109 protein-coding genes and 1 riboswitch are annotated in these 111,024 nt (G+C 68.1%); of the genes, 54 read left to right on the plus strand and 55 right to left on the minus strand.

Annotation, left to right across the window (positions count from 1 at the left end; all coding sequences use genetic code 11):
• Nucleotides 1–152 precede the first annotated feature (152 nt).
• Nucleotides 153–1,322 carry an MFS transporter gene (locus DIZ26_RS26010; protein WP_269815408.1) on the plus strand — a complete coding sequence of 390 codons (1,170 nt, stop codon included), beginning with the start codon at nt 153–155 and terminating at the stop codon, nt 1,320–1,322.
• On the opposite strand, the gene DIZ26_RS26015 is transcribed toward DIZ26_RS26010, so the two are convergent.
• The 3 genes from DIZ26_RS26015 to DIZ26_RS26025 form a co-directional block, all read right to left on the minus strand.
• The gene (locus DIZ26_RS26015; protein ID WP_112246106.1) at nt 1,294–2,481 is read right to left on the minus strand and encodes an MFS transporter; all 1,188 of its coding nucleotides are present in this window, start codon (nt 2,479–2,481) and stop codon (nt 1,294–1,296) included. The genes DIZ26_RS26010 and DIZ26_RS26015 overlap by 29 nt on opposite strands.
• A 102-nt stretch (nt 2,482–2,583) precedes the next feature.
• The gene (locus DIZ26_RS26020) at nt 2,584–3,384 is read right to left on the minus strand and encodes an NPP1 family protein (protein WP_112246108.1); all 801 of its coding nucleotides are present in this window, start codon (nt 3,382–3,384) and stop codon (nt 2,584–2,586) included.
• 201 nt (nt 3,385–3,585) lie between these two features.
• A complete protein-coding gene (locus DIZ26_RS26025) occupies nt 3,586–5,202 on the minus strand; it encodes an amidohydrolase (protein WP_112247091.1) in 1,617 nt (538 codons plus the stop codon).
• A 129-nt stretch (nt 5,203–5,331) separates the two neighbouring features.
• On the opposite strand from DIZ26_RS26025, the gene DIZ26_RS26030 reads away from it, so the two are divergent.
• Nucleotides 5,332–5,715, plus strand: a complete 384-nt coding sequence (locus DIZ26_RS26030) for a hypothetical protein (RefSeq protein ID WP_112246110.1) — start codon at nt 5,332–5,334, stop codon at nt 5,713–5,715.
• 9 nt (nt 5,716–5,724) lie between these two features.
• On the opposite strand, the gene DIZ26_RS26035 is transcribed toward DIZ26_RS26030, so the two are convergent.
• A complete protein-coding gene (locus tag DIZ26_RS26035; protein WP_232828605.1) occupies nt 5,725–6,570 on the minus strand; it encodes a neutral zinc metallopeptidase in 846 nt (281 codons plus the stop codon).
• A 77-nt stretch (nt 6,571–6,647) separates the two neighbouring features.
• On the opposite strand from DIZ26_RS26035, the gene DIZ26_RS26040 reads away from it, so the two are divergent.
• Nucleotides 6,648–7,262 carry a GNAT family N-acetyltransferase gene (locus DIZ26_RS26040; RefSeq protein ID WP_112246112.1) on the plus strand — a complete coding sequence of 205 codons (615 nt, stop codon included), beginning with the start codon at nt 6,648–6,650 and terminating at the stop codon, nt 7,260–7,262.
• Here the strand turns inward: DIZ26_RS26040 and DIZ26_RS26045 are convergent.
• Entirely contained in the window at nt 7,248–8,216 is a 969-nt protein-coding gene (locus tag DIZ26_RS26045) for a sigma-70 family RNA polymerase sigma factor (protein WP_112246114.1), read from the minus strand. The genes DIZ26_RS26040 and DIZ26_RS26045 overlap by 15 nt on opposite strands.
• 137 nt (nt 8,217–8,353) lie before the next feature.
• Here DIZ26_RS26045 and DIZ26_RS26050 point away from each other — a divergent pair, with 137 nt between their 5' ends.
• Entirely contained in the window at nt 8,354–9,070 is a 717-nt protein-coding gene (locus tag DIZ26_RS26050; protein ID WP_112246116.1) for an SDR family NAD(P)-dependent oxidoreductase, read from the plus strand.
• Between the two features lie 16 nt (nt 9,071–9,086).
• Here the strand turns inward: DIZ26_RS26050 and mmsB are convergent, their stop codons facing one another.
• Genes mmsB through chvE form a run of 3 tightly spaced genes read right to left on the minus strand, consistent with a single transcriptional unit; the run spans nt 9,087 to nt 13,075 of the window.
• Nucleotides 9,087–10,340 carry a multiple monosaccharide ABC transporter permease gene (mmsB, locus tag DIZ26_RS26055; protein ID WP_112246118.1) on the minus strand — a complete coding sequence of 418 codons (1,254 nt, stop codon included), beginning with the start codon at nt 10,338–10,340 and terminating at the stop codon, nt 9,087–9,089.
• The gene (mmsA, locus tag DIZ26_RS26060; RefSeq protein WP_112246120.1) at nt 10,337–11,875 is read right to left on the minus strand and encodes a multiple monosaccharide ABC transporter ATP-binding protein; all 1,539 of its coding nucleotides are present in this window, start codon (nt 11,873–11,875) and stop codon (nt 10,337–10,339) included. The genes mmsB and mmsA overlap by 4 nt, the downstream gene beginning before the upstream one ends.
• Nucleotides 11,876–11,929: 54 nt before the next feature.
• Complete coding sequence (chvE, locus tag DIZ26_RS26065) at nt 11,930–13,075, minus strand: multiple monosaccharide ABC transporter substrate-binding protein (protein ID WP_112246122.1); 1,146 nt, start codon at nt 13,073–13,075, stop codon at nt 11,930–11,932.
• Nucleotides 13,076–13,294: 219 nt separating this feature from the next.
• On the opposite strand from chvE, the gene DIZ26_RS26070 reads away from it, so the two are divergent.
• Nucleotides 13,295–13,888: a GNAT family N-acetyltransferase gene (locus tag DIZ26_RS26070; protein WP_112246124.1), complete on the plus strand. Its 594-nt coding sequence runs from the start codon at nt 13,295–13,297 to the stop codon at nt 13,886–13,888.
• Here DIZ26_RS26070 and DIZ26_RS26075 read toward each other — a convergent pair.
• The 5 genes from DIZ26_RS26075 to DIZ26_RS26100 all read right to left on the minus strand — a co-directional run bounded on the left by DIZ26_RS26075 (nt 13,868) and on the right by DIZ26_RS26100 (nt 18,293).
• Nucleotides 13,868–14,878 (minus strand): DUF4037 domain-containing protein, encoded by a 1,011-nt coding sequence (locus DIZ26_RS26075; protein WP_112246126.1) that lies wholly within the window; start codon nt 14,876–14,878, stop codon nt 13,868–13,870. The two genes, DIZ26_RS26070 and DIZ26_RS26075, sit on opposite strands and share 21 nt — an antisense overlap.
• Before the next feature lie 60 nt (nt 14,879–14,938).
• A complete protein-coding gene (locus tag DIZ26_RS26080) occupies nt 14,939–15,877 on the minus strand; it encodes a zinc metalloprotease (protein WP_112246128.1) in 939 nt (312 codons plus the stop codon).
• Nucleotides 15,878–16,058: 181 nt separating this feature from the next.
• The gene (locus DIZ26_RS26090; RefSeq protein ID WP_232828606.1) at nt 16,059–16,727 is read right to left on the minus strand and encodes a class F sortase; all 669 of its coding nucleotides are present in this window, start codon (nt 16,725–16,727) and stop codon (nt 16,059–16,061) included.
• A 1-nt stretch (nt 16,728) separates the two neighbouring features.
• Nucleotides 16,729–17,685, minus strand: a complete 957-nt coding sequence (locus DIZ26_RS26095; RefSeq protein WP_112246132.1) for a hypothetical protein — start codon at nt 17,683–17,685, stop codon at nt 16,729–16,731.
• 104 nt (nt 17,686–17,789) lie between these two features.
• A complete protein-coding gene (locus DIZ26_RS26100) occupies nt 17,790–18,293 on the minus strand; it encodes a VOC family protein (RefSeq protein ID WP_112246134.1) in 504 nt (167 codons plus the stop codon).
• A gap of 173 nt (nt 18,294–18,466) precedes the next feature.
• Between DIZ26_RS26100 and DIZ26_RS26105 the strand changes: the two genes are divergently transcribed.
• Complete coding sequence (locus DIZ26_RS26105) at nt 18,467–18,799, plus strand: histone-like nucleoid-structuring protein Lsr2 (protein WP_112246136.1); 333 nt, start codon at nt 18,467–18,469, stop codon at nt 18,797–18,799.
• Between the two features lie 51 nt (nt 18,800–18,850).
• Nucleotides 18,851–19,624, plus strand: a complete 774-nt coding sequence (locus DIZ26_RS26110; protein WP_112246138.1) for a TrmH family RNA methyltransferase — start codon at nt 18,851–18,853, stop codon at nt 19,622–19,624.
• A 39-nt stretch (nt 19,625–19,663) separates the two neighbouring features.
• Here DIZ26_RS26110 and DIZ26_RS26115 read toward each other — a convergent pair whose 3' ends face one another.
• Nucleotides 19,664–20,086 carry a hypothetical protein gene (locus tag DIZ26_RS26115; RefSeq protein ID WP_112246140.1) on the minus strand — a complete coding sequence of 141 codons (423 nt, stop codon included), beginning with the start codon at nt 20,084–20,086 and terminating at the stop codon, nt 19,664–19,666.
• Between the two features lie 80 nt (nt 20,087–20,166).
• Here DIZ26_RS26115 and DIZ26_RS26120 point away from each other — a divergent pair, with 80 nt between their 5' ends.
• Together DIZ26_RS26120 and DIZ26_RS26125 are read left to right on the plus strand one after the other, a co-directional pair.
• Entirely contained in the window at nt 20,167–20,607 is a 441-nt protein-coding gene (locus tag DIZ26_RS26120) for a GNAT family N-acetyltransferase (protein WP_232828607.1), read from the plus strand.
• Nucleotides 20,608–20,653: 46 nt separating this feature from the next.
• Nucleotides 20,654–21,445 (plus strand): class I SAM-dependent methyltransferase, encoded by a 792-nt coding sequence (locus DIZ26_RS26125; RefSeq protein WP_112246142.1) that lies wholly within the window; start codon nt 20,654–20,656, stop codon nt 21,443–21,445.
• Nucleotides 21,446–21,450: 5 nt separating this feature from the next.
• Here the strand turns inward: DIZ26_RS26125 and DIZ26_RS26130 are convergent, their stop codons facing one another.
• Nucleotides 21,451–21,849, minus strand: coding sequence for a PPOX class F420-dependent oxidoreductase (locus tag DIZ26_RS26130; RefSeq protein ID WP_112246144.1), 399 nt, complete (start codon nt 21,847–21,849; stop codon nt 21,451–21,453).
• 13 nt (nt 21,850–21,862) lie between these two features.
• Nucleotides 21,863–22,630 carry an SDR family NAD(P)-dependent oxidoreductase gene (locus tag DIZ26_RS26135; RefSeq protein WP_112246146.1) on the minus strand — a complete coding sequence of 256 codons (768 nt, stop codon included), beginning with the start codon at nt 22,628–22,630 and terminating at the stop codon, nt 21,863–21,865.
• A 196-nt stretch (nt 22,631–22,826) separates the two neighbouring features.
• On the opposite strand from DIZ26_RS26135, the gene DIZ26_RS26140 reads away from it, so the two are divergent.
• The 3 genes from DIZ26_RS26140 to DIZ26_RS26150 are packed head-to-tail and all read left to right on the plus strand — an operon-like array spanning nt 22,827 to nt 26,184.
• Nucleotides 22,827–23,987: a neutral zinc metallopeptidase gene (locus DIZ26_RS26140; protein WP_112246148.1), complete on the plus strand. Its 1,161-nt coding sequence runs from the start codon at nt 22,827–22,829 to the stop codon at nt 23,985–23,987.
• Nucleotides 23,988–24,010: 23 nt separating this feature from the next.
• Nucleotides 24,011–25,288: a neutral zinc metallopeptidase gene (locus tag DIZ26_RS26145; protein WP_112246150.1), complete on the plus strand. Its 1,278-nt coding sequence runs from the start codon at nt 24,011–24,013 to the stop codon at nt 25,286–25,288.
• Nucleotides 25,285–26,184 (plus strand): neutral zinc metallopeptidase, encoded by a 900-nt coding sequence (locus DIZ26_RS26150; protein ID WP_112246152.1) that lies wholly within the window; start codon nt 25,285–25,287, stop codon nt 26,182–26,184. The genes DIZ26_RS26145 and DIZ26_RS26150 overlap by 4 nt, the downstream gene beginning before the upstream one ends.
• On the opposite strand, the gene DIZ26_RS26155 is transcribed toward DIZ26_RS26150, so the two are convergent.
• Nucleotides 26,181–26,636 (minus strand): GNAT family N-acetyltransferase, encoded by a 456-nt coding sequence (locus DIZ26_RS26155; protein ID WP_112246154.1) that lies wholly within the window; start codon nt 26,634–26,636, stop codon nt 26,181–26,183. The two genes, DIZ26_RS26150 and DIZ26_RS26155, sit on opposite strands and share 4 nt — an antisense overlap.
• Nucleotides 26,637–26,873: 237 nt before the next feature.
• Here DIZ26_RS26155 and DIZ26_RS26160 point away from each other — a divergent pair, with 237 nt between their 5' ends.
• On the plus strand, nt 26,874–27,755 hold the full coding sequence (locus DIZ26_RS26160; RefSeq protein WP_112246156.1) for a mechanosensitive ion channel family protein: 882 nt from the start codon (nt 26,874–26,876) through the stop codon (nt 27,753–27,755).
• Between the two features lie 243 nt (nt 27,756–27,998).
• On the opposite strand, the gene DIZ26_RS26165 is transcribed toward DIZ26_RS26160, so the two are convergent.
• The gene (locus DIZ26_RS26165) at nt 27,999–28,469 is read right to left on the minus strand and encodes a hypothetical protein (protein ID WP_232828608.1); all 471 of its coding nucleotides are present in this window, start codon (nt 28,467–28,469) and stop codon (nt 27,999–28,001) included.
• A gap of 173 nt (nt 28,470–28,642) precedes the next feature.
• Here DIZ26_RS26165 and DIZ26_RS26175 point away from each other — a divergent pair, with 173 nt between their 5' ends.
• The 10 genes from DIZ26_RS26175 to DIZ26_RS26220 all read left to right on the plus strand — a co-directional run bounded on the left by DIZ26_RS26175 (nt 28,643) and on the right by DIZ26_RS26220 (nt 40,786).
• Nucleotides 28,643–29,521: a hypothetical protein gene (locus DIZ26_RS26175; protein WP_157979820.1), complete on the plus strand. Its 879-nt coding sequence runs from the start codon at nt 28,643–28,645 to the stop codon at nt 29,519–29,521.
• 147 nt (nt 29,522–29,668) lie between these two features.
• The gene (locus tag DIZ26_RS26180; protein ID WP_112246164.1) at nt 29,669–30,121 is read left to right on the plus strand and encodes a DUF3592 domain-containing protein; all 453 of its coding nucleotides are present in this window, start codon (nt 29,669–29,671) and stop codon (nt 30,119–30,121) included.
• 98 nt (nt 30,122–30,219) lie between these two features.
• Nucleotides 30,220–31,653, plus strand: a complete 1,434-nt coding sequence (locus DIZ26_RS26185; RefSeq protein ID WP_157979821.1) for an HNH endonuclease — start codon at nt 30,220–30,222, stop codon at nt 31,651–31,653.
• Between the two features lie 1,382 nt (nt 31,654–33,035).
• Nucleotides 33,036–33,713, plus strand: a complete 678-nt coding sequence (locus tag DIZ26_RS26190; protein WP_112246166.1) for a uracil-DNA glycosylase — start codon at nt 33,036–33,038, stop codon at nt 33,711–33,713.
• 288 nt (nt 33,714–34,001) lie between these two features.
• Nucleotides 34,002–35,201 carry an ROK family transcriptional regulator gene (locus DIZ26_RS26195; protein ID WP_112246168.1) on the plus strand — a complete coding sequence of 400 codons (1,200 nt, stop codon included), beginning with the start codon at nt 34,002–34,004 and terminating at the stop codon, nt 35,199–35,201.
• 95 nt (nt 35,202–35,296) lie between these two features.
• On the plus strand, nt 35,297–36,625 hold the full coding sequence (locus DIZ26_RS26200) for an extracellular solute-binding protein (protein ID WP_112246170.1): 1,329 nt from the start codon (nt 35,297–35,299) through the stop codon (nt 36,623–36,625).
• Nucleotides 36,625–37,602, plus strand: coding sequence for a carbohydrate ABC transporter permease (locus DIZ26_RS26205; protein ID WP_112246172.1), 978 nt, complete (start codon nt 36,625–36,627; stop codon nt 37,600–37,602). The genes DIZ26_RS26200 and DIZ26_RS26205 overlap by 1 nt, the downstream gene beginning before the upstream one ends.
• Nucleotides 37,603–37,614: 12 nt before the next feature.
• Nucleotides 37,615–38,523: a carbohydrate ABC transporter permease gene (locus DIZ26_RS26210; protein WP_112246174.1), complete on the plus strand. Its 909-nt coding sequence runs from the start codon at nt 37,615–37,617 to the stop codon at nt 38,521–38,523.
• Nucleotides 38,520–39,773, plus strand: coding sequence for a 6-phospho-beta-glucosidase (locus tag DIZ26_RS26215; RefSeq protein WP_112246176.1), 1,254 nt, complete (start codon nt 38,520–38,522; stop codon nt 39,771–39,773). The genes DIZ26_RS26210 and DIZ26_RS26215 overlap by 4 nt, the downstream gene beginning before the upstream one ends.
• A 2-nt stretch (nt 39,774–39,775) precedes the next feature.
• Nucleotides 39,776–40,786: an N-acetylglucosamine kinase gene (locus tag DIZ26_RS26220; protein ID WP_112247101.1), complete on the plus strand. Its 1,011-nt coding sequence runs from the start codon at nt 39,776–39,778 to the stop codon at nt 40,784–40,786.
• Between the two features lie 49 nt (nt 40,787–40,835).
• Here the strand turns inward: DIZ26_RS26220 and DIZ26_RS26225 are convergent, their stop codons facing one another.
• The 3 genes from DIZ26_RS26225 to DIZ26_RS26235 all read right to left on the minus strand — a co-directional run bounded on the left by DIZ26_RS26225 (nt 40,836) and on the right by DIZ26_RS26235 (nt 43,426).
• Nucleotides 40,836–41,357 (minus strand): DUF1990 family protein, encoded by a 522-nt coding sequence (locus DIZ26_RS26225; RefSeq protein ID WP_112246177.1) that lies wholly within the window; start codon nt 41,355–41,357, stop codon nt 40,836–40,838.
• Nucleotides 41,358–41,517: 160 nt separating this feature from the next.
• Nucleotides 41,518–42,528 carry an LCP family protein gene (locus tag DIZ26_RS26230; RefSeq protein ID WP_112246179.1) on the minus strand — a complete coding sequence of 337 codons (1,011 nt, stop codon included), beginning with the start codon at nt 42,526–42,528 and terminating at the stop codon, nt 41,518–41,520.
• Nucleotides 42,529–42,622: 94 nt separating this feature from the next.
• A complete protein-coding gene (locus tag DIZ26_RS26235; protein ID WP_112246181.1) occupies nt 42,623–43,426 on the minus strand; it encodes a helix-turn-helix domain-containing protein in 804 nt (267 codons plus the stop codon).
• 72 nt (nt 43,427–43,498) lie between these two features.
• On the opposite strand from DIZ26_RS26235, the gene DIZ26_RS26240 reads away from it, so the two are divergent.
• The gene (locus tag DIZ26_RS26240; protein WP_112246183.1) at nt 43,499–44,293 is read left to right on the plus strand and encodes a phytanoyl-CoA dioxygenase family protein; all 795 of its coding nucleotides are present in this window, start codon (nt 43,499–43,501) and stop codon (nt 44,291–44,293) included.
• 146 nt (nt 44,294–44,439) lie between these two features.
• Entirely contained in the window at nt 44,440–44,733 is a 294-nt protein-coding gene (locus tag DIZ26_RS26245; RefSeq protein WP_112246185.1) for an HU family DNA-binding protein, read from the plus strand.
• Between the two features lie 67 nt (nt 44,734–44,800).
• Here the strand turns inward: DIZ26_RS26245 and DIZ26_RS26250 are convergent, their stop codons facing one another.
• On the minus strand, nt 44,801–45,010 hold the full coding sequence (locus DIZ26_RS26250) for a hypothetical protein (protein WP_112246187.1): 210 nt from the start codon (nt 45,008–45,010) through the stop codon (nt 44,801–44,803).
• A 198-nt stretch (nt 45,011–45,208) separates the two neighbouring features.
• On the opposite strand from DIZ26_RS26250, the gene DIZ26_RS26255 reads away from it, so the two are divergent.
• The gene (locus tag DIZ26_RS26255) at nt 45,209–47,164 is read left to right on the plus strand and encodes a M13 family metallopeptidase (protein ID WP_112246189.1); all 1,956 of its coding nucleotides are present in this window, start codon (nt 45,209–45,211) and stop codon (nt 47,162–47,164) included.
• Between the two features lie 159 nt (nt 47,165–47,323).
• Here the strand turns inward: DIZ26_RS26255 and DIZ26_RS26260 are convergent, their stop codons facing one another.
• From DIZ26_RS26260 to DIZ26_RS26310, 11 genes are all read right to left on the minus strand, one after another.
• Nucleotides 47,324–47,734, minus strand: a complete 411-nt coding sequence (locus DIZ26_RS26260; RefSeq protein WP_112246191.1) for a VOC family protein — start codon at nt 47,732–47,734, stop codon at nt 47,324–47,326.
• Nucleotides 47,735–48,067: 333 nt separating this feature from the next.
• Nucleotides 48,068–49,501: an aminopeptidase P family protein gene (locus DIZ26_RS26265; RefSeq protein ID WP_112246193.1), complete on the minus strand. Its 1,434-nt coding sequence runs from the start codon at nt 49,499–49,501 to the stop codon at nt 48,068–48,070.
• A 33-nt stretch (nt 49,502–49,534) separates the two neighbouring features.
• Nucleotides 49,535–49,954, minus strand: a complete 420-nt coding sequence (gene panD, locus DIZ26_RS26270) for an aspartate 1-decarboxylase (protein WP_112246195.1) — start codon at nt 49,952–49,954, stop codon at nt 49,535–49,537.
• A 271-nt stretch (nt 49,955–50,225) separates the two neighbouring features.
• Entirely contained in the window at nt 50,226–52,418 is a 2,193-nt protein-coding gene (locus DIZ26_RS26275; RefSeq protein WP_112246197.1) for an MMPL family transporter, read from the minus strand.
• Between the two features lie 107 nt (nt 52,419–52,525).
• Complete coding sequence (locus DIZ26_RS26280; RefSeq protein WP_112246199.1) at nt 52,526–53,200, minus strand: response regulator transcription factor; 675 nt, start codon at nt 53,198–53,200, stop codon at nt 52,526–52,528.
• Nucleotides 53,121–54,380, minus strand: a complete 1,260-nt coding sequence (locus DIZ26_RS26285) for a sensor histidine kinase (protein WP_112246201.1) — start codon at nt 54,378–54,380, stop codon at nt 53,121–53,123. Before DIZ26_RS26285 ends, DIZ26_RS26280 begins: the two co-directional genes overlap by 80 nt.
• Nucleotides 54,381–54,496: 116 nt before the next feature.
• Nucleotides 54,497–55,288 (minus strand): neocarzinostatin apoprotein domain-containing protein, encoded by a 792-nt coding sequence (locus DIZ26_RS26290; protein ID WP_112246203.1) that lies wholly within the window; start codon nt 55,286–55,288, stop codon nt 54,497–54,499.
• Between the two features lie 91 nt (nt 55,289–55,379).
• Complete coding sequence (locus tag DIZ26_RS26295) at nt 55,380–56,825, minus strand: FGGY family carbohydrate kinase (protein ID WP_112246205.1); 1,446 nt, start codon at nt 56,823–56,825, stop codon at nt 55,380–55,382.
• Nucleotides 56,812–58,209 (minus strand): alpha,alpha-trehalose-phosphate synthase (UDP-forming), encoded by a 1,398-nt coding sequence (locus DIZ26_RS26300; RefSeq protein WP_112246207.1) that lies wholly within the window; start codon nt 58,207–58,209, stop codon nt 56,812–56,814. The genes DIZ26_RS26295 and DIZ26_RS26300 overlap by 14 nt, the downstream gene beginning before the upstream one ends.
• 6 nt (nt 58,210–58,215) lie before the next feature.
• Entirely contained in the window at nt 58,216–59,214 is a 999-nt protein-coding gene (locus DIZ26_RS26305; protein WP_112246209.1) for a Gfo/Idh/MocA family protein, read from the minus strand.
• Nucleotides 59,205–60,641: an amidase gene (locus DIZ26_RS26310; RefSeq protein WP_232828609.1), complete on the minus strand. Its 1,437-nt coding sequence runs from the start codon at nt 60,639–60,641 to the stop codon at nt 59,205–59,207. The genes DIZ26_RS26305 and DIZ26_RS26310 overlap by 10 nt, the downstream gene beginning before the upstream one ends.
• Before the next feature lie 147 nt (nt 60,642–60,788).
• On the opposite strand from DIZ26_RS26310, the gene DIZ26_RS26315 reads away from it, so the two are divergent.
• The 3 genes from DIZ26_RS26315 to otsB are packed head-to-tail and all read left to right on the plus strand — an operon-like array spanning nt 60,789 to nt 62,510.
• Nucleotides 60,789–61,097, plus strand: a complete 309-nt coding sequence (locus DIZ26_RS26315) for a DUF3263 domain-containing protein (protein ID WP_112247103.1) — start codon at nt 60,789–60,791, stop codon at nt 61,095–61,097.
• 1 nt (nt 61,098) lies between these two features.
• Complete coding sequence (locus DIZ26_RS26320) at nt 61,099–61,680, plus strand: LytR C-terminal domain-containing protein (RefSeq protein ID WP_112246213.1); 582 nt, start codon at nt 61,099–61,101, stop codon at nt 61,678–61,680.
• The gene (otsB, locus tag DIZ26_RS26325; RefSeq protein ID WP_112246215.1) at nt 61,677–62,510 is read left to right on the plus strand and encodes a trehalose-phosphatase; all 834 of its coding nucleotides are present in this window, start codon (nt 61,677–61,679) and stop codon (nt 62,508–62,510) included. The genes DIZ26_RS26320 and otsB overlap by 4 nt, the downstream gene beginning before the upstream one ends.
• Here the strand turns inward: otsB and DIZ26_RS26330 are convergent.
• On the minus strand, nt 62,476–62,952 hold the full coding sequence (locus DIZ26_RS26330; protein WP_232828610.1) for a hypothetical protein: 477 nt from the start codon (nt 62,950–62,952) through the stop codon (nt 62,476–62,478). The two genes, otsB and DIZ26_RS26330, sit on opposite strands and share 35 nt — an antisense overlap.
• Before the next feature lie 45 nt (nt 62,953–62,997).
• Here DIZ26_RS26330 and DIZ26_RS26335 point away from each other — a divergent pair, with 45 nt between their 5' ends.
• The 4 genes from DIZ26_RS26335 (at nt 62,998) to DIZ26_RS26350 (ending at nt 67,013) form a co-directional block, all read left to right on the plus strand.
• Nucleotides 62,998–63,945, plus strand: coding sequence for a DNA-3-methyladenine glycosylase family protein (locus DIZ26_RS26335; protein ID WP_112246217.1), 948 nt, complete (start codon nt 62,998–63,000; stop codon nt 63,943–63,945).
• Nucleotides 63,946–64,002: 57 nt separating this feature from the next.
• Nucleotides 64,003–65,253 carry a cation:proton antiporter gene (locus tag DIZ26_RS26340; protein ID WP_112246219.1) on the plus strand — a complete coding sequence of 417 codons (1,251 nt, stop codon included), beginning with the start codon at nt 64,003–64,005 and terminating at the stop codon, nt 65,251–65,253.
• Between the two features lie 65 nt (nt 65,254–65,318).
• Nucleotides 65,319–65,459, plus strand: a riboswitch (SAM riboswitch).
• 10 nt (nt 65,460–65,469) lie between these two features.
• A complete protein-coding gene (thrC, locus tag DIZ26_RS26345) occupies nt 65,470–66,738 on the plus strand; it encodes a threonine synthase (RefSeq protein WP_112246221.1) in 1,269 nt (422 codons plus the stop codon).
• On the plus strand, nt 66,735–67,013 hold the full coding sequence (locus DIZ26_RS26350) for a ubiquitin-like small modifier protein 1 (RefSeq protein ID WP_112246223.1): 279 nt from the start codon (nt 66,735–66,737) through the stop codon (nt 67,011–67,013). Before thrC ends, DIZ26_RS26350 begins: the two co-directional genes overlap by 4 nt.
• A gap of 32 nt (nt 67,014–67,045) precedes the next feature.
• On the opposite strand, the gene DIZ26_RS26355 is transcribed toward DIZ26_RS26350, so the two are convergent.
• Nucleotides 67,046–67,990, minus strand: a complete 945-nt coding sequence (locus DIZ26_RS26355) for a helix-turn-helix domain-containing protein (protein ID WP_112246225.1) — start codon at nt 67,988–67,990, stop codon at nt 67,046–67,048.
• A gap of 71 nt (nt 67,991–68,061) precedes the next feature.
• On the opposite strand from DIZ26_RS26355, the gene DIZ26_RS26360 reads away from it, so the two are divergent.
• Together DIZ26_RS26360 and DIZ26_RS26365 are read left to right on the plus strand one after the other, a co-directional pair.
• Entirely contained in the window at nt 68,062–69,072 is a 1,011-nt protein-coding gene (locus tag DIZ26_RS26360; protein ID WP_112246227.1) for a saccharopine dehydrogenase family protein, read from the plus strand.
• A gap of 46 nt (nt 69,073–69,118) precedes the next feature.
• Entirely contained in the window at nt 69,119–70,177 is a 1,059-nt protein-coding gene (locus DIZ26_RS26365; RefSeq protein WP_112246229.1) for a zinc-dependent alcohol dehydrogenase family protein, read from the plus strand.
• On the opposite strand, the gene DIZ26_RS26370 is transcribed toward DIZ26_RS26365, so the two are convergent.
• The 7 genes from DIZ26_RS26370 to DIZ26_RS26395 all read right to left on the minus strand — a co-directional run bounded on the left by DIZ26_RS26370 (nt 70,122) and on the right by DIZ26_RS26395 (nt 75,722).
• Nucleotides 70,122–71,492, minus strand: coding sequence for an MFS transporter (locus DIZ26_RS26370; RefSeq protein WP_198676294.1), 1,371 nt, complete (start codon nt 71,490–71,492; stop codon nt 70,122–70,124). The two genes, DIZ26_RS26365 and DIZ26_RS26370, sit on opposite strands and share 56 nt — an antisense overlap.
• 75 nt (nt 71,493–71,567) lie before the next feature.
• Complete coding sequence (locus DIZ26_RS26375) at nt 71,568–72,317, minus strand: hypothetical protein (RefSeq protein ID WP_198676295.1); 750 nt, start codon at nt 72,315–72,317, stop codon at nt 71,568–71,570.
• Entirely contained in the window at nt 72,314–72,445 is a 132-nt protein-coding gene (locus DIZ26_RS38645; protein ID WP_269815407.1) for a hypothetical protein, read from the minus strand. The genes DIZ26_RS26375 and DIZ26_RS38645 overlap by 4 nt, the downstream gene beginning before the upstream one ends.
• Nucleotides 72,446–72,571: 126 nt before the next feature.
• The gene (locus DIZ26_RS26380; protein ID WP_157979823.1) at nt 72,572–73,723 is read right to left on the minus strand and encodes an L-histidine N(alpha)-methyltransferase; all 1,152 of its coding nucleotides are present in this window, start codon (nt 73,721–73,723) and stop codon (nt 72,572–72,574) included.
• 72 nt (nt 73,724–73,795) lie between these two features.
• Nucleotides 73,796–73,996 (minus strand): cold-shock protein, encoded by a 201-nt coding sequence (locus DIZ26_RS26385; protein WP_112246235.1) that lies wholly within the window; start codon nt 73,994–73,996, stop codon nt 73,796–73,798.
• A 140-nt stretch (nt 73,997–74,136) separates the two neighbouring features.
• The gene (locus tag DIZ26_RS26390) at nt 74,137–74,316 is read right to left on the minus strand and encodes a hypothetical protein (RefSeq protein WP_112246237.1); all 180 of its coding nucleotides are present in this window, start codon (nt 74,314–74,316) and stop codon (nt 74,137–74,139) included.
• Nucleotides 74,313–75,722, minus strand: a complete 1,410-nt coding sequence (locus DIZ26_RS26395; protein ID WP_112246239.1) for a PspC domain-containing protein — start codon at nt 75,720–75,722, stop codon at nt 74,313–74,315. The genes DIZ26_RS26390 and DIZ26_RS26395 overlap by 4 nt, the downstream gene beginning before the upstream one ends.
• Before the next feature lie 193 nt (nt 75,723–75,915).
• On the opposite strand from DIZ26_RS26395, the gene DIZ26_RS26400 reads away from it, so the two are divergent.
• From DIZ26_RS26400 to DIZ26_RS26410, 3 genes are all read left to right on the plus strand, one after another.
• On the plus strand, nt 75,916–77,481 hold the full coding sequence (locus DIZ26_RS26400; protein WP_198676296.1) for a PspC domain-containing protein: 1,566 nt from the start codon (nt 75,916–75,918) through the stop codon (nt 77,479–77,481).
• The gene (locus DIZ26_RS26405; RefSeq protein ID WP_112246241.1) at nt 77,478–78,119 is read left to right on the plus strand and encodes a response regulator; all 642 of its coding nucleotides are present in this window, start codon (nt 77,478–77,480) and stop codon (nt 78,117–78,119) included. The genes DIZ26_RS26400 and DIZ26_RS26405 overlap by 4 nt, the downstream gene beginning before the upstream one ends.
• 113 nt (nt 78,120–78,232) lie before the next feature.
• A complete protein-coding gene (locus DIZ26_RS26410) occupies nt 78,233–79,555 on the plus strand; it encodes a C1 family peptidase (RefSeq protein ID WP_112246243.1) in 1,323 nt (440 codons plus the stop codon).
• A 56-nt stretch (nt 79,556–79,611) separates the two neighbouring features.
• Here DIZ26_RS26410 and DIZ26_RS26415 read toward each other — a convergent pair whose 3' ends face one another.
• Together DIZ26_RS26415 and DIZ26_RS26420 are read right to left on the minus strand one after the other, a co-directional pair.
• Nucleotides 79,612–80,358, minus strand: coding sequence for an alpha/beta fold hydrolase (locus DIZ26_RS26415; RefSeq protein ID WP_112246245.1), 747 nt, complete (start codon nt 80,356–80,358; stop codon nt 79,612–79,614).
• A gap of 40 nt (nt 80,359–80,398) precedes the next feature.
• Complete coding sequence (locus DIZ26_RS26420) at nt 80,399–81,136, minus strand: AraC family transcriptional regulator (RefSeq protein ID WP_112246247.1); 738 nt, start codon at nt 81,134–81,136, stop codon at nt 80,399–80,401.
• A 55-nt stretch (nt 81,137–81,191) separates the two neighbouring features.
• Between DIZ26_RS26420 and DIZ26_RS26425 the strand changes: the two genes are divergently transcribed.
• Nucleotides 81,192–82,337, plus strand: coding sequence for an MFS transporter (locus DIZ26_RS26425; protein ID WP_112246249.1), 1,146 nt, complete (start codon nt 81,192–81,194; stop codon nt 82,335–82,337).
• Here DIZ26_RS26425 and DIZ26_RS26430 read toward each other — a convergent pair.
• From DIZ26_RS26430 to DIZ26_RS26445, 4 genes are all read right to left on the minus strand, one after another.
• Nucleotides 82,321–83,058 (minus strand): PIG-L deacetylase family protein, encoded by a 738-nt coding sequence (locus tag DIZ26_RS26430; RefSeq protein ID WP_232828611.1) that lies wholly within the window; start codon nt 83,056–83,058, stop codon nt 82,321–82,323. The two genes, DIZ26_RS26425 and DIZ26_RS26430, sit on opposite strands and share 17 nt — an antisense overlap.
• A 22-nt stretch (nt 83,059–83,080) precedes the next feature.
• On the minus strand, nt 83,081–83,695 hold the full coding sequence (locus tag DIZ26_RS26435) for a ClpP family protease (protein ID WP_112246264.1): 615 nt from the start codon (nt 83,693–83,695) through the stop codon (nt 83,081–83,083).
• Nucleotides 83,692–84,300: a ClpP family protease gene (locus DIZ26_RS26440; protein ID WP_112246266.1), complete on the minus strand. Its 609-nt coding sequence runs from the start codon at nt 84,298–84,300 to the stop codon at nt 83,692–83,694. The genes DIZ26_RS26435 and DIZ26_RS26440 overlap by 4 nt, the downstream gene beginning before the upstream one ends.
• Before the next feature lie 77 nt (nt 84,301–84,377).
• On the minus strand, nt 84,378–85,349 hold the full coding sequence (locus DIZ26_RS26445; protein ID WP_112246268.1) for a phage baseplate protein: 972 nt from the start codon (nt 85,347–85,349) through the stop codon (nt 84,378–84,380).
• A 170-nt stretch (nt 85,350–85,519) separates the two neighbouring features.
• Here DIZ26_RS26445 and pcrA point away from each other — a divergent pair, with 170 nt between their 5' ends.
• Both pcrA and DIZ26_RS26455 read left to right on the plus strand, forming a co-directional pair.
• Nucleotides 85,520–87,841: a DNA helicase PcrA gene (gene pcrA / locus DIZ26_RS26450; RefSeq protein ID WP_112246270.1), complete on the plus strand. Its 2,322-nt coding sequence runs from the start codon at nt 85,520–85,522 to the stop codon at nt 87,839–87,841.
• 75 nt (nt 87,842–87,916) lie between these two features.
• The gene (locus DIZ26_RS26455; protein ID WP_112246272.1) at nt 87,917–88,480 is read left to right on the plus strand and encodes a hypothetical protein; all 564 of its coding nucleotides are present in this window, start codon (nt 87,917–87,919) and stop codon (nt 88,478–88,480) included.
• On the opposite strand, the gene DIZ26_RS26460 is transcribed toward DIZ26_RS26455, so the two are convergent.
• The 4 genes from DIZ26_RS26460 to DIZ26_RS26475 form a co-directional block, all read right to left on the minus strand.
• On the minus strand, nt 88,402–89,787 hold the full coding sequence (locus DIZ26_RS26460; protein WP_198676297.1) for a lanthionine synthetase LanC family protein: 1,386 nt from the start codon (nt 89,785–89,787) through the stop codon (nt 88,402–88,404). The genes DIZ26_RS26455 and DIZ26_RS26460 overlap by 79 nt on opposite strands.
• Nucleotides 89,784–90,338 (minus strand): DUF6886 family protein, encoded by a 555-nt coding sequence (locus DIZ26_RS26465; RefSeq protein WP_112246274.1) that lies wholly within the window; start codon nt 90,336–90,338, stop codon nt 89,784–89,786. The genes DIZ26_RS26460 and DIZ26_RS26465 overlap by 4 nt, the downstream gene beginning before the upstream one ends.
• A 57-nt stretch (nt 90,339–90,395) precedes the next feature.
• Nucleotides 90,396–91,142 carry a M23 family metallopeptidase gene (locus DIZ26_RS26470; protein WP_112246276.1) on the minus strand — a complete coding sequence of 249 codons (747 nt, stop codon included), beginning with the start codon at nt 91,140–91,142 and terminating at the stop codon, nt 90,396–90,398.
• A gap of 337 nt (nt 91,143–91,479) precedes the next feature.
• Nucleotides 91,480–92,316, minus strand: a complete 837-nt coding sequence (locus DIZ26_RS26475; protein ID WP_112246278.1) for an esterase/lipase family protein — start codon at nt 92,314–92,316, stop codon at nt 91,480–91,482.
• A 138-nt stretch (nt 92,317–92,454) separates the two neighbouring features.
• Here DIZ26_RS26475 and DIZ26_RS26480 point away from each other — a divergent pair, with 138 nt between their 5' ends.
• The 6 genes from DIZ26_RS26480 (at nt 92,455) to DIZ26_RS37990 (ending at nt 97,764) form a co-directional block, all read left to right on the plus strand.
• Nucleotides 92,455–92,871: a cobalamin B12-binding domain-containing protein gene (locus tag DIZ26_RS26480; protein WP_112246280.1), complete on the plus strand. Its 417-nt coding sequence runs from the start codon at nt 92,455–92,457 to the stop codon at nt 92,869–92,871.
• A 291-nt stretch (nt 92,872–93,162) separates the two neighbouring features.
• Nucleotides 93,163–94,479 carry an ABC transporter substrate-binding protein gene (locus tag DIZ26_RS26485; RefSeq protein WP_112246282.1) on the plus strand — a complete coding sequence of 439 codons (1,317 nt, stop codon included), beginning with the start codon at nt 93,163–93,165 and terminating at the stop codon, nt 94,477–94,479.
• Nucleotides 94,480–94,574: 95 nt separating this feature from the next.
• Nucleotides 94,575–95,624: a carbohydrate ABC transporter permease gene (locus DIZ26_RS26490; protein WP_112246284.1), complete on the plus strand. Its 1,050-nt coding sequence runs from the start codon at nt 94,575–94,577 to the stop codon at nt 95,622–95,624.
• Between the two features lie 137 nt (nt 95,625–95,761).
• On the plus strand, nt 95,762–96,508 hold the full coding sequence (locus DIZ26_RS26495; RefSeq protein WP_198676322.1) for a carbohydrate ABC transporter permease: 747 nt from the start codon (nt 95,762–95,764) through the stop codon (nt 96,506–96,508).
• 141 nt (nt 96,509–96,649) lie between these two features.
• Nucleotides 96,650–97,114: a hypothetical protein gene (locus tag DIZ26_RS26500; protein WP_157979824.1), complete on the plus strand. Its 465-nt coding sequence runs from the start codon at nt 96,650–96,652 to the stop codon at nt 97,112–97,114.
• Between the two features lie 41 nt (nt 97,115–97,155).
• Entirely contained in the window at nt 97,156–97,764 is a 609-nt protein-coding gene (locus tag DIZ26_RS37990; protein ID WP_198676298.1) for a hypothetical protein, read from the plus strand.
• A 258-nt stretch (nt 97,765–98,022) separates the two neighbouring features.
• Here DIZ26_RS37990 and DIZ26_RS26510 read toward each other — a convergent pair whose 3' ends face one another.
• Complete coding sequence (locus DIZ26_RS26510; protein WP_112246290.1) at nt 98,023–99,663, minus strand: glycoside hydrolase family 13 protein; 1,641 nt, start codon at nt 99,661–99,663, stop codon at nt 98,023–98,025.
• Between the two features lie 202 nt (nt 99,664–99,865).
• Here DIZ26_RS26510 and sucC point away from each other — a divergent pair, with 202 nt between their 5' ends.
• Both sucC and sucD read left to right on the plus strand, forming a co-directional pair.
• Complete coding sequence (sucC, locus tag DIZ26_RS26515; RefSeq protein ID WP_112246292.1) at nt 99,866–101,038, plus strand: ADP-forming succinate--CoA ligase subunit beta; 1,173 nt, start codon at nt 99,866–99,868, stop codon at nt 101,036–101,038.
• Nucleotides 101,039–101,050: 12 nt separating this feature from the next.
• Nucleotides 101,051–101,956, plus strand: a complete 906-nt coding sequence (sucD, locus tag DIZ26_RS26520) for a succinate--CoA ligase subunit alpha (protein ID WP_112246294.1) — start codon at nt 101,051–101,053, stop codon at nt 101,954–101,956.
• Between the two features lie 60 nt (nt 101,957–102,016).
• Here sucD and DIZ26_RS26525 read toward each other — a convergent pair whose 3' ends face one another.
• Entirely contained in the window at nt 102,017–103,345 is a 1,329-nt protein-coding gene (locus DIZ26_RS26525) for a hypothetical protein (RefSeq protein ID WP_232828612.1), read from the minus strand.
• A gap of 142 nt (nt 103,346–103,487) precedes the next feature.
• Here DIZ26_RS26525 and DIZ26_RS26530 point away from each other — a divergent pair, with 142 nt between their 5' ends.
• The 5 genes from DIZ26_RS26530 to DIZ26_RS26550 all read left to right on the plus strand — a co-directional run bounded on the left by DIZ26_RS26530 (nt 103,488) and on the right by DIZ26_RS26550 (nt 109,278).
• The gene (locus DIZ26_RS26530; protein WP_112246296.1) at nt 103,488–104,753 is read left to right on the plus strand and encodes a cell division protein PerM; all 1,266 of its coding nucleotides are present in this window, start codon (nt 103,488–103,490) and stop codon (nt 104,751–104,753) included.
• A gap of 10 nt (nt 104,754–104,763) precedes the next feature.
• On the plus strand, nt 104,764–105,384 hold the full coding sequence (gene purN / locus DIZ26_RS26535) for a phosphoribosylglycinamide formyltransferase (RefSeq protein WP_112246298.1): 621 nt from the start codon (nt 104,764–104,766) through the stop codon (nt 105,382–105,384).
• Complete coding sequence (purH, locus tag DIZ26_RS26540; protein ID WP_112246301.1) at nt 105,381–106,940, plus strand: bifunctional phosphoribosylaminoimidazolecarboxamide formyltransferase/IMP cyclohydrolase; 1,560 nt, start codon at nt 105,381–105,383, stop codon at nt 106,938–106,940. The genes purN and purH overlap by 4 nt, the downstream gene beginning before the upstream one ends.
• Nucleotides 106,941–107,355: 415 nt before the next feature.
• Nucleotides 107,356–108,636, plus strand: a complete 1,281-nt coding sequence (locus tag DIZ26_RS26545; RefSeq protein ID WP_112246303.1) for a glycoside hydrolase family 18 protein — start codon at nt 107,356–107,358, stop codon at nt 108,634–108,636.
• On the plus strand, nt 108,637–109,278 hold the full coding sequence (locus tag DIZ26_RS26550; RefSeq protein WP_112246305.1) for a phosphotransferase: 642 nt from the start codon (nt 108,637–108,639) through the stop codon (nt 109,276–109,278). It abuts the gene before it with no gap.
• 43 nt (nt 109,279–109,321) lie between these two features.
• On the opposite strand, the gene DIZ26_RS26555 is transcribed toward DIZ26_RS26550, so the two are convergent.
• Nucleotides 109,322–110,308 (minus strand): pirin family protein, encoded by a 987-nt coding sequence (locus tag DIZ26_RS26555; RefSeq protein ID WP_112246307.1) that lies wholly within the window; start codon nt 110,306–110,308, stop codon nt 109,322–109,324.
• Nucleotides 110,309–111,024 lie beyond the last annotated feature (716 nt).

The raw sequence follows: 111,024 nt of genomic DNA on the forward strand, positions 1-111,024 counted from the left end.
CTGGCGGGTGAGGTGGCCGCGGCGCTCGCTGGGTGAAGTGGTGGGGAGTGTTGACGGAGCGGGGTTGGGCTGAGGGGGAGGTGGGTCGGGTGGGGGACGAGGGTGGAGCGCAGGTGCCCGAGGCGGGTGGGGCTCGGGTGGGGGCTGTTGCTGTGTTGCGGGGGAATGTTGGGTTTCGGCGGTTGTGGGTGGCCAGGTCGGTGAGTTTTTTGGGGGACTCGCTGAGTTTGGTTGCGTTGTTGTTGTATGTCGAGGCTGAGACGGGGGCGGCGTTGGCGGTTGCGCTGTTGTTGTTGGCGGGGGACTTTACGCCGGGGTTGTTTGGGGCGTTTGCGGGGGTGGTGGGGGATCGGGTGGATTTGCGGAAGGTGATGGTGGGGTGCGACGTCCTGCAGGGGGTGTTGGTGGTGGGGATGGCGGTGAGTTTGCCGCCGTTGCCGGTGCTGCTGGTGTTGGTTGCGGTCAGGAGTTTGGTGGCGCAGGTTTTTCAGGCTAGTTCGCGGAGCGCTGTGCCGGCGTTGGTTAGTGATCGGGAGTTGGAGACTGCTAATTCGGCGTTGGGGGCGGGGACGCATGGGTTGGATGCGGTTGGGCCATTGGTGGCGGCTGGGTTGTTCTTGGTGCTGGATGTGCGGGGGATTTTGTTTATTGACGCGGCCAGCTTCTTTGCGTCGGCGGTGTTGTTGAGTCGGTTGCCTTCGCTTCCGCCGGCGGTGAAAGAGGAGAAGACGGGGTTCATTGAGGACGCGAGGGCCGGGTTGAGTTACATCTGGAGGGCGAAGGTCGTTCGGGTGATTGGGCTTGGGTTCTTTGCGGTGGTGGCGTTCAGTGGGGTGGATGACGTCGCGATGGTGTTCTTGGCCAAGGACGAGTTGCATGCGGGGGATTCGAGTGCGGCTGCGCTGTATGCGGGCGTGGGGATCGGGTTGGTTGTTGGGTATGCGTTGCTGACCAGGTTTGCGGGCAGCGCCAAGATGTTGCCGTTGTTGGTGGTTGGGTTCGCGATTACGAGTGCGGGCAATCTGCTGACCGGGTTGGCTTGGGCGGTGTGGGCTGCGTTGGCATTGCAGACGATCAGAGGGCTGGGGATTGCTGCGCTTGATGTGGGGATCAATACGCATCTGCAGCGGGTGGTGCCGGCCAACATGCTCGGCAGGGTGTTCGGGAATCTGTACGGCGCGATCGGGCTTGCGGCCGGCATTTCGTACGTGTTTGGTGGCTTGCTGCTGCAGCACACCGATGCGCGGGTCACCTTTATTGCGGCAGGCGCCGGTGGGTTGCTGGCTGCGGGGGCTACAGCGGTGGCACTAGCTCGGCAATAGGCTTTCGCAGGGCACGAGCGCCCGGTACGGCGATGAGCGCGACAAAAGCCATTACCAGGAACGCGACCAATGGGTGGTTCACCAGCAGGCCGACCACTACGGCTACGACGAGGCCGCCGAGGTTGCCGGCCATCCAGATCAGGCCGGCGCCGGTGCCTTCGGCTTCGCCTGTACGACGCTCGACCAGCTCCAGCACGATCGGCAGAGCCGGTAGTAGCAGGAACCCGATCACGGTGATCGCCACAAACCCCATGACCGCACTCGGGAACACAGCGAGCAAACAGCAGGCCAGTGCGGTCACGGCGAGGCTGACGACGAGCAACGACGACTCAAAGCGGTGGCGCACTACCAGGACCGGGATGACGGCGCTGCCGACGACGCCGGCGATCACGTTGACCAGAAGGATTGTGCTCGCGATCTCGGCGCTGACTCCGGCCGGTTCGAGGAGCGCCTGGGCGAAGGTGGTCATGGCGACGAAGACGCCGAAGGGGAAGATGGCCAGCAGGGCGACCCGCCGAATCAGGGGATCGCTCCACGCGATCTTGAGAGCGCCTCGGGTCGGCCCGCGTCGCTCGACCTTGTGGTGGCCGGGATTCCGCAGAGCGAGTAACAAGATGATGGCCGCAAGGACGCTGAAGGTTGCCGAGAGCCACAACATGGTCGGCAGTTGACCCGCGTCGGGTAGGAGGGCCGCCATCACGAAGGCCAGGACCATACCGGCGAAGATGCTGGCTGTGCCGACGGCGATACCCGTGGGCCGGTCCTTCTCAGCGAGGTACCGGCCGGTGATGCCAGTGACGGCGTTGAGCACAAACGGTTGTGCCACCGAGGCGATCAGTTGCCCGGCCAGGAGCCAGCCGTAGTTGTCGCCGATGAGCCGCACGACTGCCCCGAGAGCAGTGAGGAGCGCGCCGACGAGCAGCCCGCTCCGGAACCACTTGTCGAGAATCAGACCGGCGGGGATCGCCAGTACGACGTACAGCAAGGGGAAGACCTGGGCGAGCCAGCCGATGGCGCTTTCTGAGACGCCGTACCGCGAAGAGGCGACCGTTGTGACGCCCGCGAAGTTGAGCCAGACCAGCTGGGTGGCGGCACCGACCAGCGCGTACGCGACGATCGCCGACCACCGGCTGCGAACTGCTACGACCTGACTCTTCATTCAGGGCCTCCCACAGGGGACCTTAGAGGCAGGTTGTGTCTTCGTGAAACAGCCGGAGGCGGCGGATCGGCAACAATCCGTTGTCAACAGCCCTCAAACGGATCAGGCCCAGGGGTCGAAGGGGATGCCGGCGGGTTTGGAGGCGTTCAGGAGGTTGCGGAACCGGTCGTCCTTGTCGGTGATCTTGATGGTCGCGGAGCCGAAGTCGGCGTTCATCAAGGTGTCTCGCAGTGACAGGCTCGGCCAGCCGTTCCAGTCGACCAGGGGTGGGTAACGCCAGTTGTGGTAGTAGTTCTCCGGCGGCTCGTCGTTGCTGTTGGCAAGCCGGAAGAAGTGCGTGCTCAAGCCGTCCTTGTGGTAGACGACCTTCGGGTGCGAGCCGTCGAAGCGGACCTGCGAGCGGGTGTAGGTCACCTGGCTGCTGTGCTGCGTCGTGGTCACGTACTGGACCTCGTTGGCCGACTGGTTGATCCACGAGATGACGTGTTCGAAGTCGTGCCGGTGGCCGCCGAGACTACTGCCGGCGACGGCCTGGTCCTTCTCGAAGTAGCTGGCGTAGACGACTGCGCACCAGCCGTTGTTGCACTTCGACCGTGCGTAAGTCTGGGAGTTGTCCAGGTCCGACTGGTCGTGGCAGCCCCCGTTGACCGCACCGCTCGGGTTCAGCCCGCCGTTGAGCGTGCCGTCCGGACCGATCGCAGGGGTGGCGTAGCAGCCGTCGGTGTCGTAGTCGTACGCGGGCGAGAAGGACTGCTCCCAGCCACCCGCATTCTGTGGAAGAGCAGGTGGCGGTACGGCGAACGCGGCCGCCGCGGTGGTGACCATCAGCGCGGCGGTGCCTAGGGCAACACCGACCATGCGGCGCCTGTGCTTCTGATGACGGGATTGCGCTGCAGCTTTCATTCATCACTCTTTCGAGAGACGCATCCGCACGAGACGAAACGAGACGAAACCAGGCGGATGCGGGGGCGGTATGAACGCTCTCGACAATGACAGACAAAGTGAACAACGGCTCCCGTTCCGCGTGTCCGCCAAGCAACCGTCTTCCTGCCACCTGATCCGCGCCTGACAAAGCCGGACTTTGTTCTCCAGCAGGCATTTCCGTCACGGACCGAAGACGCGGACGCCTTCGATGTAGGTAGCGGTGACGCGAGCTTGCCCTATCTCGTCCACAGGAGCGCGGAAAGGATCGCGGTCGAGGACTACCAGGTCGGCGAGCAGGCCAGGTTCGATCCGGCCGGTGTCGTCGGCATGGTTCAACCAGGCGCTCCCGGAGGTGTAGGCCGCCAGGGCGGTGGAGAGGTCGAGCGCCTGCTCGGGCAGGAACGCTTCATAGCAACCGTCCCCGGTATGCCGATTGACAGCAACCTGTACTGCGGCCAGCGGGTCAGGACTCGACACGGGCCAGTCGGATCCGGCCGCGAGCCGGGCACCCGAGCGGGCCAGATCGCCGAACGGATACTGCCACCCCGAGCGCTCCGGACCGAGGAACGGAATCGTCAGGTCGAGCATCTGCGGCTCGTAGACCGCCCACAGGGCCTGCATGTTCGCCGTGACATCGAGCGCGGCGAACCGGCCGATGTCAGCAGGATGGACCACCTGAAGATGAGCGATGTGATGCCGCAGGTCGGTTGCACCGTTGGCAAGACGGGCTGCCTCGAAAGCATCCAGGGCCTCCCGAACGGCGCGGTCCCCGATCGCATGCACATGGACCTGGAAGCCGGCGGCGTCGAGCGCGGTCACGTGCTGGCGCAAGGCCACCGGGTCGACGAAGGACAGCCCAGCGTTCGCAGTACGGCAACCACAGCCGTCGTAGTACGGGTCGAGCATGCCGGCTGTGAAGTTCTCCGCAACACCGTCCTGCATGATCTTGACGCTGCCGGCTCGCAGGCGTGGAAATTGCAGCGCATCACGTCGTTCCACCAGCGCGGAGATCTGCTCGGCGCCGAGATCGCGCCGCCACCAGAGGGCGCCGTTCACGCGTGCGGTGAGTAGCCCTGCACGGGCCAGTTCGACGTACGCCGGGGTCGCGTCGGTCAGATTCGCGTAGTCGCCGAGAATCGCGTCCTGCCAGCCCGTGATGCCCAAGGAATGCAGATACGCCTGTGCGTCCAAGAGGGCAGCCACCTGCTCTTCGTGGGTCGTCGGTGGAACCAGCCGGCCGACGAGATCCATCGCCCCCTCGTGCAAGGTGCCGGTCGGGGAGCCGTCGGCCGCACGTTCGATCCGGCCGTCGGCGGGGTCCGGCGTACGGGCGTCGACACCGGCGACGGCGAGCGCGCGCGAGTTCACCCAGGCGCTGTGGTGATCTGCGTTGACCAGGAATGCCGGCCGATCAGCGACGGCGGTGTCCAGGTCGGACGACAACGGCGCGCCACCCGGGTAGTCGGGTTGATGCCAGCCGCCACCGAGGATCCAGTCGGCCTCGGGATGAGCCTCGGCGTACGCCGAAATGGTCGCCAGCGTCGTCCGGCGGCCCCAGACCGGCGACAGATCGCACCGGGCTCGCTCGAGGCCGCCCTGGACCGGATGGATGTGCGCGTCGACGAAACCAGGCTGCAGCAGCCCACTGCCGAGGTCGACCACTTCGGTCCGCGCATCCCGCAGCGAGGCGACGTCTGGACCTGCAGCCAGGATTCGGCCGGACCGCACGGCTACCGACCAGCCGGGCCGATACCGCCGGCCGTCGAAGACCGAACCGTTGACGAAAAGGATGTCCATCGGAGCCATTCTGCGCCGTCGGTGGCGAGTGGTCGGGTTTGGTCGAGAACCGGGTGCTGGGGCCGGGACGCGGTGATGCTGACTCCGACGGACGGCAAGAGGTCGTCCCGAGAGGTAACCGGAGGAGCCATGAAGGCGATCACCATGCTGAGGACCGCGACGGCCGTGCTGGCGGTAGGGGCGGCGGCGATGCTCGGCGTCGGACCGGCGCAGGCTGCAACCACGGCGAGCGACTCGGCGAGCGCGTCGGCGACCAGTGCGACGGTCATCTACGACTGCATCTGGAAGACGGACTACGGCATCTACCTGTTCCGTACGCCGACCTCGACGACCGCCGACTACTTCGTCGGCAAGGGCGTCCTGATCACGGATCTCGGCTGCACCGGCCCGGTCGACGGCCGCCACTACACCGACTGCGGCGGTGGCAGCCGCTGGGTGCACATCGACGGCACCAAGCACGGCTGGGCAGCTCTGTCCTGCATCACCTTCCAGAGGCGCGTCGTCCGCGCCTGAGCGAGCGGACTATTCGAGCCAGCCGGCGTCGCGTGCGGCCCAGGGGTTGCATTCGTAGATGGACGGATGGACCCGGGCGGACGGATCCAGGGACGGGTGACGGCCCCAGCCGAACCAGTTCGCGGCGTTCTGGTTGGTGCCGTGCATCCGCAGTTCGCCGCGGCGGTCGCCGCCGTGACTGTTGTTGTCGTAGGCCTGCCTGGACAGGGATCTGGTGATCGAGCCACGGCCGGTACTGGTGCCGTAGAACATGCCGGAGAAGCACCAGGCCTGCAGTTCGAGCTGCCGGGACAGCAGCTGACCGGCCTGGCTCGAATAGCCGACCGTCTGGGCACGCGCCTGGAACGCTGCCATCACGCCCACCTGTTGCTGGATGTGGTGGCCGTATTCGTGCGACACCACGGCAAGCGCGTAGCCCGAGCCGTACCGGGCGATGGATCGCATCGAGTCGAACGGCATCACGATCGTCTGGTCGGCGGCGCAGTAGAACGCTTCCCGCCCGGTGTCGTTGCGCCCGCAGGCGCCGCCGTACTGGCGTCCTTGGGCACCGGCCCACAGGTGTGGCGAGGTCAGCGTGAGGCCGAAGTGGCTGAGGGTGCCTCGCCAAGCCTGGTCGTGGCACCTGATCGCGGCCTGGTAGAAGGCCTGGGCCGCAGCCGGCTGGAGACGCCACGCGGGAAGCCGGCAGGTCACGGCGGCGATGCCGTACCCCGGTTCGAGGTGCACCGGGTTCGAGCCCAGCAGCGGATCTTCCCGCACCGGACCGGAGACCCGCGGCGACCAGGTACTTGCGGTGGGCTGAGTTCTGGACGGCGTACTGGTCGGGACGTCGGTCACGGTGGGCAGAGCCGTCACTGTCGGCAGTGCACGCACGCGGGCCACGCCAGGAAATCGCGTCGCAGCCGGGCCGGTCGGCGTGCGACGGTAGGCCCATGGCGCAACCGATTCTGCGGACCGAGCGATTGCTGCTGATTCCGCTGGCCGACTCGCATTTCGAACTGGAAGTCGAGCTCGACTCCGATCCCGAAGTGCTGCGGTATCTCTCCGGCCGAGCCTCGTCGAGGGACGAGGTGGCCGAGTCGCATGTGCGGCGGATGGCGCTGGGGACCAAGGTGGATGGACTCGGGTACTGGATCGCCTTCGGGACTGACGGCGGACGAAGGGGTTCCAAGCGGCCGGAGACCGAGGAGGACGGCGAGTTCGTCGGGCTCATGATGCTTCCGCCCGCGCACGGGCCCGATCAGCCGGACGACCCGACCGTCTGCGATCTGGGCTACCGGCTGCTCGCGAAGACGTGGCGGCAGGGGCTGGCGAGCGAGGCGTCACGCGTCCTGCTCCGGCACGCCTTCGAGACCATCGGGCAGACAAGGGTGATCGCGCAGACGATGGCCGTGAACGCCGGTTCGCGGGGCGTGATGGAGGCTGTCGGCATGCGTCATACCCGCACGTTCTTCCCCACCTGGGACGATCCCTTGCCGGGAGCCGACCAGGGCGAGGTCGAGTACGAGATGACCCGAGCGATGTGGACGGCTTCAGTCGGGGAGTGAGCGGGGGAGGCCGAACCAGGGCAGGACGCTGTTGTCGAAGCGCGTGACCGCGCCGATCCGGTCGCCGCTGATGGTGAGGACGAGCAAGCCCGTACCGCGGCGGATGCCGTCCACTCGCAGATAGGTGCCGAACGCCGGCTGCCCGTTCGCGCGTGTCGGCACCAGGTCGTAGCGGCGATCCGGCCGGATGACTTCGGCGTAGAACGCGGCCACCGCGTCAATACCCAGGTACTCCAGCGGAACAGGCGGCATCGAGACTCTGACGTCCTCGGTCAGCAGCGCGACCACCGCGTCGACATCGCTGGCCTGATAGGCGCGGACGAACTTCTCCACCAGCGCCTCCTGAGCAGGTGACTCCGGCGCCGGCGGCTCACCGGTCTGCTCCTGTAGCCCGACGCGGGCTCGTTTGAGGGCGCTGTTGACGGACTCGACGGACGAGTCGAGCATTTCCGCGACCTCGCTCGCGCGGTACCCGAGCACCTCACGCAGGATCAGTACGGCGCGCTGGCGGGCAGGGAGGACCTGCAGCGCGGTGATGAAGGCCAGCGAGATCGCTTCAGTCTGTTCGTACCGTGCTTCCGGTCCACCCTCCAGCAGGGCGTCCGGATAAGGCTCGAGCCACACGATTTCCCCGAGCCGGCTCGGTTCAGGTGGCTGCAGATCGGCCACGTCCCACTCCTTGGCCTGGCGCCGCTTGGCTGAGCGCAGCGCGTTGATACACCGGTTGGTGGCGATCCGGTACAGCCAGGTGCGGAGCGAGGCGCGCTCCTCGAATCCCCGCAGACCCCGCCAGGCGGCCAGCAGGGTGTCCTGCAGCACGTCCTCGGCGTCCTGGATCGATCCGAGCATCCGGTAGCAGTGCACCTGGAGCTCCCGGCGGTACGGCTCGGTCAATTCCCGGAACGCACTGTCGTCACCGGCTCGCGCCCTGCTCATCAGCTCGGTCGTCACCATTCCACCCTCGCGTCGCGTCGTGTCTTCAGTATCGACACCGGCCGGCCCGCGAACTGGGCGCCGGCCGACCGCTCACTTTCGCAAGCTCGCACTGTCTGCATCTTCGACAGGTCGAAATTCGCTAGCGAGGGACAGAAATGACAATCGCAGACAGCTCAGTACTGGTGACCGGCGCCAACCGCGGAATCGGGCAGGCACTGGTCGAGGAAGCCCTACGCAGAGGTGCGCAGCGCGTGTACGCCGGTACGCGGCGCCCGTTGAACCATCCGGACCCGCGCGTCACGCCACTCATCCTGGATGTCACCGACCCGGCCCACATCCAGGCCGCCGTGGAGACCATCACCTCGCTCGACGTCCTCGTCAACAACGCGGGAATCGGCCTGTACGCCGAACTCGGCGACCGCGCGGCGCTCGAACAGCACCTCGCCGTCAACCTGTTCGGCACCTACGACATGACCCAGGCCTTCCTGCCACTCCTGACGCAGTCGCGCGGAACCATCGTCAACGTGCTGTCGCTGGCATCCCTGGCCGCCGTACCGCTCGATCCGACGTACGCCGTCTCCAAAGCAGCCGCGTTCTCCTTGACCCAGTCGCTGCGGATGCTGCTGGCGGGACAGGGCCTGACCGTCCATGCGGTGTTGGCCGGTCCCGTCGACACCGACATGGGGCCCAGGATGGACATCCCGAAGGCGTCGCCGGAGTCGGTCGCCCGAGCCATCTTCGACGGGGTGTCGGACGGGGACGAGGAGATCTTCCCCGATCCCCTGTCCGAGCCCCTCGCGGAGGGCTGGCGCAACGGCGTGGCCAAGGCACTCGAGCGTCAGATGGCGGCTTTCGTTCCGGTCAGCTCGTGAAGGCGTGCCGGCGCGGTCAGCGGGCCGCGCCGGCGCGGCGCTTGTTGTAGACGTCGAAGGCCACGGCCAGCAGCAGGACCAAACCCTTGACCACGGCCTGGATGGACTGGTCGACACCCATCAACTGCATGCCGTTGCTCATCACGGCCATGATCAGACCACCGACCATCGCGCCGACCACGGTGCCGACACCGCCGGTCACCGCCGCGCCGCCGATGAACGCCGCGGCGATCGCGTCGAGTTCGAACATGTTGCCGGCCGCGGGCTGGGCGCCGTTCGAGCGGGACGAGTAGATCACGCCGGCGACCCCGGACAGCACGCCCATGTTGACGAAGATCCAGAAGGTGACCTTCTTGACGTTGACGCCGGACAACTGGGCGGCCGAGAGGTTGCCGCCGATCGCGTAGACCTGGCGACCGAAGACGCTCTGCTTCATCGTGATGCCGTACGCGAGGATGAGGACGGCCAGCACGATCAGCACGATCGGCAGACCGCGCGCGTGGGCGAGCTGCCACGCGAACGCCATCACCACGGCACCGACGCCGACGACGCGCGCGACGAACAGCGGGAAGGACTCGACCGGCTGCTGGTACCGGATCCGGGCCACCCGGGTCCGGAACCCGCTCACCGCGTAACCGACGACCGCCAGAGCGCCGATGACGAGGGTGAAGGTGTCGTAGCCGTAGCCGCCGAGCAGGCCGTTGAGGAAGCCGTTGGCCATCCGCTGGTAGTCGGGCGGGAAGGGCGACAGCGAGATGTTGTCGAGCACCTGCAGCGTCAGGCCGCGGAAGAGCAACATGCCCGCGAGCGTGACGATGAAGGCCGGGATCCCGACGTACGCGACCCAGAAGCCCTGCCACAGGCCGACCAGCAGGCCGACGCCGATCGCGGCCAGCACGCCGACCGTCCAGGGCATCCCGTGCTGGATGACCAGTACGGCCGACGTCGCGCCGGTGAGCGCGACGACCGATCCGACCGACAGGTCGATGTGACCGCTGACGATCACGATCACCATGCCGATCGCCAGGATCAGGATGTAGGAGTACTGCAGCAGGACGTTGGTGATGTTGCCGGGGCTCAGTGACACACCGTCGGTGAGGATGGCGAACAAGGCGATGATCGCCACGAACGCCACATAGATGCCGCTCTGGCGGAGGTTGCGGGTGAGCAACTGGCGGACATCGCTGGTGCCGGTGTGCAGCGCGTCCGAAGGTGCGCTCTCCGACTTGTCGGCGGCTTGCCCGGGCGGCCGGGTGACGCTGCTGGTCATCGGTCGAGCTCCCTTTCCTTGGTCATGAGTTCCATCAGGTTCTCCTGAGTGGCCTGCTGGGCGGTCAGCTCACCGGTGATCCGGCCGGCCGACAGTGCGTAGATGCGGTCGCACAGGCCCAGCAGTTCCGGCAGCTCCGAGGAGATCACGATGACGGCCTTGCCCGCCGCCACCAGCCGGTTGATGATCGTGTAGATCTCGTACTTCGCGCCCACGTCGATCCCGCGGGTCGGTTCGTCGAGGATGAGGATGTCCGGGTCGGCGAAGATCCACTTCGACAGCACGACCTTCTGCTGGTTGCCGCCGGACAGCTTGCCCACGATCGACGAGACGGCCGGTGCCTTGATGTTCAGGCTGCGCCGGCTCTCCTCGGCGACCTTGGTCTCCTCGTGGGAGTTGACCCAGCCGTAGCGGGACAGCTTCGAGAGGCCCGCCGCGGAGACGTTGCGGCGGATGTCCTCGATCAGGTTGAGGCCGTACTTCTTGCGGTCCTCGGTGGCGTACGCCAGTCCGTTGGCGATCGCCTCCGACACGCTCCGGGCCCGGATCTCCTTGCCCCGCTTGTAAAGCCGGCCGGAGATGTCGCGCCCGTAGGAGCGGCCGAAGATGCTCATCGCCAGTTCGGTGCGGCCGGCACCCATCAATCCTGCGATGCCGACCACCTCACCGGCGCGAACCGACAGCGAGGCGCCGTCCACCGCCTTACGGTCCTGGGTCGGATGCCAGACCGTCCAGTCCTCCACGCGGAGCACCTCCTCGCCGGGCGAGGAGTCGCGTTCGGGAAACCGGCTGTCGAGATCACGGCCGACCATCCCGCGGATGATCCGTTCCTGGGTCACCTCGTCGGCCCGCATGTCCAGCGTCTCGACCGTGCGCCCGTCCCGGATGACGGTCGTCGTGTCGGCGATGCTGGTGATCTCGTTCAGCTTGTGCGAGATGATGATCGAGGTGATGCCGCGTTCCTTGAGCCGGCGCAGCAGGTCAAGCAGGTGCTCGGAGTCGGTGTCGTTCAGTGCCGCGGTCGGTTCGTCGAGGATCAGCAGCCGGACGTCCTTGGACAGCGCCTTCGCGATCTCGACCAACTGCTGTTTGCCGACCCCGAGCTGACCGACCGGCGTGACCGGATTCTCCCGCAGGCCGACGGAATCCAGCAGTTGCGCGGCCTCGGCGTTCGTCCGGTTCCAGTCGATCAGCCGGTTGGATCCCCTCCGTTCGTTGCCGAGAAAGATGTTCTCGGCAACGGACAGGTAAGGGACCAGCGCGAGCTCCTGATGGATGATCACGATCCCGACGTGTTCGCTGTCGCGGATCCCTGAGAAGTGGCACGGGTTGCCGTCGAAGAGGATCTCGCCGGTGTAGCTGCCGGCCGGGTACACACCCGACAGCACCTTCATCAGCGTCGACTTGCCCGCGCCGTTCTCACCGCAGATGGCGTGGATCTCGCCACGCCGCACCGCGAGCGAGACGTCCTGCAGCGCCTTGACCCCGGGAAAGGTCTTGGTGATCGAACGCATCGTCAGGAGGTGGTCGTCCATAGGGTCCTGTTCCTCGTCGTACCGCGCTGTCGTAGCGCGCCGGATGGGTCGCGATCAGCCGGCCTGGCCGGTCGCGACCTCCTTGGCGGTGTAGTAGCCGGAGTCGATCAGGACCGACTTGATGTCTTCCTTGTAGACCGTCTTCACCGGCAGCAGGTACGCCGGGACGACCTTCACCCCGTTGTCGTAGGTCTTGGTGTCGTTGGCCTCGGGCGTGGTCTTCTTCAGGAAGGCCTCGGCGGCGATGACGGCCTGGTCGGCCAGCAGCCGGGTGTCCTTGAAGATCGTCGAGGACTGGATGCCGGTGTTGATCAGCTTGACCGACGCGATCTCCGCGTCCTGGCCGGTCACGATCGGCCGGGCGATGCCCTTGGTGCCGTAGCCGGCGTTCTGTACGGCGGTGATGATGCCGCGCGAGATCCCGTCGTACGGCGAGAGGACGCCGTCGACGTGGGTGCCGTCGCTGTAGGCCTTGGTCAGCAGGTCTTCCATCCGCTTCTGCGCGGTCTCCTGGGCCCACCGCAGGGTCGCGGTCTGCTCGATCGCGGTCTGCTTCGACTTCACCACGAGCTGCTTGGAATCGAGGTACGGCTTCAGGGTGTCCATCGCGCCGTTGAAGAAGTACCGCGCGTTGTTGTCGTCGAGCGAGCCGGCGAAGAGCTCGATGTTGAACGGGCCCTTGGCGGTGCCCTTCGAGCCGTCCTTCTTCAGCAGGCCGAGGCCGGTCAGCAGCGCCTTGCCCTGCGCGACACCCACCGCATAGTTGTCGAAGGTGTCGTAGAAGTCGACGTTGGCGCTGCCGCGGATGAGCCGGTCGTAGGCGATGACCGGGATCTTCGCGTCCGCGGCCGCCTGCAACTGGCTGCTCAGGGCGGTGCCGTCGATCGCTGCGATGATGAGGACGTCGGCGCCGCGGGTGATCATCTGGTCGACCTGCTGGGACTGGGTCGGGATGTCGTCACCGGCGTACTGAAGGTCGACCTTGTAGCCCTTGGCCTCCAGCTTCTCCTTGACCGCCTTGCCGTCGGCGATCCAGCGCTCCGACGTCTGGGTCGGCATCGCCACGCCGATGGTCAGGTCCGCCGGTGCGGCCTGCTTGGTCGGGGCCGCGTCACCGCCGCCGGCGCCACTGCCTCCGCAGGCTGCCAGGCCGAGTGCCAGAGCGGCACTCACTGCGATGAAGCCAAGCTTGTTCCTCACGATGTTTCTCCTCCTCGGCGGACACTTCCCGGTCGGCCGGAGCCCAGTGAGATCCGGGTGGCGACGGTCGATGTGATCGCTAACATTGCACGGCTGTGAACGCTAACATGGGCGGTCTGGGGCCACAAGAGTTCGGCTGGGGCCCTAGCTCGTCGTGTCCGAAATCGTGATCCAGCGCCCGTACTACGCTCTCCGCAACGGCTACCGATCGGGGAGTAGATGTCGACCGTCACCGCTGCTTTGTTCACCTGGCCGCTCGGCGACGACGCCGCCCTCGTACTGCGAACAGCCGAGCTCGCGGACGCCCACTTCGCCTTGGTGCAGGCCAACTACCGTGAACTCGCTCGGTGGTTTCCGGACGCGTTCCAGGAGCCGCCCGTGCTGGAGCTGACGCGGGCGAACCTGGCCGAAGGCGCCAAGGGATGGATCGACGGCGAGTTGCTGCCGCTGTCCATCGCCGTGAAGGCCGATGACGGGTGGCAACTGGTCGGCTGGGCGCAGCTGATCATCAACCAGGCCAAGCGATCCGGCGAGGTCGGCTACTGGCTCGATGCCGGGTTCGTCGGGCGCGGGCTGGTCACACGCGCCGTCTCCGCGATCCTCGACCACGCGTTCGGTCCCCTCGGTCTGGAACGCATCGGTCTCACTGCCACCGCCGACAACCTGCGCAGCCGAGCCGTCGCCGAACGCCTCGGCTTCACCCTGGAAGGCGTTCTCCGCGAAGGTGCCGCCTTCCCCACCGAACGCCGCGACGTGGCGCTGTACGGTCTTTTGTCCCGCGAATGGGCTAAGTCAGTCGAACAAGCGGAGTAGCCGCTCGCGCTCGGACGGAAACCAGAGCACGTCCCGGACCTGATCGATGGAACCGGCGGGCCAGCGGTCGACGAATTGCTTGACGGCCGGATCCTGGATCTGCGCGGCCAGGGCGGTGGGAAAGTCGCCCCAGGTGACCTCGAAAGGCCGATCCCACAGTTGTTCCACGCCGAGCGGAACGGGTGGCGTGATCTGCAAGGCGTTGTGCCTGGCGGCCACGACCTCGTACGCCGTCGTCAGGCTGGTCTCGCGTTCCTGCCAGGTCTCCGCGCTGAGCACCTGCCGTAGTACGGGAGTCAGTTCGGCGCCGCAGGGGAGCCGGGAGAACGCAGTACCGAACCATTTGGAATAGGGCGCGTATTCGCGTTCCATCAAGAAACACAGGCGCATCAGGCCGTCGACGAGCTGTGACCCGATCAGCGCGGAGCCGAGTTCGTCGCCGACGAAGCCGGTGCGGCCGACCAGGTTGTGTTCCGGGTGGATCCGCCACCAGGCTGCGATCAGTAGGTAGTACCAGACGTCCTGCGGGTAGTAGGCGAAGCGATCGCGGACAGCCTGCAGGCCGACCCCGTCGTGATGGACGGCGCCGGCGGTGATCATCCGGAGCCGTTGTTCGGGGAAGGTCAGCCAATCGCGCGGTTCGAGTTCGCCGTCCAGATCGAAGGCGAGATGCTCGAGGACGAAGCCGCGCAGCGTGTGTACGACGTACTTGGTCTGGCGGCCCTCGAATCGCGGCGGCACCTTCTGCTGCAGGGTTTCGTCGAGCGCGGCGCCGTACCGGGCATGATCTTCTTCGGTCAGGAACAGCAGGACGCGCGGCTCCCAGTTGTGGTCCGTGGACATCTCGTCGTCGAAACCCAGCACTTCCGAGCCTCGCCCGAGCAGGGCCGCGCCGTGCGGAAGGCCCGGGACTGCGGAATCCAGGATCGGGCGGATCGCTTCCAGGTAGAACCGACGGCTCAGTTCCTGGCCGGAAACGAAGGCAGACATGGAGGAACGATAACCGCGCCGGCACCCGAGGGGTGCCGGCGCGATCAGTGCTGTGGTGTGTCAGGCGCGGTAGGCCGTCCACATGTTGCTCATCCGGGTGCTCTGACCCGGGGTGAACTGGGTGTAGCAGGTGTCGTAGGAGTAGTCCATGTAGTTGTGGATCGGGTCGAGACCAGGCAGCGAGCAGGAGTCGCGGCCTTCGGGGCAACCGCTGGTCGAGCTGCTCTGCGCCGGGGTGTCGGCCACCTCGTCGTTCGTGCTCGTGCAACCGCCCTGGAACGTGTGGTAGAGCCCGAACCAGTGGCCGGCCTCGTGGGTCGCGGTCTCACCGTAGTTGTAGTTCGTCGCCGATCCGCCCGGCAACGACGTGTACTGCACGCGGATGCCGTCGATACCCGGGTTGCGCGCGTAGTCCCACGGGAAGGTCGCGATGCCGAGGTAACCGAAGTCGACCAGCCAGATGTTCAGGGCATTCTTGCCACCCTTGCGGGTCTGCTTGCGGTACGTGCTGCTCTGCTTGTCCTGGTGCCACTGCGTGTTGTTGTACCGCGTCGTACCGGCCAGGTAGAAGGTGAAGCCGGTGTTCGCGGCCGATGACGACTCCTGGCCGCCGAAGGTCTTGTTCAGCACCGCGATCTGCTGGGAGATCTGGGTGTCGGTGACATCGCCGTTGCCGGCCGAGTCGCGCATCACGTTGATGTAGACGGGGACACTGGCGGCGGCCAGCGCGCCCTTCGGTACGGCGATGCCGCGGGCGGCCTTGGCCTTCAGCAGGTCGGCGGTCTTGGCTTCGATGGCCTTCTGCTCGGCGACCGTGATGTCGCGGGTGTCCGCGCCGTGGCCGCCCTTCGCGGCGGCGCCGGCCGACGGCACGTAGCAGTCGCTCGGCTGGCCGGCCGGGTGTCCGGCGGTGGCCTGTCCGGCCAGCGGGGTGATGGTGAGTGCCGCGCCGGTCACGATGACGGCGAGCATCCGGGGACGGGTGATGAGAGATCGCATGGCTGCGCTCCTGCTCCTCGGGCCGCTGGGCGGGCGGCCGGTTGCCGAAATACTGCGGTGTCAGGAGCATTTCCAGAAGCGATCGGCGGCCGAAATCCCGGAATCCAGGGAAATCCTTCGGGGCCCGGCTTTCCGAACGGTCATTGCTTTTGCGGCGGCCGATTGCTACCGACCGTAGTGGTCAGGCGACGCGCTGAGCGATGACGACCGTGTTGCTGAGATAGACCTTGCCGTTCCAGTCCTCGCAGGTGATCAGCACGAGACGCCCCGGCACCGACTGGTCGAAGACCCGCTGCGCGTTCTTCGCCAGAGTCTGCTTGCGGTACGTCGTGACGCTGGTGACCCGGTAGCCGAGCTGTCCTCGGGTGGTGGTGACACCGACGGAATCACCAGGCTGCAACTGGTTCAGGTTGTCGAACGCTCCGCCGCCCGTGTGCACGGTGTGGCCGGTGATCACTGCCGAGCCGAGTTTGGCTCCAGGCTGGGCACCCCCGGACCACCAGCCCAGCTTCTGCGGGTTCGACGGGGGAGTAAGCGCTCCCTGGTCGATGGTGATCCCCACGACGGGCGCGGACACCTGCAGTTGGGGAACGGAGAGGCGCAGAGGCTTGCCCGGGCGGGCGGCGAGCCTGCGGACCGGAGTACTCGTCGCGGGCCGGGATTTCGCCGGAGCGCTCGGGGACGTTCGGCGGGGCAGCGGTGTGGACACGGCCGGCGGGTCCGGCGTGGCTCCGGCCCGATCGTCGAACTGGAGATAACCGCCGATCAGGGCCAGGCCGATCCCGGCAAGAGCGATCGACCCGCCCCACCGAAGTGGGGCGGGTCGACCACGACGCCGGGCATTGGTCACGTCAGCTACTGTGCCTGCCCCGGCGCTTGAGCGCGATAGCAGCGCCAGCTGCCAGCATCAGTCCGCCGCCTACCAGCAGGCCGGCGCCGACGGTGTTGAGCGGGCCACCGTTCGATGCGCCGCCGGTCGGCGTACCGCCGAGGCCGGCGTCGACCGCTGTCGGCACACCGGTGGTCGGTGCGGTGGAGCTGGTGACGACCGGCGTACTGGTGCTACTGGTCGGCGACGTCGACGGCGAGCTCGGAACGTCGGTCGGCGGAGTCGACGGCGGCGTGGTCTCCGGCGTGCTCGGGGGAGTCGTCGGAGGTGTCGTCGGCGGCGTGGTGGGAGGCGTCGTCGGGGGAGTGGTCGGCGGCGTCGTGGGCGGTGTCGTCGGAGGCGTGGTCGGCGGGGTGGTGGGCGGCGTGGTGGGCGGGGTGGTGGGCGGGGTGCAGCCCTTGACCCAGAAGACCTTGTGCTTGGTGTCCGCGCCGATCGAACCCTCGGCGTGGATGGTGATCTTCACGTGGTAGCCCTGCTGCGGCTGGGGCTTCCCGGTGAACGACAGGGTGTAGGTCTCCTTGGCGTCCAGGTCGTTGCCGCCACCGTTCGGGTCGCCGCCGATGAACGGGTTCAGGTTGCCGGACTCGACCTTCAGGCCGCCGTCCGCGGTCGGCGCCTGGTCCGCGAAGGTGACCGTCGCGTGCAGATCGCCCTGGTCGTAGTTGTAGAACTCGACGACGAAGCTGCAGCCCTGGTGCGGGTTGTTGTCCGGCGGACCGCTCTGGATGTCGACGCCCTCGATCTTGATCGTCCCGTTGTTGCCGGGTGGACCGGCTTGGGGGCGCGTGGCAACGACTGACTCATCGGCGGAGGCGGCCGGCGCCGCGACCAAGGCGGCTGCGCCGGACAGGAGCGACAAGGCTCCGGCTGCGGCGACGATGCCGCCCACGCGGGAACGGCTTCCGGACTGTGCCATCACGGACGTCCTCGATTCAGGAAAAGGGATCTCTCCTGCAGTATGCGAGATCCGTTGCCCTGGTCAACAACTCACGGTAACGATTGAGTGCATTTCCAGGGAATTCAGCGCGAGATGCCGACCCCGCTGCGCGCGTCGCGGCCGTACTTCGCCAGCTCGGCAGCCAGGTCGAGGGCGCCGTGCCCGTCGCGGTCCTCGGCGGTGAGCAGGTCCGCCGGGATGATCCAGACGACCTCGAACTCCAGGCCGTTCGGGTCCTTGGCGTACAGCGACTTGGTGGTGCCGTGGTTCGTCGAGCCGACCAGCGCGCCCACCGCGGACAGCTTCGCGGCCAGGTCCTCGAGGTCGCCGAGCGTGTCCACTTCCCAAGCCAGGTGGTACATCCCGACGGTACCGCGGCCGGCCGCGGACGGTCCGGCTTCCGGGCCCAGCTCGAACAGCCCGAGATCGTGGTCGTTCGTCGATCCGGGCGCGCGCAGGAAGGCGGCCTTCGGGTGGGCGTCGCCACCCTCGATGTAGTCGAAGCCCAGGACGTCGCGGTAGAAGCCGACGCTCTCGGCGACGTCGCGCACGTACAGCACCGCGTGGTTCAACCGAAAGATCGCCATGACCGGACTCCCCTGATCGAGCTTGCTGACCCAGGGTAGTTGAGACCTCAATTGAACGCCAGTGCGCTCCGTCACCGCTCGCCGGGCGGGGTGGCGGGCGGTCCGGGCTGTTTCGGTGTTGCATGCTAGGGGCAACATCCGTCCCTCCCCTGCCCCGAAAGGTCCAAGGCTTCATGGCGCAACGAACCGAGGTATTTCTCACCGATGATCTCGACGGGACCAACATCCCCGCGGGTAAGGGTGGAACGCTCACCTTCGCGCTGGACGGGAAGACCTACGAGATCGACCTGACCGCGAAGAACAGCAACGCGCTGCGCAAGACGCTCACCCCCTACATCGAGGCCGGCCGGCAGGTCCGGACCTCCAAGGGCGCCCGGATCAAGCGCACCGCCGTCGGCGCCGATCCGCGCACCATCAAGGAATGGGCCCGCGCCAACGGCTACGAGGTGAACGACCGCGGCCGGATCCCCAGCGAGATCCGGGAAGCCTTCGAAGCCGCGAACTGAGCCGTCCGGCCGCCGCGCCCCGCCCCCGAGGCGCGGCGGTAGGGTTCAGGGGTGACTTCTAGGCGGGAACCGGGCGGCAGCGACGACCGGGCAGGGCTGTCGCCGCGAGACAAGTGGATCACCATCTTCGGGCGCAAACCGGTGCTGGAGGCGCTCAACGACCCGGGCCTGTCGGTCGCCAAAGTGGTGGTCGCGGACAACGCCACCGGCCAGTCGCTGAACGAGATCCTCCGGGCGGCCGACCGATCCGGTACGCCGGTGCAGCGGGCGGCCCCGAGCCGTGTCCAGTGGCTCGCCGGCAACAGCAAGCACGACCAGGGTGTCGTCGCCGATATCAACGCACCCCGGATGACGCCCTTGCAGCACTTCGTCCGCGATCGCGGCAACCGACCGACCAAGGTGTTCCTGCTCGACGGCGTCACCAATCCGGGCAACGTCGGGATGATCCTGCGGACCGCGACCGGCGCCGGCTTCGACGGCGTCATCCTGCCGCGCGCCGGTACGCCGCACGTCGGGCCGCTGGTGATCAAGGCGTCTGCCGGCGTCGCATTCCAGGCGCCGATCGTCAATGCGCCGACGGCTCGGGCTGCGGTCGACGAGTTGCGCGCGGCCGGTTACCGCATCTACGGCTTGTCGTCCCACTCGTCGCAGTCGCTGTTCAAGGCTGCGCTGGAGCCGCGGTCGGTGTTCGTGCTGGGTGGCGAGACCAACGGGATCTCGGTCGACACCGACGAGGACCTGCTGATCCCGCTGCACAACGGGGTGGAGTCCCTCAATGTCGCGGTCGCCGCCGCGGTAGTCGCCTTCGAGGTCGCCAACCGCTGACCGGCGCCGGCGCGGCATTCCGTAGTACAGGGGGCCGGGTCAGCTGCGGCCGAACTTCCACCACTTCGGCTTGTTCGCCTTGATCTCGTCGTCGGTGAGCGGCGGCGGGACCGGCGGCTTGGACTCCTCGGTGAGGAAGTTGCCCGACTCGGTGTCGTACGCCGTGACGCCGAGCCGGCTGCTGATCTCCATCACCAGCGGGATCGAGCGCGGGCCGTCGTTGAGGTAGAAGGTCAGGTCGCGCACGTCGACGCCCTTGCCGATCGTGAGCTCGACGTCGTACTCGTCGCTCTTCAGGCGCAACCACGACCGCTTGCTCGCATCGACGTCCGGGGCCACCTCCCGAACCACGGCGACCACCTCGTCCGCCGTACCGAGTGAGGGCGGTTCGTAGCCTTCGGGAATGTCCTCGAGCCGCCGTACGCCGCCCGGGCCTCGCATCGCATAGATAGCCCAACTCATGCCCCCAGCATCCCCCATCACGCCACAGCCCGACCGGGCCGCCCCTTGCCAGGGTCGACAGGGCGGGTCAGGGTTTGGGGATGCGGGTGCGGGCGATCGACGACGAGGGACTGCGGCTGGTGGAGGAGTGGCTGGCCGCCGATCCTGTGGGAAGTGCCGTCTTCGGGGGCTTCTACGGGCGCGCGGTCGAGCGCTGGGCTCCGCTGCTGTCCGCGCCGGGCCGGTGGGGCTGGATCACCCTCGACGACATCGGACCGATCGGTTTCATCGACCTCGAGATCTTCGACGCGGAAGCGGAAGTCTCGTACTACGTCTGCCCCGCCCGCCGCGGTACCGGCCTGGGCCGCGCCACGGTGGAGCACGTCGTCCGTCTCGCCGCCGACCACGGCGCCCGCTTCATCCACGCCGCGGTCGACCCCACCAACCTCGCGTCCCTAGCCGTCCTCCGCGCCGCCGCCTTCACCGAATCCGGCCCCAACGAACACGGCGAAACCGACTTCGAACTGACCCTCCATACCTGAGAACAATGCAGGTGCGCACGGGATTTCGAGGCGGGATCATCGGGGGATGGTTGAGCTTGATCCGTTGATTCGTGGGTTCTATTGGGACCGGTATCGCGAGGACGATCGGCTGGTCCGGAGTGGGCACGGGCAGTTGGAGTTCGTGCGGACGCAGGAGTTGTTGCGCCGCTACCTTCCGGTGCCGCCGGCCACCGTTCTCGATGTCGGCGGAGCGACAGGTGTGCACGCGAAATGGCTCGCCGCTGACGGGTATTCGGTGCACCTGGTGGATCCGGTGGTGGAGCACGTCGAGAAGGCGGCTGCGGTGGGTGGGTTCAGCGCTTCCGTCGGTGACGCGCGAAGGTTGTCTCAGGCCAGCGACAGTGTTGGTGTGACGCTCCTGTTGGGTCCGCTGTATCACCTGGTCGAGTTGGACGATCGGGTGCAGGCATTGCGCGAGGCGGGTCGGGCTACCCGTCCCGGCGGTCTGATAGTTGCTGCAGGCATCAGTCGGTATGCCGGCCTGCTCGAGTACGGCTGTAATGGCGGGCTCACCGACGACAATCTGCGGCTCTTCACCAATGCGTTCGCGACCGGGCGCAATCACGACGACCCGGAAGGATTCACCAACGCGCATTTCCACCACGTCGACGAGCTGTGCGGCGAATTCGAGAGCGCTGGGTTGCGCGACATCGAAGTACTGGGTGTGGAAGGACCGGCCGCTCCGGTCCTCCACAATGCAGCTTTGGAAGATGCCGGCCGGCTGCTACCTTCCGCTGTTCGGTTGGCGCGCGTGGTGGAGCGCGACCCGCGGATGATGTCCGCCAGTTTCCATTTCCTCGCCTTCGGGCGCGTTTGATCGGCTCAGGTGCGGACTCGTACTTTGGTTGGGGTGATTCGGATGGCGACGCGGACTACTTCGGGTGGGAGGGCGAGGTACTCCGCGCCTGCGCCGGGGCCTTGGTATTTCTCGGAGATCTGTACGGCGAGTTGGCGGTCGGGGTCGTCGGTGATGGTGGCGGTGCCGCGGATTTCGACGTAGTGACTTGAGTCGGCGGCGTCGAGTATCAGCAGGCTTGCCTGCGGATTCTCCTGCAGGTTGGCCACCTTGCGCAGGCCGGCCGTCGTCGAGATCAGCACGTCGTCGCCGTCGCGGCCCACCCACACCACCGATGTCTGCGGAGTGCCGTCCGGGTCGATGGTGGCGAGGACTGCTGTGTTGGCCCCGTCGATCAGCTCACGCGCCGCTTCGCTCATGGTCATTCGGAGAGGGTAGTCAGTAGACGCTGTAGCCGCCGTCGATGAGGAGGATGGAGCCGGTCATGAAGGCGGAGGCGTTGCTGGCCAGGTAGACGACGGACGGGGCGATCTCCTCGGGGGTGGCGTAGCGCTGGAGTGGGGCGTCGAGGATCCAGTTCTGGCGGAATTGGGGCTGGTCGACCGGTGCCATTTCTGTCTTCACGTAGCCGGGGGCGATCGCGTTGACGCGGATGTTGTGGACGGCCCATTCGGCGGCGAGGCTTCTGGTCAGGTGGTGGACGGCTGCCTTGGAGGCGTTGTACGACGCCTGCCACTGCGGCCGGTTGACGATCTGCGCGGACATGCTGCCCACGTTGACGATCACCCCGCCACCGTTGTCGATCATGCCGCGTGCGACCGCGGTACTGCAGTTCCACAAGGCGGTCAGGTTGAGATCCAGGACCTGTTGCCATTCCTCGTCGGCAACCTCCAGCGCAGGCCGGTGGATCGCGATGCCGGCATTGTTCACCAGGACGTCGATTCCGCCGAAGGCCGCGGTGACCTGCTCGACCATCGCGGTCACGTCCGCGCGGACCGTGATGTCGGCCTGTACTGCGAGGCCGCGCCGGCCGACGGCCTCGATCTCGGCCACCACGGCCGCATTGCGTTCGGCGTCGCGAGCCGCGATCGCGACGTCGGCACCGGCTTCGGCCAGGGCCAGTGCGAAGGCACGGCCGAGCCCGCGATTCCCGCCGGTGACGAGCACTCGCCGCCCGGCTAGAGCGAAGCTGTCCAGAACACTCATCAGACCCCCGGTGGCTACGAAACGCAGGTGATCAGCTGACGCGAGGTCGCGAAACGATGTCAATAGCTGCAATTCAGTTCATCACCGGCGGTTCCGCGCCATACCATCTTCCGGCAGGTCGGCTGGGGGGATACGGCGCGTCCTGTCACCGCTGCTGCGCCCAGCACCGGTACGAGGACACTGGGGGAGCCCGAAGATGCCGGACAACGACGCGCCGAAGCCTGGCCATTTCCTGCCGGGAGGGGCGGGAGCGGACAGCTCCGGCGTCCGCAAGCCGGTCGTACCGGGGGACAGTACGCCGCTGACGGCGCCGACGCCGCGGCTCGGTGGATCGACTCCGGCCGGCCCACCTCAGTTGAGTGGATCGCGGCTCGGCCCGCCGCCGCCCGGGGACCCGGCCGCCGGGGCGTTCAAGGCGCGCTACCAGCCCGAGCCGATCCCGTTCGTGGAGAAAAAGCGGTCGAAGGTGCTGGTCGCCGCGATCGTGGCCGGCGTCGTACTGGTCGCGGGGGCGGGCGTGGCCGGCGCGACGAAGCTGCTGTCGAAGTACGACGATTTCGTGGCGAACCCGATCGGTACCACCCCGTCGCTGCCCGGTGGCACACCGAGCAAGTCGGAGCCGACCGGCACACCGACGCCGGATCCCGTGGTGGAGAAGGAGAACAAGCTCTACGCGAACGGCAGGCTCGCCTCCGTGCGCTGCAAGGAGCCCGCGTTCCGGCCGACCTCGAAGGAGAACGTCCGGTCGTACTACGAAGTGCTGCTCAAGTGCCTCAACCAGTCCTGGAAGCCGGTCGTCGAGAAGGCCGGCTTCACGTTCCACGAGCCGCGGCTGATCATCTTCGACGAGGGCGAGGAGACGGCGTGCGGCGTACAGAAGCTCGTCGCGTCGTACTGCGACGCGGAGGGCGGTGCCGTGACGATGCCCTGGCAGGACCTGGTCGAGTCGTACGAGAAGAACAAGGCGCTGGCCCGGATCGACGAGCCGGACGCCCTCGGCTACGTGTACGCCGTGCACGTCCAGAAACTGACCGGGATCTTCGATGCTTCGGACAACCTGAGCGACACGGCGCCCACCGATGGTGCCCGGCTGGAACATCAGCGGCGCCAGGCCCTGCAGGCGACTTGTCTGGCCGGGGCGTTTTTCGGCGCCGAGAAGGCGACCTTCCCGATCCAGGGCGAACTGCTGAAGCAATGGCAGTGGCGGTCCAGGAACGACGGCGATGAGCAGAGCGAGGACAAGGTGCGAGACCATGGGTCCCGCAAGAGCGCCGAACTGTGGCGGACTCGTGGCTTCAGCACCGCGGACCCTGGCTCCTGCAACACTTTCGTGGCAGCTGCGGACAAGGTCGGCTGACGACCGAGGACTGGGGAAGACAGATGGCGGACGACTCTGCGCCCGGGCCCGGGCACTTCCTGCCCGGCGGCACGGGTGATGCCTCGGGCGAGGCCGGGACCGGCCCTTCGCAGCCGATCGGCCGGCCGCCGCTGAGCCTGGGGAAGGCCCGGCCCATCCAGAGCGAGGTGGACCCGTCGCTGAAGAAGGCGTTGCCGCCGCGGACGGAGTACAGCGGCACGGAGTACGGCGGGCCGCCGCCGGCGCCGTTGCCGGGGGCACCCGTCGCGCCGCTGCAGGGCGGTCGCCAGCCTGGTGGCGCACGCCGGACCGGGTGGCACTCGCCTTCGACGCGCGCCGCTTCGCAGTTCGCCGCCGGCCATACCGAGGTGAAGCCGCCGCGCCGGATGTCGAAGCCTGCGATCGCAGGTCTCGGCGTGCTGCTGCTGGCGCTGCTGGTGGGCGGTGGCATCACGAGCCTCAAGCTGGCCAACTCCTACGACGGGTCCGTGCAGAGCCCACTGGCCAAGCCATCGGTGCATGAATCGCAGGAGCCGCTGCCGGCCCCGCCCCAGGCGACGGTGACTGTCACGGTCAAGCCGGTGCCGGACGACGTACGGGTCAAGCAGAACAAGCTCTATACGGTCGGCAAGGTGCCGTCGGTCAGGTGCACCGAGCCGGCCATCAAGTTGACCGGCCAGTCGGCGATCTTGCGCTACTACCAGGCGCTGCTGCCCTGCTTGAACAACGCGTGGGCACCGCTGGTCCGGAAGGCGGGGTACCCGTTCCGCGCGCCGCGGCTGACGCTGCTGAGCAAGCAGACCTCCTCCACCTGTACGGGCGAGACGACCAGCGCCTACTACTGCCCTGCCGACGAGACGATCAACATGGACTGGCAGGAGGACCTCAAGACGTACCGGCGGAATCCGCTCGGCGCGCGGACCTGGATGATGAACACGCTCGTCCACGAGTACGGGCACCACGTGCAGTACCTCACCAACATCTCCATCTCCTCGCAGTCGCGCGAGGGCTGGGCCAAGACACAGGCCGCGAAGCTGGAGGAGAGCCGGCGCCTCGAACTGCAGGCGACCTGTCTCGGTGCCGCGTTCCTGGGCGCTAACAAGGAGTCCCTCGGCTTCTCCGGCGCGAAGCTGGACGCCTGGCGGTCCGCGATCCAGCACAGCGGCGACGAGTACAACCCGAAGAAGCTCCGCGACCACGGCGCCCGCAAGAATCAGTGGCCGTGGGCCGGTCCCGCCTTCAGCACCGCCAACCCTGCGTCCTGCAACACCTACACGGCCGCGGCTGCCCGGGTGTCATGACGCTTCGACCGGCCTACCTGCTCGGCGTACTGGTGCTGCTCGCCGCCGGAGCCGGGATCGCCCTGCAAGGCGATCCGGCTCCCGCCGCGAATCCGGCTTCGGTGGCGGCTTCGGTGCAGGTCAGCCAGGCACCACGTAGTACGAAGCCTTCGGCGCCGACCGCTGACGCCAGCACCGAGTGGCTGGACAACGAGGCTGCTCTGATGGACAACGCGCTCTACAAAGCAGGCAGGATGCCGAAGAGCGGCTGCCGGCCGCCAAGCGACCGGTTGCGTTCGAGTGCGGTGGTGATCGCGTACGCGCGGGTGATGGTGGGCTGCCTCAACCGGAGCTGGAAGCAGCTGCTGACCCGCGCGGACTTCTCCTTCTACCCGCCGGATTTCGCCGCCTACAAGGACAAGACGTCGTCTCCGTGCGGGCCGGCGGACGACGGCGCGGTCGCCTTCTACTGCCCGGAGAACCACAAGATCTATCTCGACTGGCCGGAGTACGTCACGAAGCGCCGCGACGAGCAGCCTTACGCGCAGACAGCGCTGATGGACGTGATGGCGCACGAGTACGGCCACCATGTCCAGGAACTCGTCGGGATCGGGGCCTTCGCTGACGACCGGTACGAGCGGGCGTCCGGTGACGCGCAGCTGGAGGAGAGCAGGCGGACAGAACTGCAGGCGAGTTGCTTCGGCGCCGCCTTCCTAGGGGCCGACAAGCAATCTCTGCAGCTTGTCGGTGAGCGCCTCGAGGGACTGCAGGACGACATGTCCACCGGTGACGAGTCAGGCGGCGCGCGAGACCACGGATCCGAGGAGAACAACCAGTACTGGACCAGCTCCGCCTTCGACTCCGCGAGCCCGGCGTCCTGCAATACCTGGAAAGCGTCGGCGGAGTACGTCTCCTAGAGCGCGAGTTTGAAACCCTCGTGGCTATTGGTGAAACCGAGGCGGTCGATGTAGAAGCGGTGCGCGTCGGTGCGGGTCTTGTCCGAGGTGAGCTGGATCATCGCGCAGCCGCGGCCGCGGGCTTCCTCGATCGACCACTCCATCAAGGTGGTGCCTAGGCCTGTACCGCGCGCTGACGCGGCGACCCGGACCGCTTCGACCAGCGCCCGGGTCGCGCCCTGGCGGGACAGCCCCGGGATGATCGTCAACTGGAGGGTGCCGATCACCTCCTTGTTGCGATCGGCAACGACCAGCAGCTGGTTCGGATCGCCGTCGATGGCCTCGAAGGCCCGCTGGTATGGCGTGAGGTCGCCGGGCGTCTCCCTGGTCGCTCCGAGGGGATCGTCGGCGAGCATCCCGATGATCGCGGGGACGTCGTCGAGGGTGGCGCGGCGGATCACGACATCGGTCATCCGGTCATCATCTCAAGGTGCCTCGAAGTCTCGGTGCGGCCGGGTGCGCTTGCGCCGCAGTACCGGCTGGTCGTCACTGTTCTTGCCTTAAGCAATCACATTGCGTTACTGAATGAGGTTTGCGGGCGGTTCGTGCGGGCACGGGTGACTCAGACACCACTGCAATCCGCCCGTAGCCGGAGTCGCGCGGATGCATGCGTGCGGGGCGGGTGCGGGCCAATCCGGAGAGGAAGGCCGATGTCCGCACTGGCAATCGACTTCACGCAACCGTTCGAAGATGCCTTCAGCAAGCTTCTCGGGTTCATCCCGAACCTGCTCGGCGGCCTCGTCATCCTGGTCGTCGGCTACATCGTCGCCAAGGTGCTCGGCAAGCTGGTCGGGAAACTGCTCGGCAAGGTCGGGTTCGACCAATGGATGGAACGCGCCGGTGTGTCCGGCGTCCTGCAGCGGTCCGGCACCGGGCTGACCGCGTCGGCGATGCTGGGCAAGGTCGTGTTCTGGTTCGTGTTCCTGATCAGCTTCACGATGTTCGCCTCCGCGCTCGGCGTACCGGAGATCTCGAACTTCATGAGCGACATGCTCGGCTACATCCCGCGCATCTTCGCCGCGATCGTGATCGTCTGCCTGGCGGCGCTGTTCGCGAACTTCCTGGCCGCGATCATCCGCGGGGCGACCGGGAACGAGACGCTCGCCAAGGTCGGGCGGTACGCGATTCTCGTGTACGCGGCCTTCGCGGCGCTCACGCAGCTCGGCATCGCGGTCCAGCTGACCGGCAACACGCTGCTGATCGTGCTCGGTGGTGCGGCCCTGGCGCTCGGACTCGCTTTCGGCCTCGGGGGCCGCGAGCTGGCCGGCCAGGCACTGCAGACGCTGTTCGAGCGTGGTTCGGCGATGAAGGCGGCTGCTCCGGCGAACGGCACCGCGGACCAGGGCTATGTCCCCAACCACGGCGGCTACGACCCGAACCAGCGACAGGGCGGCTACGACGCTGATTACTCGAACGGTCAGGGGACCGCGGAAGCGCCGTACCCGGCAGCGCACGGTTCGCAGCAGACCGGTAGCTGGTCGAACGGCACCAGCGGTTCGAACGGCAACTGGACCGGCGGCGAGAACCGGTAGACCCCTCGGGCCGGAAGGGGCCACCTCCCACTCGCCGGCCTGAGGAGACCGGCGGGCTCGGTCGGATCGGACCGAGCCCGCCTCACCGAGCGGTTCGTAGTACAGACCATGAGCCTGTACTACGAACCGCCGGCCGCTGCCTGTACTACGAACCGTCGGCCGCTGTGCTGCTGCCTGGACTCGAATCGTTGGCCACTGCGGTGTCGCCGGGTGCTGCGGGCCAGGCCGCTGCTGTGCGGTCGGTTAGCTTTCGGTTGTATCCGGGTCCTGCGTGGCGGTCGAGTCGGGGCCGGCGCGGCGGACGTCCTCGACCTTGGCCATCGCGTCGCGGAGTTCGGCCAGCCAGCTCTCGCTGTGCTGCGCGACCAGCTTCACGCACCAGCCGAGAGCGTCGCTGCGGGAGCGCGCGACGCCGGCGTCCACGAGCGTGTCCAGCACCTGCCGCTCCGGCTGCCGCAGTCGCGTCATCACCGGCGCGGACAGCGACGTGAAGACCGTGCGGGTGCCGCCGGCCTGGACGCCCCAGGCGACCTTCTTGCGGGTCGCGTGCTCGAGTTCGCGGGCGATCTCGATCCGCTTCTCCCGGGTGTCCTCCCGGAACTGCTTGATCCGGCCCTCCTCGGCGGCGGACCGCGCGGCCGCGCTGACCTCGCCGTCCTGCTGCGGAGCCGGGATCGTGCCGACCACGAGGATCTCGTCGCGGTCGATACTCACCTCTGGTTCACCCTCGAACCAGGCCGAGGGAAGCCGGCCGGTCAGCCAACCCCTCACTCGCTCACCCTCATGCTGTGTATTCATGTAATCATGATTACATAGCAGTCAAGCGACGATTTCGACCGGTTTCGAAGGGCTGGTCCAGACCGGAATCGTCGACGACGGTAGTCGCCATGACTTCGCTCGCAGCCACCACGTTCGGCGCGGCCCTGCTCGCCGCCGCGCTCGCCCCGTCCACCGTCCTCAGCGCGCAGGCAGCGACAACCGCTAGCGCGCAGGCAGCGACGACCGCAGTACCGGGTCTGCACCGGGTTGCCGCCGCCTCCGCTGTCGGCTCGCCGGCCACTGCGCGGGTGACCGCCGAATGCGCCCCAGGTGAATCGATCACCGGAGTTGGCGGCGAGGTGTCCGGCGGGCGCGGCCAGGCCGGCCTGTCGACGTACACGGACATCGAGCGCGAATGGGGCAGCGTCAGTGCCGACGAAGACGCCGACGGTACTGCGAATGCGTGGTCCGTCACGGCGTATGCGATCTGCTCGGGTGCTGGGCACCGCGACTCGGTGAACGCCTTCAGCGCATCGAACTCCGCCGCGGAGAAGGCGGTCACGGTCAGCTGCCCGGCCGGAACCTTCACGACGGGCGCAGCAGCCAGTACGTCGGACGGCGGCCGGCTGGTGCTGGACGACGCGATCCCGAGCGCCGACCTGACCAAGGTGACCGTCGACGTCTTCGAGTCGCAGGCCGGCCGCGCCGACGACTGGAGCGCGATCGCCAGCGCCCGCTGCGGCGACGCCCTGCCCGGTCTCGAGCGAGTGGCCGCGACATCGCCCACCGACTCGGCCACCGACAAATCCGTGACCGCCACCTGCCCCGCAGGCAAGAAGGTCGTCGGCACCGGCCACGAACTCACCAACGCCAAAGGCCAGGTCCTCCTCGACGACGTAGTCCCGTCGGAAGACCTCACCTCAGTCCGAGCCGAAGCCTTCGAAGACCAGGACGGCACCACAGCCGCTTGGTCCCTCACCGCCTACGCCGTCTGCGCCACCACCTGATTCCGCGCACACAAAGGCCTCGCAAGCTCATACCTTGCGAGGCCAGTGCAATTTCTACCAGCCGAACTCGTGCCACCAGCCGAGCAACACGCCAACAGAACAAGACTTTGATGCCGCGGAGACCCTGGGCGGATTCACAATGGCTGGATGAGGAAGGTGGCCGTCCGCCGCTTCAAGTGGCGGTTCCGGTTCCAGTGGGCCGGCGTGGTGTGTTTGACGCTCGCAGTGCTCGCGGGTACCTACGCGGCGTACGAGGCACGCGAGACCTATCTGCTGAGGCATCGCGGTGAGACGGCGAGCGCGACAGTCGTCGGAGACCATGCCGGCTGGGACCACACTGGGATCACACTCGAGTTCGTCACCTCGTCCGGTAATCGAGTGCGTGGTGTGACGACGCGCTATCAGTCAGCCGAGGTCGGCGACCGGTTCCCGGTGCTCTACGACCCGGCGAAGCCGTCAGGGCGTCTGCAGCTCTACGGCACCGACTACAGCTGGGTAGGGCTGGCGACAGGTGGAGCGATCGCGTTCCTGCTCCTCGCTGGATTTGTGTTCTTCCGTGAAGAGCAGCTGGAGGAAACAGATTTCCTCCAGCCGTTCTGAGGTGTGCTGCTTCGCGAGGCTGTGTGCGGCCGGAATCCCTTGTGGATAAGGGGTTCTGGGATCAGAAATTGTCGGTGGGTGGGGCTAGGGTTTGGGGTATGGAACTCCAGGTGCTTCGGCCTCCGTGGGCGATGAGTGGCGATGATGCGGTCGCTGCTCTCGACGCGTTGCATGCCGAGTTCGCGCGCCTGGAGACCTATCGACTCGGCGTACTGGCCCGTTTGGAGGAGACCGGCCGGACCAAGGAGATCAGTGGTGAAAGCACCGTCCGGTTCGTGTCCGCGCGGTACCGGCTCAATCAGCCCCAAGTTCAACGGGATCTGAATCTGGCTGCCGCCTTGTCGAAGTACCCGGCCGTCAGCGCCGCGCTGCCCGATCCGTTTGCTCCGCCTGGCGATGACGCGATGGTGCAGTACGCGGATGCCGCTGAGCAAGGGGCCGACGAAACAGGCGAGGAGCTGCTGCCGGTGCTGTTGCACGTCGGGCAGGCCGAGGCGATCGTGTCTGCGCTCGAGGCGGTCCCTACCGCCAACGTTACGGTGGAAGAGCTGCTGGTTGCCGAACGGCAGTTGGTCGAGGCCGCTCGGCATCTGCGGCCTGGGGAGCTGACGAAGTTCGGCCGGCAGGTTCGCGATGTTCTGGACACCGACGGACCTGAGCCGGCCGAAGAAGCGGCCGCCCGGCGCGAGGCGCTGCGCCTGACCAACGCCGATCGGGGCGTCAAGTTCTCCGGCTTCCTGGCCAATGACAATGCCGAGCTCTTCCGCACCCTCGTCGAAGCCGCCGCCAAGCCCCACAAGGTCGACGGGCAACTCGATCCCCGATCGCGCGAGAAGCGGCAGGCCGATGCCCTTGCGCAGATTCTGACCGCAGCAGCCGACACCGGCGACCTTCCCGGCCGAGGCGGTGTCAAACCGCACGTCACCGTCACCATCGACTATGCGGACCTTGTTGGCGGAGCGCGCAATGCAACCGGCGAGCTCCAATTCGGGGACGGCTTGGCCGCCTCCGCTGTACGCCGACTGGCCTGCGATGCCGGGATCATCCCGGTCGTTCTCGGCTCGGAGTCCGAGCCCCTCGACGTCGGCCGCGAACACCGATTTGTCACGAAGGCTCTCCGCCACGCACTCAACCGCCGCGACAAAGGATGTGTTGTCTGCGGCGCGGCGCCCCGCTACTGCCACGCCCACCACATCGTCCACTGGGCCGACGGCGGCACCACCAGCCTCGAAAACCTCGCGTTGCTGTGCAGCGCCCACCACCTCGCAGTCCATGCGGGCCGCTTCACCGTCACCATCACCAACGGCAAAGTCCAAGTCACCCGCCCCCATTGGACCGACCCACCCCGAAGAAGCCCCGCTGTCCTCATCCGAGAGGCCATAGCCGTTGGCGAGGAGTTCACAGCCCCCGACGGCGGCACCGCCCTGTGCCCGGTCCGCGCCTTCCCGCTGGTAGAAGACCCACCACCCTTCACCGCAGACACCACCCCCGACTTCAACCCGTGGGCCTCAGCCAACCTCGACACCGGCTAACCACCCGGCTCCACCCAGGAGCCCCAATCGCGCCACCAGCATCCTCCGCCCGCCCCGGCACCGCGCGTCGAGCGACTGCGACCTCGACATCCCGGTCCTCGCCGCCGACGCCCGCCTCCCGCCGCCGCGAGACGGACCCAAGCGCGCCCACCTGCGCCCCTCCCGCCGCCGCGAGACGGACCCAAGCGCGCCCACCAGCATTTCCCTCCCGCCGCGGCGAGACGGACCCAAGCGCGCCCACCTGGGCCCGCACCGCGCCGCCGCGAGACGGGCCCAAGCGCGCCCACCTGCGCCCCTCCCGCCGCCGCGAGACGGACCCAAGCGCGCCCACCTGGGCCCGCACCGCGCCGCCGCGAGACGGGCCCAAGTGCGCCCACCAGCATTTCCCTCCCGCCGCGGCGAGACGGACCCAAGCGCGCCCACCTGGGCCCGCACCGCGCCGCCGCGAGACGGACCCAAGTGCGCCCAGGTGCGTCCATCGGCGGCCGGCGAGCTTGGCGCTTCCACTGGCGGCATCGCTGGCGGACAAGGGCCCTCTGGCGAGGACTATTTCGGTCGGCTCGTCCTGCCGTGCTGCCGTCCTGCGGAGCTGAGTAGCTGGCGCTCGGCGAGTCGGAGGCTGGCGGGTGGAGGGTGGAGGGTGTTCTCGTGCTGGCGGTGCTGGCGGTGCTGGCGGTGCTGGCGGTGCTGGCGGGCTGAGCGGTTGCCTGGCGGCGGTGTTGGCGGGAGCGGAGTTGTTCGCGTGGCGGTGATGCTTGCGCGCGAAGCAGGCTGGCCTGCCGGTGGCGGCGATGCTGGCAACCGGAGCTGTTGCGTGGCGGCGGTGTTGGCGGGCGTGGAGTTGTTCCCGTGGCGGTGATGCTCGCGCGCACAGCAGGCTGGCCCGCCGGTGGCGGCGGTGCTGGCGGGCTGAGCGGTTGCCTGGCGGCGGTGTTGGCGGGTGGAGTTGTTTCCCGTGGCGGTGATGCTCGCGCGCAAAGCAGGCTGGCCCGCCGGTGGCGGCGATGCTGGCAACCGGAGCTGTTGCCTGGGGGGCGGTGTTGGCGGGGGCGGGGTTGTTCCCATGGCGGCGATGCTCGCGCGCAGCAGCTGGGCCGCCGGTGGTGGCGTGCTTTGGTGGCCTCGTCCTGCGGACCTGAAGTGACGGCGACTCGATGGCTTGGTGGGTCGGTGGGTCCGCGGGGTGGGGCGGTGGGTGGTCGGGTGTCTTGGGTGGGGTGGACGGCCAGGCCATCAGTGGTGGGCTGCGTTGGTGGTCGGTGCGCTTGGGAGGCGGGGTGGTGGTGCTTGTTGGGCCGGTACTGATGGGCTGGCGGTCCGCCCCTTACGTGTCGCGGAGAGGGGGTTGGCCTCCGGGGCTTGGTAGATGGGAAGGTTGGTGGGTGAGTCCTTTGGCGTTGGGTGAACTGGTGGCGGCGGACTGGGCTGAGGCGTTGGCGCCGGTTGAGGGGGTGGTCGCGCGGATGGGGGAGTTCCTGCGGGCGGAGATCGCCGCGGGGCGGCCGTATCTGCCGGCGGGGGAGAACGTGTTGCGGGCGTTCAAGCAGCCGTTGGACGAGGTGAAGGTGCTCGTGGTCGGCCAGGATCCCTATCCGACGCCGGGGCATCCGGTTGGGTTGAGTTTTTCGGTAGCGCCTGATGTGCGGCCGATTCCGCGGAGTCTGGCGAACATCTACAAAGAGCTGATGGCCGACGTCGGCGTACCGGCGCCGTCCAACGGGGATCTGACGCCGTGGGCCGAGCAGGGCGTGCTGATGCTGAACAGAGTGCTGACAGTGCAGCCGGGGAAGTCCGGTTCGCATCGGGGTAAGGGCTGGGAAGCCGTTACAGAGCAGGCGATTCACGCGTTGGTGAAGCGTGGCGGGCCGCTGGTGGCGATCCTGTGGGGGCGGGACGCGCAGACGCTGAAGCCGATGCTCGGCAGTACGCCGTACGTCGAGAGCGCGCACCCGAGTCCGATGTCGGCCGATCGCGGGTTCTTCGGCTCCCGCCCGTTCAGCCGAGTCAACGCCCTCCTGATCGAACAAGGCGGCACCCCAGTCGACTGGCGCCTGCCGTAACCAAACCGACGAGGTTGTGAGAACACAACCGTTGGTTGGGCGCGCTACCCGGTGGGCGGCTGGTCAGCGCCTGCTTGGGTCAGGTGCTGGCTGGGTGGTCGCCCGCCGTTCCGGTAGGTGAATCGGCGCTGGTTCAGAAGACCGCGTTGGTTGCGGTGCGCTCGGCGTGCTGCCCCGGGGCGCGCTCAATTGTGACTTACCGATCGATTGACAGGGTCTGGATATCTCCGTACGGTCTCGGGTTAATAGGAAAGTTTCCTAACAGTTCGAGGGCGAGGAGGGCAGGGGATGGCGGGTACCCCGGGGACTCCTCGGTTCTTGCGGGCGATGAATGATCGGGCCGCGCTCGACCTGTTGCTCACGCAGGGGCCGTTGTCGCGGACGACGCTGGGCAACCTCAGTGGGCTGTCGAAGCCGACCGCCTCGCAGTTGCTGGCACGCCTGGAGAGTGCGGGCCTGGTTCGCGCTCGCGGTACGAGCGCCGGTCGGCCCGGGCCGAATGCGCAGCTCTACGAGATCAACGGTGACATCGCGTACGTCGCCGGCCTGGACGTCACCCCGACGAGGTTCCGCGCAGCCGTCGCTGATCTGACCGGCAAGGTCGTCGGCACCTTCGAGTTGCCGACGCCTGGACGCAGCGCCAGCGGCACCGTGGAGCGCGTCATGAAGACGATCGACGGCGCCCTCGGTGAAGCGGGCATAGGCCGCGATCGCCTGAAGCGCGTGTCGATCGGCACGCCCGGTGGTTTCGACCCCACGACCGGCCGCCTCCGCTATGCCACCCACCTCCCCGGCTGGCACGCGCCGCACCTGCTCGACGAGCTCGCCGAAGCCATCGCCGTACCGCTCGAAGTCGAGAACGACGTCAACCTCGCAGCAGTGGCCGAGCGCCAGGTCGGCCATGCCCGCGACAGCGACAACTTCGTGCTGCTCTGGGGCGATGAGGGCATCGGTGCCGCGATCGTGATCGGCGGCCGCCTGCTCCGCGGCGCCACCGGTGGGGCGGGCGAGGTCGCCTTCCTGCCTTTGCCCGGTACGCCGCTGGTCCGCAACGTCGGCCGCAACAACGCCGGCGGATTTCAGGAACTCGCTGGTGGCGAACCGGTCCTCGAGCTGGCCCGCTCGCTCGGCCTCCGAGCCCGTACGCCGGAAGCCGCGATCGGCGTCTCGCTGCAGACTCCGGGCGCCGGCGACGCCGTACTCAACGAGTTCGCGCATCGCCTCGCCGTCGGTCTGGCCGCCATCGTCGCCGTGGTCGATCCCGAGCTCATCGTGCTCTCCGGTGGCGTCATCACGGCCGGCGGCGAGCGGTTGCGCGGACTGGTCGAAGAGGAGCTCGCCGAACTCGCCGTACCGCGGCCGCGTCTGCTGATGACCGCTATCCAGACCGATCCTGTCCTCGCCGGGGCGTTGCAGTCGGCCCTGAGTTTCGCCCGCGACGCAGTCTTCGACACTGCCGGCACCACGAGCGGGGGCAGTAGCGACTAGCTAGACCACCAGCCGAAACCACTGCACGGACAGGGAAGTCGCCCTGCGCCGGTGGATCCGCACACCCTCATGTACGCCAGATCAGGAGAAACGGAATGCCCCGAGTTCACAGAGCAGTCCTCGCCGCCGCGGCGATCGCATTGCTCGGTACCGCCTGCACCGGTACGTCGACCGCGCCGGCGGCCAGCGACGACGCGACCAAGGACACCACGATCACCTTCTGGCACGGCTGGAGCGCGCCGAGCGAGGTGGCCGCCATCGACGCCAATGTGAAGGCTTTCGAGGCCAAGTTCCCCAATATCAAGGTGAAGGTCGTCGGCAACATCAACGACGACAAGATCAAGCAGGCGTTGCGCGCGGGCGGCCCGAACTCGCCCGACGTCGTGTCGTCGTTCACCACCGACAACGTCGGCACGTTCTGCGCGTCGCACGTCTTCGCGGACCTGAAGCCCTTCCTGGACAAGTCCGGTGTCGATCTCGACAAGAATTTCCCGAAGCCGCTGCAGGACTACACCCAGTTCCAGGGCACGCGCTGCACACTGCCGCTGCTGAACGACGCGTACGGCCTGTACTACAACAAGGATGCGTTCAAGGCGGCCGGGATCACCAGCCCGCCGAAGACGATGTCGGAGTTCGACGCGGCGGCCAAGAAGCTGACCAAGGCCAAGGGCGACAGCTTCTCCCAGCTCGGGTTCATGCCGAACTTCCACGGCTTCGAGTCCACCACCACGCATTTCGCGGCGCAGTGGAACCCGACGTACTTCACCGCCGAGGGCAAGTCGAACCTGGCCGCCGACCCAGCGTTCGCGAACATGCTGAAGTGGCAGAGCAACCTGGTCAAGGAACTCGGTGGCTTCGCCAAGCTGGAGAAGTACCGCGCGACGTTCGGTGACGAGTTCGGTGCCAAGAACCCGTTCCACACCGGCCAGGTCGCGATGGCGATCGACGGCGAGTGGCGGCTCGGGATGGCCAAGGAAGCCGGTGTGAAGTTCACCATGGGGGTCGCGCCGTTCCCGGTCCCGGACGACCAGGCCGACAGCTACGGCAAGGGCTACCTTTCCGGCACGATCATCGGGATCGCCAACACCAGCCAGAAGCAGAACGCCGCCTGGGAGCTGGTGAAGTTCATGACCACCGACACCGACGCCGTGGTCAGCTTCGCCAACGCGATCCACAACGTCCCCTCCACCCTCGACGCGCTGAAGTCGCCGAAGCTGACTGCGGACGAGAACTTCAAGACCTTCCTCGAGATCGCCCAGCACCCGAAGAGCAGCACCACGCCGGCCAGCCCGAACGGTGGCGCCTACCAGCTGACCCTGCAGGACTTCGCCTACGCCTTCGAGGCCGGTAAGCAGACCGACCTCGCGGCCGGCCTGGCCCGGACCGACGCGCAGGTCGACAAGGACATCGCGCAGGCCAAGTGATGACTGCCACCACGATCGCACCCGCCCGCAGGCCCGCGCTCAGCGAGGGCCTGCGCAGGAAGCGCCGCCAGGAACGGCTGCGCAACCTCGCCTTCCTGTCCCCGTGGCTGATCGGGGTCAGCGTCTTCTTCCTCTATCCGCTCGTCTCGACCGTCTACTTCAGCTTCATGAAGTACGACGGGTTCACGGCGCCGACCTGGGTCGGGCTGAAGAACTGGACCTACGTCTTCACCGACTACCCGTTCTTCTGGCCCGCATTGCGCAACACCTTGTGGCTGGTCATCGTCATGGTGACGCTGCGGGTCCTGTTCGGTCTGGGCATCGGCCTGCTGATCACCAAGGTGAAGACCGGCGCCGGGTTCTTCCGGACCGCCTTCTACCTGCCGTACCTCGCGCCGCCGGTGGCCGCGACGATGGCGTTCGCGTTCCTGCTCAACCCGGGGACCGGGCCGGTGAACAACATTCTCGGCTCGCTCGGGCTGCCGCAGCCGGGCTGGTTCAACGACCCGCACTGGTCGAAGCCGGCGCTGACTCTCCTTGCTCTGTGGGGAATCGGCGACCTGATGGTGATCTTCATGGCGTCGCTGCTCGACGTACCGCTGGAGCAGTACGAGGCGGCCTCGCTCGACGGCGCCGGCTGGTGGCAGCGGTTCAAGTTCGTCACGATGCCGAACATCCAGCCGATCGTGTTGTTCGCCGTGATCACCGGCGTGATCCAGACCATGCAGTACTACACCCAGCCACTCGTCGCCGGGAAGGTCGCGAGCGGGGTGATCGGTGGCTCAGGGCAACAATTCGAGCCCGGGTATCCGGAGAAGTCGACGCTGACCCTGCCGCAACTCGTTTACCACTTGGGTTTCCAGCGGTTCGACACCGGTGGTGCCTGTGTGATCGCGCTGGTGCTGTTCGGACTGGCGATGGTGTTCACGGCGTTCCTGATGCGCCGCGGCAGTGGCTTCCTGGCCACGGACGACTAGGGACTGGGAGCTATGAGCAACTTGTTGATCGATCGCGAGCTGGACGTGCCGCCCGCGACAGCGCCCGGCCTGACCGCGGCGGGTCGCGCGGTCCGGCGTACGAGGTTCTTGAACTGGGTCGCGGTGCACGCGGTGGCGGTCGCGGCGGCGTTGTTCTTCGTGCTGCCGTTCGTGTTCGTCTTTCTGACCGCGCTGATGAGCGACCAGCAGGCGCTGACCCGCAACCTGTGGCCGGACAGCTGGCACTGGGAGAACCTGCGCACGGTGTGGGAGACGCCAGGCTTCCTGACCTGGTGGAAGAACACCCTCCTGTACGCCGGCTTGGGCACCGCGCTGACTCTGCTTTCCAGCATCCCGGTCGCCTATGCGCTGGCCCGGTTCAAGTTCCGCGGCCGCAACTTCGCGATGCTGCTGGTGATCTCCACGATGATGCTGCCGCCCCAGGTCGTCATCGTGCCGATGTACCTGTTCTGGGCCAAACAGTTGCATCTCTCCGGGACGTTGTGGCCGCTGATCATCCCGATGGCGTTCACGGACGCGTTCTCGATCTTTCTGCTCCGGCAGTTCCTGCTGACCATTCCGAAGGAGTACGTCGACGCCGCGAAGGTGGACGGCTGCAGCGATTTCCGGGCGCTGGTGCGGGTCATCCTGCCGATGGCGAAGCCGGCTATTGCGGCGGTGGCGTTGTTCCAGTTCTTCTATTGTTGGAACGACTACTTCGGACCGCAGATCTACGCCAGTGAGAATCCGGCCGCCTGGACACTCAGCTACGGCCTGGAAAGCTTCAAGGGCGCCCACCACACGAACTGGAACCTCACCATGGCAGCGACCCTGCTGGTGATGGCGCCGGTGATCATCTTGTTCTTCTTCGCCCAAAAGGCCTTCATCGAAGGCGTCACACTCACAGGGGTCAAAGGTTGAAACTCACAGTCGTAGGCGGCGGATCCACCTACACACCTGAACTCATCGACGGCTTCGCCCGGCTGCGCGATTCGCTGCCGGTCTCCGAGCTGGTGCTGGTCGATCCGGCGGCCGACCGGCTCGAACTGGTCGGCGGACTGGCCCAGCGGATCTTCGCGAAACAAGGTCATCCGGGTCGCGTCGTCACCACGTCCGACCTGGACGAGGGGATCGAGGGCGCGGACGCGGTCCTGCTCCAACTGCGGGTCGGCGGGCAGGCGGCCCGCAACCAGGACGAGACCTGGCCGCTCGAATGTGGTTGCGTCGGCCAGGAGACGACCGGCGCAGGTGGCCTCGCGAAGGCGCTGCGTACGGTCCCCGTTGTACTCGACATCGCGGAGCGGGTCCGGCAGACGAATCCTGACGCGTGGATCATCGACTTCACCAACCCGGTCGGGATCGTCACCCGCGCGCTGTTGTCGCAGGGGCACAAGGCGGTCGGGCTCTGTAACGTCGCGATCGGGTTCCAGCGCCGGTTCGCCAAGTTCCTCGGCGTCGCGCCGGACGAGGTGGCGCTAGACCACGTCGGACTGAATCACCTCACCTGGGAGCGCGGTGTCACGGTCAACGGCGAGAACGTGCTGCCGAAGCTGCTGGCGAATCACGCCGCTGAGCTGGCCGACGACCTGCACCTGCCGGCCGAGTTGTTGCTGCAGCTCGGCGTAGTCCCGTCGTACTACCTGCGGTACTTCTACGCGCACGACGAGGTGGTCCGCGAGCTGCTGGAGAAGCCGTCGCGCGCTGCCGAGGTGGCGAAGATCGAGAAGGAACTGCTGGACCTGTACGCCGATCCGACGCTCGACGAGAAGCCGGCGTTGCTCGAGCAGCGCGGTGGCGCCTACTACTCGGAGGCCGCGGTCGCGCTCGCGTCGTCGCTGCTGAACGACACCGGTGACGTCCAGGTCGTCAACACCTTGAACAACGGGGCGTTGCCGTTCCTGCCGGACGACGCGGTGATCGAGGTGCCGGCGACGGTCGGAGCTGCCGGTACGACGCCGCTGCCGATCGCGCCGCTCGAACCGCTGTACGCGGGTCTGGTCGCGAACGTCACGGCGTACGAGACTCTTGCTCTGGAGGCGGCGCTGAAGGGTGGTGCGGAGAGGGTGTTCAACGCACTGCTGGCGCATCCACTGATCGGGCAGATCGAGTACGCGAACGCTCTGACCGACAAGCTGCTCGCGCACAACCGCGAGTACCTTCCGTGGGCGTGACGATGGCCGGCGACGCGCTGGTGCCTGGAGGTGTGCTCGCCTTCGACGCCGGCAACAGCAAGACCGACGTGGCCCTGGTGTCCGCGGACGGCCACGTGCTCGGTACCGCGCGTGGTGGTGGTTTCGAGCCGCACCTCGTCGGCGCGATGGCTGCGGTCCAAGGGCTCGCCCCCTTGGTCGCGGCGGCGGCACGAGAAGCCGGGTTCGTTCTCGGCGACAGGCCGCTGGTGCAGCAGATCGCGGCCTGTATGGCGAACGCGGACCTGCCGATCGAAGAGGAACGCCTCGCCGCGGCCTTCGAGTACGTCGGCTGGGCCGAGTCCGTGTACGTCACCAACGACACCTTCGCCTTACTCCGCGCGGGTGTCGACGAGCCGCGTGGCGTCGCGGTTGTCTGCGGCGCCGGTATCAACTGCGCCGGACTGCTACCAGACGGCCGTACTGCGCGGTTCGCGGCGGTCGGGAAGATCTCAGGCGACTGGGGTGGCGGCCAGCAGCTGGCCGACGAGGCCTTCTGGGCAGCGGCGCGAGCCGAAGACGGTCGAGGACCTGCGACGGCACTGACCACGGCACTTCCCGCGCACTACGGCGTCGAGTCGGTGACCGCGTTGATCGAGGCGCTGCACCTGGGAGACATCCCCGTGGCTCGACGCTTGGAAGCGGCTCCGGTGCTGTTCCAGGTCGCGGCCGGCGGCGATGCCGTGGCGGCGGACGTGGTTCGGTTCCAGGCGGAGGAGATCGTCGCGATGGCTGTCGTAGCGATGCGGCGTCTCGACGTACTGGACGAGCAGATCGATGTGGTGCTGGGCGGCGGCGTACTGACTGCTGGGCACCCGATGCTCATGGAGACCGTGGTGCGGCTGCTGTCGGCCGCCGCACCGAAGGCGGTGCCGCACGTGGTCGACGTACCGCCGGTTGTCGGTGCTGCTCTCCTGGGGCTGGACCGGACGAAGGCGGCTCCGACCGCGCATGCTCAACTCCGCGCTGCCTTCGCTCCACCACCGGCAGCCTGAGCAGTCCGGTGGTCCGGTCCTGACGCTGTGCCGGGCCGGACCATCCGGGCTAGCGGGCCAGGCGTCTGAGGGTGGTGGCGTAGCGGTGGGCGACGAACGCCTGGACCCGGCGGCCTGCTGGTCCGCCGAGACGGGTGTACCAGGTCGCTGGGCGGCTGTAGGCGAGGAGCCTGAAGAACACCTCGTCGCCCTCGCGAATGACAAGGAACGACTCCTCGCCTGCCTCGGGATGGCCGCTCAGGGTGCCGTAGGCGAAGCCGATGCGGTCCGGTTCGTCGACCGTCCACACCACGCGGCAGGGGACGGGGAGCCCGAGCGAGCCGACGCCGACGCGGCCGAGTGAGTTCGTGCCGATCACTGCGGGGCTGTCGGTGGCCATGATCCGTACGCCGGCGGCGCTGTGCATCTTCCAGCTCATCAACGCGTCGCCAGCCCGCCGGAACACCTCGTCACCGCGCCCGATCGGCTCCCTGTGCTCCAGCCGGTGATAGCCGACCGGCGTCGCATCCTGCCTGGTCGACCCGACCACGTCGTAGTTGAACCTCAACCCACCAAGATCAGCCAGCTTCATCCGCTTCCCTCCAACCTCCCGCCCAGTAACCCACTGAAGGCGAACTCAACCAGCCTCAGCTGCTTGAGGCCGGCACCGCCACCGCGTTCCCGGCCGAGCACCAGCTGCTTTCGAGGCCGGGAATCCCGCCTCAGCTGCTTTCGAGGCCGGGAATCCAGCCTCAGCTGCTTTTGAGGCCTGTGGTCTTGTCTTCTTTGAGGGCTTGGAAGAGGGCTTTGGCTTTGGCGGTGTCCCACTTCACGGCGGAGCCGTTCGGGGTGCTGAGGTTGGTGTCGGAGATCGGGACGGTCAGCGTGATGCCGTCACCCCCGCCGGCGACCGCCTTCATCGCGCGGGCGAACTTGAACAGGTCGAGCGGCCCCATGTCCTTGTCGATGGTGAGCGCGTCGGCACTCGACGTACCGACCTTGAAGTAGCGGATCGGGTTGAGGAACGTGCCCGGTCCGATCGCCTTGTCCGCCACGGCGCCGATCATCTCGCGCTGCCGCGCCACCCGGCCGAGGTCGCCCAGCGGATCGGAGTACCGGGCCCGGACGTAACCGAGCGCCTTGGTGCCGTCGAGTTGCTGGCAGCCCTTCGGCAGGTTGATGTGCGCCTTCTGGTCTTTCATTGCCTTGGGCAAGCACATCTTCACGCCGCCGACGCTGTCGATGATCGAGGCGAAGCCGCCGAAACCGATCTCGACGTAGTGGTCGATGTGCAGCCCGGTCACGCCTTCGATCGTCTGCACCAGGAGTTTGGCCTGGCCGTACGAGTACGCCGCGTTGATCTTGTTCTTCCCGTGCCCGGGGATCGGGACGTAGCTGTCCCGCGGGATGCTGATCAGCACCGGCGGCCCGGACTCGGGCACGTGCAGCACCATGATCGTGTCGGTCCGCTGACCGAGTGCGCTGCCGGTGCCGAGCTTCTTCTTGTCGGCGGCGCTGAGCCCTTCGCGGCTGTCGGAGCCGACCATCAGGTACGTCGTACCGGGCGTCTCGGCCGGCCGCTTGCCCGCTGGGAAGGCGTCCACCTTGTCGATCCGGCCCCACGCGTACAACGGGACGGCGATCAGCATCAGCACGAACAGCAGGACGATCAGACCGATCAGTCGGCCGACCCCGAAGCGGCGCTTCTTGCGGACGGGCTGTCTGCTGACGTAGCGCGGGTCGATGGGCTGCGGTTGACTCATACCCCGACCGTATCGGGAACCCGCGACTCACCGCGTCACCCCGACGGAGGGTTCCGCCCCGATACTTTCAGACCGCGAACCCACCCGGCCTCGGTCAAAAGGAGGATTTCCGTCCCCCGACCGAACCAAAGCGCCGGAACTCGCGAGGTGACTGTCCGACACGGGCGCTGAACAGCCTGCTGAAGTACGCCGGATCGTCGTACCCGACCTGCCGCCCGATCACCGCCACCGGAAGCTCCGACTCCGCCAGCAAGGTCTTCGCCTCGTTCAGCCGGGCCGTCAGCACGACTTCCTGCGGGGTCGATCCCGTCGCCCGCCGAACGGCTTCCCTGAGCTCGGCCAAGGACAACCCGAGTTCGGCGGCGTAGGCGTTCATGGTCGCGGGCTGGAGCGCGAGTCGACCCAACTGCTCAGCGACACCGTCCTGCTCGTCGTCAGCGGCAGCCGTGGCGATGAGGTCGAAGAGAGCGCCGACAGCCCGTACTTCGGGGGTGGGCGCGCGAGCGATGCCGAGCAGCCGGGTGAAGGCGCGCTCGACCGGCCGCGGGTCGGCGTACCGGCGTACCGGGCGGGTTTGGTCGAGTTGGCCGAGGGCGGTCAGCGCGTCGGTCGCGGGGCCGCCGAAGAGGGCCCACGCCTGATCCCACTGGGTGGCGGGGCGGTAGCCGTGCAGCACGCCCGGGAAGAGCCAGAGGAGCGCGGGGGCAGTGACTTCGTGGAGCGTGTGGTCGGGGCCGTGGAGGAGGTGGCCGGTGCCGTAGCGGAGCAGGACGACGGCGTGGCAGCCGAGTGCGCGTTCGTTGGATGCCGTGGTTCGCTGCTCGCCCGCTCCGAGGCAGAAGAGTCCAAGTCGGCGCTGGATTTCGTTGGGCGTGAAGTAGATCGACCAGTCGGTCATGGTGACAAGAGTCCAAGAAGTCGCTGCTGGAGTCCATTCACGGTGGGGACTTGGACCTGGTGAGATCGGGGTATGCCGACTTCCAACGGGTATCGCCTGGATGAATCTGCTCAGCGTTTCGGCCGGTTGGTCGCAGTACCGGAGCGAGAGGTGCGGGACCGGGAGGCGTTGCGGGCGCGGCTGGCCAGGGATGGGTATTTGTATCTGCGCGGGTTGCTGCCGGTGGCGGAGGTGCTGACGTTTCGGCGGTACTACTTCTCGAAGGTCGAACCTGTGGGCGACGATCTGGCCGGCTTCCGGCGGGTGCTGTTCGGGGAGGTCGTGCCGGGGGCGGAGTACGCCGCCTTCTGTTCGCAACCGGCGTTGCGGGGGTGGTTCGAGTGGTTCCTCGGTGGCGAGACGTTCTTGCACAAGCGGAAGATCATCCGCCGGACGCGGCCGGGCGAGAACGGGATCGGAACGGCGACGCAGGCGCACTACGACCTGGTCTATCTGCGCGAAGGGACCGACCAGGTGCTGTCCGCGTGGATCCCGCTCGGCGATTGCCCGGTGACACTCGGCGGGCTCACCTACCTCGAAGGCAGTCACCATCGGGTACTGCGTGAGGAGGCTGAGGGGCGGCTGAAGCGGCCGGCCGCGTCGATCACGGCCGATCTGCCGGGGCTGGCGGAGGAGTACGACGCGCGGTGGCTGGTCGCCGACTACGAGGCGGGCGACGTCGTGATCCACACGGCGCACACGATCCATGCGGCCCTCGACAACGTGTCCGAGACGACGAGACTGTCGACCGACATCCGCTACCAGCGAGCTGATGCTCCCGTGGACGAGCGCTGGCAGTCGGACTGGCACGACCGGGACAACCTCTGACCGGGTCGGGCTGCCGCGGACCGGCGGGAGATTTCGACCGGAATCCGGACTCCTCTCGCTAACGACATTCATTTCGGTTAAGGTTTTCGCGATCGGCCGGACGGCGGATGGGCAGCCGCACCGGGGATCCGAGTCTGAGGAGAACCGTGAATCGCAACGAGTTGGTCGCCGGTGTGGCATCGAAGGCGGGCATCCCGCGGAACCAGGCCGAGAAGGTCCTCGACGCGCTCGGCGACGTCGTCACCGAGGCCGTGCAGAAGGGCGACAAGGTCTCGCTGACCGGTCTGCTGAGCATCGAGCGGGTACTGCGCGCGCCGCGCACCGGCCGCAACCCGCAGACCGGCGAACCGCTGTCCATCCCGGCCGCCTACTCGGTCCGCCTCTCCTGCGGAAGCCGTCTCAAGGCAGCAGCCCGCGGCAACCTCCGCACCGTCAACTGACGCGAGCCGCCTCGAGCAGCCGCTCGCAGCAATCTCCGGACCGTCGACTGACGCAGCGCTTCGGCCGTCAGGGGCTCGGAAGCGAGGCTGACGTGGTGCCGAACCTGATCGGGTCGCAGTCCATGTGGTCGTGGTGACCCGAGACGGTCATCGCTGGGCCTGCTGGGAGCGGCGCCGCCGGGACGGCCGAGGCGGTGAGGCTGCCGAGCAGCAGGACCGAGAGTCCGAGTAGCGCCATGAGTGCGCGGCCGGCTTTGAGCGCTCCGTAGTACGGCATGGCGGGACCTCCTGGTCTGTGCCGGAGCCGCCTGGACGCGCTGAGTCGGCCGACGGAGCGGCTCCCTTCAATCTAGGCCAGCGTCCGCGCGAGGCGAACGGTTCAGCCGTAGCGGATTCCGGACTCCGGGTGGCTCCTCGCGCCGGGTACTGTCTGGCAGTGGGGTGTGTCGAACGATCGAACGAAACGGGAGCACCGATGACTGCTGGGGTCGAGTTCAACGACCTGTCCACGACCGTCCGGCCGCAGGACGATCTGTACCGGCATACGAACGGACCGTGGCTGGACCGGACCGAGATCCCTGCGGACAAGGCGATCTACGGTGCTTTCCACGCGCTCTGGGACACCGCCGAACTGGACGTCCGGGCGATCGTGGAGAAGGCCGCGAAGGCCGGTCATCCCGAGGGCAGCGAGGCGCGCAAGATCGGTGACCTCTACCAGTCGTTCATGGACGAGGAGCGGATCGAGAGCCTCGGCGCGACTCCGATCGCCGATCAGCTCGACGTGGTCGCCTCCGCCAAGGATCTGAACGGTTTCCTCGAGGCGCTCGGCAAGCTCGAACTCCAGGGCGTCCCCGGGCTCTTCTACTACGGCGTCGACGCGGACGCCAAGAAGTCCGACGAGTACATCGTCCATGTCATGCAGGGCGGCCTGAGCCTGCCCGACGAGTCGTACTACCGCGATGACAAATTCGCGGACGAACGTACGGCGTACGTCGCGCATGTGACCCGGATGCTCGAACTGGCCGGCCTGCCCGATCCCGCCGGCGCCGCCGAGCGGATCATGGCGCTGGAGACGCGGCTCGCCGCTGCGCATTGGGACCGGGTGAAGGACCGCGATGTCACCCTCACCTACAACAAGCTCGACCGGGCCGGCCTGGACGAGCTGACTCCGGGATTCGACTGGTCGGTCTGGCTGGCGGGCGCCGGCGTACCGGAGAGCGCGTTCGCTTCGCTCATCGTGCGTGAGCCTTCGTACCTGACCGCGGCGGCTTCCGCGCTGCAGGAGCTCGACCTCGAGGACTGGAAGGTCTGGCTCAGCTGGCGGATCGTGCACAGCGCCGCCCCGCTGCTGAGCAAGGCCTTCGTCGACGAGAACTTCGCCTTCTACGGCAGGGTTCTGACGGGCGCACCGGAGCTGCGTGCGCGCTGGAAGCGGGGCCTCGGCGTCGTCGAGTCCGCGCTCGGTGAAGCGCTCGGCCAGCTGTACGTCGCGGAGCACTTCCCGCCGGTCGCCAAGGCCCGCATGGTCGAACTGGTCGCGAACCTGGTCGAGGCGTATCGGCAGCGGATCAACGCGGTGGAGTGGATGAGCCCGGAGACGCGGCAGCGGGCGCTCGACAAGCTCGGCCGGTTCACGCCGAAGATCGGCTACCCGGACAAGTGGAAGGACTACAGCGCCCTCGAGATCCGGGTCGACGACCTGGTCGGCAACCTCCGCCGCTCCACGGCCGTCGAGACCGAGCGCGACCTGGCCAAGCTCGGCAAGCCGGTCGACCGGACCGAGTGGCAGATGACGCCGCAGACCGTGAACGCGTACTACAACCCGCGGATGAACGAGATCGTCTTCCCGGCCGGCATCCTGCAACCGCCGTTCTTCCACCTCGACGCCGACGACGCGGTCAACTACGGCGCGATCGGCGCGGTGATCGGGCACGAGATCGGTCACGGGTTCGACGACCAGGGCTCGAAGTACGACGGCGAGGGCAATCTGAACGACTGGTGGACCGACGACGACCGGGCCGCCTTCGAGCAGCGGGCCGGCAAACTCACCGAGCAGTACAACGCGCTGGAGCCGACGGAGGCCCCTGGTCACAAGGTGAACGGCGCGCTCACGCTGGGCGAGAACATCGGTGATCTCGGCGGCTTGTCGATCGCCTACACGGCGTACCGGATCTCGCTCGGTGACGCCCCGGCGCCGGTCGTCGACGGCATCCCCGGCGAACGCCGCTTCTTCCTCGCCTGGGCCGCCGCCTGGTCCACCAAGACCCGCGAGGCCGAAGTCATCCGCCGCCTCGCCCTCGACCCGCACTCCCCGCCGGAGTTCCGCTGCAACGCGGTCGTCCGCAACCTCGACGAATTCCACACCGCCTTCGAGGTAGCCCCGTCCGACAAGATGTGGCTGGACGAAGAAGACCGCGTCCGCATCTGGTAAACCCCTTGTACTGCGGGAGATCTGCCCACGCGGGCCTCCCGCAGTACGCTCCTTCGGCGCACCCTGCTCCGGCCGCTCCCACCCACCCCAAGCCCGCCGCTCCCCGTCGCGGCGCCCGGCTGCGGGTCGCGCTCCTGCCGGACGCGTTGTCCTACGCGACTACTTGCGCCAAGGCATGTGTTGGAGGGTCCACGTGTTGCCGTCCGGGTCGGCGAACCACGCGTAGAAGACGCCGCCCGCGTCCTCCACCGGCGCGACATCGACGCCACGATCGACCAGTTCCTGGCGAGCGGCCTCGATGTCGGCGACCACGAGGTGCAATCCGCGCAAGGACCCCACCGGCATGTCCATCTGCGGCAGCCCGGTGCTCAACGTGATCGAGCAGTACGAGCCCGGCGGCGTGAGCTGAACGATGCGGACTCCGTCAGCCGGGCTCACGTCGACATCGACCTTGAAGCCGAGCTTCTCGGTGTAGAACGCCTTCGACCGGTCGAGGTCACTGACCGGCACGAGCACGAGCTCCAGCAGGAAGGCGCCAGGGCGGACCTCGGGCGTCGGGTTGTCTGTCATCACAAGCCAATCTGTCGCGAACGGTGGGACAAGTCAGGCGGATGCCCGTCTCGCTGCTGGAAGTGGAAACAAATTTGCAGATACCGATTGATTGTTTCCAGCGAACAGCCTCAGCAGTCACGTCGGAACAGATCGGCCGATCTCGACATGCCTCCGGCGGGGCCTGAAGGTGCAGCGCACTCGGTAGGCAACAGCCCGCACCTGGGCGCGAGCCGCGGCGGAGGAGCGGCGGGGTGAGGTGGGGTGGGGTGGGTGGGAGCGGCCGGAGTAGGGAGCGACGGACGAGCGGACTGCGGGAGGTCGCGTGGGCTGCCTCCCGCAGTACTCGGCGAGTTAGGAGGCCATCCAAGTTTGGAGGGCTTCTACGTCTCGGGGCATGGCGCCGGAGAGGTTTTCGGTGCCTTCGGCGGTGATGAGGATGTCGTCCTCGATGCGGATGCCGATGCCGCGGAGGTCTTCGGGGACGGTGAGGTCCTCGGCCTGGAAGTAGAGGCCCGGCTCGACGGTGAGGACGTAGCCGGCTTCGACGTTGCCCTTGTTGTACTTCTCGTTGCGGGCGGCGGCGCAGTCGTGGACGTCGAGGCCGAGCATGTGGCTGACGCCGTGCAGGGTGTAGCGCTGGTAGATGCCGCTGCTCGGGTCGAGCGCCTCGTCGGCGGAGACCGGGAGCAGTTCCATCTGCTCGAGCCCACGGACCAGTACTTCGATGGCCGCGTTGTGGCCGGAGCGGAACGGTACGCCGGGGCGCAGGGCGGCGATGCCGGCGTTCTGGGCGTCGAGGACCAGTTGGTAGAGGTCACGCTGACGCGGGGTGAACTCGCCGCTGACCGGGAGGGTGCGGGTGATGTCCGCGGTGTACAGGTTGCGGTTCTCCACGCCCATGTCGAGCAGCATCAGGGTGCCGTTGTTCACCGGGCCGTCGTTCTCGATCCAGTGCAGCGTGGTCGCGTGCGGGCCGGCGGCGGCGATCGAGGTGTACCCGACGTCGTTGCCTTCCGCGCGAGCACGCCGCCAGAAGGTGCCCTCGATCCAGCGCTCGCCGTACTTGCGGACCTGGTCCATCTCGCTCAGTACGTCGGAGAAGCCGCGGTGCGTGATCGCGCAGGCGTCGCGGAGCTGCTCGAGCTCGAACGCGTCCTTGACCAGCCGCAGCTCGGACAAGGTGAACGCGAGTTCGGCGTCGCGCTCGGCGTCGAGGCCGAGCCCGCTGAGCAGCGAGCCGATCGAGTGTTCCTCGCCACGGCGGACCCGGGTCGGTACATCGCTCTTCAGCGCGCCGGCCAGCTGGTCGACGTGCCGGGTCTCGATCCCGAACTCCCGGGCGGTCTCGGTCAGCGACGGACGGCGGCCGGCCCACAACTCGCCGTACATCCGGTCGCGCCAGAACTCCTCGCCCTCGGCGCGGTCCGCGCGGGGCCGGAAGTACAGCACCGAGTCGTGGCCGTTGGTGCCGTTCGGCTCGAGCACGAGGACCGCGTCGGAGGTCTGGTCGCCGACCAGCCAGACGTAGTCGGTGTGCGGGCGGAACACGTAGTCCGTGTCGTTGGAGCGCACCTTGTAGGTGCCGGCCGGGATCACCAGCCGCTCACCGGGGAAGGCCCGCGAGAGCGCGTCCCGGCGCTTCGAGGCCCACGGGCCGACCTCACTGAGCGCGACGTCGGCGCGCTCGATGTCGCCCCAGCCGGAGTTCATGAACTGGCGCAGTTTTTCCTGCGGCTCGTTGTCGTGCGTCGCCGTCTTCGGAGCGTTCTCCGTGCTTTCCGTCATCGTCGACCTGTCCTCGTCGTCTGCGCCTGATCGTCAGCGCGTGTGCAGTTGATCGCCGCGGAGCGTGCCGGTGTCGGGCAGGGCTTCGGCGGGGTCCGAGCCGATGCGGGTGATCGCATTGCGCTCGTCCACGAAGACTACGCTCGGTTCGAAGAGCTTCGCCTCGGCGGTGTCGAACATCCCGTACGCGATCAGGATGACCAGGTCGCCGGGGTGGATCAGGTGCGCGGCGGCGCCGTTGATGCCGACGATGCCGGAGTCGCGGGGACCTTCGATCAGGTACGTCGACAGCCGGTTGCCGTTGGTGATGTCGACGATGTCGACCTTCTCGCCGGGCAGCAGGTTCGCCGCCTCCATCAGCGTCGCGTCCAGCGTGCAGGACCCGACATAGTCCAGGTCCGCCTGGGTGACGGTCGCCCGGTGCACCTTGGACTTCATCATCTCGCGCAACATGGCGCTCATCATCCAGCCCACCCCCACCCCTGTCAGTGGCAGCCGTCACCTTCCAGTCACAGGAGAAAAGAAAGCAAGGGAAGGAAAGCGGTAGGGCGGAGGGGAGGTGGCGGTCACCTTCCTTCCCTCCCGGGGAAGGAAGGCGGTAGGGCGGAGGCGAGGTGGCGGTCACCTTCCTTCCCTCCCGGGGAAGGAAGGCGGCAGGGCGGAGGGGAGGTGGTGGTCACCTTCCTTTCCCTCCCGGGGGAAGGAAAGGAAGTGGAGCGGTCGGTCAGCGGCCGGCCAGCTCGGGGATGCGCGGGCCGGTAGGGGCCGGGCGGGGGCGCAGGGAGTCGCCTTCGATGTCGACGTTCGGCAGGAGGCGGTCGAGCCAGCGGGGGAGCCACCAGGCGGACTTGCCGAGAAGGGCCATCACCGCTGGGACGATGGTCATCCGGACGACGAAGGCGTCGACGAAGACGGCGAAGGCCAAGCCGAAGCCGATCTCGCGGACCAGGGTTTCGCTGGAGAGGATGAAGCCGGAGAAGACGGCGATCATGATGATCGCGGCGGCCGTGACGACCCGGGAACCGTGGCTGAAGCCTTCGACGACGGCGCGGACCGGGCCGGCGCCGTGGACGTGTTGCTCACGCATCCTGGTGACCAGGAAGACCTGGTAGTCCATCGCGAGTCCGAAGACGACGCCGACCAGGAACACCGGCAGCATGCTGATCACCGGTCCGGTCTGGCCGGTGATACCGAACAGGCCGGCGAGCCATCCCCACTGGAAGACCGCGACCAGCGCACCGAAGGTGGAGGCCACCGTGAGCAGGAAGCCGAGGGTCGCCTTCAGTGGCACCAGCACGGATCGGAAGACCACCATCAGCAGCAGGAACGCGAGCCCGATCACCAAGGCCAGATAGGGGATCAGCGCCGACCCGAGCTTGGCGGAGATGTCGATGTTGAACGCGGTCGCGCCGGTGACCGAGACCTGCGTGCCACCGATGGACGGTACGTCGCGGATCGCCTTGACGAGATCCTTCGTCTGCGCCGTACTCGGTCCGCTGGCCGGGATGACCCGCAGGATCGCCGTGTCGCCGGCCTGGTTGAACGTTGCCGGAGTGACCGCGGTGACGTCGGGGAGTCCCTTGATCGTGTTCTCGATCCGGGCTGCGGCTCCCTTCGGGTCCGCGGCGTCGGCGCCGTCGACGACCACCATCAAGGGTCCGTTGAAGCCAGGACCGAATCCCTCGGACAGCGTGTCGTACGCCTTGCGCTGGGTCGACGAAGGTGCCGCCGAGCTGTCGTCGGGCAACCCGAGCTGCAGGTCGAGAGCCGGTACTGCGATGCCGCCGAGTCCCAGCACCGCGATCAGCAGGACGGCGACCGGGCGGCGCGTGACGAAGCCGGCCCATCGCCGGCCGACGGTCGGTTTGTCGGCTGCCTCGGGGTCGGGGGTCTTCAGGAACGGGATCTTGCCGCCGAGCACCCGGTGCCCGGCGACGCCCAGTAGCGCGGGGAGCAGGGTCACAGCAATGGCTACGGCTACGACGACGGTGAATGCTGCTGCCAGCCCCATCTGGGTCAGGAACGGGATCCCGACGACCGACAGGCCGGCCAACGCGATCACGACCGTCAGACCGGCGAAGACCACCGCGGAACCCGCCGTACCGGCTGCGTGCCCGACCGCTTCCTCGGGCTCCTTGCCGATGGCGATCTCGTGCCGGTACCGGGACATGATGAACAAGGCGTAGTCGATGCTGACCGCGAGGCCGATCATGAACGCCAGGATCGGCGTCCCCGAACCGATGTCGACGAAGCCGCTCGCGGTGGTGATCCCGGCGGCACCGATGCCGACACCGATGATTGCCGCCAGCAACGGAAGTCCGGCGGCGACGAGCGAGCCGAAGGTGATCATCAGGACCACCGCCGCGACGCCGAGACCGATCACCTCGGTCAGGTTCTGCTGCTCCTGCGCCTGCATCGCATCCCCGCCGTACTCGACGCTGAGCCCGGCGGCCCGGGCCGGCTCGGTCGCGGTCTCGACGGCGGATCTGTCCTGCTCGGTCAGCGCGTCGGCGGGCACCTTGTAGGTGACCTCGGCGAAGCCGGTCCGGCCATCCGGGGCGATCGTGCCGGCCTTGAACGGGTCCGCCACCTGTTGCACCTGCGGACCGGTCGCCAGCTTGCCCACGACCTGCTCGACGACGGACTTGGTGGCCGGGTCGCTGAGCTTGTGCCCGGTCGGCGCCTGTAGGACGACCCGGGCGGTGGCCCCGTCGGCCGACACCTGTGGGAACCGCTCCTGCAGCAGATCGACGGCCCGCTGCGATTCGGTCCCGGGGATGGAGAATCCGGTGGCGGTCGGGCCGGACAGGGTGGCCGCGCCGACCCCGGCGATGGCCAGCAGAGCCAGCCAGAACATGATGACGAGTCTGCGGCGCCGGAAGGCGAACCGGCCGAGCCGGTACAGGATGGTAGCCATACCGACGATCGTTGCCGTGGGCCCTGGTAACCCGCGTCTGCCACCAGTCGGCTCTTCGCTCTACTGCAACCGCGGTATGCCCACGACAACCGCGGTATGCGAACCCGCTACGAAGAGCCGCCGACCCGGACCAGCCCGCTCTGGTACGCGATCACGACCAGCTGGGCGCGATCGCGGGCGCCGAGCTTCATCATCGCCCGGTTGACGTGCGTCTTGGCCGTCATCGGCGCGACCACGAGCCGCTCGGCGATCTCGTCGTTGGACAGGCCGGTCGCGACCAGCCCGACCACCTCACGCTCGCGCTCGGTCAGGGCGGCGAGTACCGCGGGTGCAGCAGCCTGATCCAGCTCGGGCTGCGCCAGGAACCGGTCGATCAGCCCCTTCACCGCCTTCGGCGACAGCAGCGCGTCGCCACTCGCCACGGTCCGGATCGCGTCGATCAGCTCGGCCGGCTCGACGCTCTTGCCGAGGAAGCCGCTCGCGCCGGCCCGCAAGGCCTCGAACACGTACTCGTCGACCTCGAACGTGGTCAGGATCAGCACCCGGACACCGGCCAGTCCGTCGTCGGCCATGATCTCGCGGGTCGCGGCCAGCCCGTCGAGCTCCGGCATCCGGATGTCCATCAGGATCACGTCCGCCCGGCAGCTGCGCGCCAGCTCGACGGCCTCCCGCCCGTTCGCTGCCTCGCCGACCACCTCGAGGTCAGCCGCCGAGTCGACGAGAACCCGGAACCCCCTGCGGATCAAGGTCTGGTCGTCCGCCAGCAGCACCCGGATCGTCATCGACAACTCCTTCCAGCAGCGGCAGGACCGCATGGACGCGGAACCCGCCTTCAGGTGTCGGTCCGGCGGTGACCGTGCCGCCGACAGTAGCCACCCGCTCCCGCATGCCGATCAAGCCGTGTCCGCTACCGCCGGAACTGGCCGGACCAGGTGAACCCGGTGTGTTCGTGACCTCGACATCCAGTACGGCGCGGCTCTGGTTGATCCGCACTGTCACGCGCGCGTCAGTCGTGTGTTTGACGACGTTGGTCAGCGACTCCTGCACGACCCTGTACGCCGTGAGGCCGACCAGCTCGGGCAACTCCGCCGAAGGCTGCTCGGCCGGTTGCCACTCGACCTGCAAACCGGCCGCGGCGAACGACTCGATCAACGAGCCCACCTGGTCGAGCGACGGCGACGGTGCTGTCGGCGTACTGCTGTCGCCGGTCTTGCGCAGCACGCCGAGCAGGACAGTCAGCTCCTGCAGCACTGTGCGACCGCCTTCGCGGACCAGGGCGAGTGCGCGCTCGGACTCCTCGGGCTGTTCGCGCAGCATGTGCGCCGCCACGCCCGCCTGGACGTTCATCAAGGCGATGTGGTGCGCGATCACGTCGTGCAGCTCGTGCGCGATCCGGATCCGCTCCTCCATCACCCGCCGCTCGGCCTCTTCCTCGCGGGACTGCTCGACCCGGCGGATCCGCTCCTGGATCTCGGCCAGGTAGGCGCGCCGGTTGCGCATCGCCTCACCGATCGCCACCGACAGTCCGATGATCGCCAGGACCGGGAGGTTCTCCCAGACGGCGAAGTGGGTGGCGATCGTCGTACAGGCGACCCCGGCGACCGTCACCAGGCAGATCGGCAGGATCCGCCGGCCGCGGTCGAAGGTCAGCACGACCGTGTAGATCGCGATCGCCATCGGGAGACCGATCGGGCTCTTCGTCGCCAGGAGCAGTACGTAGAGGCAGTAGGCGCCCGTGGTGATGCCGAGAGCGAGCAGGGGTTGCTGCCGGCGCAGCGCCAGGGCAGAGCAGGCGATCACAGCGAGCACCACGACCAGCGGGCTCAGCCCGATCGCGCCGTCCGGGTTCCCGCCCGGCTTGGCGACAACGGCAGCCATCAGCGCCCCGATCAGGACCGCGTCGTTCGCCCCCGGGTGGTTGACCAGCCACCCGGGCCGCCGCGGAGAGACCAGCATCGCCATCGCACCACCGTACGGCGTACTCCGGGTGCGGCACGTCGTCTACCGGTTGTAAACAGCAACTACCGCAACCGCGGTACGCCGTACCGCGGGAAGGGCCTGCGGTACGGCGTACTGGCTCAGCTGAGGAATGAGAGGTAGGCCTTCATGTCGCCGATCGGTGCGTAGCCGAAGCTGTTGTCGACCTCTCCCGCCGACGTCAGCACGCTGACGGACAGGACGCAGCTCCCGAGGATGCCGGGATCGGCACAGTCGGTGCCGTCGGCCAGGAAGCGCTTGGCGCGGTACCAGGCGGAGTACGTGCCGTCACTGTGCACCTGAGTAGTGACCGGAGTTCCCGCGCCGTAGCAGCCGCTGGCCTGGACGATCTGGAAGCAGCTCTGCTCGACGATCCGCACCCGCCGGCCTTCGGCGCCGTGGGCGGTGCCACGGACCCTGACCCATTGACTGGCACGCAGGTCTGTGGACGGCGTCGCGGTGATGGTCGCGGGCGAGCCTTTGAAGGTCAGTACGCCGGAGTCGAGGATCAACCGGTTGCCGCTCGCGTCGTTGCCTACCGCGAACAGGTGGCAGATGTCGGCCCGGCAGTAGACCGGGGTCGGGTCGCCGGCCTCGTGGCTCAGGAAGACCGGGTCGAGCAGAGTGACGGGCGTGGAGATCCGGCCGGTCGCGCCGGCGGTCACCACCAGATTGTTGGTGCAGTCGTTCTCCGGAGTATCGGCGAAGTAGTTGCACTGGACGACGCGGACCTCGGAACCGGCTGCGAAGCCGCGAGCGGTCAGCCAGACCCGATCCCCACCTTCGAGCCCGGTCGTCCGGCTCACCCGAATGGACGGTGTCGACGCATTCGCCGGCGCCGCGATCACTCCGAGCAGCAAGGTCGCAGCCGTGACGGCAGCAAGAATTCTCATGTGTCCCCCCACATGTTTGTCAGAGACCCCCTGGCCTCGGGACCTTCCTACCCGCGTTATGGGTGGAGACGCTAGGGGCAGGCTGTACGAATCAGGCCGGGGTGTCCGTGGTGAGGATGGTCGACGCCTGAGCTGCCAGTGCTCTCAGTGATTCGTAGCGAGGGCGTAGGACCGCGACGCGGGCGACGTCGGCGGGGACGGGCTGCAGGGATTCACCGCCGGGCGAAGGGGAGAGGCCGAGAGCTACCGCAGCAGCGCCGCGGGCGCCTACCTCGGCTTCGGCGCAGACCTCGGTCGGCCGGGCGAAGGTCGCGGTCAGGCAGTTGCGCCACCAAGCCGACGCGTCGATTCCGCCGCCGCCGAGGACCACCTGCAACTCGTGCCCGAACAGGGAGTCGAGCATCCGCAAGCCCCGGTCGATCTCCAGCGAAGCACCTTGTAGCGAAGCGGCGAGGAGGTCGGCAGCGGTGTCGTCGAACGACAGCCCGAAGTACGCACCGGAACCGCCCGGCACAGTTTCCGGCGGCCTTGTCCCAGCCTGGAAAGGAATGCCGATCACACGCGACGAGCCGATCTCGACCCCGGTCGGCTCACGATGCTCCGCGTCGAGCTGCAGTACTGCGGTGAGCCAGGCGTGCAGGTTTCCCGCGGCAGAGAAGGCCATTCCGGTCACCGCTCGCTTGTCGTCGACGCGATAGCGCCACAACTCCCACGGCAACTCAGGTGCGCCTTCGATCGGATGGACAACCCGCACGGCAGCCGACGTACCAACCGTCACGGCGGCCGTCGTCTCGTCGTACCCGCCGGTGCCCACGTTCGACGCAGCGCCGTCGCCGGTCGGCGGATGAATCGGTACGCCGGCGAGCTCCGGCCAGCGCAGCGCAAAGGCCGAGGACAGTACTCCGGTCCAGCCGGTCGGCACGATCGCGGGCAACTGCGACTCGGAAACCCCTGCCACAGCAAGGGCTTCGGGGTCGTAGGTCCCACTGGCGAGATTCAACGTTCCCGTGCCGGAGGCGATCGACACCGAGGTGACGCGCTCGGAGGTCAGTCGCTCGAGGACGAGATCCGGCAGGCCGGCGTACGACGAAGCCGAGACGACCGAGCGCAGCCAGGGGATCCGGCGGGTCCAGTACAGCCGGTGCAACCAGGCGCCGGTGCGGGCGTGGAAAGCGTGCTCGTCGAAGGAGGAGTCGACAGTGGGCGGCACGGAACGCGTGTCCACCCAGGGAATCACGGGCGTCAACGCTTGACCTGTACCGGCGAGCGCCACGATCGAGTGCCACTGCGAGGACATCACGATGTCGCCGATGTCGGTGAGATGCCCGTTCTGCTGCAGCTCGTCGAGGCAGCCCAGCAGTCCTTCGATGTAGTCGTGCAGATCGAGGGTCGCCTCACCGCGTTCGCCGTACGCCGGGGCGATCTTGTGCCGGGCCAGCGCGCCAGGAATCGGCGATGCGTCGGGGGAGAGCACCAAGGCGCGCGCCGACGACGTCCCGAGATCCAGGGCGAGTACGCGCCCGTCAGTCTTCGGCATGCAGCGCCTTGAGGAAGGAGGCGGCCCAGACGTTCACGTCGTGGGCGGCCAGGTGTTTGCGCATCGCCTTCATCCGGCGACCCAGCTGCCGGTCGTCGGTGTTCATGGCGTCGACGATGGTGTCCTTCATGCCGTTGATGTCGTGCGGGTTCACCAGGAAGGCCTGCCGGAACTCGTCGGCCGCACCGGCGAACTCGCTCAGCACCAGCGCACCCGTGTCGTCGTACCGGCAGGCGACGTACTCCTTGGCGACCAGGTTCATCCCGTCGCGCAACGGCGTAACCACGGCGACGTCGGCGGCGCGGAAGAGGGCCGCCATCTCGGTGCGCGAGTACGACGTGTGCAGGTAGTTGATCGCCGGCGTGCCGATGCGGCCGTGCTCGCCGTTGATCCGGCCGACCAGGAGCTCGATCTCGTCCCGCAGTACGCGGTACTGCTCGACGCGCTCGCGTGACGGCGTCGCCACCTGGATGAAGACGGCGTCGTCGACCGAGACGCGGCCCTCGTCGAGAAGCTCACCGAAAGCGCGCAGGCGTTGCCGGATGCCCTTGGTGTAGTCGAGGCGGTCGACGCCGAGCAGGATGTGCGCGGGGTTGCCGACCTCCTTGCGCATCTCCTTGGCCCGCTCCTCGGTCTCCGGCTGACGGGCGAGCTGCTCGAGCTCGCCGACGTCGATCGAGATCGGGAACGCCTTGGCCCGGACGATCCGGTCGTCGGGCAGGTGGATGCGGTCGCCGCGGGTCCGCAGGCCCATCCGGTTACGGGCCAGCCGGGCGAAGTTCGACGCGGCACCGGGCCGCTGGAAGCCGACCAGGTCGGCGCCCATCAACCCGTCCAGGATCTGCCGCCGCCACGGCATCTGCGCGAACAGCTCGGTGGGCGGGAACGGGATGTGCAGGAAGAAGCCGATCCGTACGTCGGGACGCAGGCGGCGCAGCATCGCCGGGACCAGCTGCAGCTGGTAGTCGTGCACCCAGACCACCGCGTTGTCGTCAGCCGCATCGGCGGCGGCCTCGGCGAACCGGCGGTTCACCGCGACGTACGACTCCCACCACTCGCGGTGGAACTCCGGCGGCACGATCACGTCGTGGTACAGCGGCCACAGCGTCGCGTTGGAGAAGCCTTCGTAGTACAGCTGGATGTCCTCGGCCGACAGCGTCACCGGGACCAGGTGCATGCCGCCCTCGTCGAACGGATCCACCTTCTCGTCGGCGCCACCGGTCCAGCCGATCCAGGCGCCGTGGTGACGCTGCATCACCGGTGCCAGCGCGGTCACCAGACCACCTGGGCTGCGGCGCCAAGCTGTTGTGCCGTCGGGCATCTCGATCCGGTCGACCGGCAGCCGGTTGGCCACCACCACGAAGGAACTGCGTCCGCTCGGCATCAGTTGTTATCCACCCAGGTATTCGTCGTCGCCGGGGTAGCTGACCCCGATCTGTCTACGGGTTTCGTCGAGCAGCTCGAGGATCTCGACCGTGGCGGCGTGCGGGAGTGCGGGGCACTCGACCAGGCCGGCGCGCATCGAGCGCATCACCTCGGCTGCTTCGTAGTGGTACCCAAGGCCATGCACTCCTACGTCGACGCGCTCCTCGCCGGAGGCGGTCTGGCGTACGTAGTACTCCGGGTGGTGGAACGCGCCCGGCAACAGCAGGGAGCCCTCCGGGCCACTGACCGATGCGGTGAACGGGTGATGCGAGCGCAGCCCACAGGTGAGCGCGGCCACGGCGCCGGACGCGTACTTCCACGCCATCGCCACGTTGAGGTCCACGCCGTCGGAGTTGAGAGATCCGACGGCTTTGACCTCCTCGGGGCGGCCGAGCGCCATGTAGCCGAACGTCATCGGGTAGATGCCGCCGTCCATCAGGATGCCGCCGCCCTGCTCCCGGTCGAGCAGCCGAGGCGCGAGCTGCTGCCGGTGGAACCCGAAGTCGGCCAGAGCCTGCATCGGCTCGCCGATCACGCCCTTGGCCAGATCCGCGAACATCGCCTGGACCACGGGGTTGGTGCGCATCCACATCGCCTCGGCGAAGAGGGTGTTGTTCTCGACCGCCACTGCGATCAGATCGCGGGCCTGCCTGGCCGTCAGCGTGACCGGCTTCTCGCAGAGCACGGCGATCCCGGCCTGCAGGGCAGCCCGAGCGATCGAGTAGTGCTGCGGATGCGTCGTACCGATGTAGAGCACGTCGACCACGCCGGAATCGATCAGCCGCTGGTAGTCGTCGAACCGGTGCTCGATCCCGAACTGCGCACCGAACCGCTCGGCACTGTCCTGGGAACGGGACGCGATCGCGGTCACCACGGCGTCGTCCAGTACCGCGAGGTCCTTGGTGAACGAGGTGGAGATATTGCCGGTAGCAACGATTCCCCAGCGGACGCGATCTATACCCACTGTCTGAACTCCGGGGTCGGGAACGGGCCGTGTGCCTTGATTCTCGCGGTTTCGAACGCGTGAGCCAAGCGAATGAGGGTGGCGTCACTCCGGGCGGTGCCGTGGAAGGTGATGCCGACCGGCAGTCCTTCGACCAATCCGGACGGCACCGAGATGAGCGGATAGCCGGCCAGCGCGGCATGGGTCGACGAGCTGCCGAGGACGTGATCGCCGTTGATCAGGTCGATCGACCAGGCCGGTGAGTACGACGGGGTGACGAACGCGTCGAGCTGGTGGTCGCGGAGCAGGCCGTCGATCCCGTCGCGGCCGGCCCGCAGCGCCGACAACCGGGCCGCCACGTAGACCGGCGAGTCCAGTCCGTCGGTCTGCTCCGACCGCTCGAACAGCTCCTGCCCGAAGTACCGCAGCTCTTCGTCCGCATGCTCCTTGTTGAAGGCGATCACGTCGGCCAGCGTGCGCGGGCCGCCGGGTCGACGGGTCGCGAGGTACGCCGCGAGGTCCACCTTCATCTCGTGGAACAGGATCGCGACCTGGTCCTCCTCGCTCCCCGGCGTCGGCAGCGACAAGCCGTCCACGACGGTCGCGCCGGCCTGCGACAACAGCGCCAGGGCCTCCTCGGTGACGCGGTCGAGCCCGAGCGAATACCCCCACAGCGGCCCGCGCGGTACGCCGATCCGTACGCCGGTCAGGTCGTCGTCGAGGCAGTGCGCCTCGTAGTCCGTTCCGCCGCCCGTCATCACGGTCAGCAGCGCGGCCGCCTGGCGGACCGTCTTCGTCATCGGGCCCGCGGTGTCCTGCGAGTGCGACAGCGGGATGATTCCCTGCTGCGGGATCAGGCCGACGGTGGGCTTCAGGCCGACGATGCCGTTCAGCGCGGCCGGGCAGACGATCGACCCGTTCGTCTCCGTGCCGATGGCGAGTTCCGCGAGGCCGGCGGCGACCGCGGCACCGGAGCCGCTCGACGAGCCGCCCGGGGACCGGTTCAGGGCATACGGGTTGCGGGTGAGACCGCCGTACCCGCTCCAGCCGGACGACGAGGACGAGCCGCGGAAGTTGGCCCACTCGCTCAGGTTGGTCTTGCCGAGCACGATGCAGCCGGCTTCGCGCAACCGGCGTACCAGCGGGGCGTCGTACGGCGGTGGGGGCTGGTCGGCCAGCGCGAGCGAGCCGGCGGTGGTCGGCAGGTCGGCCGTGTCGATGTTGTCCTTCACCAGCACGGGCATCCCGTGCAGCGGGCCGCGGATCCGGCCGTCCGCACGCTCCGTGTCCAGGCGGGCGGCTTCGGTCAGCGCGGCTGGGTTGGGCGTGCAGACACTGTTGATCAGCTGGTCCACCTCGGACAGCCGGGCCTGCAGCTCTTCGACCGTCGCGATGGCGGGTCGCGGGCCGGGCGACACGTCGCCGGGGCCCTGTCGAGTTGAGCTCACACCGACGATCCTGCCAGAGTTGGGCACGCCTGACCGTCCGCCCGACATGTCGCCGCCACCAGGCGCAGGGTGAATGACATGACTGTTGTTCACCCGTACAGTGGAACGCGGACGGACATCACCGACCGCACCGGGAGACACCAGCAGATGGACAGCGCCAACGCCAGCTCCTCCGGCTCCGCCGAAGCAGCCCAGCCGGCCGTCGCTGGGTTGTCGGACCGCGACGGAGCGATCCTCGGCTTCGAGCGGCACTGGTGGAAGTACGCCGGTGCCAAGGAGCAGGCGATCCGCGACCAGTTCCAGATGTCGGCCACCCGCTACTACCAGGTGCTGAACGCGCTGATCGACCGGCCCGAGGCCCTCGCGCACGACCCGCTGCTGGTGAAGCGGCTGCGTCGTCTGCGCGCGGCCAGGCAGCGCGCCAGATCAGCCCGTCGGCTGGGCATCGAGGTCTGAGTTGACCCGCAGCAAGGACGACAAGGGCCAGGTCCTCTCGTCCCTCGTCGCCGTGCTCGCCGTCGTGGCCATCGTCGGTGGGTTGCTGGTGCTGTTCGGGACCAGGGGCAGCAGTTCCGCGGCCGACTCCGGCCCGGCGGCCTCGACTCCCAAGCCCTCGAGTTCGGCCGTCACCAAGCCGGCGCCGAGCTCCGAGCCGACGACCGCGCCCACCTCGGCCCCGACATCCGAGCCCACCTCCGCACCTCCTACTGCGCCGACTACTGCTCCGACCTCGGTTCCGACCACTGAAGCCTCTCTTCCAGTCACCGAGCGGCCCGCGGTCGAGGTCTACAACAACACCCCGCGCAAGGGTCTCGCCGAGGACGTCTCGATCCGGGCCCGGCAGGCCGGCTGGATCGTGGCCGGCCGGGACAACTGGCACGGCAAGATCGTCACCAGCACCGTCTACTTCCCGGCCGGGATGGAAGCCGCGGCCACCCAGCTCGCCAGGGACATCCACGTGGGCCGGACCAAGGACGCGCTGGACAACATGAAGAAGGACAGGCTGACCGTCATCCTGACGACGGACTACGCGGGATGAGTACACCCGTTCTGGCGACACCGGCCGGGCGGGAAGGCTGGGAGGCGATCGTCAAGGAGCCTGGCGGCGCTGTGATCGCCTCGGACTTCGACGGCACTCTGTCGCCTCTGGTCGAGGACCCGGCGATGTCCCGCGCGGCCGATGGAGCACTTGACGCACTGGCTCGCCTGGCGGGGACGGTCGGACAGGTCGCGATCGTCACCGGCCGGCCTGCCTTGGTCGCCACTGAGCTGTCGGGCGTCACTGGACACGCAGGGCTCAGCGGACTCGTAGTACTGGGTCATTACGGGCTGGAGCGCTGGGAGGCTTCGACCGGGGCCATCACGAGCGAGCCGGTGCCGGAGGGTGTCGCTGTCGCACGCGAGCGCCTACCCGGCGTGCTGCAAGAAGCAGGACTGCCGGACGCCTATGTCGAGGACAAGGACAGTTCGCTGGCTGTCCACACTCGCAGGCTGCCTGATCCCGCGGGTGCTCTGGAAGCTTTGCGTACGCCGTTGTCGGAGCTGGCCGAGTCGGTCGGCCTGCACCTGGAGCCGGGCAACCTCGTCCTGGAGTTGCGCCCACCCGGTATCGACAAAGGCGTTGCACTGCGTCGTTTGCTCGAGAGCACGGGCGCCCGCTCGATCCTGTACGCCGGGGACGACCTGGGCGACCTGGCAGCCTTCAAGGCGATCGACAGCCTGCGCAGCGAAGGCCTGTACGCCGTACTGGTTGCCGCTCGCTCCTCTGGAGCTACTGCGCTCATCGAGTCGGCCGACATCGTCGTGGACGACCCTGCTGGGGTCGTCACCGTGCTCACTGCTCTCGCGGACGCGATCGCAACGCGCTGAACGCCTGGCTCAGCGTCCGGCCGAGGGGCTGCACCGGGTGTTCGGTGTAACTGCCGTCGGCGAGATTGGCCAGTCGCTCGAAGACGTTGCGGGACGCCGGGCAGCCGGTGCGGAGGAAGGACCAGCCTGCCGCGACGGCGTACAGCGGGAGCATCGGCAGGCCGATCAGGCAGAAGTACTGCCAGGAGTGCCGTTCCTCGTGCCGGACCAGTCGCGGCTGCTCGTCGAAGTACGCGCGGTCGTGCTTGGTCAGGATCAGGTTCCCGATCGTGAAGGCGCCGGCGACCGGGAACTTCGGCCGGTATCCCGTCGCGTAGAACAACCCCCGCGGCCCCCGGCTGATCCGCGCCCGCCCGGCCACTGCGACCAGGACACCGGTGAGCGTGGAGAGGTTGAGCGTGTTCACCACCAGCTTCACAGCCTGCCACCCCGACATCGCCATGACTCAGTATGTGGTTCTGTCGGCGGGGTAGGTAAGACTTACGGCGTGAGTTCGGTGGTACGACGCTGGCGGCCCGGGCGGCCCGTGGATCCCCAGATGGTGATCGGGGGACTGCGAAAGGGCCCTGGCGATCCTGCCTACGTGTACGACGGACGCTCTGTTTGGCGAGCCACCAGGACACCCGACGGACCGGTGCTGCTGCGCTTGACCCCGTACGCCGGGGTGGCTGAGATCGAGGCCGAGGCGTGGGGGCCGGGAGCGAGCTGGGCGCTGGACGGCGTACCGGAGTTGCTCGGGGAAGCGGACAGCTGGGAAGGGTTCGAGCCGCTGCCGCACCACAGGCCGCTGGTAGAGGCGGCCAGGCGGTTCTCGCACTTCCGGGTGCCGCGGACGCGAGCCGTGTTCGAGGCGATGGCTGCCGCGGGGATCGAGCAGGTGGTGACCGGGAAGGAAGCGTTCGCCGGCTGGCGGATGCTGTTGCGCGAGTACGGCGAACCGGCGCCGGGGCCAGGATCGCCAGACGGCCGCCGGATGATGGTCCCGCCGTCGCCGGAGCAATGGCGGCTGATTCCGTCCTGGCAGTGGTTGCGGGCGGGCGTCGAAGGCCGCCGGTCACGGGTCGTCATCACGGCGGCGACGCGGGCCGCGGCGTTGGAGCGGACGCTCGAGCTGACCGACTCCGCGGAGATCGAGCGGCGGCTACGGTCGTTGCCGGGCGTGGGGGTGTGGACGGCAGCCGAAGTACGGCAGCGGGCGCATGGCGATGCGGACGCGTTTTCGTTCGCCGACTATCACGTCTCCCGCAACGTCTCGTACGCGTTGACCGGCGAGGAACTCGACGACGAAGGTACCGCCGAACTCATCGAGCCGTACCGCGGCCATCGCTACCGCGTCCAGGCGCTGCTCCAACTCTCCGGTCTCGGCCACCCGCGGTACGGACCCCGCAAATCCCTCCCCACCCACACTCCCGGAGCGACCCACCGGCTGCGCTGAGTGGCCACCGCCATCAGTTGAACAAGTTTCGACCACGGGCGATTAGGGTCGAGGCAAATGCGAATCGATGGGGACGGGCTCTACCTGGTCGCCGGAGTGGCGTTGCTGGTCGGCGCGATCCTGCCGCGGCTGCTGCGCCGGTACGCGATCTCGGCTCCGATCGCCTTTGTCGGCGCCGGGCTGCTGCTCGGTCTGGCGGTCGACCGGACCCACCTGAGCCCGATCGCGGAACCAGGGCTGACCAAGCATCTGGCCGAGCTGACCATCCTGATCGCGCTGATGGGCGTCGGGCTGGCGATCGATCGTCCGATCGGCTGGCGGCGGTGGAAGGTGACCTGGCGACTGCTGCTGATCGCCATGCCGGCCTGTGTCGCCGCCGTGGCGGGAGCCGGCTGGCTGCTCGGTCTGGCCCCCGCGACGGCCCTGCTGCTCGGCGCCGTACTCGCGCCGACGGACCCGGTGCTTGCCTCCGACGTCCAGGTTCAGGGCCCGTCGACTGGTGAGGGCGCGGAGCCTGAGGAGGACGACGAGGTGCGCTTCGCGCTGACCTCGGAGGCCGGCCTGAACGACGGACTGGCGTTCCCGTTCGTCTATGCGGCGGTGTTCGCCGCGACCAAGGGTGCGGTCGGCGGCTGGGGGATCGAGTGGTTCGCCTGGAACCTGGTCGGCAAGATCGTGATCGGCGTAGCCGTCGGGGTCGCGGCCGGCTGGCTGCTCGGCCGGATGGCCTTCGCGGCGCCGTCGCGGACGTTCCGGCTCGCCGACTCCCGCGAGCCGGTGTTCGCGCTCGCGGTGACGCTGGGCGTCTACGGCCTGGCCCAGGTGCTGCACGGGTACGGCTTCGTCGCCGTGTTCGTGGCTGCCCTGACGCTGCGGGCGGCCGAGCGCGGTCACGACTTCCACCAGGAACTGCACAGCTTCGTCGAGGAGCTCGAACACATCCTGACCTGGGGCATCCTGCTCCTGCTCGGGGTCGCGATCACCGGTGGAATCCTGAAGCCGCTGACCGTGGCCGGTGTGGTGATCGGCGTCGGGCTGGTGCTGGTGATCCGCCCGGTGATCGCCTGGCTCTCGCTGCGCGGGACACGACTGGGGCCGTCGGAGCGCTGGGTGACCGCCGCGTTCGGTGTCCGCGGAGTCGGTTCGGTGTTCTATCTGGCCTACGCGGGCGAGCACTTCGGGCCCGAGCTGTCCTGGTTGTGGGCGACCGTCACGTTCACGGTGGTCTTCAGCGTGCTGGTCCACGGCGTGGCGGCCACACCGCTGATGCGGATGCTGGAGGCCCGCCGCGAGCGGGCGCGGGAGTGAGATCCGCTGTCTCGGATGGTGGGAACGCAGGACACAATGTGGACCCGATTGGGTAACCTCGGCAGTGCTCATCCAGAGGGACTGAGGGAAACGGCCCGTTGAAGTCCCGGCAACCCTCCCCGTTGACGTCCTCGATCCGAGGGCGCTCGCGGCGGAACGGTGCCAAATCCGTCCCGCGCCGAGATCCGGTCCGGGGAAGATGAGGAGGGAACCTCCATGAGCCAGAGCACCGCCACCGCCCCGCACACGATCCGTGAAGGTGCCTTCGGCAACGGAACGCACCTGAGCTGTCGTGCTTGTGGTGCGAAGTCCGAACTCGGCCCGTTCTACGCCTGTATGGAGTGCTTCGGTCCGCTGGAGGTCGGGTACGAGTTCCCGGCCATCACGCGTGAGCAGATCGAAGCCGGACCCAAGAACATCTGGCGCTACCAGCCGCTGCTGCCCGTCCCCGTCGACGTGGCCAGCTTCCCGAACACCGAGCCGGGCTACACCCGGCTGATCGACGCCGGCAACCTGGCCCGCGAGCTCGGCCTGCGCAAGCTGTGGGTGAAGGACGACTCCGGCAACCCGACCCACTCCTTCAAGGACCGGGTCGTCGCGTCCGCCCTGAGCGCCACCCGCGAGCTCGGCATGAAGGTCTTCGCCTGCCCCTCCACCGGCAACCTGGCCAACGCGGTCGCCGCCGCGGCCGCCCGGGCCGGCATCCGCTCGGTCGTCTTCATCCCGAAGGACCTCGAGCGCCCCAAGATCATCACCACCGCCGTGTACGGCGGAACGCTGGTCGCCGTCGAGGGCAACTACGACGACGTCAACAAGCTCGCCTCCGAGATCGCCGGTGAGGAGGACGGCTGGGCGTTCGTGAACGTCAACGTCCGCCCGTACTACTCCGAGGGCTCCAAGACGCTCGCCTTCGAGATCGCCGAGCAGCTCGGCTGGCGGATCCCGCAGCAGGTGGTGATCCCGGTCGCGTCCGGCTCGCAGCTGACCAAGATCGACAAGGGCTTCACCGAACTCGGCAAGCTGGGTCTGGTCGACGCCACCGACTACAAGATCTACGGCGCGCAGGCGACCGGCTGCTCGCCCGTCGCGCAGGCGTTCCGCGACGGGTACGACGTGGTCAAGCCGGTCAAGCCGGACACGATCGCGAAGTCGCTGGCGATCGGCAACCCGGCCGACGGGCCGTACGTGCTCGACGTCGCCCGGCGTACCGGCGGGGTGATCGAGGACGTCAGCGACGAAGAGGTCATCGAGGGCATCCAGCTGCTGGCCCGGACCGAGGGCATCTTCACCGAGACCGCCGGCGGGGTGACGGTCGCGACGCTGAAGAAGCTGATCGAGACCGGCCAGCTCGACCCCGAGGCCGAGACGGTGATCATCAACTCCGGCGACGGGCTGAAGACGCTCGACGCCGTGGCCGACCGGGTCGGCCCGAAGGTGACCATCCCCGCGTCCTACGACGCCTTCGTGAAGGCAGGTCTGCAGTGAGTGTGAGCGTGCGCGTCCCGACCATCCTGCGGCCCTACACCCAGGGCGCCTCGGAGGTGTCCGTCGAGGGATCGACGCTGAGCGAGGTGCTGGACTCGCTGGACACGTCGTACCCGGGCATCAAGAGCCGGGTGCTGGACGAGTCCGGTGAGCTGCGCCGGTTCGTCAACGTGTACGTCGACAACGACGACGTACGGTTCTCCGAGGGCCTGCAGACCGCGATCAAGGACGGCGGCCAGGTCTCCATCATCCCGGCCGTCGCCGGCGGCTGCTAGGCCCTCGCAGTCTGTTAGACCCTCGCAGTCTGCTAGACCCTCGCGGTGCGGAACGAGCGGCGGTAGGTGTCCGGTGGGACGCCGACGATCCGCTTGAACTGACGACGCAGCGTCGTCGCGGTGCCCATGCCGGTGGCGACGGCGACCGCCTCGACGCTCTCGTCGGTGGATTCCAGGAGTTCCTGCGCCCGGCGTACGCGCTGGGTCAGGAGCCACTGGATCGGCGCCTGCCCGGTCACGGCGCGGAACTGGCGGCCGAGGTGGCGAGGACTGGTGTTCGCCTTGCGGGCCAGGTCGGTGACGGTCAGCGGCTGGTCGAGCCGCTCCTGGGTCCAGGCGAGCAGCCGGGCCAACTGATGGTCGCCGGAGACCTGGATCGGTGTGGTGACGAACTGCGCCTGCCCGCCATCGCGATGCGGCGGTACGACGAGGCGGCGGGCGACCGTGTTCGCCACGGCCGCGCCGTGATCGAGGTTGACCAGGTGCAGGCACAGGTCGACCGCAGCCGCCTTGCCCGCGGCGGTGAGGACCTGGCCGTTGTCGGTGTAGAGCACGTCCGGGTCGACCAATGCCAGCGGATGCCTGGCGCTCAGCTCATCGGTGTGGGCCCAGTGGGTCGTTGCCCGACGGCCGTCGAGGAGCCCGGCTGCGCCGAGGACGAACGCTCCGGTGCACAGGGAGGCGATCCGTGCGCCCGCCTCGTACGCCGCGCGCACGGCCTCCACGAGTTCCATCGGCAACGGGTCGTCGACATCGACGTATGCGGGCACGATCACGGTGTCGGCGGTCACCAGATGATCGAGACCGTGGTCCGGCTCGAGCTGGAACGGGCCGACCTGGATCGGACCTGGTCCGCAGAGCGATACGTCGTACCAGTTGCTCTTTGCGCTGGGTGGGGGATTGCCGAAGATCTCGTACGCGACGCCGAGCTCGAAGTGCAGGATCCGGCCCGCGGTGGCCAGCGCCAGGGTGTGCATGTCCGAAAGTGTACGCATGGTGTCGTTCGGGACTCTCACGCTCGGGTGGCCGCGACCGGCAGGGTTGACCCATGAGCGATTTCGAGGGTTCAGCAGTGGTTGTCTACGGCGCGACCGGTCACACGGGCCGGTTCGTCGTCGAGGAGTTGCTCCGGCGCGGCCTCACCCCGGTGGTGTCCGGTCGCGACGGTGCGCGGTTGAAGGAGATGTGGGAAGGGTTGTGGGTCCGGCCGGCGACCGTCGACGACCCGGCCTCGCTGGACCGGGCGCTGGCCGGTGCGTCAGCGGTGATCAACGCCGCCGGGCCGTTCGCGGTGACGGCCGGGCCGGTGCTCGAAGCGGCTTTGCGGGCCCGGATTCCGTACCTCGACGTCGCGGCCGAGATCGAGGCGAACGTGACGACGTACACCTCCGGTGCCGAGGGGGTTCCCGTCGTACCGGCGATGGCCTTCTACGGCGGGCTGGGGGATCTGCTGGTCACGGCGGCGATGGGTGAGTGGACGGCCGCGGACGAGGTGCATGTCGCCTACGGGTTGAGCAGCTGGCACCCGACGCCGGGCACGCGGGTTGCGGGCGAGGTGTCGCATGATCGTCGTGGCGGCCGCCGGGTCCGGTTCACGGGCGGCGCGCTCGAGTACCACGACGAAAAGCTGGAGGAGGAGGACTGGCGCTTCCCGGAGCCACTGGGTCGGCGGGCTGTCGTCGCCGGGTTCACGATGGCCGATGTGGTGACTGTTCCCAGCCATCTGGACGTGCCTGAGGTTCGTACCTACATGAGCGTCGAGGCCGCGCGGGATCTGGCCGACGCGGACACTCCGGCTCCTTCGCTCGACTCGTCGGGTCGCTCGGACCAGACCTTCGTCGTGGATGTCCTGGTCCGCGCGGGCGGCGTCGAGCGCCGTGCGAGCGCCTCGGGACAGGACATCTACGCCGTCACCGCGCCGCTCGTCGTCGAGGCCGCCCAGCGGATCCTGGACGGTCGTTTCCGGACCACCGGGATCGCCTCGGCCGGCGCCATGTTCGACGCGGCCGACTTCCTGCGCTCGTTGGCTCCGCACCTCTCGGTCGAGCTCCCCGACTGAACGGTGTCGGCTGGCCTGGGCGGCCGTTGTCGCTGAGGATGGCCTGATGCGCGCGATTGTGGTCGAGCAGTACGGCGTACTGCCGTCGGTCCGGGACGTTCCGTCGCCCGAGGTGCGGCCCGGTGGGGTGGTCGTGAAGGTGGAGGCGACCGGGCTGTGCCGCAGCGACTGGCATGGGTGGCAAGGGCACGACTCCGACATCGTTCTGCCGCACGTCCCGGGTCATGAGCTGGCCGGGACGATCGCGGCGGTCGGCGCCGGGGTCGAGGGCTGGGCCGTCGGCGATCGGGTGACCTCGCCGTTCATCTGCGCGTGCGGGACCTGTGAGCAGTGTGCGGCGGGGAACCACCAGGTGTGCCCGAACCAGTTGCAGCCAGGGTTCAACTATTGGGGCTCTTTCGCCGAGTACGTCGCGCTGCCGTTCGCGCAGGTGAACCTGGTCCGGCTTCCCGACGACCTCGACTTCGACACGGCCGCGGGACTCGGGTGCCGCTTCGCCACGTCGTACCGGGCGGTCCGGCAGGTCGGCCGGGTGGTCGCCGGGGAGAGCGTGGTGATCTTCGGGTGTGGCGGGATCGGCTTGTCCGCGGTGATGATCGCGGCGGCGCTCGGGGCGAAAGTAGTTGCCGTCGACACCAATCCGGACGCGCTCGCACTGGCCTCGAAGTACGGGGCTACTGAGGTGGTGCCGGCTGGTCCGCAGGCTGTTGCGCGGATTCGTGAGCTCACCGGTGGCGGCGCGCACGTGACGATGGATGCGCTGGGCTCGAACGCGATCGTGCAGGACGCACTGCGTTCGTTGCGGCCGCGCGGACGGCATCTGCAGGTGGGGTTGCTGCCGGACGGCGTCCAGGTCGACGTGTCGGGGTTGATCTGGCAGGAGCTCGAATGGCTCGGCAGTCATGGCATGGCGGCGCACCATTACCCAGAGATGTTGTCGCTGGTCGCCTCGGGCGAGCTCAAGCCCGCCGAGCTGATCACCCGCAGGATCTCACTGGCAGAAGTCCCTGCTGCGCTTAAAGAATTGAACCTCGGTACGCCGGCCGGCGTCACCGTGATCCGGCCGTGGGCAACAGGGCTGCTGGGATCAACGCGGCCAGACTGATCGCGGCCAGTACTGCGGATGCCGTGGTGGCTCCTGCTGCCGCGGCTCCTCTTGTTGCTACGCCCGCTTCTGTTGCCGCGCTGGTGAGGCTGCTTGCGACGGCGATACCGAGGATCGGGCCGATATTCATCGCGGTTTGCTTGATTCCGCCGACTACCCCGGCATAACCAGCCGGTGCGTCGCCGACGACGGTTCCTGTGGCCGTCACCATCACGACGGCGAATCCCGCGCCGAGTACGGCGAAGCCGAGGCTGCCGACGACGTTGCTCTGCGGTGACGCGGCGATGCCGAGGGCGACCAGGATCGTCCCGCCGACGGCGGTCCGGCGCGCGCCGTACCGGCGTACGGCGTTGCCTGCGAAGGGCGCGCCGGCGACCATCACGATCGTCAGCGGAAGGACGTGCAGGCCGGTTGCCAGCGGCGTCAGCGTTTGCTGCAACCGGAAGGTGGCGACGAACAACGCTCCGAACATCCCGCTGGTGACGATCAGCAGCAGGCACATCGAAGCCATCACCGGCCTCGAATGCGCTACTGGCGTTGGGATGAACGGTTGTACCGTCCGTTGCTCGTGGAATGCGAAGCTCGCGGCGCCGACGATGACCAGGAGGGTGCCGACGATCGTCTGGGTGGACCCATGCTCGTGCAGCCCGGCGACGGTGTAGACCAGCGCTGCCAGCGGCCAGGCGAGCAGGGTCGCGCCGATCAGGCTGATGTGGCGGTTGCGCGGCGCCGGGGGTGCGGGGACTCGGAGAAGCAGGGCGAGTACGACGATCAGCAACGCGACCGGGAGGTTGATGGCGAAAACGGCTCGCCAGCCGAAGTGCGCGACCAGGACCCCACCGAGGACGGGTCCGGTCGCCGCGGCGACGCCGATCGCGCTGGTGCGGATGCCGATCGCGCGACGCAGCCGATCCGGTGGATAGGCGATCCGCAGCAACGCCAAGGTGGCGGGCTGAAGGAGGGCGGCGAAGACTCCTTGGAGTACTCGCAGGGCGATCACCCACCCGATGGTCGGCGCGATGAGCAGGCCGGCCGACGCCATTCCGAAGCCGAGACTCCCGACCCACAGCAGTCGCCCATGCCCGTACCGATCACCGAGTCGACCGGCCATCACGAGCAAACTCGCGACCATCAGCAGGTACGCCGTACTGGTCCATTGCACCTGTGCGACCGAGGCGCCCAGTTCGCGGCCGAGCGCCGGCTGCGCGATCAGCAACACGGTCCCGTCAAGCGCCACAACCATCGCGCCGACGACACTCGCGACCAGTACCACCCAACTTCGCTTGTCCGCCGCCGGACCTGGTCCGTGCATCATTTCGCTTGCTCCGTCCGCTTCTTGGTAGACAGTGTCTACCAAGAGAATAGACAGTGTCTACTTGCAGACGGTGGCTCAGCTGGGCGGGAGTCTGTTGAGGAGGGTTTCGAGCATCTCGCGGGTGGCGGCGAAGTAGCTGTTCTCGCGGTGCAGGGCGCGGTGGAAGGCGGCCAGCTCGGCGGAGGAGATCGTGTTCGAGAAGGTGCTGATCTCGGTCAGGTCGAGCCGGCGGTTGAACAGGTGGACGGTGTCGCGCCAGCGGTGCAGGAGGCCGACGAGTTCGGCGTCGCGGTGCCGGCCGAGTGCGCCGGAGACGAGCGCGAGGTCGACCGCCGAGACGACGAGACGTGGGTAGACCTGGCGCTGGGTCGGCGCAGTGGGGGAGAACCGCTCGTCGGACAGCAAGCGGGTGTTCTCCTGCAACTCGTCCGCGACGGCTCGCAGTACTTCGGTACGTCGTTCTGCTTCGGCGCTCAGGCGTTCGACGAAGATGCCGGTCAGCCCCGCGACCAGGGTGAGCGAGTTGACGGCCGGCTCCCAGCGGCTGTTGCCCGGGAAGAAGAACCAGATCACGCCGAGCACGAACGCCAGCCCCAGCAGCCCGTAGCTCACCGCCGTCACGACCGTACGCCGGTACGCCGCCCACTCCGCCTTCCCCCGCGCGATCCGCAGCACCCCCGCCAGCATCCGCAACCGAGCCAACGCCCTGATCCGAGCCCGCCTGATCCGCCGAACCTCCTCCACCGGCGCCACACCCGAGGCGCCGGGCGCTCCCGGCAGACCGTCCGCGGACCCGGCTCCGCCTGCTCCGGGCGCACCGCTCACCGATCCGCGGCCACGCGCTCCCGGTAGATCGCCTGCGGCGCCTCGCGCTGCTCCCGCCGGATCGCCTGTGGCGCCTCGCGTTGCTCGCGATGCATCGCCTGCGGGGGATCGCGGTGCTCCCTGCGCATCGCCTGCGGGGGGTCTCGGTGGTCCCGGGAGGTCGTGCGCGGAGCCGGCTCCGGGCGCACCGCTCGCCGACCCGCGGTCACGCGCTTCCGGCGGATCGCCTGTGGGGGAGGGATCGGCGGGTGGGGTCATTGGGACCAGATGTCGTCGGCGAGGGTGTGGGCGACGACGCCGGAGCTGTCGGGGGCGAGCAGGAGCAGGTCGAGGCCGAACGGGCTCGGGCGGCGGGTGTGTCGGAAACCGGAGTGGGCATGCTCGATCGGCGTCAGCTCGCACGCGGTGGTGAGCTTCTTCAGCCGCTCGGTGGAGAACTTGCGCGTGGTGTACAGCAGGATGGTGTCTTCCTTGTCCAGCACGACATCGGTGTGGTCGGGCAGTCCCATCCTGATCGGCTCGTTGGTGTTGTTCCGCCAGACGATCTTCACCCGCAGCGCGTCGTCGGTCTCGACCTCACCGCGGAAGTCGATCTGGTCGTTGTCGATCCGCAGGTCGGTGTTGTAGCGCAGCGCGCTGGTGACGAACTCCGCGAACGCCCGGGTCTGGTGGTACTCGTCGGCCGCGGCATCGGCCGCCTCCTGGTCGAGCCGGGTCGTCGTCGCCACCTCGAGCAACAGCCGATCCTGCGGCCGCAGTACCCGGGTGATGATGCGCAGGGCGTCCTCGTCGCTCTCGAAGTTCGCCAGCGTGTTGCCGGTCAGCGTGTAGAACAGCGGCTCGTCGCCGACCAGCCGGGTCAGCATCTGGCCGAGCTCGTCCATGTTGTCGGCGATCGAGAAGTCGAGCTGGACCGGCAGCACCTGGGACATCGGGAACCTGGCACCGCGCACCGGTTCGAGCGTGCCCATCCGGAGCATCTCCGAGCTCATGTCGACCGGGATGTAGAACATCTGCGGGTTCGCCCGGTACAGGTCGTCCAGGATCGTCGCGTCCTTGACGCCGGTACCGACACCGAGGCTGACGAAGTGGAAGCCGCGCCGGTCCACATGCGGGCGGACCTTGCGCCAGTGCCGCAGGAACGACTCCGCGCCGGTCTTCATCACCAGGTAGAACGGGTCCTTGGTCGCGTTCGCCCAGGCGATGGTCGGGCCGATTCCCCAGTAGGAGAAGCCGGAAGTGATCTGCTTGCCGTCGCCGGTGGTGGAGAACGGGCCGCGCAGATCACCGGTCAGCGTGGCGAGCTTGTCGGTCTGGTCCTCGCCGACCAGCAGCAGCGACCAGGCGAAGTCGTCATCGGCCAGCGCATGCTCGAGCTTCCTGATCACGTGTACCGGCTCTGTCACGTCCTGACCCCTCCCAAGGTGAGACGTCAGGTTACCGGTTGCCCACGCTCCGCGCAGTTCCGAAAACGGCCGTCAGAGCGCCTTGACGGTGTCGGCCTCGCGGCCCTTGGGCCCGTCGACGACCTCGAACTCGACCGGCTGGCCGTCCTCGAGGGTCTTGTAGCCGTCCGAGACGATCTTGCTCCAGTGGACGAACACGTCGTCCTGGCCTTCGACGGCGAGGAAGCCGTAGCCCTTGTCGGCGTTGAACCACTTCACGGTGCCGCGCACCATCAGAACTCCTGTAGACCTTCAACGGGACCCGCTTCACCCGGACCCCTCGGGTGCCCTGCCAACCACCAGAGCGGTCAACAAGCCTAACCCAACCCGCTCCGATGCCGGCTCGAGTCCGGCAGGCGTGGCCGGGTCGGCAGTCAGCCGCGGTTGGAGGCGGCCAGGCCGACGATGCCGGCGGCAACCAGGAGCAGTGCGGCGGTGAGGCCGAGGTCGTCGGTCTGGATGACCCCGTTGTCGTTGAGGATCCAGATCGTGGCGGCCCCGGTCAGGACGGTGCCGGCGATGACGCCGGGGACGTCCGGCTTCGTCTTCCTCATCCGCGCTCCACCCTGATGCTGCCCAGTTTGAGATTCAGGTCCAGTGTGACCGACGCAGGCCCGGCCTTGCCATCGACGCCGAGGTCGTTCACGACCGTCGCGTCCAGGTTGTGGCCGCCCTTGTGCTGGCCCAGCAGGTTCAGGTCGCCGGTCTGGGTCCGCACCGTGCCGGTGACGTCCACGTTCTCCGGGACCTTGACGACGATCTCGCCGACCCGCCCGTCGACGACCACCTTGGCGCCGGTTGTGGCGAAGTTCGCCTTGGTCAGGTCGAGGTGCACCGAGCCCGCGTCGAAGTGGTACGCCGTGTTGCTGGCGTCCACCGTCGTGTCCGTGGTGGCGACGAAGTTCGTGTCGGTGAACTGGTGCGGGATCGTCGGGAAGATCGTGCTGGCGGCGACGCCGAGCGCGAGCAGGATGCCGAGGGGCAGCAGCGCCATCGTGCGGCCGAGAAAGCTGCCGACCAGCATGCCGAGACCGAGCGTGCCCAGACCGACCACCAGCATCAGCGGTACGGCGGCGCCGGCCAGCCAGGCGATCGCGATGGCCAGCCCGGTGAGCAGGACGATGACCGGCTTCACGCCGCGCATACCTGGCACGGGAGGTGCTGCCGGGGCGGCGGACCTGACCGGCGCGGGCGGCTCGTCGACGTACAGGCCGAGTGGGTCGTCCTCGGTCCAGACGGGCTGGACCGGTGCGGTGACACGGTCCTGCGGTCGCTGCGCGGTCGGAGAGGACGTCGCAGCCGGCGCCGGGCCGGTCTGACCAGGCCCGTACGGCGAACCGCCGTACTGCGAGGCGGTGGTGTCCTGCGGTCGGGGAGCACTCGCGGTCGGAGGCGTGCTCGTGGGGTTCACGTTGGTCCAGCCTGGGTTCTGCGGCATCCAGTTGGTGCCGCCGCCGCTCCACTGGCCGCGCGGGTTGCCGCCGCCGGTCCACTGCGAGCGCCGGTTGCGGCCGTGCCACGAGTGGCCGTGCTTGCGGCGGAACACCAGCCAGAGCACGCCGAGCACCACGATCGGGCCGGGCACCAGCTTGCCGAAGTTGAAGGACGACATCATCGCGATCGCGACGAACACGCAGACGCCGATCACGATCGGCCACAGCCACGGGTGATCGGGGCGGATCCGGTCGCCGAGCAGACCCTGGGCAGGCGAGCGGTCCGAACCCTCGTCCGGCATCATCGCCCAGGCGGCGGCGTAGAAGATGATGCCGGGACCGGTGAGGATCAGGACCGCCATCACCACCCGGATCAGCACCGGGTCGATGTTGAGGGCCCGGCCCATCCCGCCGCAGACGCCGGCGACCATCCGGTCGGACCGGCTCCGGCGCCAGTTCTGCACGTCGCGCAGGGGGGCGGGGTTGAAACCACCGTCCGGGCCCTGGCCGCTCGAGTTCTGCTCCATGACACCGATAGTGTCCCGCTGCCGCCCGCACCACCATCGGGGATCCCCCTCTGGTGACCCCTGGTCGCCCTCCTGGCACGGTCAGCTAGGGGTTCTCCCCGGGCCGACCCTGACCCGCGCGAGAGGCGGTTGAGGTGCGGGCCGGGGACAAGCCTGCTGGTGTCGGCCCCGTGCGCATGTGACGATCGTGGAGATGAGCCAACCAGCCGCCGCCGCGCCTCCGGGCGGACCCCCGGGACAGGGGGTCCCGCCCGCCCCTCCGCATGCCCCCGGCCAGTACGCCGGCACGCCAGGCAGCAACCAGCACAGCACCGGCACCGGCCCGTACGCCGGAGCGCAGGGCACCGGCACGCCGGGAGCCAACCAGTACGGCGCACCAGGAGTCGGCCCGTACGCCGGAGCGCAGGGCACCGGCGCGCCGGGCGCCGGCCAGTACGGCGTAGCAGGCGCCGGCCAGTACGCCGGGGCGTTGGGTGGGGGAGCTGGGCAGCAGCAGGAGCCGCCGCCGGTACGCCGGGCCTACCGGCGCGCCGAGGGCCGGGTGGTGAGTGGTGTCGCCGGCGGGATCGCGGACCACCTCAACGTGTCCGACACCGTCGTGCGGCTGGTGTTCATCGGCGCCACGATCTTCGGCGGCTTCGGCGTACTGATCTATGCGGCGCTCTGGTTCCTGATGCCGCTCGCGGCTCCGGCGGTGCCGGCGGCGCCCGGCCTGGCTGCGCACACCCGCGGCGGCCTGCGTTCGGACCAGCCGCCGCCGATGACCGAGAGCAAGGCTCGCCGGCGGGAGAAGAACCGCGGTCAGATGACCGCCCTGGTCGTCGTCGGCATCGGCATCCTGCTGCTGCTGAACGTCGCCGGCCTCGGCATCGCCGGAAAGATGTTCTGGCCGCTGGTCTTCGCCGGCACCGGTCTCGCGCTGATCTGGCGACAGGCCGACGAGGGGCAGAAGGCCGCCTGGACCAACAAGGCGCCGACGCTGGGCATGCTGTTCGGCAAGGGCGGCTGGAAGTCGATCATCCGGGTCGTGGTCGGCCTGGTCCTGCTCGGCACCGCCGTGACCGTCTTCCTCGTGCAGAACGGCCGGCTGTCGATGGTCGGCGACGTGCTGATCGCCCTGCTGCTCGCAGTGGTCGGCATCGGCGTCATCGCCGGTCCTTGGGTGCACCGCCTGACCCGCGACCTGAACGCCGAGCGCAGTGAGCGCATCCGTTCGCAGGAGCGCGCCGACATGGCCGCCCACCTGCACGACTCGGTGCTGCAGACCCTGGCGCTGATCCAGAAGCAGGCGAACGATCCGCGAGCCGTAGTACGGCTGGCCAGGTCGCAGGAGCGGGACCTGCGGTCCTGGTTGTACGACGAGGACGACAAGACCGACCAGACGCTCGCAGGGGCGGCGAAGCGGGCCGCTGCCGAGGTGGAGGACTCCCACGGCGTACCGGTCGAGGTCGTCACGGTCGGCGACTGCGAGCTGACCGAGGGACTGTCGGCGATGGTCCGGGCGGCGCGGGAGTCGATGGTGAACTCCGCAAAGCACTCCGGAGCTGACAAGATCGATGTGTTCGTCGAGGTCGACGGCGACCGGGCGGAGATCTTCGTCCGGGACCGGGGCAAGGGCTTCGACACCGACGGGGTGCCCGAGGACCGGCTCGGTCTGCGGCACAGCGTGATGGGCAGGATGGAACGGCACGGCGGCCGCGCAACAGTGCGGTCGAACCCGGAAACAGGCACCGAAGTGCGACTGGAGATGGACAGATGACACAGCGGCGAGTGGTCGTCATCGACGACCACGACATGTTCCGGGCCGGCGTCCGCAGCGAGATCGGTACCGCGGTCGACATCGTCGGCGAAGGCGCCGACGTCGATTCCGCGGTGAAGGCGATCGTCGCGACCGAACCCGACGTCGTCCTGCTCGACGTGCACCTGCCGGGCGGCGGTGGCACCGAGGTGATGAAGCAGGTGCACCAGCGGCACCCCGACATCAAGTTCCTCGCGCTGTCGGTGTCCGACGCGGCCGAGGACGTGATCGGCGTGATCCGGGCCGGCGCGCGCGGTTACGTCACCAAGAACATCAGCGGTACCGAGCTGGTGGACGCGATCGGCCGGGTGGCCGACGGCGACGCGGTGTTCTCACCGCGACTGGCCGGCTTCGTCCTGGACGCGTTCTCCGGCGCGATCGACATCGCCTCGGTGGACGAGGACCTCGACCGGCTGTCCCAGCGCGAACGCGAAGTACTGCGGCTGATCGCGCGCGGCTACGCCTACAAGGAAGTGGCCCGCGAGCTGTTCATCTCGGTGAAGACCGTCGAGACCCACGTCTCCTCCGTACTGCGCAAACTCCAGCTCTCCAACCGCCACGAACTGACCCGCTGGGCCACCGACCGCCGCCTGGTCTGACGACCGGATCCCGCCACCACCCGTCTCATCGGTGGCGGGAACTGGACAGGGCACATGTTCGCCACCCCGTCAGGGGCGCCGGGCGCTTTGCCGCTGTTATACCGTCGAGTGCTATGGAGCGGAATCTCACTGCCGAACAGCTCGAGCTCTTCGAGAAGGAGTTCGCGGCACACCCGTCGTACCGGGTGATGCAGAACGCAGTCACCCAGACACCGATCGCCAACCTTGCGCTCGACCGCCAGATCGTCACCGGGATCGACCATTCGGTGTCGAACCTGCTGGACGACTGGAAGGTGACGAATCAGAAGAAGAGCGGCCGGTGCTGGCTTTTCGCCGGGCTGAACCTGCTCCGGGTCGGCGCCGCCGAGAAACTGGGCGTCAAGGACTTCGAGTTCTCCCAGAACTACCTGCTGTTCTGGGACAAGTTCGAGCGGTCGAACTTCTTCCTCGAGGCGATGATCGAGACCGGCGACCGCGACGTCGACGACCGGACGGTGGCGCACCTGCTGTCCGACCCGATCGGTGACGGCGGCCAGTGGAACATGTTCGTCGCGCTGGTCCGCAAGCACGGCCTGGTGCCGAAGTCGGCGATGCCGGAGACCGAGAGTTCGTCGGCGACCGCGCAGATGAACGACACCCTGCGCAAGCTGCTTCGCCAGGGCGCGCGGGACCTGCGGAAGCTCGACGGCGTCGAGGCCAAGCGTGCCCACAAGCAGGAGTTGCTGACCACCATCCACCGGGTGCTGAGCATCCATCTGGGCACGCCGCCGCAGAAGTTCCTGTGGCAGTGGAAGGACAGCGACAAGGGCTTCCACCGCGACGGCTGGACCACGCCGGCCGAGTTCGCCGAGAACTACGTGACCGTGCCGATCGACGAGTACGTGTGCATCGTGCACGACCCGCGTGAGACCAGCCCGACCGGCCGGACCTTCACCGTCGACTACCTCGGCAACGTCATCGACGCCCCGCCGGTGGTCTACCTGAACGTCGAGATCGACCTGATGAAGCAGCTCACCCAGGACGCCATCGTCGGTGGCGAGCCGGTCTGGTTCGGCTGCGACGTCGGCAAGCAGATGAACGCCGACCTCGGCTACTGGGACGCGAACCTGTACGACTACGGCTCGGTCTACGACACCGAGTTCACGCTGGACAAGGCCGAGCGGCTGGTGCACCACGAGACGCTGATGACGCACGCGATGCTGTTCACCGGCGTCGACGTGCTCGACGGCAAGCCGCGTCGCTGGCGGGTCGAGAACAGCTGGGGTGACGAGAAGGGCGACAACGGCTACTGGACCATGAACGACTCGTGGTACGCCGAGCACGTCTTCGAGATCGCCGTACGCCGGTCCGCGCTGCCCGCCGAGCTGCAGGCCCGCCTCGACGACGAGCCGATCGTGCTGCCGGCCTGGGACCCGATGGGCGCCCTCGCCGACTGACCTCCGTCAACTGACACAGCCCATCTCCGCAGAGAGGTCGCGGAGGTGGGCTGTTCTCATGCCAGGGCGGCGCGGATCAGCGCGGTCCCTTCCTCGGGGCGCTCGAGCGTCGGCAGGTGACCGGCCCACGGAAGATGGATCCGCTCCGAGGCCGGCAGCCGCTCGGCGAGGTAATCGGCGGAGTTCGTGAAGAAGGCGAAGTCGTGCGCGCCGGTGATCAGCCGCACGGGTGCGGTGATCTTCTCCGGCTCGACGGCGTACTCCTCGTTCGTCACGTCGTCGCCCGCGGCCAGCTGCAGCTCGTAGGCGCGTCGCTGCATCGCCCGGAGCAGTTCGCGCGCGTCGTCGTCCGCGTCCGGTCCGATCCAGCTCCGCACCATCAGGTCGGTGGCCGCGTCGACGTCACCGGCTTCCAGCAACCGATTCTCGTCGGCCCACACCGCGCGCAGGTCGTCGGTCGGCTCCACGTTGTCGGTCGGCGCACAGATCAGCACGAGCCGGTTGAACCGCTCCGGCTGCCGGCTGGCCGCCTGCTGCACCACATACCCGCCGTACGATGCTCCGACCGCGCTCACCTCGGCCACACCGACTTCGTCCAGCACGGCCAGCAGGTCGCCGGCGTCCGAGTAGTCGGCCCCCGCCTCCAGTGGCGTCTCGCCGTACCCACGCAGATCCATGGTGATCACCTGGTGGTCGGCCGCCAGCTCCTCCACCTGCCGCGCCCACATTCGCGCATCGGCTACTCCCGCATGCACAAGCAGCACCGCAGGCCCACTACCAACCACCCAGGAAGAAACAGTCATGGCTGCACCCTGGTGGCTTCAGCGAGGCTGCGCAACGCGATTAGCGCAGCCTCCGGCCGGGAGTGGTGGTGAAGATCTCCTTGTACGTGTCGATGAAGGCGCTGGGGGTGGACCAGCCGCAGAGGTGCGCAACGGTCGTGACTGGGTGGCCCTCGGCGAGGAGGACGAGGGCGTGATGGAGACGGAGCTGCGTTCGCCACTGCGGGAAGGTCATGGCGAACTCCGAGCGGAACAAGCGGGACAGCGTGCGCTCGCTGGCGCCTACCGCTGAGCCAAGGGCCGGCAGCGGACGGTTGTCGGATGGGTCGGCGGCGAGGATCGCGCAGACGGCGGCCAGGCGGCTGTCGCGAGCTGCTGGGAGACGCAGAGCGGTCTGCTCGGTCGACAGCCGCAACTGATCCAGCAGTACTGCGCGCAGCCTTCGACGGGCCGCGCTGTCGTCAGCGGGGTCGTCTGTGTAGGCGATGATCAGTTCGCGCAACAGTGGATGGACCGTGAGTACTGCGGGCATCGTCAGGCCCAGCGGGTTCTCCGCGAGACCGACCAGGTGCAGCGCGGTCTCGCCGTATGCGCGGTGCTCGTGTGGTGTGCCGGCAGGGACCCAGATGGCGCGCGTAGCCGGTGCGACCCACGTGCCCCGATGGGTGCTGATCGACACGACCCCAGCGGCCGCGTAGACGATCTGGTGGTCGTCGTGCTGGTGCAGGTCGATCCGCTCGCCACCGGCCAACTGGCGCAGGACGGTAGGTGCCTCTGGTTGCTGGCGGATTCTCGACATCTGTTGGCAGATTACCGGAAGCCAGCCAACCCGGTCAGCCTGCAGCCTTGCAGGTATGGCGAAGCGCAGCGCGACACCCGTGATGGCCGTAGGACATGCGAGTGTCGACTTCTACCAGGGCCTGATCCCCGTCCTCGTACCGTTCCTGGTGCTTGACAGAGGCCTCGGCTACTCCGCCGTGTCGGTCGTCGTCCTAGCCGGCACGGTGGCATCGGCAGCAACGCAGCCGGTGTTCGGCTGGTTGGTCGACCGCCGCACGCTGCCGTGGATCCTCCCGGCGAGCATGCTGAGCTGCGCAGCCGGTGTAGTCCTCCTCGGCTCGTCCAACTCGTTCACCACGACACTGGTAGCTGCCGCGATGGTCGGGCTCGGCGTAGCGGCGTACCACCCTTCTGCAGCCCGGATAGCGCGCGTGGTGACGGGCGGCAGCCATCGAGCGATGAGCTGGTTCTCCCTAGGCGGCAACGCGGGCTTCGTCCTGGCGCCACTCGTTGCCGGCCCAGTCCTCTCCCAACTGGGGCTGCGAGCGACCGGTTGGCTCGCAGTACCGGCTCTGGTGGGCATAGCGGTGACAGTGCCGGTGCTGTCGAAGTACAAGCCGGCGGCAACGATTCGCCTTGCAGCAAAGGGCTCTGACGACTGGGCTGCGTTCGGCCAGCTGACGGTGATCGTCGTACTGCGGTCCATCGCGTCCCTCGGTCTTGCGGGATTCGTCGGCCTGTACGCCGTCCAGCGCGTCGGCGGTGGAGGTGCGACCGCAACAGCCGCCGTCTTCTCCCTGTACGCCGGGGCTGCCCTCGGCACCGTACTGGGCGGCCGCTTCGCCGAGCGATGGGGCCGGCTCGCCGTAGTACGGGCCGGCTATCTCGCGACGACTCTCTTGCTGCCCGTCCTTCTCCTGGTCCCAGGCCCTTCCCTGTACGTCGCGATCGCGCTCGTCGGCACCGCTTTGTCGCTGCCGTTCTCGTTGCACATCACGCTCGGGCAGGACCTGCTGCCGACCCGGCCCGGTACCGCCAGCGGGGTCACCCTCGGACTGGCGGTCTCGGCCGGCGGATTGTTCGCACCGCTGATCGGAGCGGTCGTCGACAAGACCTCACTGCGGACGGGACTAGCCCTGCTCATCGTGTTCGTCGCCGCGGCCTGGTTGATCAGCTTGCGGCTGGCACCGCGTAGTACCGGACTCAGCCAAGGCGGATGACGGCGAAGCCCTCCGCGAGGCGACCCTCCGGCAAGCCCGCCGTGGTGGCGTTCTGCGCGTTCCAGCCCCTGATCCGGTCCGGCAGGTTGTCCGGGTCGGGGTGCTGGCTGACGTGCGACAGGATCGCCTTGACCTTCGCGTCGAACGACTCGGTGATGTCGACGTAGTGGTTGTTCTCGGGATGGGCGAGCAGCCAGAGCTCACCGACTGTCCACGCCTCCAGACCTTCCCCGATCAGCTCGGGAAAGGCGAACGGGTTGCCCGCGGCCGGGAAGAAGGCGCGCGTGGTCGCCTCGCCCGCGGCCAGGTGATCCGGGTGCGACGCGGGCAGCCGGGCCCAGTTCCGCTCCGGTGACGAGGTGACGAGCCGCTGCGGCCGGACCTTCCGGATCACCCGCACGATGTCCCGGACGAGGTCGAGCGTCGGCGCGAGCTCGCCGTCGGAGTACCCGAGGAAATGCAGGTCCCGTACGCCGACGTGGCCGGCCGCCGTCGTCTGCTCGGAGCGGCGTACGGCGGGCATCTCGGCGCGATCCCGGTCGGGCTCGAACCCGCCGGCCTGGCCGTCGGTCAGCAGGCAGTAGCTCACCTCGATACCGGCCCTGGTCCAGCCGGCGATCGTGCCGGCCGAACCGAAGTCGACGTCGTCCGGATGGGCGACGACGACCAGGACACGCTCGATCTCTTCGTCGGGGCGGGGATTTCCGGCAGGCAGGGTCACACCAGCGACCTTAGTGCGGGCCTCAGACGTTCTCGAACAGAGCCACTCCCGGCCGGTGCCGGATCACCTGGTCGACGATGCCGTACTCATGGGCCGCCTGGGCGCTGAGCACGTGGTCGCGGTCGGTGTCGTGGCGCAACTGCTCGACGGACTGCCCGGTGTGGGCGGCCAGGATCGTCTCCAGCTGGCTGCGCACCCGGACCAGTTCGTCGGCCTGCAGGATGAGGTCCGGGATCGCGCCCTGACCGCGACCGCCCGGCTGGTGCAGGACCACCCGGGCGTGCGGCAGGATCGCGCGCTTGCCCGGTGCGCCCGCGGCCAGCAGGACGGCGCCGACGCCGATCGCCTGGCCGACGCAGACCGTCGCGATCGGCGTACGGATGAACTGCATCGTGTCGTAGATCGCGAGCATCGCGGACATGTCGCCGCCCTCGCAGTTGATGTAGAGCTCGATCTCCTGCTCGGGCTTGTCCGCCGCCAGGTGCAGCAGCTGCGCGATCAGCGCGTTGGCGACACCGGCGTCGATCGCCGTACCGAGGTAGATGATCCGCTCGGACAGCAGGTGCGAGTAGACGTCCATGATCCGCTCGCCGCGCGGGCTCTGGGTGATGACGTTCGGGATCGTGTAGCTGCTCATCGGGTCGCTCCCAGCTTGCGGTGCTGCAACGGCATGACCTGGTCGAAGGACTCGACGATGTGATCGATGAAGCCGTAGTCGAGTGCCTGCGAGGCCGTGTACCAGTGGTCGTGCAGCGAGTCCTCGTGCACGGTCTCCAGCGGCTGCCCGGTGTCCTCGGCGATCAGCGCGAGGACGGTGTCGCGGATGTGCCGCAGGTCGTTGGCCTGGATCTCGATCTCCGCGGCCGAGCCGCCGATCCCGGACGATCCCTGGTGCATCAGGATGCGGGCGTGCCGCAGCGCGAAGCGCTTGCCCGGCGTACCGGCGGACAGCAGGAACTGGCCCGCGCTGCAGGCCAGACCGACCGCGAGCGTGGACACGTCGCACGGCACCAGCCGCATCACGTCCCGGATCGCGAGCATCGAGGGCACCGAGCCGCCCGGTGAGTGGATCCACAGGGCGACGTCGGTGGTCGGGTCCTCGGCGGCCAGGGTGAGGATCTGCGTCGCCAGCAGGGTGCCGTTGTCGTCGGTCAAGGGACCGTCGAGTACGACGATGCGCTGGCGCAGCAGTTGTTGTCTGGACTCGTTGCTGAACATGGGTGCTTTGGACTCATCGGACATGCACCCACCCTGACCGGCCGGACCCTGCTCACCCCAGCCTTTCTGCTGGTAGCAGGTCTGCTGTCAGGCGATTGAGCTCAGAGCAGCTTGTAGTACAGGTTGGCGTACCGGTTGTCGCCACCACCGCTCGGACGGGACGCGAAGCCGAAGAACAGGGCGAGGTCGCCGGAGTCCATCCGGTGGATCGCCATGCCCTCTGGTTCGCGGTAGGTCAGCGACGAGCCGGCCCGGGTGACAGCGGGTCCGCGGGTGAACTCACCGGTGTTCAGGTCCAGGCACCGGATGGTGGAGTTGATGTTGTCCGGGTTGGTCTGGCCGTCGCCGTACCAGAGGTAGGCGTACTGGCCGTAGAACGTGTAGCCCTGGAACGTCTCCGCGACCGACGGCTGCTTGACGTGCACCAGCCGGTCCGCGCTCAGGCCGTCCCGCGCTTTGCTGAGCGGCCAGACGCTGAGGTAGAAGCTGCCGTTCTCCTTACGGCGTACCATCAGCCGCTTGTTCTCCGGGTCGACCGCGGCGGTGATGGTGTCGCTGCCCTTGAAGAACTTCGCGTCGTCGGCGATCGACTCGCGGACGATGTTCTTGAACTGGACCCTGGCCAGCGCCGTGCCGCGGCCGCTGTCGTCGTTGCTGTCGGCGTCGCACTCCACCCAGATGTAGGTGATGTCGCCGACCGGTTCGGCGGCGATCGAGACGCCGTGGCCGGCCCGCTTGATGGTCATCGCGCCGAGTACTTCGCCGCTGCCGGAGACCTGGTTGATCACGAGGTCGGCACCAGAGCCGCCGTTCTCCGCCTGCACGATGAACAGCCGGCGGTTCACGTCGTCGAAGGTGAAGCCCTGCATGGAGTGATGTGATTCGTGCAGGAGTTTCGGGCCGAACAGGTGCACCGGTGTCGCGCCGAGGTCGAACTCCGGCGACGGGGGCAGTACGGCGTTCGCAGTACCGGCGTTCAGGACGCCGGCGCCGAGTACGGTCGCGCCGGCGGCTGCGCCGCCGAGGCGGAGAACGGACCGGCGGCTCAGGCGGGACGGGATGAGCGGTTCCATGACGACTCCTCGAGAATGGGCGGCGGGCGTCGGTCACGCCCCGATCGGGAGGTTTCTCACGCGTCTGCCAGGCTAACGGGCAACGGGTCACCGCGCCGCGACACCGCTGCAGACCTCCCGACCGGCCGCCGGACGCGGACTGTCTGTGGCAGCGCCTAAGGTGGTGGGCGATGACGACGCTCTTCTCTCCAGATGAACTCCCGATGCCGCTCGAGGAGCCCAGGAAGCACCGGCCCGACCCGGAAGAACTGCTCGAAGGGCTGAACCCGCAGCAGCGGGCGGCCGTCGTGCACGCGGGCAAGCCGTTGCTGGTGGTCGCCGGGGCCGGCTCGGGCAAGACGCGCGTGCTGACCCGGCGGATCGCCTACCTGCTGGCGGCCCGGGACGCACACCCTGGCTCGATCCTCGCGATCACGTTCACCAACAAGGCCGCCGCCGAGATGCGCGAGCGGGTGGTCGAACTGGTCGGCAACCGGGCCAAGCTGATGTGGGTCTCGACGTTCCACTCGTCGTGTGTGCGGATCCTGCGCCGCGACATCAAGCGGTTCGGGATCTCCTCGACGTTCTCGATCTACGACGACACCGACTCGCGCCGGCTGATGACGCTGGTCTGCCGTGAGCTCGACCTGGACGTCAAGCGGTACAACCCGCGCGCGATCCTGAACTGGATCAGCACCCAGAAGAACGAGCTGATCGACCACGAGTCGGCGGCGTCGAAGACCTCCAACCATCTGGAGGAGACCTACGCCGAGTGCTACCGGATCTACCAGGAGCGGCTGGCCCAGGCGAACGCGCTGGACTTCGACGACCTGCTGATGACCACGGTCAACCTGCTGCAGGCCTTCCCCGAGGTCCGCGAGTACTACCGGCGCAGGTTCCGCCACGTCCTCGTCGACGAGTACCAGGACACCAACCACGCGCAGTACACGCTGATCCGCGAGCTCTGCGCCGACCTCGAGCCAGGTCCGAACGACGGCCCGGTCAGCGCGCCGGCGGAGTTGATGGTGGTCGGCGACTCCGACCAGAGCATCTACGCGTTCCGCGGGGCGACGATCCGCAACATCCTCGCCTTCGAGGAGGACTTCGTCGGCGCCGAGACGATCCTGCTCGAGCAGAACTACCGGTCGACCCAGACGATCCTGTCGGCGGCGAACGCGGTGATCAGCCGCAACGAGGGCCGCCCGGCGAAGAACCTGTGGTCCGACTCCGGTCAGGGCGAGCAGATCGCGGTGTACGTCGCCGACAACGAGCACGACGAGGCGCAGTTCGTCGCGGACGAGATCGACCGGCTGACCGACGCCGACGGGGTGAAGCCGTCGGACGTCGCGGTGTTCTACCGGACCAACGCACAGTCGCGGGTGTTCGAGGAAGTGTTCATCCGCACCGGCCATCCGTACAAGGTCGTCGGCGGCGTCCGGTTCTACGAGCGCAAGGAGGTCCGCGACGCGCTGGCGTACCTGCGCGTGCTGACCAACCCCGAGGACACCGTCTCGCTGCGGCGCATCCTGAACGTCCCCAAACGCGGCATCGGCGAGCGCGCCGAGGCGGCGATCGAAGCGCTCGCGCTGAGGGACCGGATCACCTTCTCCGCCGCCCTGCGCAGGGCCCAGGACGCTCCGGCGATGGCCAGCCGCAGCGCCAACGCAGTACAAGGTTTCGTCGACATCCTGGACGAGCTGACTGCGATGGTCGACTCGGGTGCGCCGCCGGACGACATCCTGGATGTCGCGCTGCACCGTTCCGGGTACTACGAAGAGCTGCAGAAGTCACCGGATCCGCAGGACGAGACCCGGCTGGAGAACCTCGACGAGTTCATCTCGGTGGCCCGCGAGTTCGTCGAGGAGCGGACCGCTGCCGGTGAGCCGGCCGATCTGCAGGCGTTCCTGGAGCGGGTCGCGCTGGTCGCCGACGCGGACCAGATCCCGGACGCGGCCGACGACGGTGGCGTGGTCACGCTGATGACACTGCACACCGCCAAGGGCCTGGAGTTCCCGGTCGTCTTCCTGACCGGTATGGAGGACGGCGTCTTCCCACACTCCCGGTCGCTCACGGACCTGAAGGAGCTCGAGGAGGAGCGCCGGCTCGCGTACGTTGGGATCACCCGGGCGCGGCAGCGACTCGCGATCTCCCGAGCCGCCGTCCGTTCGGCGTACGGCGCTCCGCAGCACAACCCGCCGTCGCGGTTCCTCGAGGAGATCCCGGCCGAGCTGCTCGACTGGCGTCGCGATGAGTCCGCGATCACGCGCTGGTCCGGGACCGGGACGTCGGGCTCCAGCGGAGTCAGCAGCCGGTGGGAGCCGGCACGCAGGACTGCCGCCGACAAGGCCGTGATCGTGCTGAACCCAGGCGACCGCGTCGTCCACGACAGCTTCGGTATGGGCACGGTGGTGGTGGTCCGCGGCGAGGGCCAGCAGTCCCAGGCCGACATCGACTTCGGCTCCGAGGGAGTCAAGCGTTTGCTGCTGCGCTACGCCCCGGTCGAAAAGATTTGATGCCTCGGCGTGCCGATTTGACGCAGCCCTGCGACAATCAGAGCTTCGGCCCTCCCCGGACGAAGGTCCCAGCCCATGCCCAAGGCAGCAGACGCGAGCAACCGCCGGATCATCCTGGCGGGAGCCAACCCTGGGCTGCGGCTGTTCGACAAGGACGGCAAGGTCACCGCGTTCGCCTCGATCTGGATGGTCGACTGGTCGATCTGCGGCGCCGGGACGGCGGTCGTGCTCTGGTTCGACGGGATCGTCCGGGTGGTCTCCGAGGACGTCGACCTGGCGTCCTGGCTGGAGCGGTACTTCGTCCGCTCGTTCCTCGAGGTGCAGGGACTGGCCTGGCACGAGCCCGCGGTCGAGCGCGACCTGGTCCAGGTCTCGATGAACCTGGCCGACGGCCTCAGCGCGAAGGCCGCCGACATCCAGATCGAGATGAGCGGCGTCCTCGACCGGCGGTTGTTCGCGACCGACAACTTCCAGTTGGCTGACGGCGCGCACAGCCTCAGCCTGGTGATCGCGCCGGTCCGGGCCGCCACGGTGTCGATCGGCGGCGCCTCGGTGCCCGGTTATGTCCAGGTCGACGGTTCGGCCGATCGGCCCGGCTCGTCCGCGTTCCTCACCACCGCCGAGGTCTGGCGGCGCTGAGCCGGCAGGGTCCACCAGGTCTCCATCCGCGGGATCACGGTGGCGTTCGGTCCCTCGATGCTCAACCGGCTCGCCCGGAACAGGAAAGTGGCGATCCCGGCCGCGCCCTGCATCCAGCCGATGCCGGGTGGCAGCAGCGGTTCGTCGGCCCGGTGCTCGAGGAATCGCCAGTAGGCGTACGGCCCGTCCCACACGGCCCGGTCGACCAGAGTGTCCGCGAGCTGGAGTGCGAAGCGGAGATCGTCCGTCTCCCCGGATCGCAGCCACGAATCGAGGAAGAGGTCGCCTACTCCCGCAGTACCGCAGCAGCGTCCGTCGTTGTCCCAGAAGCCCGGATGGAGACGGGCCGGCAGACCCGAAGTACGGACGCTGTGCAGGCAGCGGCGATGCCAGGCCAGCGGTGGCTCACCGGCGATCTCCTTGACCTCTGCCTGGTCGAGGGCGAGGAAGAGCAACGATGTCCCCGACGCCCCGTGGCACCAGTTGTAGGTGTACTTGTCCTCGTCGGACTCGTCGTCCGGGATGTACCGAGGTACGACCAACCCCTGGCCGTCGGTCACGCCGAGGGAGACGAGGTACTTCGCTCCGTCGGTCGCTGCCGAGGTCAGCTCGGGCCGGCCGAGTTCGGCGCCGGCCAGAGCGAGCGCGGTCGCGATACCGGCCAGGCCGTGGGACAGGTTCGGCATCTGCGTGAACGGCTTGCCGGAGGCGAAGCGGACGGGCACGAACGGCCAGTTGGTCCCGCCCGGCACCGGCTCGCCCTCCACCAGGAGAAGGTCCGCCGCCCGATCCGCCAGCTCGCGAGCCTCCTCCACCCCGTGCCGGAGCGCCCACAAGGCCCCCAGCAGTACGCCGGCGGTCCCCAGGGTCAGGTCGTTGAACCGCGACCCCGGAAGGACCCTTGGTGGCTTGAGGATCGTCTGCGGCCAGCCGTCCGGCTCGGCGAGCTCCGACAGACGCCGTACCGCGGCTGTCGTGCCGGGGATCCCGAGGGTGGTGAAGACGCCGATCGCGCTGACCAGGCCGTCGAAGTACGTGTAGTCGGTCATCGTCGGCACCTGGGCGCGCAGCCGCTCGGCTATCGCATCGACCAGGGTTTGCTCCTCGGCCGTCCACGGCCTGCTCAGCCGGATCTCGGCGAGCGCCTGGACCAGCCCGCCGGTCCCGGCATACGTCCCGTCGCGCTGTTCGGGGATCTCGGCCGCGCTCGATTCGGGGATCCACGGCCCGTCGTCCCAGCGGATCTGGTCCAGCACCCACCGCCAGGCGGCGTCGGCGACCTCGCGATGGGTCCCAGCAGACGTCATCGACCCATCGTGTCACCGCGCGGCCCGGCAGGACGCGGTACGGCGTTGCGCAGCCGGATCCCGCTGAACTCGAGCGTGCTGCCGGTCACCGCGGCCCAGAAATCGTGCAGGTGTGGGAGGACGCGAAGCTGGATACCGGCCTCGGCATGCAGCGCGAACAGGTCGCCGACCCGCTCCGGTGGTCCCAGTGGCACCACCTCGGTGGTGGCGACGACCGCGGCCTCGGCCTCCTCGAAGGGATCGGCCGGCAACCGGTAGGCGTACAGCTCGACCGTCCGGATCGCGTCGAGCCAGCCGTACTCGATCGCGTGCACGCGGGTGCCGCAGCCGTCGCCGATGATGCGCAGGCGGTCCGCCTCCGTGGTGGTGGGACCGACCCAGGCCATCGCGCGGGGGCACTGCCGGGGGAACCAGTAGTCGGGCGCACGATCGTGGCCGACGGCCCAGACGTACGGGGTGGTCTTCACCGACGTGGGGGCGAGATGCGGGTGGAACCGACGGATCGTCGGATCTTCGGAGAAATGCAGGACCTCACCAGCTGCCGGACGCATGCGCGGCAGCTTAGCCAGCCGCTCGACGCGACCGCGAAAGGTTTGGCGAAGGCTGGATCAGGGGTTCAGGCCGCAGTGGTTGCGCAGCCAGGGCATCGGGTCGACCGGGTCGCCGCCGCCGGGGCGGACCTCGAAGTGCAGGTGCGGGCCGGTGGTGTTGCCGGTGACGCCGACCGCGCCGACCTGGTCACCGGCGTACACGGTCTCGCCGACCGTCACGCTGAACTTCGACATGTGGTTGTACCAGGTCTCGGTGCCGTCCTCGTGCCGGATCCGCACCTGCCGGCCGTACGGCCCGGCGAACTCGGCGCTCAGCACGACGCCCTTCATCACCGAGCGGATCGGCGTACCGATCGGGGCGGCGAAGTCGGTGCCGGTGTGGTTGCGGGCCCAGCGGCCGCCGGCCTGACCGAAGCCGGCGGTGATGTGGTAGCCGGAGATCATCATCTCGCAGCGGGTCGGGGAGGTGCGGGCGTTCTCCGCGGCGGCCTTGGCGGCGGCCAGCGCGATCGCGCGCTTGGCGGTCAACGCGCGGGTGGCGTCGAGCTTCGCGGCCCGGGCCCGGGCGAACCGGTCGGCCGCGGCCTGCTTCTTGTTCAGGTCCGCGCCGGTGAGTTCGACGCGGGAGGAGTCCCTGGTGGCCAGCTGGCGCCGCTCGATCCGGGCCGTGGTGACCTCGGAGAGCTGGCTGTCGCCCAGGTTGAGGGCGGCGAGGTTGATCGCGGAGTTGGCCTGGGTCGGTGAGGCCAGTGAGCTGTAGCTGAAGCCCACGGCTCCGGCCGCAGCTGCCAGCGCTGCGGTCAAACCGACGATCTGGGTACTGCTGGGGGTGTTACGCCGGGCTACACGATGCTTGGCACTGTGACGCGCCGCGTTGGCATTCCGCGCAGCGTTGCCTGGCGTGACGCGGCTAGCCGCGGCACGGTGCTGGGACACAACGTGGCCTTTCGGTCACAGGGGAGGGGCACTGTCCACCTCCGGGGTTTATTCCCCCCGAAGGTTCAAGCACCATAACGGATGGGTCACGAGCCGACAAACCCCGCCACCCACTTTTCCGGGTCTCCTTCACGAAACCTTTGCATGCGCGGCTGCACGTGCATCCGCTCTGAGCGCGGAAGTAGCTGCGCGGTCAGGAAGACCGTTAGGCAACTGTGTCCTGTTCGTCCAGATGTGACAGCACTCCGCTGATCTGGTGCACCACCTGGCCGTCGAACGGCAGCGACAGGTGACCGACGCCGTTGACCCGGATGTTCTGGGCGAGCAGATCGGGATGCCGGATCCGGGCCCGTCGCTGCGGCACGATCAGCTGGTCGACGTCGCTGTAGAACGCGACGAACCTGGTACGGCAGCCCGGTGCCGGCTCGGCCAGCTCCGCCATCAGGTCGCTGTCGGGCCGCAGCTGCTTCACGAGCGGCCAGGGCAGCAGCCGGGCAGCGCCCGTGCCCTGGTGGGGCGTCCCGAGCGTCACGCAGGTGTGCACGCGCTGGTCGCCCCCGAGCCGCTGGACGTAGTACCGCGCGATCAGTCCGCCCAGGCTGTGCCCGACCACGTGCAGTTGCTCCGAGCCGGACTCCTCGCAGATCTGCTCGATCTCGGCTCCGAGCCGTTCGGCCGTACTGCGGACGTCGAGCGTCAGCGGCGAGTACGAGAACGTGTGGATCCGGGTGAATCCGCGCCGCAGCAGGTTGCGCCGCATCAGCGCGAAGATGGTGTGGTTGTCGATGATCCCGTGCGCGAGCAGGATCGGCGTACCGGCGGCGCTCACGTCGCCGACCAGCAGGCTGCGCTGGGCCGGGGTGAGCCCGGCGAGGTTGAGCCGGTCCGCGGAGTACCGCGAGCCGCCGACCAGGCCGAGCGGGTACATCGCCAGATGGGTGGTGATCCAGCCGAGTTCGACGGCAGCACCTTGCAGGACGCGAGGTGACAACGCCGAGCGCGCGCCGTACCTGAGTCCGTCGAGGGCGTCAAAGATGCTCATCGGCGTCTCCTCACTGAATCAGACCCCCCGCTGAACTGGTCCGATCTCTTTTCACGGTAACCGGTTCCCAGTTCGCGTGGCCGGGAACACACGCCTCCGTGTCTTATCCGTGAGGTGCGGCTCGGATAGCCTGCGGGCATGTCAGCCACGAGCCCGTTGAGAGTTGTCGTCGCCAAGCCGGGACTGGACGGCCATGACCGCGGCGCGAAGGTGGTCGCCCGGGCGCTGCGCGATGCCGGCATGGAGGTCATCTACACCGGTCTGCACCAGACTCCGGAGCAGATCGTGGAGACCGCGATCGCCGAGGACGCCGACGCGATCGGCTTGTCCGTGCTGTCCGGCGCGCACATGACCCTGTTCAAGAAGGTCCGCGAGCTGCTCACCGAGCGGGAGGCGGACGACATCGTGGTGTTCGGCGGCGGGATCATCCCCGACGCCGACCTGCAGCCGCTGGCCGAGCTCGGCGTGCACAAGATTTTCACCCCGGGCGCGACCACCGCCGAGATCGTCGAGTGGGTCCGCGGCAACGTCGGCGACGCCTCCGCCACCGCCTGAGCGCCTACCCGGTGGCGTACCGCGGCGACTCTCCGCAGCCGGGTGATTCGGTTACTGATCGGTAATACCGAATCGTTAAGAAACACCTGGTTGTGCGGGCCGTCGAATCGCGGTCGCATACAGCCATGCGTTTGTTCGTTCATGACGCTGGGTTCGGCAAGGTGTGTGGCTCAGGACACATCGCCCCCGATCTCGGTTACTGTCCGGATAGGGCGGCTCGCAGGACGGTGGGGGACTGCGAACCATCGACGCAGGACCAAGTGAGTCCCATCGGGAGAGGGCAGGTACACGATGAGGTTTGAACGATCACACACACGCCGGGCGGTGGCCTTCGGCGTCGCGGGCAGCCTGGTGTTGCTCGCGTCCGCGTGTGGCGGTGACAGCGGGGACAAGAACACCAGCGGGGGCGGCGGCGCGCTCGAAGGGCGCGGGCCGATCACCTTTGCCACCGGCAAGGACACCTCCGGCTTCCTGCCGAAGCAGGTCGCGGCGTGGAACTCCCAGCACCCCGACGAGAAGGTCGAGATCAAGGAGCTTCCGGAGAACGCCAACGACCAGCGTCAGCAGATGGTGCAGAACGCACAGAACCAGTCCGACGCGTTCAGCGTGCTGAACATGGACGTCGTCTGGACGTCGGAGTTCGCGGCGAACCAATGGATCGAGCAGCTTCCCGAGGACAAGTTCCCTGATCTGCCGAAGCTGATCCCGGCGACGGTCGAGACGGCCAAGTACCGCGACAAGCTGTACGCGGTGCCGATCACCTCCGACGGTGGCCTGCTCTACTACCGCAAGGACCTGCTGGACCAGGCAGGCGTGCAGGTGCCGAAGACGTGGGACGAGATGCTCGCGGCCTGTCTGGCCGTGCAGGCGAAGGTCCCCTCGGCCAAGGGCATGAGCTGCTACGCCGGACAGTTCGAGAAGTACGAAGGCCTCACGGTGAACTTCTCCGAGGCCATCAACTCGGCCGGCGGGGTTGTCGTCGACAAGGACGGCAAGGCGAACGTCGACACGCCGGAGGCGCTGGCCGGTCTCGAGGAGCTGACGAAGGGCTTCAGCACCGGAGCCATTCCGAAGGCCGCGATCACCTACAAGGAAGAGGAAGGCCGGCGCGCCTTCCAGGAAGGCAAGCTGCTCTTCCACCGCAACTGGCCGTACGTGTACGCACTGGCCCAGAAGACCGATGGGTCGTCGAAGATCGTGAACAAGTTCGGTGTCGCGCCGCTGCCGGGCAAGTCCGGCCCGGGCGTCTCGTCGCTTGGCGGTCACGACTACGCGATCAGCAAGTTCGCCAAGAACAAGGCGACTGCCGTCGACTTCATCAACTTCATGGCCAGCGAGGCTCGTCAGAAGGTGAACCTGTCGGGCAGTTCGCAGGCGCCGACCTACGCGTCGCTGTACGACGACCCGGCACTGAACAAGCAGTTCCCGTACCTGGCTCCGCTGAAGGCTTCGATCCTGGGCGCCCAGCCGCGGCCGCGCGTGGTCAAGTACGGCGATGTCACCGCAGCGATCCAGGATGCGGCGTACAACGCCCTGAGCGGTAAGACGCCACCCAAGCAGGCCCTCACCGACCTGCAAGCCAAGCTGAGCTCACTCATCACTCAGTGACGTAACCGGGCGGGGCCGGTGTGTGGCGTTCCCGCTACGCGCCGGCCCCGACCTGTCCCTACCCCGGGCCGCCCGGGAATCAAAAGGAGGCAGAGATGAGTGATACCGCCCCGGTCAATACCCGACGGGAATCGAAGCCAGGAAAGGCTCGCACCAGCTTCAACGAGGGGACGGCCCGGCTCGCTGCGGTTCTGTTGTCGCCGACGCTGATCGTGCTTGCCTTGGTGGTGCTGTACCCGATCGTCTCCGCGCTACGAGAGTCGCTCTACACCAGTGGGACCAAACTCGACGCGAACGGCTTCGTCGTGAAGGGTTCGACGTTCGTCGGACTCGACAACTACGCGGCCATCTTCAAGGGCGACACCGGTCACCGGTTCTGGACCGCGTTCTACAACACGACCTTCTTCACGGTCACCTGCGTCGTGCTGGAGACCGTGCTCGGCGTCGCGATGGCGTTGATCATGCACAAGGCGTTCAAGGGCCGCTCGATCGTCCGGGCCAGCATCCTGGTGCCCTGGGCCATCCCGACCGTGGTGTCAGCCCTGCTGTGGAAGTGGATTTTTCAGGCCGACGGCATCGCCAACAACATCCTGGGGACCCAGATCCTGTGGTCCACCGACGGCTGGCAGGCAAAGCTGTCGGTGATTGTGGCCGACACCTGGAAGACGGCACCGTTCATCGGGTTGCTCGTACTCGCGGGTCTGCAGACGATCCCGGCGGAGGTCTACGAGGCGGCGAAGGTGGACGGCGCGAGCGTGCTGCAGACGTTCCGCCGGATCACGTTGCCGCTGGTGCGACCTGCGCTGCTGGTCGCGGTGCTCTTCCGGATCCTGGACACGCTGCGCATCTTCGACCTGCCGTTCGTCCTGGTCGGGCCGCACAAAGGCTCGGTCGAGACGCTGTCGATGCTCGGCTATGACGAGGCGTTCAACACCAGATACGGGCCGGCCGCGGCGTACGCGACCGTCTTGTTCCTGTATGTCGCGGCCGTGGCCTATGTGTTCGTGAAGCTTCTCGGTGCCGACGTGATCGGTGAAGCCCGGGCGAAGAAGCCGGGCGGCGGCAGCCGCAGGCAACGTAAGCGGGCCGCGGCGCTTGCCGCTGCGCCCCAGGCCGGCCTGACCAGCGTAGGAGGTGGGGTCTGATGGCCACCGAAATGAAAGTGAAGACCGTCCCGCCGCCCGAGGTGGTGAGGGCTGCCGAGGCGAGCCCGCTGCGGCGGTGGGCGCCGCTGGTCGGCGTGGCCGTCATCGTCCTCTACTGTCTGGCGCCGTTCTACTGGATGGCCGTCTCGGCGTTCCGGCGTCCGAGCGACCAGTTCTCCAACAAGATCATCCCGGCGCCGTTCTCGTTCCAGAATTTCAAGGATGTGTTCAGCGCGAGCAACGGCTTCGGCCGGGGTCTGCTGAACAGCCTGATCGTGGCCGGCACCGTGACGATCCTGACCCTGGTCATCGGGATGGTCGCGGCGTACACGCTGGCCCGGCTGGACTTCCGCTTCAAGAACGCGGTGCTGGCGATCATCATCACCACGTCGATGTTCCCCGGCATCTCGCTGGTGATCCCGCTGCTGAAGCTGTTCATCAACATCAAGTGGATCAACACCTACCAGGCGATGATCGTGCCCAGCCTGTCGTTCGCACTGCCGCTGGCGGTGTGGAACCTGACCGCGTTCTTCCGGCAGATGCCGCGCGAACTCGAGCAGGCGGCGATGGTCGACGGCTGTACGCCGGCGCAGGCGTTCCGCAAGGTGATCATCCCGCTGGCGGCACCCGGTGTGTTCACCACGGCGATCATCACCTTCATCGCCGCGTGGAACGAGTTCCTGATCGCGCTGAGCATGACCAACAAGAAGTCGATCCAGACGGCGAACGTGATCATCTCCCAGTTCACCGGAACGACCGGCCGGGACCAGCCGTTCGGCAGCCAGATGGCCGCCGGCGTGGTGGTCACGATCCCGCTCGTGATCGCTGTCCTCATCTTCCAGCGCCGCATCGTCGCCGGCCTCACCGCTGGCGGCGTCAAGTAGTTGCCTGGGCGGGCTGGGTGCAGCAGTCCCAGCCCGCCCAGGCTTGCAACAACGTGCAATTGCAGGCGGTGGCGTTGACCGAGCGACTAGACCCTCGCGACTGTTGGCGATGACATTGTTTCATCGCTGGGAGGGCAGTCAGTGAAAGTCAAACTGTTGATTGCGGGGGCGGTATTACTGGCTTCGGTCGGAGTCGCGGGCCAAGCGCAGGCGGCGACTTCGCCCCACGCTCCGGTCGCGCCCAGCGCGGCACAGGCCGCTGGTGCTTGCTGGGGAGAGGTGTACGCGCCGCACATCACCACAAATCCGCCGAGCTACCGGACATTGATCGACGCCGGCGCGAAGCAGTACTGCACCGGCGAATTTCTTCAGCAGAAGGTACGAGTCGCATTAGAGAAGCTCGACTACTACGGTCACTATGGTCTGGTCTCCTATCGCGACAGTGCTGCTACGACCGGTTACGCCAACTACTCTGGTCTTTCGGTCGATTGTGCGACCAATGGATCCGGTACCTATCGGTCCCGCGGGTCCGGCACGGTATGGCTGTACTCAGGTCAGCCCATCACCCGGACTAAGTACACCTCCGGTGTCGCGATCAGGTGCTGAGTAGAGTCGATGTCGCCGTCAGAGTTGCCTAGGAGGGCCGTGTGACCACTGCAAGGTGGGAGATGCGCTGGGGACCGGGAGTCGATGACGATCCGCCTTTCCACGACTCGCCGCATCTGCGGGGCCAGGCAGGCTGGTGGTCTTCGACCCAGCAGCTCCGCGTGCGGCTGCGTGGGGACGAGTTCTGGTACCGCGTCTGGCGGACGGCGTCCGGGCGGCTCAGAGTCGAGACGGACACCGGTGACCAGCTTTTGATCCGGACCGGCGAGTGGGCTTACCTGGATTTCGTCGACGGAGTGCCGGTGCGGATTTCTTTGGACGGTCCGATCCCGACCAGCCGCGAGGTCGGCGTACTGGTCGGTGTGATGGACGCTGTGGAATCCTTCGTCGGCGCGTTCGGGTGGCTCGGCCTCGGTGAGGATCTCCGGTGGCAAGAACATGAGTCTTTCGACATCACCGTCGGGCGGACGGCGCTTGTGCTGACCAGCTCCGGTGCCGGAGATGTCGAGATTTCCATCGACCGTGCGACCGGCCAGGTGCTACGGCTGTCGGCACCTGGCACCGAGATCTCGGTCGAGCAAATGGAAGAGCTTTCGGTGACGGACAACAGCATGTTCGACTGGCACGGTGATTGGCGCGAGCCGACCTGAGCCGGCCTGACCGCGGGCGGCGTGAAGTAGTGGTCCGGGCGGCGTAAGGTCGCAGACGACACCCGGAGGTGTGAAATGAGCTACGGAGACGAGCGGAACCGGCGCGATCGCGAAGACCGGGACCGCCGGGACCGCGAGGAGCAGGACCGCCGGGACCGTGAGGAACGGGACCGTCGTGATCGCGAAGACCGGGACCGCCGGCGCTGAGCGAAGGACACCGGGAGGCCGGGGCCGACAAGCCCCGGCCTCCTTTCGTTGTCAGACCTTCAGCCAGGCGGTGGCGTCGGCGGGCAGTTTGCCGTCGGCCAGCGGCTCGCTCGACAGCAGTACTTCGGCGTCGGCGGGCAGGTCGATCGGGCCGGCGCCCAGGTTCACCACGCACCGGAAGCCCGGCTCTCGGGTGAACGAGAGAACCCCGGCCGGAGCGTCCGCGTCCCAGCTGAGCCGGCCTTCGCCGAGTGCTTCCTCAGCCCGCCGGATCCGCAGCGCCGCCTTGTACAGCGAGAGGTGGCTGTCCGGGTCGGCCGCCTCGGCCTCGGCGGTCAGCGGAGCCCAGTCGGCCGGCTGCGGCAGCCACGGCTGCCCGTCACCGCTGCCGAACCCGTACGGCGGTTCGCTGCCGCTCCACGGAATCGGCACCCGGCAACCGTCGCGACCGCGCACGGTGTGCCCCGACCGCTCCCAGGTCGGATCGTCCAGTACCTCTTCCGGCAGGTCCTCGACCTCGGGCAGACCGAGCTCGTCGCCCTGGTAGATGTACGCACCACCGGGAAGCGCGAGCTCGAGCAACGCGGCCGCGCGGGCCCGGCGCCGGCCGAGTTCGAGATCCGTCGGGACCACACCGGCGCCCTCGAGAGCCTCCCGCTGGTCGCGGCCGTAGCGGGTGCGGTGCCGGATGGTGTCGTGGTTGCTCAGCACCCAGGTCGCCGGTGCGCCGACGGCCCACAGGTTCTCGGTGGTGTGGTCGATCACCTCCCGGAGTTCCTTGGCGTCCCAGGCACACCGCAGTACGTCGAAGTTGAACGCGGAGTGCAACTCGTGGGGTCGCACGTACTGCGCCAGTCGCTCGGCCGGCGACAACCAGGCTTCGGCGACGAACACGCGCGGGCCTTGCGGCGTATCGGCGTACTCGTCCGCGATCGCGCGCCAGCGCTCGTGGATCTTGTGCACCCCGGGCTGGTCGTAGAAGGGGTTGCCGACGTACTTCTCCCGGGTCGGCTCACCGTCGCGCAGCGGTACGTCGGGGAGCGTGGGGTCCTTGGCCATCGAGTCGGCCACGTCGATCCGGAAGCCGTCGATGCCGCGGTCGAACCAGAACCGCAGGATCGAGTCGAACTCGGCGATCACGTCGGGATGGTCCCAGTTCCAGTCCGGCTGGGAGATGTCGAACAGGTGCAGGTACCACTGCCCGTCCTCGATCTGCTGCCAGGCCGGCCCACCGAACGCGGCCGGCCAGTTGGTCGGCGGCAGGCCGCCCTCCTTGCCGTCGCGGAACCAGAACCGGTCGCGTTCCGGCGACCCCTTGCCGGCGGCCAGCGCGGCCTTGAACCACGGGTGCTCCCACGAGCAGTGGTTCGGTACCAGGTCGATCAGGATCCGGATCCCGAGCGCGTGCGCCTCCGCGATCAGCGCGTCCGCGTCGGCCAGCGTGCCGAACTCCGGGTTGATGTCGCGGTAGTCGGACACGTCGTAGCCGCCGTCGAGCAGCGGGGACGGGTACCACGGGCTGATCCAGATCGCGTCGATGCCCAGGTCGGCCAGGTACGGCAGCCGGGCCCGGATCCCGTTCACGTCGCCCGTCCCGTCACCGTCCGCGTCGGCGAACGACCGCGGGTACACCTGGTACACGACGGCGCTGCGCCACCAGTCGTCAACTGGTCTGCTCGCTTGTTCAGTCATGGCATCCAGCCTTTCACGCGCCCGCAAGTGGGCTGTGACAGTCGTCTCAGCGCGTACCCCGACTGTCGCCGCGGTGGTGGAGGTGGCTAGTCTCAGGCAACGGAACGCGCCGGCGACCGTGCCCCAGCACACCTTTTCGTGCACCGCAACAGTCACCTGTCGTCGCGGCCCACCCCGAACAGGCGAGAGAGGGACCACAGTCGTGGATCTGATGGAGTACCAGGCGAAGACTGTCTTCGCCAAGCACGGTGTGCGGACGACGGTCGGTGAGGTCGTCACCACGCCCGAGGAAGCCCGCGCCGCAGCCGAGAAGATCGGTGGCAAGGTGGTCGTCAAGGCCCAGGTGCTGACCGGTGGCCGGGGCAAGGCAGGCGGCGTCAAGCTCGCCTCCTCACCCGACGAGGCCGAAGAGCACGCCCGTGCGATCCTCGGCCTGGACATCAAGGGCCACGTGGTCCGGACGCTGAACATCGTCCCGGCCGCCGCGATCGCCGAGGAGTACTACTTCTCCTTCCTGATCGACCGGGCCAACCGCAACTACCTGTGCATCGCCTCCGCCGCCGGCGGGATGGAGATCGAGGAGGTCGCGCACACGAACCCCGACGCGGTCGCCAAGATCTCGATCGACCCGGCGACCGGTGTCGACGAGGCGAAGGCCCGCGAGATCGCCGAGCAAGCCGGCTACCCGGCCGACGTGCTCGATGTCGCGGCGGTCGAGATCGCCAAGCTGTACCAGGTCTTCGTCACCGAGGACGCCTCGCTGGTCGAGGTGAACCCGCTGGTCAAGCTGGCCGACGGCTCCATGGAAGCCCTCGACGGCAAGGTCACCCTGGACGAGAACGCGGACTTCCGGCACCCCGAGCACGCCGCCTTCGCGGACACCTCGGCCGAGGACCCGCTGGAGGCGAAGGCCAAGGCCAAGGGCCTCAACTACGTGAAGCTCGACGGTTCGGTCGGCATCATCGGCAACGGCGCCGGGCTCGTGATGAGCACGCTGGACGTCGTGGCGTACGCCGGTGAGGAGTTCGGCGGCGTCAAGCCGGCCAACTTCCTCGACATCGGTGGCGGCGCCTCGGCCGAGGTGATGGCGAACGGCCTGGAGATCATCATCTCCGACCCGCAGGTGGAGAGCGTCTTCGTCAACGTCTTCGGCGGTATCACCGCCTGTGACGCGGTCGCCAACGGCATCGTGCAGGCCTTCGAGCTGCTCGCCGGCCGCGACGAGCACGTGAGCAAGCCGCTGGTCGTCCGGCTGGACGGCAACAACGCCGAGGAGGGTCGCCAGATCCTCGACAACGCCGGCCTGGCCGGTCTCGAGCGCGTGGACACGATGGACGGCGCGGCCAAGCGGGCCGCCGAGCTGGCAGCGAAGTAAGGGACAACGGACATGTCGATCTTCCTCACCAAGGACAGCAAGGTCATCGTCCAGGGCATGACCGGCTCCGAGGGCACCAAGCACACCACCCGGATGCTTGCCTCCGGCACCAACATCGTCGGCGGCGTGACGCCCGGCAAGGGCGGCCAGTCAGTTCAATTCCCAGCTTTCGACGGCCAAGACACTGCGATCTCGGTCTTCGGGTCGGTCGCCGAGGCCGTCAAGGAGACCGGCGCGGACGTGTCGGTCGTCTTCGTGCCGCCGAAGTTCACCAAGGGCGCGGTCTTCGAGGCCATCGACGCCGGCGTCGCGCTGGTCGTCGTGATCACCGAAGGCGTCCCGGTGCACGACACCGCCGAGTTCTTCGCGCACGCGCAGGCGTCCGGCACGACCCGGATCATCGGCCCGAACTGCCCGGGCATCATCACCCCGGGTGAGTCCAACGTCGGCATCATCCCGGCCAGCATCGCGGGTGCGGGCCGGATCGGTCTGGTGTCGAAGTCGGGCACGCTGACCTACCAGATGATGTACGAGCTGCGCGACTTCGGGTTCTCCACGGCGATCGGGATCGGTGGCGACCCGATCATCGGGACGACCCACATCGACGCGCTGCGGGCGTTCCAGGACGACCCGGACACCGACGCGATCGTGATGATCGGTGAGATCGGTGGCGACGCCGAGGAGCGGGCGGCCGCGTTCATCAAGGAGAACGTGACCAAGCCGGTCGTCGGCTATGTCGCGGGCTTCACCGCACCCGAGGGCAAGACGATGGGCCACGCCGGCGCCATCGTGTCCGGTTCCTCCGGTACGGCGGCCGCCAAGCAGGAGGCCCTCGAGGCCGTCGGCGTCAAGGTCGGCAAGACGCCGTCCGAGACGGCCAACCTGATGCGCGCGATCATGCAGGACCTGAGCAAGTAGTACGCAGTACACAACAGCGGCCCCGGGATTCCCGGGGCCGTTCTTGTTTGCCCGAAGGATTTACTTGTACGCCGTGCAGCGCTCGGCGGCACGGACGAGCACGTCGGCGAAGGCGCTGTCGCTGATGTCGAGGTTCTTCAGCACCGGGAAGAGGATGTAGACCGCGTTCGACCCGTTGGAGGCGATCCCGATCCGGTAGGTGAAGACCTTGCCGCCGCCGGTGTCGTACGCCGCCCGCCAGGCCTCGCCCTTGATCGTGCCGACCGAGATCGTGTTCGTCGTCTTCACCTTCACGGCGTCGGAGGTCGCCTTGGCGCAACTGTCCACGTTCTTGCGGATCGCGGTGACGAAGGCGGTCGCCGCCGTCGCATTGGCATAGCTCGACACCGTCTCGTCCAGACCGAACTCGGTCGGTACGTCGGCGTCCGGCGTCACGTAGGTGAGCGACTTGTACCCCGTCGCCTTCGCCTTCTTCAGGTCGATCTTCTCGCAGCCGGTGCCGGCCCGGGTCGTGGTGCTCGCGCTCACCCAGGGCTTGTTCACCGATGTCAGCACGGGCAGGTCGATCGGCGCCATGAAGCCGGCCGACTCGTTGCTCGGGAGCAGCGCGGGTGTCGCGGTCGGCGTACCGGTCGTGCAGTTGGCGCCGGGTTGGTCGCAGATCCGCTTCAGCCCGGCGCCCGCAGTACTGAGCACGCCGTCGGGTTTGGGTACTGCGGTGCCCGCGCTGTCGTGTTCGAGCACCATCGTGGCCTGGCCGGCCGTGGTCACCGAGATGGTCTTGTAGTTGCTGGTCTTCTCGCCGGTCGGCTGGCCGAAGACCGCGACGATGCCGCGCTCGCCGAGCCCGGTGGTGGTGTAGCTGGCGATCAGGCGCACCTGCGGCGTGAGGCAGCCGCTGAGCCAGCCGGTGATCGTCGCGTAGGTCTTGTCCGCCGCGCCGGAGTCGTTCGAGACCTCGACGTACTGGACCGCGGACTCCTTGGTGGCCGCGTTGCGGAAGGTGCGGACCCAGGTCCGGATGCCGGCCGGGTCGGCGAAGCGTTGCGGCTGGCAGACGAACGACTTGTCCGGCGCGGTGCTGCCGTCGGCGGTGGCAGCGATCGCCCACGCCCCGGCCGGGCTCAGCGACTTGGCGGTCGGAACGTCGATCAGCGACTTCGGATCGGACAGCAGATCGGCGGACTTGTCGTCGCCGGTACCGGCCTTGGAGCCGGGGGAGTCGCCACCACCGAACGCGTTGACGGCGGCGATGCCACCGCCACCGACCAGGATCAGGACAGCCGCGCCGGCGCCGATCAGCTGGTTACGGCGGCGGGCCTGCGCCCGGCGTGCCTGCCGAGCCGCGGCACGACTACCGCCGCGTGGCGCGCGGTGGGAACCCGACACTCGCTCTCGACCTCCTGACTGATTCCGCCCGACGGTACCCGGTGGCCCGGCATACACCCGGAGAGCCAGCCTGCCGAAGTCTTCCATACCTCGGCGTGTCCGCACGAGCGGTCCCCTCTCCGCGGGCGACGATGGAGCTCAGATGACCGACATGCTGAGCCGCCCAGGCAGCCGTGACGGCGGATCCCCGCAGCCGCCCGACCCGTCCGTCGCCGCACCGACGAAACCGGTGCTGCTGTCGGCCGTGATCGGCGCCGGCGCCTGCCTGCTGACCGGTCTGCTGGCGTGTGCCGCGGTCGCGGTCATCGGCTGGCTCGCGGCCTCCTTCGGCGGCGCCTCCGGGGCCGTCCGCGCCGGTGCCACGGTGTGGCTGGTCGCCCACAAAGCCGGTGCGACGTTCGGTGGCGGCTCTGTGACGATCGCTCCGCTCGGGCTGACCCTGTTCCTGGGCTGGTGCCTGTACCGCGCCGGCCGGTTCACCGCCCGGGTCAGTGGGGCCGACAAGACCGGCGAGCTGGCCGTCGCTTCCGGAGCTCTCGCGGTCACCTACGGGCTTGGTGCGCTGATCATTGCCCTGCTGACGTCGGACAACACCGTCAAGGTGTCGCCCGTGTCGGCGTTCCTCGGCGCTGCCACTCTGGCGATCGTGGCCGGCACGGCTGGGGTCCTGGTGGAGTCAGGTGCCGCAGCGGACATCGCCGATGCGACCCCGACCGGCCTGCGTGACGCAGTACCAGCTGCTGCCGCCGCAGTACTCACAGTGATCGCCACTGCCTCACTCCTGTACGCCGTGATCCTGGCGATCCACTTCTCGCGGGTCACCTCGATGCTGGAGCTCCTGGACGCTGGCGTGGTCGGCTCGGTCGTACTGTTCGCGCTCTGCCTGATGCTGCTGCCCAACGTCCTGCTGTACGTCGTGGCGTTCGTCGCCGGCCCTGGCTTCCAGCTCGGCGTGGGGACGTCGGTCGCACCGACCGGCGTCGTGGTGGGGAATCTTCCCGCGCTGCCGCTGCTGGCCGCAGTACCGGCTGACGGTGCTACGTCGACGTACCTGCTCGTGCTGACTGCTGTGGTGCCACTGGCCGCCGGTGTGGTCGCTGGGCTGGTGATCACGCGGCGCGGGCTGAAGACGGTGGAGGCCGAGGCGCTCGGATGGGACGCCTTCGCGCTGCGAGGGGCGATCGCGGCCCTGCTCGGCGGAATCGCACTGCTCGTGCTGATGGTGCTCGCGGGCGGAGCGGCCGGACCGGGCCGGATGGCCGAGGTGGGCATCCCGGGCGCGATTCCGGCGGCCGGGGTGCTGACGGCCGGGATGGCGATCGGCGCGGCGATCACGGCCGGTGTCGTCGCGGCCCGGCGTCCCGCGGTACCGGAGGCCGACACCGGGCCCGGTGACCTCGAACGATAGGGTTTGCCGGGTGACAGACCCGAATGCCCCCGCGCGTCTGGTCGTGCTGATCTCGGGTTCCGGTTCGAACCTGCAAGCACTGCTGGACGCCTGCGAAGACCCGGCGTACGGCGCGCAGGTGGTCGCCGTCGGCGCGGATCGCGAGGGGATCGCCGGGCTCGACCGGGCCACCGCCGCGGGCGTGCCGACGTTCGTGCACAAGGTGAAGGACCACGCCGAACGCGCTGCGTGGGACCGTGCGCTGACGGCCTCCGTCGCGGAGTACAAGCCTGATCTGGTCATCTCGGCCGGGTTCCTGAAGCTGGTCGGCGACGACTTCCTCGGGGCGTTCGGCGATCGCTACATCAACACCCACAACGCGCTGCTGCCCGCGTTCCCCGGGATCCACGGGCCTCGCGACGCGCTCGAGTACGGCGTCAAGGTGGCCGGCGCGACCCTGTTCTTCGTCGACGGCGGCGTCGACACCGGGCCGATCATCAGCCAGGTCGTCGTGCCCGTCGAGGACGACGACACCGAAGAAACCCTGACCGAACGGATCAAGGAGGTCGAACGCCGCCAGCTGGTGGAGTGGGTCGGCCGGCTGGTCCGCGACGGCTGGACCATCACCGGACGAAAGGTTCGACTGAAGTGAGCACCGACCGCAGGCCGATCCGCCGGGCGCTGATCAGCGTCTACGACAAGACCGGTCTGGAGGAGCTCGCGAAGGCGCTGTCCGACGCCGGGGTCCAACTGGTGTCGACCGGCTCCACCGCCGCCCGGATCGCGGCGGCCGGCGTACCGGTGACCAAGGTGGAAGACCTCACCGGGTTCCCCGAGTGCCTGGACGGGCGGGTGAAGACGCTGCACCCGAAGGTGCACGCCGGTCTGCTCGCCGACGTCCGCAAGCCCCACCACGTCGAGCAGCTCGCGGAGATGCGCGTCGAGCCGTTCGACCTGCTGATCAGCAACCTGTACCCGTTCAGCGAGACGGTCGCCTCCGGCGCGTCCGTGGACGAGTGTGTCGAGCAGATCGACATCGGTGGTCCGTCGATGGTCCGCGGCGCCGCCAAGAACCACGCGAACGTCGCCGTGGTGACCTCGCCTTCGCAGTACGACGATGTCTATGCCGTGCTTGGCGAGGGTGGGTTCTCGTTGGAGCAGCGGCAGCGGCTGGCTGCTGCGGCCTTCGTGCACACCGCGGAGTACGACGTGGCTGTGGCGTCCTGGATGGGCAACGTGCTCACCGATACCTCTGAGGGCTCGGGCTTCCCGGCCTGGGTCGGCGCTTCGTGGGAGAAGAAGGCGGTCCTGCGGTACGGCGAGAACCCGCACCAGCCGGCGGCGCTCTACAGCAGCGGTGGAACCGGGCTGGCCTCTGCCGAGCAGCTGCACGGCAAGGAGATGTCGTACAACAACTACGTCGACGCGGACGCGGCCCGGCGTACGGCGTACGACTTCACTGAGCCGGCCGTCGCGATCATCAAGCATGCGAACCCGTGCGGTATCGCGGTCGGCAAGGACATCGCCGAGGCGCACCGGCGCGCCCACGAATGCGACCCGGTCTCGGCGTACGGCGGCGTGATCGCCACCAACCGTCCGGTCACGGTCGAGCTGGCCAAGCAGGTCGCGGAAATCTTCACCGAGGTACTGGTCGCGCCTGGGTTCGAAGACGGTGCGGTCGAGGTGCTGCAGGCGAAGAAGAACATCCGGCTGCTCGTCTGCGGTCCCGATTCGGCGGCTCAGCCGGTCGAGTTCCGCGCGATCAGCGGTGGGCTGCTGATGCAGCAGAAGGACGTCTTCCAGGCGGCTGGTGACGACCCGTCCGCTTGGCAGTTGGCCGCCGGTCCGGCCGCCTCGGACGAGGTGCTCGCCGACCTCGCCTTCGCGTGGAAGGCGTGCCGCGCGGTCAAGTCCAACGCGATCCTGCTCGCGGCCGACGGCGCCTCGGTCGGCGTCGGCATGGGCCAGGTCAACCGCGTCGACTCCTGCCGCCTCGCCGTCTCCCGCGCCGCCGACCGCGCCGCCGGATCGGTCGCGGCCTCCGACGCCTTCTTCCCCTTCCCGGACGGCCTCGAGGTCCTCATCGAGGCAGGCGTCAAAGCAGTCGTCCAGCCCGGCGGCTCCATCCGCGACGACGCAGCCATCGAAGCCGCCACCAAGGCCGGCATCACCATGTACTTCACCAACACCCGCCACTTCTTCCACTAGTACGACGTACTTTCACCACCCCCGCCTCTCCCAGGCAGGGGTGGTGTTTTCTTTCCCACGCGCCTTCCTCCGTCAGCCGCTCCCGCCCACCCGAAGTCGCGGCTCCTCCGTCGCCGCTCGACAACTGCTACCGCGCCGCCTCCTTCGTCGCAGGCTCCCGCCCGCCTCGGTCGCTCAACAACAGATCCCGCTCCGCCCGCGTCGCCGCTCAGCCCGCGCATCTCCTCATCGGGCGGTTCCACCCCACCCAAGTGTTCGAAGGCGTACTGGGCGATCTCGTGCACGATCTCCGCATCCGGTGCGACGGTCGATCTGATCTGCAGAAAATGCTTTCGATAGAGAGGTTGCTTAACTATTCGGCGGTGCTTATGGTGAGCGGGCTCGTTGTTCCTCGATCCGCCCGGTGGGGAGAACCATGTCGGTGAAACGTCGGAGCTTTGCGGCGCTGGTGGCAGTTGCGGTGACGGTCCCTCTCGGGGTGTCCGCGGTGCCTGCCGAGGCGCACAGTCAGAAGCGTGTTGTCGGGTACTACACCCAGTGGAGCGGCTACGACCGCAACTTCCTGGTCAGTGACCTGGCCAAGAACGGTACGGCCGCCAAACTCACCCAGCTGAACTACGCGTTCGGCTTTCTCGATGCCTCCGGCAACTGTGTGTCGAGCGACCCGTGGGCCGATTACCAGCGGCCGTTCACCGCGGAGCAGAGCGTCAGCGGCAAAGCCGACGAGGCCGGCCAGCCACTGGCCGGCAACCTGAATCAGTTGAAGCAGCTGAAGCAGAAGTTCCCGAAGCTCCGGATCAGCATCTCGCTCGGCGGCTGGACCGGTTCGAAGTACTTCTCGGACGCCGCGCTCACGCCGGCCTCGCGCGCCGCGCACGTGAAGTCCTGCCTGGACATGTGGCTCAAGGGCAACCTGCCCGGCGCTCCGGCCGGTGCCGCGAAGGGCATCTTCGACGGTGTCGACATCGACTGGGAGTGGCCGGCCAGTGAGGGCAACCCGGGCAACGTGATCCGTCCTGAGGACAAGCAGAATTTCACGGCTCTGGTGCACGAGTACCGCAAGCAGTTGGACCGCGCGTCCTGGCCGTTCCGCGGCCGGTACAACCTGACCGCCTTCCTGCCCGCCGCGCCGGAGCAGATCGACAACGGGTTCCAGGTCAAGCAGCTGTTCCGCGACCTGACCTTCGGTACGACGCAGGGCTACGACTACCACGGCTCGTGGGACCCGATCACCAACCAGCAGTCCGCGATCGACGCACCGAAGGGCGACCCCTCGACCGAGGAGTTCAGCTCGCAGGTGACGATCGACGCCTACCTCTCCCGCGGTGCACCGCGCGACCAACTCGTGATGGGTGTGCCGTTCTACAGCCGCGGCTGGACCGGCGTGACCAACCAGAACCACGGGTTGTTCCAGCCCGCCACGGGTCCCGCGCCGGCGACGTACGAAGCGGGCTACGAGGACTATCGGTTGCTGAAGGCAAAGGCTGACGGCTTCACGGTGTACCGCGACAACAAGGCCGGATTCGCCTGGCTGTTCGACGGTACGACGTTCTGGACCTGGGACGACCCGGTCGAGATGAAGCGCAAGGCGCAGTACATCTCCAAGCGGCACCTCGGCGGCGCGATGATCTGGTCGCTCGACGGCGATACCGCAAATGGCGAGCTGATTTCGGCTTTGCACCGTAATCTTCACTGAGTGGATCTAGCAGCTCTGACCGACCGGTTCGGCGCCACCCGCGCCGAGCCGGTCGACCTCGGATGGTCCGGCGCGACTGTCGTACGGCTCCGGCGTGCCACGGAAACCCTTTATTACAAGGCGGGCGCGGGCGTCGCCGAAGAAGCCGAACGGCTGAGTTGGCTGTCCGGCACGGAGATTCCCTGCCCTCGCGTGCTCGATCGCGGGGACGACTGGATGCTCACCACCGCGCTTCACGGCCGCGACGCCTCGCAGCCGTGGCCCGCCGCCGAGCGCCCCGCAGTTTTGGCTGCTGTCGCCGATGGGCTACGGCAGTTGCAGACGTTGACCGAGTCTCCGTTCGACTCGCCGTTCCCTGGGGCGCGCCAAGTCGTGACGCATGGCGACTACTGTGCGCCGAACGTCTTCATCGACCCCGAAACCCTGCGGTTCAGCGGCATCCTCGATCTCAGCCGGCTCGGCCTCGGTGACCCGTACGTCGACTTCGCACTGATGCACAAGAGCCTCAGCAACGGCCTCAACCCCCAGTACGGCGGCCCGCCGGCCGCCCGCGAGTTCGTAGTACTGGCCGGCGGCGACCCCGATGATCCGCGCATTCAGCACTACACAGACCTCGACGACACCGGCGACTACACGCCATGAACCATCCGCGGACCCGCCCGATGAGGCGGGCCCGCGGATGAGATCAGTTGGACTCGTGGAGGTCGGTGCCGAGGCCGTGGACGGCGGGGATGGTGCCGAGTTTGCCGGCCTGGAAGTCTTCGAAGGCCTGGATGACTTCGGCGCGGGTGTTCATCACGAACGGGCCGGCCATCGCGACGGGCTCGCGGATCGGGCGGCCGCCGAGGATGAGGACATCGAGGTTGGGCTCGGCCTGCGACTGCGAGAGGGCGGCCGCCGTACGGATCGTGTCGCCGGGGCCGAACAGCGCGAGCTGGCCCTTGCGGATCGGGCGGTGGTCGGCGCCGACCGTGCCTTGGCCGGCCAGCACGTAGACGAGCGCGTTGTAGTCGGGCTGCCAGGGCAGCACCAGCTCGGCACCCGGGCTGACTGTCGCGTGCACCAGCGTGATCGGGGTGTGCGTCGAACCGGGGCCGTCGTGGCCGTCGACCGAACCCGCGATGACCCGGATCAGCGCGCCGCCGTCCGCCGTCGAGAGCAGCGCGGAGTCGCCGCCGCGGATGTCCTGATAGCGAGGAGCCGCCCACTTCTGGGCTTTCGGCAGGTTCACCCAGAGCTGGATGCCGTGGAACAGGCCGCCGCTGAGGACCAGGTGCTCCGGCGGCGTCTCGATGTGCAGCAAGCCGGAGCCGGCCGTCATCCACTGGGTGTCGCCGTTGGAGATGACACCGCCGCCACCCTGGGAGTCCTGGTGCTCCATGATCCCGTCGAGCATGTACGTCACGGTCTCGAAGCCACGGTGCGGGTGCCACGGCGTGCCCTTGGGCTCACCCGGCGCGTACTCCACCTCGCCCATCTGGTCCATGTGGATGAACGGGTCGAGATCGCGCAGGTCGACCCCGGCGAAGGCGCGGCGTACCGGGAAGCCTTCCCCTTCGTAGCCGCTCGGCGCGGACGTCACCGACCGCACCGCACGCTCCTTGGCGACGGCAGGATCCGGCTGGTGGACACGCGGCAGCACGGTGATGTCGGAAACGGTCACGGCGGGCATGGTGGACTCCTCGCTGCTAGATAGTTCAAGAATAAACTATCCGACCCAACCCTGACAACCCCGCCCACATTCCCGTACTACGTACTGCCCGGCCGAGGCGAGCCCCCCAGCGCAGATCGGCCAATGCGGCGCTGGTCGGGGAAGGCGGCCCTGGTCGGGAAGGGGGCGCTGGTCGGGGAAAGCGGCAGCGAGGTGACGCGTTCGAGTGCTGCGCGGGAAGGTGCGGGGCGAGGTCGACGGACCGGGGAGCGGCACCTCCCCGGAACTGCAAGCGGGACTCCCCGAACTTCAGACGGGACTCCCCGAAACCGTGAGGCGCAGACAGCAAAGTGGAGATCCGGACAAGAAGCGGGGATCCGGACAAGACAGTCCGGACCCCCAAGTTGCTGTCCGAACCCCCGAGTTGCTGCCCGGATCCCGGGTTGCTGTCCCCTCCTCGAGGGCCCTTCGATGAGAACGGGCGGGTCAACTACCGCTGACGGGGTTACCCCACTGCTATAGGAGTGGGGTAACCCTTCGATGACGGGTGAACCCCCCCCGGGAGAGGGGCGAACCGGGGAGGTGGGTGCTTGGCCGGGTCGCCGGCGGTGGGGGTAATCGCCGTGGAGGTTGCCCCTGGTCTCCGGGAAACCAGCTGACCTTCCCCGCGGAGTCGCCCCGATCGTCTCGGGATGTGTCGAACCGGAGGTGGTGGTGGAGGTGGCGCCGGAGGTTCT

Source organism: Kribbella monticola (genome assembly GCF_003261635.1).
Taxonomy (GTDB): domain Bacteria; phylum Actinomycetota; class Actinomycetes; order Propionibacteriales; family Kribbellaceae; genus Kribbella; species Kribbella monticola.

Excerpts from the sequence above, each read along its gene's own strand:
- DIZ26_RS26545 (WP_112246303.1), top strand. The coding sequence starts at position 107,356 with ATGTCGGTGAAACGTCGGAGCTTTGCGGCGCTGGTGGCAGTTGCGGTG.
- DIZ26_RS26405 (WP_112246241.1), top strand. The coding sequence starts at position 77,478 with ATGACACAGCGGCGAGTGGTCGTCATCGACGACCACGACATGTTCCGG.
- DIZ26_RS26140 (WP_112246148.1), top strand. The coding sequence starts at position 22,827 with ATGCCGGACAACGACGCGCCGAAGCCTGGCCATTTCCTGCCGGGAGGG.
- DIZ26_RS26530 (WP_112246296.1), top strand. The coding sequence starts at position 103,488 with ATGACCGACATGCTGAGCCGCCCAGGCAGCCGTGACGGCGGATCCCCG.
- DIZ26_RS26155 (WP_112246154.1), bottom strand. The coding sequence starts at position 26,636 with ATGACCGATGTCGTGATCCGCCGCGCCACCCTCGACGACGTCCCCGCG.
- DIZ26_RS26495 (WP_198676322.1), top strand. The coding sequence starts at position 95,762 with ATGGCCGTCTCGGCGTTCCGGCGTCCGAGCGACCAGTTCTCCAACAAG.
- DIZ26_RS26130 (WP_112246144.1), bottom strand. The coding sequence starts at position 21,849 with ATGACCATGAGCGAAGCGGCGCGTGAGCTGATCGACGGGGCCAACACA.
- DIZ26_RS26510 (WP_112246290.1), bottom strand. The coding sequence starts at position 99,663 with ATGACTGAACAAGCGAGCAGACCAGTTGACGACTGGTGGCGCAGCGCC.
- DIZ26_RS26195 (WP_112246168.1), top strand. The coding sequence starts at position 34,002 with ATGGCGGGTACCCCGGGGACTCCTCGGTTCTTGCGGGCGATGAATGAT.
- DIZ26_RS26440 (WP_112246266.1), bottom strand. The coding sequence starts at position 84,300 with ATGTCCGATGAGTCCAAAGCACCCATGTTCAGCAACGAGTCCAGACAA.
- DIZ26_RS26460 (WP_198676297.1), bottom strand. The coding sequence starts at position 89,787 with ATGACGTCTGCTGGGACCCATCGCGAGGTCGCCGACGCCGCCTGGCGG.
- DIZ26_RS26355 (WP_112246225.1), bottom strand. The coding sequence starts at position 67,990 with ATGCACACCCTGGCGCTGGCCACCGCGGGCCGGATCCTGCACTTCGAG.
- DIZ26_RS26435 (WP_112246264.1), bottom strand. The coding sequence starts at position 83,695 with ATGAGCAGCTACACGATCCCGAACGTCATCACCCAGAGCCCGCGCGGC.
- DIZ26_RS26290 (WP_112246203.1), bottom strand. The coding sequence starts at position 55,288 with ATGAGAATTCTTGCTGCCGTCACGGCTGCGACCTTGCTGCTCGGAGTG.
- DIZ26_RS26555 (WP_112246307.1), bottom strand. The coding sequence starts at position 110,308 with ATGCCCGCCGTGACCGTTTCCGACATCACCGTGCTGCCGCGTGTCCAC.
- DIZ26_RS26025 (WP_112247091.1), bottom strand. The coding sequence starts at position 5,202 with ATGGACATCCTTTTCGTCAACGGTTCGGTCTTCGACGGCCGGCGGTAT.
- DIZ26_RS26260 (WP_112246191.1), bottom strand. The coding sequence starts at position 47,734 with ATGACAGACAACCCGACGCCCGAGGTCCGCCCTGGCGCCTTCCTGCTG.
- DIZ26_RS26420 (WP_112246247.1), bottom strand. The coding sequence starts at position 81,136 with ATGTCGAGAATCCGCCAGCAACCAGAGGCACCTACCGTCCTGCGCCAG.
- DIZ26_RS26020 (WP_112246108.1), bottom strand. The coding sequence starts at position 3,384 with ATGAAAGCTGCAGCGCAATCCCGTCATCAGAAGCACAGGCGCCGCATG.
- DIZ26_RS26365 (WP_112246229.1), top strand. The coding sequence starts at position 69,119 with ATGCGCGCGATTGTGGTCGAGCAGTACGGCGTACTGCCGTCGGTCCGG.
- DIZ26_RS26120 (WP_232828607.1), top strand. The coding sequence starts at position 20,167 with ATGCGGGTGCGGGCGATCGACGACGAGGGACTGCGGCTGGTGGAGGAG.
- DIZ26_RS26475 (WP_112246278.1), bottom strand. The coding sequence starts at position 92,316 with ATGAGCATCTTTGACGCCCTCGACGGACTCAGGTACGGCGCGCGCTCG.
- pcrA (WP_112246270.1), top strand. The coding sequence starts at position 85,520 with ATGACGACGCTCTTCTCTCCAGATGAACTCCCGATGCCGCTCGAGGAG.
- DIZ26_RS38645 (WP_269815407.1), bottom strand. The coding sequence starts at position 72,445 with ATGCGCAGGGAGCACCGCGATCCCCCGCAGGCGATGCATCGCGAGCAA.
- DIZ26_RS26095 (WP_112246132.1), bottom strand. The coding sequence starts at position 17,685 with ATGGCACAGTCCGGAAGCCGTTCCCGCGTGGGCGGCATCGTCGCCGCA.
- sucD (WP_112246294.1), top strand. The coding sequence starts at position 101,051 with ATGTCGATCTTCCTCACCAAGGACAGCAAGGTCATCGTCCAGGGCATG.
- thrC (WP_112246221.1), top strand. The coding sequence starts at position 65,470 with ATGAGCCAGAGCACCGCCACCGCCCCGCACACGATCCGTGAAGGTGCC.
- DIZ26_RS26410 (WP_112246243.1), top strand. The coding sequence starts at position 78,233 with ATGGAGCGGAATCTCACTGCCGAACAGCTCGAGCTCTTCGAGAAGGAG.
- DIZ26_RS26045 (WP_112246114.1), bottom strand. The coding sequence starts at position 8,216 with ATGGTGACGACCGAGCTGATGAGCAGGGCGCGAGCCGGTGACGACAGT.
- DIZ26_RS26210 (WP_112246174.1), top strand. The coding sequence starts at position 37,615 with ATGAGCAACTTGTTGATCGATCGCGAGCTGGACGTGCCGCCCGCGACA.
- DIZ26_RS26425 (WP_112246249.1), top strand. The coding sequence starts at position 81,192 with ATGGCGAAGCGCAGCGCGACACCCGTGATGGCCGTAGGACATGCGAGT.
- DIZ26_RS26080 (WP_112246128.1), bottom strand. The coding sequence starts at position 15,877 with ATGCGATCTCTCATCACCCGTCCCCGGATGCTCGCCGTCATCGTGACC.
- DIZ26_RS26015 (WP_112246106.1), bottom strand. The coding sequence starts at position 2,481 with ATGAAGAGTCAGGTCGTAGCAGTTCGCAGCCGGTGGTCGGCGATCGTC.
- DIZ26_RS26200 (WP_112246170.1), top strand. The coding sequence starts at position 35,297 with ATGCCCCGAGTTCACAGAGCAGTCCTCGCCGCCGCGGCGATCGCATTG.
- DIZ26_RS26330 (WP_232828610.1), bottom strand. The coding sequence starts at position 62,952 with ATGGCGATGTCGGGGTGGCAGGCTGTGAAGCTGGTGGTGAACACGCTC.
- mmsB (WP_112246118.1), bottom strand. The coding sequence starts at position 10,340 with ATGACCAGCAGCGTCACCCGGCCGCCCGGGCAAGCCGCCGACAAGTCG.
- DIZ26_RS26395 (WP_112246239.1), bottom strand. The coding sequence starts at position 75,722 with ATGGAGCAGAACTCGAGCGGCCAGGGCCCGGACGGTGGTTTCAACCCC.
- DIZ26_RS26490 (WP_112246284.1), top strand. The coding sequence starts at position 94,575 with ATGAGTGATACCGCCCCGGTCAATACCCGACGGGAATCGAAGCCAGGA.
- DIZ26_RS26105 (WP_112246136.1), top strand. The coding sequence starts at position 18,467 with ATGGCGCAACGAACCGAGGTATTTCTCACCGATGATCTCGACGGGACC.
- DIZ26_RS26145 (WP_112246150.1), top strand. The coding sequence starts at position 24,011 with ATGGCGGACGACTCTGCGCCCGGGCCCGGGCACTTCCTGCCCGGCGGC.
- DIZ26_RS26180 (WP_112246164.1), top strand. The coding sequence starts at position 29,669 with ATGAGGAAGGTGGCCGTCCGCCGCTTCAAGTGGCGGTTCCGGTTCCAG.
- DIZ26_RS26295 (WP_112246205.1), bottom strand. The coding sequence starts at position 56,825 with ATGCCGAAGACTGACGGGCGCGTACTCGCCCTGGATCTCGGGACGTCG.
- DIZ26_RS26185 (WP_157979821.1), top strand. The coding sequence starts at position 30,220 with ATGGAACTCCAGGTGCTTCGGCCTCCGTGGGCGATGAGTGGCGATGAT.
- DIZ26_RS26070 (WP_112246124.1), top strand. The coding sequence starts at position 13,295 with ATGTCGACCGTCACCGCTGCTTTGTTCACCTGGCCGCTCGGCGACGAC.
- DIZ26_RS26360 (WP_112246227.1), top strand. The coding sequence starts at position 68,062 with ATGAGCGATTTCGAGGGTTCAGCAGTGGTTGTCTACGGCGCGACCGGT.
- DIZ26_RS26390 (WP_112246237.1), bottom strand. The coding sequence starts at position 74,316 with ATGAGGAAGACGAAGCCGGACGTCCCCGGCGTCATCGCCGGCACCGTC.
- panD (WP_112246195.1), bottom strand. The coding sequence starts at position 49,954 with ATGTTGCGCGAGATGATGAAGTCCAAGGTGCACCGGGCGACCGTCACC.
- DIZ26_RS26480 (WP_112246280.1), top strand. The coding sequence starts at position 92,455 with ATGTCAGCCACGAGCCCGTTGAGAGTTGTCGTCGCCAAGCCGGGACTG.
- DIZ26_RS26175 (WP_157979820.1), top strand. The coding sequence starts at position 28,643 with ATGACTTCGCTCGCAGCCACCACGTTCGGCGCGGCCCTGCTCGCCGCC.
- DIZ26_RS26250 (WP_112246187.1), bottom strand. The coding sequence starts at position 45,010 with ATGCCGTACTACGGAGCGCTCAAAGCCGGCCGCGCACTCATGGCGCTA.
- DIZ26_RS26220 (WP_112247101.1), top strand. The coding sequence starts at position 39,776 with ATGGCCGGCGACGCGCTGGTGCCTGGAGGTGTGCTCGCCTTCGACGCC.
- DIZ26_RS26300 (WP_112246207.1), bottom strand. The coding sequence starts at position 58,209 with ATGCCGAGCGGACGCAGTTCCTTCGTGGTGGTGGCCAACCGGCTGCCG.
- DIZ26_RS26040 (WP_112246112.1), top strand. The coding sequence starts at position 6,648 with ATGGCGCAACCGATTCTGCGGACCGAGCGATTGCTGCTGATTCCGCTG.
- DIZ26_RS26465 (WP_112246274.1), bottom strand. The coding sequence starts at position 90,338 with ATGCGTCCGGCAGCTGGTGAGGTCCTGCATTTCTCCGAAGATCCGACG.
- DIZ26_RS26030 (WP_112246110.1), top strand. The coding sequence starts at position 5,332 with ATGAAGGCGATCACCATGCTGAGGACCGCGACGGCCGTGCTGGCGGTA.
- DIZ26_RS26255 (WP_112246189.1), top strand. The coding sequence starts at position 45,209 with ATGACTGCTGGGGTCGAGTTCAACGACCTGTCCACGACCGTCCGGCCG.
- DIZ26_RS26225 (WP_112246177.1), bottom strand. The coding sequence starts at position 41,357 with ATGAAGCTGGCTGATCTTGGTGGGTTGAGGTTCAACTACGACGTGGTC.
- DIZ26_RS26265 (WP_112246193.1), bottom strand. The coding sequence starts at position 49,501 with ATGACGGAAAGCACGGAGAACGCTCCGAAGACGGCGACGCACGACAAC.
- DIZ26_RS26235 (WP_112246181.1), bottom strand. The coding sequence starts at position 43,426 with ATGACCGACTGGTCGATCTACTTCACGCCCAACGAAATCCAGCGCCGA.
- DIZ26_RS26485 (WP_112246282.1), top strand. The coding sequence starts at position 93,163 with ATGAGGTTTGAACGATCACACACACGCCGGGCGGTGGCCTTCGGCGTC.
- DIZ26_RS26160 (WP_112246156.1), top strand. The coding sequence starts at position 26,874 with ATGTCCGCACTGGCAATCGACTTCACGCAACCGTTCGAAGATGCCTTC.
- DIZ26_RS26415 (WP_112246245.1), bottom strand. The coding sequence starts at position 80,358 with ATGACTGTTTCTTCCTGGGTGGTTGGTAGTGGGCCTGCGGTGCTGCTT.
- DIZ26_RS26135 (WP_112246146.1), bottom strand. The coding sequence starts at position 22,630 with ATGAGTGTTCTGGACAGCTTCGCTCTAGCCGGGCGGCGAGTGCTCGTC.
- DIZ26_RS26370 (WP_198676294.1), bottom strand. The coding sequence starts at position 71,492 with ATGATGCACGGACCAGGTCCGGCGGCGGACAAGCGAAGTTGGGTGGTA.
- DIZ26_RS26115 (WP_112246140.1), bottom strand. The coding sequence starts at position 20,086 with ATGAGTTGGGCTATCTATGCGATGCGAGGCCCGGGCGGCGTACGGCGG.
- DIZ26_RS26050 (WP_112246116.1), top strand. The coding sequence starts at position 8,354 with ATGACAATCGCAGACAGCTCAGTACTGGTGACCGGCGCCAACCGCGGA.
- DIZ26_RS26280 (WP_112246199.1), bottom strand. The coding sequence starts at position 53,200 with ATGACGATCCGGGTGCTGCTGGCGGACGACCAGACCTTGATCCGCAGG.
- DIZ26_RS26285 (WP_112246201.1), bottom strand. The coding sequence starts at position 54,380 with ATGGCGATGCTGGTCTCTCCGCGGCGGCCCGGGTGGCTGGTCAACCAC.
- DIZ26_RS26240 (WP_112246183.1), top strand. The coding sequence starts at position 43,499 with ATGCCGACTTCCAACGGGTATCGCCTGGATGAATCTGCTCAGCGTTTC.
- DIZ26_RS26100 (WP_112246134.1), bottom strand. The coding sequence starts at position 18,293 with ATGGCGATCTTTCGGTTGAACCACGCGGTGCTGTACGTGCGCGACGTC.
- DIZ26_RS26205 (WP_112246172.1), top strand. The coding sequence starts at position 36,625 with ATGACTGCCACCACGATCGCACCCGCCCGCAGGCCCGCGCTCAGCGAG.
- DIZ26_RS26150 (WP_112246152.1), top strand. The coding sequence starts at position 25,285 with ATGACGCTTCGACCGGCCTACCTGCTCGGCGTACTGGTGCTGCTCGCC.
- DIZ26_RS26400 (WP_198676296.1), top strand. The coding sequence starts at position 75,916 with ATGAGCCAACCAGCCGCCGCCGCGCCTCCGGGCGGACCCCCGGGACAG.
- DIZ26_RS26455 (WP_112246272.1), top strand. The coding sequence starts at position 87,917 with ATGCCCAAGGCAGCAGACGCGAGCAACCGCCGGATCATCCTGGCGGGA.
- DIZ26_RS26385 (WP_112246235.1), bottom strand. The coding sequence starts at position 73,996 with ATGGTGCGCGGCACCGTGAAGTGGTTCAACGCCGACAAGGGCTACGGC.
- mmsA (WP_112246120.1), bottom strand. The coding sequence starts at position 11,875 with ATGGACGACCACCTCCTGACGATGCGTTCGATCACCAAGACCTTTCCC.
- DIZ26_RS26230 (WP_112246179.1), bottom strand. The coding sequence starts at position 42,528 with ATGAGTCAACCGCAGCCCATCGACCCGCGCTACGTCAGCAGACAGCCC.
- DIZ26_RS26125 (WP_112246142.1), top strand. The coding sequence starts at position 20,654 with ATGGTTGAGCTTGATCCGTTGATTCGTGGGTTCTATTGGGACCGGTAT.
- DIZ26_RS26445 (WP_112246268.1), bottom strand. The coding sequence starts at position 85,349 with ATGGAACCGCTCATCCCGTCCCGCCTGAGCCGCCGGTCCGTTCTCCGC.
- DIZ26_RS26315 (WP_112247103.1), top strand. The coding sequence starts at position 60,789 with ATGGACAGCGCCAACGCCAGCTCCTCCGGCTCCGCCGAAGCAGCCCAG.
- otsB (WP_112246215.1), top strand. The coding sequence starts at position 61,677 with ATGAGTACACCCGTTCTGGCGACACCGGCCGGGCGGGAAGGCTGGGAG.
- DIZ26_RS26340 (WP_112246219.1), top strand. The coding sequence starts at position 64,003 with ATGCGAATCGATGGGGACGGGCTCTACCTGGTCGCCGGAGTGGCGTTG.
- DIZ26_RS26075 (WP_112246126.1), bottom strand. The coding sequence starts at position 14,878 with ATGTCTGCCTTCGTTTCCGGCCAGGAACTGAGCCGTCGGTTCTACCTG.
- DIZ26_RS26275 (WP_112246197.1), bottom strand. The coding sequence starts at position 52,418 with ATGGCTACCATCCTGTACCGGCTCGGCCGGTTCGCCTTCCGGCGCCGC.